This window comes from Streptomyces sp. AJS327 (assembly GCF_013450295.1).
Taxonomy (GTDB): Bacteria; Actinomycetota; Actinomycetes; order Streptomycetales; family Streptomycetaceae; genus Streptomyces.
In genome coordinates this window covers 110,442-223,779 of the sequence record NZ_SKBR01000004.1, presented here as the reverse complement: position 1 = coordinate 223,779, position 113,338 = coordinate 110,442, and the positions used below count along the sequence as shown (strand labels likewise).

The 113,338-nt window shown below is 70.9% G+C and carries 106 protein-coding genes, 5 tRNA genes and 5 pseudogenes (1 of these 116 running past the window's edge); 42 read left to right on the top strand and 74 right to left on the bottom strand.

The genetic code is table 11. The features are described from left to right. Window positions 1–252 precede the first annotated feature (252 nt). The 7 genes from E0L36_RS22870 to E0L36_RS22840 form a co-directional block, all read right to left on the bottom strand. Window positions 253–675 (bottom strand): DUF6409 family protein, encoded by a 423-nt coding sequence (locus E0L36_RS22870; protein ID WP_180931180.1) that lies wholly within the window; start codon window positions 673–675, stop codon window positions 253–255. A 117-nt stretch (window positions 676–792) separates the two neighbouring features. Continuing rightward, window positions 793–1,443 (bottom strand): hypothetical protein, encoded by a 651-nt coding sequence (locus E0L36_RS22865; protein WP_180931179.1) that lies wholly within the window; start codon window positions 1,441–1,443, stop codon window positions 793–795. Further along, a complete protein-coding gene (locus E0L36_RS22860) occupies window positions 1,358–1,666 on the bottom strand; it encodes a hypothetical protein (RefSeq protein WP_180931178.1) in 309 nt (102 codons plus the stop codon). The genes E0L36_RS22865 and E0L36_RS22860 overlap by 86 nt, the downstream gene beginning before the upstream one ends. Before the next feature lie 474 nt (window positions 1,667–2,140). After that, window positions 2,141–3,241, bottom strand: a complete 1,101-nt coding sequence (locus E0L36_RS22855) for a hypothetical protein (RefSeq protein WP_180931177.1) — start codon at window positions 3,239–3,241, stop codon at window positions 2,141–2,143. A gap of 374 nt (window positions 3,242–3,615) precedes the next feature. Continuing rightward, on the bottom strand, window positions 3,616–4,833 hold the full coding sequence (locus E0L36_RS22850) for a hypothetical protein (protein ID WP_258016511.1): 1,218 nt from the start codon (window positions 4,831–4,833) through the stop codon (window positions 3,616–3,618). 132 nt (window positions 4,834–4,965) lie between these two features. After that, on the bottom strand, window positions 4,966–5,388 hold the full coding sequence (locus E0L36_RS22845) for a hypothetical protein (RefSeq protein ID WP_180931176.1): 423 nt from the start codon (window positions 5,386–5,388) through the stop codon (window positions 4,966–4,968). A 66-nt stretch (window positions 5,389–5,454) separates the two neighbouring features. Continuing rightward, window positions 5,455–7,224 carry a ParB N-terminal domain-containing protein gene (locus E0L36_RS22840; RefSeq protein WP_180931175.1) on the bottom strand — a complete coding sequence of 590 codons (1,770 nt, stop codon included), beginning with the start codon at window positions 7,222–7,224 and terminating at the stop codon, window positions 5,455–5,457. 508 nt (window positions 7,225–7,732) lie between these two features. On the opposite strand from E0L36_RS22840, the gene E0L36_RS22835 reads away from it, so the two are divergent. From E0L36_RS22835 to E0L36_RS22820, 4 genes are all read left to right on the top strand, one after another. After that, window positions 7,733–8,197, top strand: a complete 465-nt coding sequence (locus E0L36_RS22835) for a hypothetical protein (protein ID WP_180931174.1) — start codon at window positions 7,733–7,735, stop codon at window positions 8,195–8,197. A gap of 71 nt (window positions 8,198–8,268) precedes the next feature. After that, entirely contained in the window at window positions 8,269–8,442 is a 174-nt protein-coding gene (locus tag E0L36_RS22830) for a hypothetical protein (protein ID WP_180931173.1), read from the top strand. A 1,107-nt stretch (window positions 8,443–9,549) separates the two neighbouring features. Then, window positions 9,550–10,221 (top strand): hypothetical protein, encoded by a 672-nt coding sequence (locus E0L36_RS22825; RefSeq protein WP_180931172.1) that lies wholly within the window; start codon window positions 9,550–9,552, stop codon window positions 10,219–10,221. Window positions 10,222–10,234: 13 nt separating this feature from the next. Beyond that, window positions 10,235–11,110, top strand: coding sequence for an IS5 family transposase (locus E0L36_RS22820; RefSeq protein WP_180931171.1), 876 nt, complete (start codon window positions 10,235–10,237; stop codon window positions 11,108–11,110). Window positions 11,111–11,158: 48 nt separating this feature from the next. Here E0L36_RS22820 and E0L36_RS22815 read toward each other — a convergent pair whose 3' ends face one another. Next, a complete protein-coding gene (locus tag E0L36_RS22815; protein WP_180931170.1) occupies window positions 11,159–11,923 on the bottom strand; it encodes a GNAT family N-acetyltransferase in 765 nt (254 codons plus the stop codon). Window positions 11,924–12,109: 186 nt separating this feature from the next. Here E0L36_RS22815 and E0L36_RS22810 point away from each other — a divergent pair. After that, window positions 12,110–12,727 (top strand): annotated as a pseudogene (locus E0L36_RS22810) (IS701 family transposase); the annotation flags it as partial. Here E0L36_RS22810 and E0L36_RS28590 read toward each other — a convergent pair. The 5 genes and pseudogenes from E0L36_RS28590 to E0L36_RS27975 form a co-directional block, all read right to left on the bottom strand. Next, a complete protein-coding gene (locus E0L36_RS28590) occupies window positions 12,688–12,990 on the bottom strand; it encodes a DUF4158 domain-containing protein (protein WP_180931648.1) in 303 nt (100 codons plus the stop codon). The pseudogene E0L36_RS22810 and the gene E0L36_RS28590 sit on opposite strands and share 40 nt — an antisense overlap. Before the next feature lie 100 nt (window positions 12,991–13,090). Next, window positions 13,091–13,153, bottom strand: a pseudogene (locus E0L36_RS28585) (hypothetical protein); the annotation flags it as partial. Window positions 13,154–13,608: 455 nt separating this feature from the next. Beyond that, a pseudogene (locus E0L36_RS22795) lies at window positions 13,609–15,321 on the bottom strand (Ig-like domain repeat protein); the annotation flags it as partial. A gap of 87 nt (window positions 15,322–15,408) precedes the next feature. Beyond that, complete coding sequence (locus E0L36_RS27980; RefSeq protein WP_258016509.1) at window positions 15,409–15,543, bottom strand: hypothetical protein; 135 nt, start codon at window positions 15,541–15,543, stop codon at window positions 15,409–15,411. Window positions 15,544–15,746: 203 nt separating this feature from the next. After that, on the bottom strand, window positions 15,747–15,860 hold the full coding sequence (locus E0L36_RS27975; protein WP_180931647.1) for a DUF397 domain-containing protein: 114 nt from the start codon (window positions 15,858–15,860) through the stop codon (window positions 15,747–15,749). A gap of 85 nt (window positions 15,861–15,945) precedes the next feature. On the opposite strand from E0L36_RS27975, the gene E0L36_RS27140 reads away from it, so the two are divergent. The 5 genes and pseudogenes from E0L36_RS27140 (at window position 15,946) to E0L36_RS22770 (ending at window position 18,756) form a co-directional block, all read left to right on the top strand. Next, window positions 15,946–16,182: a DUF5999 family protein gene (locus E0L36_RS27140; protein WP_219636994.1), complete on the top strand. Its 237-nt coding sequence runs from the start codon at window positions 15,946–15,948 to the stop codon at window positions 16,180–16,182. A gap of 548 nt (window positions 16,183–16,730) precedes the next feature. Beyond that, window positions 16,731–16,973, top strand: a complete 243-nt coding sequence (locus tag E0L36_RS22785; RefSeq protein WP_180931169.1) for a hypothetical protein — start codon at window positions 16,731–16,733, stop codon at window positions 16,971–16,973. Between the two features lie 7 nt (window positions 16,974–16,980). Next, entirely contained in the window at window positions 16,981–17,346 is a 366-nt protein-coding gene (locus E0L36_RS22780; RefSeq protein WP_180931168.1) for a hypothetical protein, read from the top strand. A gap of 42 nt (window positions 17,347–17,388) precedes the next feature. Next, window positions 17,389–18,106: pseudogene (locus E0L36_RS22775) on the top strand (IS5 family transposase); the annotation flags it as partial. Between the two features lie 494 nt (window positions 18,107–18,600). Then, window positions 18,601–18,756 carry a hypothetical protein gene (locus E0L36_RS22770; RefSeq protein WP_180931167.1) on the top strand — a complete coding sequence of 52 codons (156 nt, stop codon included), beginning with the start codon at window positions 18,601–18,603 and terminating at the stop codon, window positions 18,754–18,756. 102 nt (window positions 18,757–18,858) lie between these two features. Here E0L36_RS22770 and E0L36_RS22765 read toward each other — a convergent pair whose 3' ends face one another. From E0L36_RS22765 to E0L36_RS22750, 4 genes are all read right to left on the bottom strand, one after another. Continuing rightward, window positions 18,859–19,485, bottom strand: coding sequence for a hypothetical protein (locus E0L36_RS22765; protein ID WP_180931166.1), 627 nt, complete (start codon window positions 19,483–19,485; stop codon window positions 18,859–18,861). Window positions 19,486–19,546: 61 nt separating this feature from the next. After that, a complete protein-coding gene (locus E0L36_RS22760) occupies window positions 19,547–20,650 on the bottom strand; it encodes a TIGR04222 domain-containing membrane protein (RefSeq protein ID WP_180931165.1) in 1,104 nt (367 codons plus the stop codon). 448 nt (window positions 20,651–21,098) lie between these two features. Beyond that, a complete protein-coding gene (locus tag E0L36_RS28360) occupies window positions 21,099–21,293 on the bottom strand; it encodes a helix-turn-helix domain-containing protein (protein WP_308416882.1) in 195 nt (64 codons plus the stop codon). A 189-nt stretch (window positions 21,294–21,482) separates the two neighbouring features. Then, window positions 21,483–22,868, bottom strand: coding sequence for an MFS transporter (locus E0L36_RS22750; protein WP_180931164.1), 1,386 nt, complete (start codon window positions 22,866–22,868; stop codon window positions 21,483–21,485). A 182-nt stretch (window positions 22,869–23,050) separates the two neighbouring features. Here E0L36_RS22750 and E0L36_RS22745 point away from each other — a divergent pair, with 182 nt between their 5' ends. Then, on the top strand, window positions 23,051–23,926 hold the full coding sequence (locus tag E0L36_RS22745) for a helix-turn-helix domain-containing protein (protein WP_180931163.1): 876 nt from the start codon (window positions 23,051–23,053) through the stop codon (window positions 23,924–23,926). 105 nt (window positions 23,927–24,031) lie between these two features. On the opposite strand, the gene E0L36_RS22740 is transcribed toward E0L36_RS22745, so the two are convergent. Continuing rightward, entirely contained in the window at window positions 24,032–24,652 is a 621-nt protein-coding gene (locus E0L36_RS22740; RefSeq protein WP_180931162.1) for a LysE family translocator, read from the bottom strand. 109 nt (window positions 24,653–24,761) lie between these two features. Between E0L36_RS22740 and E0L36_RS22735 the strand changes: the two genes are divergently transcribed. The 5 genes from E0L36_RS22735 (at window position 24,762) to E0L36_RS22715 (ending at window position 28,088) form a co-directional block, all read left to right on the top strand. Next, complete coding sequence (locus E0L36_RS22735; protein WP_180931161.1) at window positions 24,762–25,214, top strand: Lrp/AsnC family transcriptional regulator; 453 nt, start codon at window positions 24,762–24,764, stop codon at window positions 25,212–25,214. A 390-nt stretch (window positions 25,215–25,604) separates the two neighbouring features. Next, window positions 25,605–26,570: a metallophosphoesterase gene (locus tag E0L36_RS22730; RefSeq protein ID WP_180931160.1), complete on the top strand. Its 966-nt coding sequence runs from the start codon at window positions 25,605–25,607 to the stop codon at window positions 26,568–26,570. Further along, window positions 26,567–27,454, top strand: a complete 888-nt coding sequence (locus E0L36_RS22725; protein ID WP_258016506.1) for a 4'-phosphopantetheinyl transferase — start codon at window positions 26,567–26,569, stop codon at window positions 27,452–27,454. Before E0L36_RS22730 ends, E0L36_RS22725 begins: the two co-directional genes overlap by 4 nt. Window positions 27,455–27,935: 481 nt before the next feature. Continuing rightward, a tRNA-Asp gene (locus E0L36_RS22720) sits at window positions 27,936–28,010 on the top strand. Window positions 28,011–28,014: 4 nt separating this feature from the next. Next, window positions 28,015–28,088 (top strand) — tRNA-Phe (locus E0L36_RS22715). A gap of 105 nt (window positions 28,089–28,193) precedes the next feature. On the opposite strand, the gene E0L36_RS22710 is transcribed toward E0L36_RS22715, so the two are convergent. The 5 genes and pseudogenes from E0L36_RS22710 to E0L36_RS22690 form a co-directional block, all read right to left on the bottom strand. Beyond that, window positions 28,194–29,447 carry an ABC transporter permease gene (locus E0L36_RS22710; protein WP_258016505.1) on the bottom strand — a complete coding sequence of 418 codons (1,254 nt, stop codon included), beginning with the start codon at window positions 29,445–29,447 and terminating at the stop codon, window positions 28,194–28,196. Window positions 29,448–29,701: 254 nt separating this feature from the next. Next, window positions 29,702–30,733 carry a cytochrome c biogenesis CcdA family protein gene (locus E0L36_RS22705; protein ID WP_180931159.1) on the bottom strand — a complete coding sequence of 344 codons (1,032 nt, stop codon included), beginning with the start codon at window positions 30,731–30,733 and terminating at the stop codon, window positions 29,702–29,704. Continuing rightward, entirely contained in the window at window positions 30,730–31,827 is a 1,098-nt protein-coding gene (locus E0L36_RS28350; protein ID WP_180931158.1) for a DsbA family protein, read from the bottom strand. The genes E0L36_RS22705 and E0L36_RS28350 overlap by 4 nt, the downstream gene beginning before the upstream one ends. Before the next feature lie 368 nt (window positions 31,828–32,195). Next, window positions 32,196–32,825 (bottom strand): annotated as a pseudogene (locus tag E0L36_RS28580) (hypothetical protein); the annotation flags it as partial. Window positions 32,826–33,673: 848 nt separating this feature from the next. Beyond that, window positions 33,674–34,390, bottom strand: a complete 717-nt coding sequence (locus E0L36_RS22690; protein ID WP_180931157.1) for a hypothetical protein — start codon at window positions 34,388–34,390, stop codon at window positions 33,674–33,676. A gap of 573 nt (window positions 34,391–34,963) precedes the next feature. Here E0L36_RS22690 and hrpA point away from each other — a divergent pair. Both hrpA and E0L36_RS22675 read left to right on the top strand, forming a co-directional pair. Next, entirely contained in the window at window positions 34,964–39,412 is a 4,449-nt protein-coding gene (gene hrpA / locus E0L36_RS22680; protein WP_374705577.1) for an ATP-dependent RNA helicase HrpA, read from the top strand. A gap of 79 nt (window positions 39,413–39,491) precedes the next feature. Further along, window positions 39,492–39,566, top strand: a tRNA-Asp gene (locus E0L36_RS22675). A gap of 1,320 nt (window positions 39,567–40,886) precedes the next feature. Here E0L36_RS22675 and bldC read toward each other — a convergent pair. Continuing rightward, window positions 40,887–41,093, bottom strand: coding sequence for a developmental transcriptional regulator BldC (gene bldC, locus E0L36_RS22670; protein WP_003949541.1), 207 nt, complete (start codon window positions 41,091–41,093; stop codon window positions 40,887–40,889). A gap of 479 nt (window positions 41,094–41,572) precedes the next feature. Beyond that, entirely contained in the window at window positions 41,573–42,448 is an 876-nt protein-coding gene (locus tag E0L36_RS22665; protein WP_180931156.1) for a hypothetical protein, read from the bottom strand. A 229-nt stretch (window positions 42,449–42,677) separates the two neighbouring features. Between E0L36_RS22665 and E0L36_RS22660 the strand changes: the two genes are divergently transcribed. Together E0L36_RS22660 and E0L36_RS22655 are read left to right on the top strand one after the other, a co-directional pair. Next, the gene (locus E0L36_RS22660; protein WP_374705588.1) at window positions 42,678–43,847 is read left to right on the top strand and encodes a Leu/Phe/Val dehydrogenase; all 1,170 of its coding nucleotides are present in this window, start codon (window positions 42,678–42,680) and stop codon (window positions 43,845–43,847) included. 467 nt (window positions 43,848–44,314) lie between these two features. Beyond that, on the top strand, window positions 44,315–44,575 hold the full coding sequence (locus tag E0L36_RS22655; RefSeq protein WP_180931155.1) for a DUF3073 domain-containing protein: 261 nt from the start codon (window positions 44,315–44,317) through the stop codon (window positions 44,573–44,575). A 194-nt stretch (window positions 44,576–44,769) separates the two neighbouring features. Here E0L36_RS22655 and E0L36_RS22650 read toward each other — a convergent pair whose 3' ends face one another. The 4 genes from E0L36_RS22650 to E0L36_RS22635 all read right to left on the bottom strand — a co-directional run bounded on the left by E0L36_RS22650 (window position 44,770) and on the right by E0L36_RS22635 (window position 49,444). Further along, the gene (locus E0L36_RS22650; RefSeq protein ID WP_180931154.1) at window positions 44,770–45,339 is read right to left on the bottom strand and encodes a hypothetical protein; all 570 of its coding nucleotides are present in this window, start codon (window positions 45,337–45,339) and stop codon (window positions 44,770–44,772) included. Between the two features lie 188 nt (window positions 45,340–45,527). Further along, window positions 45,528–46,664 carry a phosphoribosylformylglycinamidine cyclo-ligase gene (gene purM / locus E0L36_RS22645; protein ID WP_180931153.1) on the bottom strand — a complete coding sequence of 379 codons (1,137 nt, stop codon included), beginning with the start codon at window positions 46,662–46,664 and terminating at the stop codon, window positions 45,528–45,530. Window positions 46,665–46,910: 246 nt separating this feature from the next. Further along, window positions 46,911–48,494 carry an amidophosphoribosyltransferase gene (gene purF / locus E0L36_RS22640; RefSeq protein ID WP_180931152.1) on the bottom strand — a complete coding sequence of 528 codons (1,584 nt, stop codon included), beginning with the start codon at window positions 48,492–48,494 and terminating at the stop codon, window positions 46,911–46,913. A gap of 137 nt (window positions 48,495–48,631) precedes the next feature. Then, window positions 48,632–49,444, bottom strand: a complete 813-nt coding sequence (locus E0L36_RS22635) for a maleylpyruvate isomerase family mycothiol-dependent enzyme (protein ID WP_180931151.1) — start codon at window positions 49,442–49,444, stop codon at window positions 48,632–48,634. Between the two features lie 157 nt (window positions 49,445–49,601). Between E0L36_RS22635 and E0L36_RS22630 the strand changes: the two genes are divergently transcribed. Beyond that, window positions 49,602–50,123, top strand: coding sequence for a PH domain-containing protein (locus E0L36_RS22630; RefSeq protein ID WP_258016479.1), 522 nt, complete (start codon window positions 49,602–49,604; stop codon window positions 50,121–50,123). 114 nt (window positions 50,124–50,237) lie between these two features. On the opposite strand, the gene purL is transcribed toward E0L36_RS22630, so the two are convergent. Genes purL through purS form a run of 3 tightly spaced genes read right to left on the bottom strand, consistent with a single transcriptional unit; the run spans window position 50,238 to window position 53,496 of the window. Continuing rightward, window positions 50,238–52,496, bottom strand: coding sequence for a phosphoribosylformylglycinamidine synthase subunit PurL (purL, locus tag E0L36_RS22625; RefSeq protein ID WP_180931150.1), 2,259 nt, complete (start codon window positions 52,494–52,496; stop codon window positions 50,238–50,240). Further along, window positions 52,493–53,170: a phosphoribosylformylglycinamidine synthase subunit PurQ gene (gene purQ / locus E0L36_RS22620; RefSeq protein WP_180931149.1), complete on the bottom strand. Its 678-nt coding sequence runs from the start codon at window positions 53,168–53,170 to the stop codon at window positions 52,493–52,495. Before purQ ends, purL begins: the two co-directional genes overlap by 4 nt. Next, window positions 53,167–53,496, bottom strand: a complete 330-nt coding sequence (purS, locus tag E0L36_RS22615) for a phosphoribosylformylglycinamidine synthase subunit PurS (RefSeq protein WP_180931148.1) — start codon at window positions 53,494–53,496, stop codon at window positions 53,167–53,169. The genes purQ and purS overlap by 4 nt, the downstream gene beginning before the upstream one ends. 310 nt (window positions 53,497–53,806) lie before the next feature. On the opposite strand from purS, the gene E0L36_RS22610 reads away from it, so the two are divergent. The 7 genes from E0L36_RS22610 to E0L36_RS22580 all read left to right on the top strand — a co-directional run bounded on the left by E0L36_RS22610 (window position 53,807) and on the right by E0L36_RS22580 (window position 59,652). Next, a complete protein-coding gene (locus E0L36_RS22610) occupies window positions 53,807–54,124 on the top strand; it encodes an Lsr2 family protein (protein ID WP_180931147.1) in 318 nt (105 codons plus the stop codon). Window positions 54,125–55,225: 1,101 nt separating this feature from the next. Then, window positions 55,226–55,300: transfer RNA gene (locus E0L36_RS22605), tRNA-Gly, on the top strand. Between the two features lie 47 nt (window positions 55,301–55,347). Then, window positions 55,348–55,420 (top strand) — tRNA-Gly (locus E0L36_RS22600). 377 nt (window positions 55,421–55,797) lie between these two features. Beyond that, window positions 55,798–56,748: an ABC transporter ATP-binding protein gene (locus E0L36_RS22595; protein ID WP_180931146.1), complete on the top strand. Its 951-nt coding sequence runs from the start codon at window positions 55,798–55,800 to the stop codon at window positions 56,746–56,748. Beyond that, window positions 56,748–57,518 carry an ABC transporter permease gene (locus E0L36_RS22590; RefSeq protein WP_180931145.1) on the top strand — a complete coding sequence of 257 codons (771 nt, stop codon included), beginning with the start codon at window positions 56,748–56,750 and terminating at the stop codon, window positions 57,516–57,518. Before E0L36_RS22595 ends, E0L36_RS22590 begins: the two co-directional genes overlap by 1 nt. A gap of 32 nt (window positions 57,519–57,550) precedes the next feature. After that, entirely contained in the window at window positions 57,551–59,017 is a 1,467-nt protein-coding gene (locus tag E0L36_RS22585; RefSeq protein ID WP_308416881.1) for a histidine kinase, read from the top strand. Beyond that, window positions 59,017–59,652 carry a response regulator transcription factor gene (locus E0L36_RS22580; protein WP_180931144.1) on the top strand — a complete coding sequence of 212 codons (636 nt, stop codon included), beginning with the start codon at window positions 59,017–59,019 and terminating at the stop codon, window positions 59,650–59,652. Before E0L36_RS22585 ends, E0L36_RS22580 begins: the two co-directional genes overlap by 1 nt. A 396-nt stretch (window positions 59,653–60,048) precedes the next feature. Here E0L36_RS22580 and E0L36_RS22575 read toward each other — a convergent pair whose 3' ends face one another. The 12 genes from E0L36_RS22575 to E0L36_RS22520 all read right to left on the bottom strand — a co-directional run bounded on the left by E0L36_RS22575 (window position 60,049) and on the right by E0L36_RS22520 (window position 71,005). Continuing rightward, window positions 60,049–60,510, bottom strand: a complete 462-nt coding sequence (locus E0L36_RS22575) for a helix-turn-helix domain-containing protein (RefSeq protein ID WP_180931143.1) — start codon at window positions 60,508–60,510, stop codon at window positions 60,049–60,051. A gap of 650 nt (window positions 60,511–61,160) precedes the next feature. Beyond that, a complete protein-coding gene (locus E0L36_RS22570) occupies window positions 61,161–61,919 on the bottom strand; it encodes an SDR family NAD(P)-dependent oxidoreductase (protein WP_180931142.1) in 759 nt (252 codons plus the stop codon). A gap of 26 nt (window positions 61,920–61,945) precedes the next feature. After that, complete coding sequence (locus E0L36_RS22565) at window positions 61,946–63,292, bottom strand: MFS transporter (RefSeq protein ID WP_180931141.1); 1,347 nt, start codon at window positions 63,290–63,292, stop codon at window positions 61,946–61,948. A gap of 173 nt (window positions 63,293–63,465) precedes the next feature. Next, window positions 63,466–64,050 (bottom strand): TetR/AcrR family transcriptional regulator, encoded by a 585-nt coding sequence (locus E0L36_RS22560; protein WP_180931140.1) that lies wholly within the window; start codon window positions 64,048–64,050, stop codon window positions 63,466–63,468. 163 nt (window positions 64,051–64,213) lie between these two features. After that, window positions 64,214–64,624 (bottom strand): SRPBCC family protein, encoded by a 411-nt coding sequence (locus tag E0L36_RS22555; protein WP_180931139.1) that lies wholly within the window; start codon window positions 64,622–64,624, stop codon window positions 64,214–64,216. 73 nt (window positions 64,625–64,697) lie between these two features. Further along, the gene (locus E0L36_RS22550; protein WP_180931138.1) at window positions 64,698–65,087 is read right to left on the bottom strand and encodes an SdpI family protein; all 390 of its coding nucleotides are present in this window, start codon (window positions 65,085–65,087) and stop codon (window positions 64,698–64,700) included. 380 nt (window positions 65,088–65,467) lie between these two features. Beyond that, on the bottom strand, window positions 65,468–66,571 hold the full coding sequence (locus E0L36_RS22545) for a hypothetical protein (protein WP_180931137.1): 1,104 nt from the start codon (window positions 66,569–66,571) through the stop codon (window positions 65,468–65,470). Further along, entirely contained in the window at window positions 66,568–67,488 is a 921-nt protein-coding gene (locus tag E0L36_RS22540; protein WP_180931136.1) for a flavoprotein, read from the bottom strand. Before E0L36_RS22540 ends, E0L36_RS22545 begins: the two co-directional genes overlap by 4 nt. Then, window positions 67,481–68,455: an LLM class flavin-dependent oxidoreductase gene (locus E0L36_RS22535; protein ID WP_308416880.1), complete on the bottom strand. Its 975-nt coding sequence runs from the start codon at window positions 68,453–68,455 to the stop codon at window positions 67,481–67,483. Before E0L36_RS22535 ends, E0L36_RS22540 begins: the two co-directional genes overlap by 8 nt. A gap of 176 nt (window positions 68,456–68,631) precedes the next feature. Then, window positions 68,632–69,477: an ABC transporter permease gene (locus E0L36_RS22530; RefSeq protein WP_180931135.1), complete on the bottom strand. Its 846-nt coding sequence runs from the start codon at window positions 69,475–69,477 to the stop codon at window positions 68,632–68,634. Beyond that, window positions 69,474–70,292, bottom strand: coding sequence for an ABC transporter ATP-binding protein (locus E0L36_RS22525; protein WP_180931134.1), 819 nt, complete (start codon window positions 70,290–70,292; stop codon window positions 69,474–69,476). The genes E0L36_RS22530 and E0L36_RS22525 overlap by 4 nt, the downstream gene beginning before the upstream one ends. 536 nt (window positions 70,293–70,828) lie before the next feature. Further along, complete coding sequence (locus E0L36_RS22520; RefSeq protein ID WP_180931133.1) at window positions 70,829–71,005, bottom strand: hypothetical protein; 177 nt, start codon at window positions 71,003–71,005, stop codon at window positions 70,829–70,831. Window positions 71,006–71,329: 324 nt separating this feature from the next. Here E0L36_RS22520 and E0L36_RS22515 point away from each other — a divergent pair, with 324 nt between their 5' ends. The 3 genes from E0L36_RS22515 (at window position 71,330) to E0L36_RS22505 (ending at window position 72,974) form a co-directional block, all read left to right on the top strand. Further along, complete coding sequence (locus E0L36_RS22515) at window positions 71,330–71,668, top strand: hypothetical protein (RefSeq protein ID WP_180931132.1); 339 nt, start codon at window positions 71,330–71,332, stop codon at window positions 71,666–71,668. A gap of 482 nt (window positions 71,669–72,150) precedes the next feature. After that, the gene (locus E0L36_RS22510) at window positions 72,151–72,618 is read left to right on the top strand and encodes a hypothetical protein (protein WP_180931131.1); all 468 of its coding nucleotides are present in this window, start codon (window positions 72,151–72,153) and stop codon (window positions 72,616–72,618) included. Beyond that, on the top strand, window positions 72,615–72,974 hold the full coding sequence (locus tag E0L36_RS22505; protein ID WP_180931130.1) for a transcriptional regulator: 360 nt from the start codon (window positions 72,615–72,617) through the stop codon (window positions 72,972–72,974). The genes E0L36_RS22510 and E0L36_RS22505 overlap by 4 nt, the downstream gene beginning before the upstream one ends. Before the next feature lie 1,033 nt (window positions 72,975–74,007). Here E0L36_RS22505 and E0L36_RS22500 read toward each other — a convergent pair. The 8 genes from E0L36_RS22500 to E0L36_RS22465 all read right to left on the bottom strand — a co-directional run bounded on the left by E0L36_RS22500 (window position 74,008) and on the right by E0L36_RS22465 (window position 76,591). Further along, window positions 74,008–74,211 carry an LxmA leader domain family RiPP gene (locus tag E0L36_RS22500; RefSeq protein WP_180931127.1) on the bottom strand — a complete coding sequence of 68 codons (204 nt, stop codon included), beginning with the start codon at window positions 74,209–74,211 and terminating at the stop codon, window positions 74,008–74,010. A gap of 132 nt (window positions 74,212–74,343) precedes the next feature. Continuing rightward, window positions 74,344–74,508 carry an LxmA leader domain family RiPP gene (locus E0L36_RS22495; protein ID WP_180931730.1) on the bottom strand — a complete coding sequence of 55 codons (165 nt, stop codon included), beginning with the start codon at window positions 74,506–74,508 and terminating at the stop codon, window positions 74,344–74,346. 88 nt (window positions 74,509–74,596) lie between these two features. After that, entirely contained in the window at window positions 74,597–74,749 is a 153-nt protein-coding gene (locus E0L36_RS22490) for an LxmA leader domain family RiPP (RefSeq protein ID WP_180931129.1), read from the bottom strand. 105 nt (window positions 74,750–74,854) lie between these two features. Further along, complete coding sequence (locus E0L36_RS22485; RefSeq protein WP_180931128.1) at window positions 74,855–75,013, bottom strand: LxmA leader domain family RiPP; 159 nt, start codon at window positions 75,011–75,013, stop codon at window positions 74,855–74,857. Between the two features lie 52 nt (window positions 75,014–75,065). Next, window positions 75,066–75,269, bottom strand: coding sequence for an LxmA leader domain family RiPP (locus E0L36_RS22480; protein WP_180931127.1), 204 nt, complete (start codon window positions 75,267–75,269; stop codon window positions 75,066–75,068). Window positions 75,270–75,393: 124 nt separating this feature from the next. Further along, window positions 75,394–75,591, bottom strand: a complete 198-nt coding sequence (locus E0L36_RS22475) for an LxmA leader domain family RiPP (RefSeq protein ID WP_180931126.1) — start codon at window positions 75,589–75,591, stop codon at window positions 75,394–75,396. A gap of 235 nt (window positions 75,592–75,826) precedes the next feature. Continuing rightward, window positions 75,827–76,024, bottom strand: a complete 198-nt coding sequence (locus E0L36_RS22470) for an LxmA leader domain family RiPP (RefSeq protein ID WP_180931126.1) — start codon at window positions 76,022–76,024, stop codon at window positions 75,827–75,829. Between the two features lie 405 nt (window positions 76,025–76,429). Beyond that, window positions 76,430–76,591 (bottom strand): LxmA leader domain family RiPP, encoded by a 162-nt coding sequence (locus E0L36_RS22465; protein WP_180931125.1) that lies wholly within the window; start codon window positions 76,589–76,591, stop codon window positions 76,430–76,432. 938 nt (window positions 76,592–77,529) lie between these two features. Here E0L36_RS22465 and E0L36_RS22460 point away from each other — a divergent pair. Beyond that, a complete protein-coding gene (locus E0L36_RS22460) occupies window positions 77,530–77,838 on the top strand; it encodes a hypothetical protein (protein WP_180931124.1) in 309 nt (102 codons plus the stop codon). A 399-nt stretch (window positions 77,839–78,237) separates the two neighbouring features. On the opposite strand, the gene E0L36_RS22455 is transcribed toward E0L36_RS22460, so the two are convergent. From E0L36_RS22455 to lxmK, 11 genes are all read right to left on the bottom strand, one after another. Continuing rightward, window positions 78,238–79,152: a phospholipase D-like domain-containing protein gene (locus tag E0L36_RS22455; RefSeq protein ID WP_258016564.1), complete on the bottom strand. Its 915-nt coding sequence runs from the start codon at window positions 79,150–79,152 to the stop codon at window positions 78,238–78,240. Window positions 79,153–79,475: 323 nt separating this feature from the next. Next, entirely contained in the window at window positions 79,476–80,984 is a 1,509-nt protein-coding gene (locus E0L36_RS22450) for a caspase domain-containing protein (RefSeq protein ID WP_180931122.1), read from the bottom strand. A gap of 47 nt (window positions 80,985–81,031) precedes the next feature. Further along, window positions 81,032–81,379: a hypothetical protein gene (locus E0L36_RS22445; protein ID WP_180931121.1), complete on the bottom strand. Its 348-nt coding sequence runs from the start codon at window positions 81,377–81,379 to the stop codon at window positions 81,032–81,034. A 294-nt stretch (window positions 81,380–81,673) separates the two neighbouring features. After that, complete coding sequence (locus E0L36_RS22440) at window positions 81,674–82,642, bottom strand: ISAs1 family transposase (RefSeq protein WP_180931120.1); 969 nt, start codon at window positions 82,640–82,642, stop codon at window positions 81,674–81,676. A 179-nt stretch (window positions 82,643–82,821) separates the two neighbouring features. Next, a complete protein-coding gene (locus E0L36_RS22435; RefSeq protein WP_180931119.1) occupies window positions 82,822–82,971 on the bottom strand; it encodes a hypothetical protein in 150 nt (49 codons plus the stop codon). A gap of 512 nt (window positions 82,972–83,483) precedes the next feature. After that, on the bottom strand, window positions 83,484–83,927 hold the full coding sequence (locus E0L36_RS22430) for a hypothetical protein (protein WP_180931118.1): 444 nt from the start codon (window positions 83,925–83,927) through the stop codon (window positions 83,484–83,486). Window positions 83,928–83,982: 55 nt separating this feature from the next. Then, the gene (locus E0L36_RS22425) at window positions 83,983–85,830 is read right to left on the bottom strand and encodes an alpha/beta hydrolase (RefSeq protein WP_180931117.1); all 1,848 of its coding nucleotides are present in this window, start codon (window positions 85,828–85,830) and stop codon (window positions 83,983–83,985) included. A gap of 6 nt (window positions 85,831–85,836) precedes the next feature. Then, window positions 85,837–86,313: a hypothetical protein gene (locus E0L36_RS22420; RefSeq protein ID WP_219636993.1), complete on the bottom strand. Its 477-nt coding sequence runs from the start codon at window positions 86,311–86,313 to the stop codon at window positions 85,837–85,839. A gap of 312 nt (window positions 86,314–86,625) precedes the next feature. Next, a complete protein-coding gene (locus E0L36_RS22415; protein ID WP_180931115.1) occupies window positions 86,626–86,949 on the bottom strand; it encodes a hypothetical protein in 324 nt (107 codons plus the stop codon). A gap of 688 nt (window positions 86,950–87,637) precedes the next feature. Further along, window positions 87,638–88,606: a T3SS effector HopA1 family protein gene (locus tag E0L36_RS22410; RefSeq protein WP_180931114.1), complete on the bottom strand. Its 969-nt coding sequence runs from the start codon at window positions 88,604–88,606 to the stop codon at window positions 87,638–87,640. Then, a complete protein-coding gene (gene lxmK / locus E0L36_RS22405) occupies window positions 88,603–89,736 on the bottom strand; it encodes a class V lanthionine synthetase subunit LxmK (RefSeq protein ID WP_180931113.1) in 1,134 nt (377 codons plus the stop codon). Before lxmK ends, E0L36_RS22410 begins: the two co-directional genes overlap by 4 nt. A gap of 191 nt (window positions 89,737–89,927) precedes the next feature. Between lxmK and E0L36_RS22400 the strand changes: the two genes are divergently transcribed. The 9 genes from E0L36_RS22400 to E0L36_RS22360 all read left to right on the top strand — a co-directional run bounded on the left by E0L36_RS22400 (window position 89,928) and on the right by E0L36_RS22360 (window position 100,546). Continuing rightward, window positions 89,928–91,334 carry a pitrilysin family protein gene (locus tag E0L36_RS22400; RefSeq protein ID WP_180931112.1) on the top strand — a complete coding sequence of 469 codons (1,407 nt, stop codon included), beginning with the start codon at window positions 89,928–89,930 and terminating at the stop codon, window positions 91,332–91,334. 3 nt (window positions 91,335–91,337) lie between these two features. Next, window positions 91,338–92,735, top strand: a complete 1,398-nt coding sequence (locus E0L36_RS22395) for a pitrilysin family protein (RefSeq protein WP_180931111.1) — start codon at window positions 91,338–91,340, stop codon at window positions 92,733–92,735. A 147-nt stretch (window positions 92,736–92,882) separates the two neighbouring features. Further along, window positions 92,883–93,770, top strand: a complete 888-nt coding sequence (locus E0L36_RS22390; RefSeq protein ID WP_180931110.1) for a maleylpyruvate isomerase family mycothiol-dependent enzyme — start codon at window positions 92,883–92,885, stop codon at window positions 93,768–93,770. Between the two features lie 1,088 nt (window positions 93,771–94,858). Continuing rightward, window positions 94,859–95,044: a hypothetical protein gene (locus E0L36_RS22385; RefSeq protein ID WP_180931109.1), complete on the top strand. Its 186-nt coding sequence runs from the start codon at window positions 94,859–94,861 to the stop codon at window positions 95,042–95,044. 45 nt (window positions 95,045–95,089) lie between these two features. Next, on the top strand, window positions 95,090–95,278 hold the full coding sequence (locus E0L36_RS22380) for a hypothetical protein (RefSeq protein ID WP_180931108.1): 189 nt from the start codon (window positions 95,090–95,092) through the stop codon (window positions 95,276–95,278). 136 nt (window positions 95,279–95,414) lie between these two features. Then, the gene (locus E0L36_RS22375) at window positions 95,415–97,319 is read left to right on the top strand and encodes an alpha/beta fold hydrolase (RefSeq protein WP_180931107.1); all 1,905 of its coding nucleotides are present in this window, start codon (window positions 95,415–95,417) and stop codon (window positions 97,317–97,319) included. Next, entirely contained in the window at window positions 97,316–97,936 is a 621-nt protein-coding gene (locus E0L36_RS22370) for a hypothetical protein (RefSeq protein ID WP_180931106.1), read from the top strand. Before E0L36_RS22375 ends, E0L36_RS22370 begins: the two co-directional genes overlap by 4 nt. An 87-nt stretch (window positions 97,937–98,023) precedes the next feature. After that, entirely contained in the window at window positions 98,024–100,129 is a 2,106-nt protein-coding gene (locus tag E0L36_RS22365) for an ABC transporter transmembrane domain-containing protein (RefSeq protein WP_180931105.1), read from the top strand. A gap of 183 nt (window positions 100,130–100,312) precedes the next feature. Next, window positions 100,313–100,546, top strand: a complete 234-nt coding sequence (locus E0L36_RS22360; RefSeq protein ID WP_180931104.1) for a hypothetical protein — start codon at window positions 100,313–100,315, stop codon at window positions 100,544–100,546. Between the two features lie 282 nt (window positions 100,547–100,828). On the opposite strand, the gene E0L36_RS22355 is transcribed toward E0L36_RS22360, so the two are convergent. From E0L36_RS22355 to bldG, 6 genes are all read right to left on the bottom strand, one after another. After that, a complete protein-coding gene (locus E0L36_RS22355) occupies window positions 100,829–101,176 on the bottom strand; it encodes a VOC family protein (protein WP_180931103.1) in 348 nt (115 codons plus the stop codon). A gap of 233 nt (window positions 101,177–101,409) precedes the next feature. Continuing rightward, window positions 101,410–102,921, bottom strand: coding sequence for a class I SAM-dependent methyltransferase (locus tag E0L36_RS22350; protein ID WP_180931102.1), 1,512 nt, complete (start codon window positions 102,919–102,921; stop codon window positions 101,410–101,412). 76 nt (window positions 102,922–102,997) lie between these two features. After that, window positions 102,998–103,618: a small secreted protein gene (locus tag E0L36_RS22345; protein WP_180931101.1), complete on the bottom strand. Its 621-nt coding sequence runs from the start codon at window positions 103,616–103,618 to the stop codon at window positions 102,998–103,000. A gap of 231 nt (window positions 103,619–103,849) precedes the next feature. Then, on the bottom strand, window positions 103,850–106,264 hold the full coding sequence (locus E0L36_RS22340; RefSeq protein ID WP_180931100.1) for a sodium-translocating pyrophosphatase: 2,415 nt from the start codon (window positions 106,262–106,264) through the stop codon (window positions 103,850–103,852). 1,080 nt (window positions 106,265–107,344) lie between these two features. Then, on the bottom strand, window positions 107,345–107,830 hold the full coding sequence (locus E0L36_RS22335) for an ATP-binding protein (protein ID WP_180931099.1): 486 nt from the start codon (window positions 107,828–107,830) through the stop codon (window positions 107,345–107,347). Between the two features lie 103 nt (window positions 107,831–107,933). After that, window positions 107,934–108,275 carry an anti-sigma factor antagonist BldG gene (gene bldG, locus E0L36_RS22330; RefSeq protein ID WP_019547857.1) on the bottom strand — a complete coding sequence of 114 codons (342 nt, stop codon included), beginning with the start codon at window positions 108,273–108,275 and terminating at the stop codon, window positions 107,934–107,936. A gap of 186 nt (window positions 108,276–108,461) precedes the next feature. On the opposite strand from bldG, the gene E0L36_RS22325 reads away from it, so the two are divergent. After that, a complete protein-coding gene (locus tag E0L36_RS22325; protein WP_180931098.1) occupies window positions 108,462–110,936 on the top strand; it encodes a DEAD/DEAH box helicase in 2,475 nt (824 codons plus the stop codon). Here E0L36_RS22325 and E0L36_RS28345 read toward each other — a convergent pair. The 5 genes from E0L36_RS28345 to E0L36_RS22300 form a co-directional block, all read right to left on the bottom strand. After that, complete coding sequence (locus E0L36_RS28345; RefSeq protein ID WP_180931097.1) at window positions 110,908–111,507, bottom strand: Rv3654c family TadE-like protein; 600 nt, start codon at window positions 111,505–111,507, stop codon at window positions 110,908–110,910. The genes E0L36_RS22325 and E0L36_RS28345 overlap by 29 nt on opposite strands. Further along, the gene (locus E0L36_RS22315; RefSeq protein ID WP_180931096.1) at window positions 111,437–111,808 is read right to left on the bottom strand and encodes a TadE family type IV pilus minor pilin; all 372 of its coding nucleotides are present in this window, start codon (window positions 111,806–111,808) and stop codon (window positions 111,437–111,439) included. Before E0L36_RS22315 ends, E0L36_RS28345 begins: the two co-directional genes overlap by 71 nt. A 164-nt stretch (window positions 111,809–111,972) precedes the next feature. Further along, entirely contained in the window at window positions 111,973–112,161 is a 189-nt protein-coding gene (locus E0L36_RS22310; RefSeq protein ID WP_180931095.1) for a DUF4244 domain-containing protein, read from the bottom strand. Window positions 112,162–112,288: 127 nt separating this feature from the next. Next, complete coding sequence (locus E0L36_RS22305) at window positions 112,289–113,158, bottom strand: type II secretion system F family protein (RefSeq protein ID WP_180931094.1); 870 nt, start codon at window positions 113,156–113,158, stop codon at window positions 112,289–112,291. Next, window positions 113,155–113,338 carry the final stretch of a type II secretion system F family protein gene (locus E0L36_RS22300; RefSeq protein ID WP_258016476.1) on the bottom strand. The gene runs 845 nt beyond the window's last position, so the window shows 184 of its 1,029 coding nt (coding positions 846–1,029); its start codon lies off the right edge, out of view — the gene reads right to left on this strand; its stop codon occupies window positions 113,155–113,157. The genes E0L36_RS22305 and E0L36_RS22300 overlap by 4 nt, the downstream gene beginning before the upstream one ends.

Below are 113,338 nucleotides of genomic sequence, written 5' to 3'. Positions count from 1 at the left end.
GCGCTGCACCACGGGCGCGGGCCGTGAGGGACGATCGGCTCGCGGGTCGTCGCGCCTGCGCGGCGACAGGGGCAGTCGCGCCCCCGCGGGGCGCGTCCGCTGCGGTCCGGTGCCCGTCGTCGGTCGGCGGAGTCGGCCGGCGGCGGTGAACGCACCGGACCTTTCCTGCCGCCCCGAAGGGGTGTCCGCTGGGGTGCTCGGGGGCCTGCCGGTCCGGAAGGTTGCCCTCCCCCGGACCGGCGGCCCTTGGTGTCAGCTGCGGTGGAGCGTGTGCCGCGCGGCCGGGTCGGCGTCGGCCAGTCCGGTCCGCTCGCGCCATGCCTCGCGGACGGCGGCGCGGAGCGCGTCCCCGTCGTCGTAGGCAAACCGGCCCCGGCGCAGGTTGCGGACGATGTCGCGGAACGTGTCCTGGTGCATCGTGGCCAACGTGTCGTCCAGCGTGGTCAGCTCGTGCGGGAACATCGCCTGCACGGAGTCGCCCGGCTCCGGGGCACCAAGGGTGAAGTACCAGACCACGGACATGGTGGCCTCGTCCGCGAACTCCGGCCCTCCGAACGGGCCGACGACGACGGCCGGTCGGGTGTCGAGCTGGTGGCCCCGGAACCAGGGTCCGGCGATCACGAGCGTCGCGGTGGGGAAGTCCTGGACGGTGGGCTTCTGGTCGGTGGTGAGCATGTCGTGTCCTTCTGGTGAGAGGTTCCGCCGGGGCCGGTCGGCCCCGGCGGGGGTGTCGGGAGGGGGGTTGCCCTCCCCCTCCCGACACCACTAATTAAACCACGTTATAGCCTCGGGTCAACCGATCACGGCAAGTTCGCGGCGCTGCTCGGCGGCGGCCCTGACGTCGCGGGCGATGGCGCGGCCTGCCTCGATGGCCCGTACGGCGGACTCGTGAACCGGGGGCTTCCCGCCGTCGGTGATGATGCCCGCGAGCGGCGGCATGACGGCCGGGCCGGGAGTGATTCCGAGGATGAGCGCGGCCACATGCGCGGCTGAGGCGACCTCGGCGGCGTGCTGACCGGGAAGGGGTGCGTCCGCCTCGGTGATGCGTCGCCACGCGTGGCCGCACAGGAGGATGCGGACGGCGTTGTCGGGGGCTTCCTGGGCGAAGTCGAACCCCCCGGCCTGCTCGGAGTCCTCGTGGTACTGGTCGCGGTACTGGCTCACCAGGACATCACGGATGACCTCGACGGCGAGCGGGGCGGCGGCGGGCGGCTCGTAGGCATCGCCGTCGGTCTGGCTGATGTCGAAAACCGGCCCGGCCTTGAAGCCGGACACCTTGCGCGCCTCGCCCCCGGCAGCCTCGTCGGCGGCCTCTCGCTGCGCGCCGTCGGCGGCTGCGGCCGTGGCCTCCCGCCCCTCATCGGGCCGCCGCTTGATCGGGGTCCAGATACGGAGAGAGGTAGAGCCCTTGACCGGGAAGCCGGCCGAGCTTTCGCCAGCCACCGGAGCTGAGTACGTGGGTGGCATTGGGATGCTGGGCGGCGACGGCAATGCAGTTGGCGGGGCTGCGGTCGTCGCGGTCCGTGTGGGTGAGGTTCGCGGCCGTGCGCATGACGGCGACCCAGAAGTCTTCGCGGGCGACCATCGCGGCGTACGCACGATCCATGACGGCTTCGATTTCGCCGCGCATCTTGGCGGAGTAGGCCCGGCGCTCTTCGTCGGTCATCTTCGGCTTACGGGGCATATCTCGGTCCTCCTGGTGAGAGATCGGCATCCAGGGCCGGCTGGCCTCACGATGCCGGTCGGGGATTATCCTCCCCTTTCGACATCACTAATTAAACCATGTTCTTAGGGTGAGGTCAACCCGGATACACACTCTGACCTGCTCTTTCCCGCACCATCGACCCGCACCCGCCCGGCCGGGCCCGGCCACAACGGGCCTGGGCGGGGTTCCCTCCTCGGTCGGACAGCTCCGCCGCACCAGGGTTCCGGGCGCGGTGTCCAGGCTCGCGAAGCGACCGCGCAGCGGCTCGGCCTGGACGCCGTGAACGGGTTCCTGGTACGCCTCCTGGGTGTCCGGCCGAGGAAGGAACCCCGCCTTCACCCGCACCACGACACTCCCGCACCCGACCGACCAGCCCCCACCCCCTCCGAGAGAGGACCCGCCGGAGGCATCAAGTCTTTGAGGCCGGCGCCAGTGTCACCACAAGGTGACCTGCTCGGCGGACTTCCCGCCCGACCACGACCTTGTCGGGGCCAAGGGCGACTCGGACGGCGGGCGCAGCGCTTTCACCGCGGGGCAAGAGCCACCTTCCTCCTCCCATCGGTCGGCGGCGTCGCGCTCGGCGCGGGCCTGCTGTTCGGTGAGCAGGAGCGGCTTCCGGTACAGCTTCCGCGCACTGGAATCGAGGGGCGGGAGTACGCGGGCGGCGGCCTTCTGGTCGTCTCGGCGCTTGTGGCGTCGCCGGACTTGGGCGAACCGTGCCTCGTAAGCGGCTTGGTCGCTGTCGTGGAGCCCGGCCGGGTGGAGGCGAGCCAGTTCAAGGGCAGCTTGCCCCATCGGAGTTGGCGTCAGTACGGGGGTTCCGTCCTCCTGGCGGACGGCGACAAGGAAGCGCGCGGCGAACAGGGCCTCGGTCCGCTCGCGGCTGATCCGCCGGCCACCGTTCCACACGCCGTGCCGTGCTGCCTGCCGGGCTCGCCCGTCTCTCCAGTACAAGCGTCCGGACTCGGCCGCCTCCAGCACCCGGACGTGTCCGGCCGTCCAGCCGAGTTCGGCAACGTGACCTTCCGCGAGATACCGGTTCCTCGCCGCCTGGTCCCGGTTCTCCTGGTCCATGCCGGTGGCAGCGCGCTCCTCGGCCTCCCGCTCGGCTTCTTCACAACGGCGTTCGGTCTCCCGCTCGGCGTACTCGGCCGCTGTCAACTTCCGCTCCAGCTCAGCCCGCAGGTCAGTGCCCGTCGTCTCAGCTCCGGCGGCCGACTGCGCCCGAACAGCGTGGTCAACGGCCTCACGGGCGCAGTACAGCAAGGCGCTGCTCGGCATGGTGGGATCGTCGGCGTACTCCTCGGCGCGGTCGGCCCACTTCTCGGCCTCGACGGCTTCCTTGTGGGCCGCGTGCATAACCGCCTCCAGACGGGTGGCGGCACCGGCTCGGCTGTGGCACACGGCGGTCATGGCGTCGTCGGCTGCCGTGACGGCGAGGATCGCGGCCTGCCTGGCGACCTGGAGACAGGTCTGCGGAGACGGGTCTCCTGCCGGGACGACCTGACGTTGGACGACGCACACGTTCTCGGGCATGGGGTGCTCCTCGGGGTCTGTCGGTGGTGCAGTCGGCGGCGGACGGCTTCTCCATGGGGGAGGTGCCACCCGTGGCCGCGCGGAGCGCGATGGACAGTGCCGTCGTGCCCGCAGGGCACGCCCGTTAGCCCGGCGCCCGGACGGGGCGGGAGGGCCGCCCGCAGCCCGGACGTTCCGGCGACTGCGAGCCGGGCCAGGCTGAGCCGTCCCGGAGGGACGCCCTTCGTACGGGGCCAGTGACCGGGGCCGGCCGCCGACGCGGGGGCCCGGACGGCGGTGGGCGCTGCGTGGGGTGGGCGGCTCGATGCCGCCCACCCCACGGCCGGACGGCCGGGGTCCGGCCGGGCGGTGCTCCCGCCCGGCCGGGGCTGCTTCTACGCGGCGACCGGTTCGCGGGCGGAGACGCGGCACCGGGTGAGCACGGTCTGTGCGGTCTCGCCGTAGATGGAGTGGTCCTTGACCGTGCCGGTCAGCTCGACCTCGTCGCCCTGTTCGGGGACGTCGGCGGCGGAGCTGAACCAGACGAACACGTTGCCGTCGCTGTCCTGGAACTTCACCAGTCGGCGGCGCTGGGTGTGGTAGCCGTACGTCCGGCCCTCCAGCTCGATCACGGTGGTGACGGTGGCGGCGGTAGTGATGCGCTCGCCCACCGTGCCCTGCGGCCGGGAGTTCTGGGCGGCCCGCTCGGTGGCCTCCTTCTCCTGGTCGCGGTACCAACCTGCGATGGCGGACACCAGCGTCGGCAGGTGGCGCGGGTCGACGGTCTCACCCTTCGCCAACTGGCCCACCTTGTGACGGTAGTCGGAGAGGCTGCCGTATCCCTGGACGGCCCATACCCGGACGGCGGCGGCGGTGGTCGGCGCGTCGGGGTCGGCGTCGATGCCGTCCTTCCACGCCTGCGGGGCCTTGCGGTCGAAGAAGTACGCTTCGACGCCGTCGGCGGTCGGCATGGTGTTCTTCCACTGCTCGGACCGGCTGTAGAACCGGCCTTCGGTCTTCACGATGGCGGCGGTCACCCGCAGGACCTCGATCACCGGGACGCGGAGATCGGCCGGGATGCCGCCCTCTTCGCCGTCCCAATCGGAGTCCTTCAGCGTGCCGAACCGCCACAGGGCCTCAAGTCCCTTAATCGGCAGACCGGTGTACGGCTCGACGCACGTCGTGCCCAACTGCCGCATCTCGCCGTTCTCGTGGCGGGCAAGGTAGGTGGCGGTGCGGTGCCGGGCGACGGCGCACCCGTGGCACAAGTTCTCGATGGCGCGGTACTGGCGCGCGGCCTCGGCGTCCTGCTCGGGCAGGCCAGGGAACAGGCTGGTGATCGTCTCGCCCTCCTCGTCATGGTCCAGGCGGGCGATGACGGTCCAGCCGTGGTGACGGGGGATGTCACCGGAGATCGTCACGGTGACGGTGGGGCGCTGGCCGATCACGCGGCCGTCAAGGTCGCGGTAGTCGGCAAGGAACGGCTCGGAGATGTCGAGCGCGTACGCGCTGAGGTGGTGGACGGCGGCACGGGTGTTGGTGGCCTCGACAAGCTGACGGACGCGGGAGTGGGCGGTCGCGGGGATGGAGAACCGCATGGCTGCGCTGGTCATCGTGGGTGCTCTTTCTGGCGAGAGGAATCGCGGGCCCGGCCTCGCGGGTTGCCCTCCGCGTGCGGCCGGGGTCGGGCCGGATGGCGGCCCGTGGGCCGGAGGGGGGTTGCCCTCCCCCTCCGACACCCTTAATTAAACCATGTTTTGAGGTGTGGGGCAAGCATCCCGGCCGGGGATGTCGAGTGCGGCACGGTCGCGCAGGAACGCGGCGAACAGGGCGGCGGTGTAGCTGTCGGCGGTGCCGTACGTGCGGCGGCAGACCAGCGCACCGATGCGCTCGCCCCGGTAGTGGACGGGGAACGGCTGGCCGGGGGCCGGGATGGCGAGCGCGTACAGTCCGCGCGGGGTGTCCACGCGCAGGACGACGGCGGCGACCTGATGGTCGTAGGCGGCAGACCAGCGGGCGGGCCCGATGCCGAACTCTGCAAGTCCACCCGCGATGGCGCGGGCCTGCATGATGTCAGCGGTGGTGCCGGGGTCGGGCTCGGCGGGGGCGGGAACGCATCCGCAACCGTGATCGTCGGCGTGGGTCTCGAACAGAGCTGCACGGGTCACTGTGGGGCTCCTGGGGTGGCCGGGGGCGGGAGGGTTCCCGCCCCCGGCGTCGGGCGGCTGAGGTGGTTAGGCGGCGGCTTCGTCGTCGCTGGCCGGGTCGTCGGCCTCCTCGGCCTCCGGCTCGCCCGTCTCCTCGTCGGTGCCGGGCTCCTGCTCGGTCTCCGGCTCACCGCCCGTCGTGATCGCGCGGGGCTTCTTCCTCGACGGGTCGTAGGGCTCCCCGTCCACGACCGACTGCTCAATGGGCGTGAGGGGGTAGTCCAGGGACGCCAGCACCTGGAACCATCGGCCGGTGGGCTGCCGCGCCCACGGGGCGTGCTGGCTGTCCGTCCGCCACGCGGAGCGGTTCGCGCGCTTCTCCCGGACGGCGGCGATGGCAGCGAACTGCAACTGGGGAGCGCGGCGCGGGTCCTTGGCGACGTGCCCGGCGAAGCTGACCCGGTCCTTGGCCTGCTCGGCGTTCAGCCCCAGGAAACCGGCCAGGATCTCGGTCGTACCCTCCTTGTTCAGATCGTCGGAGATACCCCAACTACCGTTCAGCAGAGCGTTATTCACGTGCCCGATCAGGGTGTTGGTGGTGGTCTTCGGCAGGTTGCGCCGCTTGATCAGGTCCGTGATCCACTTCCGACGCAGGGCCTCGGCCGCGTCCCAGTCGATGTTCCCCTTCTTGACGGCGGCGCGGGCGGCGCGCTCGGCCTCGACCTCGGCGGCGGTCTTCGTGCCGCCGCTGCCGCTAGCGCCCTCGGGCACCGTGTGCCCGTACAGGCCCGGGGCGGAGCAGTAAGGCTCGTACCGGTCGCCCCGCCGCTCGTCGAACACCCACACCAGACCCTTGCACTCGGCGTGCTCCTCGGCGCTGACGCCGCGCAGCCGCCACACGGGCATGGCGCGCTCGGACAGCTCCTCGGCATCCCGGATCTTCTCCCCGGCCGCCTCCAGCTCCGCACGGTGGGCCTCGGCCTTGGTCCGCTTGTCGCGCTTGGTCCGCTCGATCGCGATGGCCCAGTCAACGTCTCCCTCGTCGGCGTCGTCCTCAGCGGCGGCCTCGGTGATCACTGCAAGCGCTTCGGCGTCGTCAGCGAATTCCGTGAGGGCAGCCAGGTGCTCGAACGTCCACTCATAGCCGCTCGCGCCCGTGACGGCGGCCGACAGCTTCTCGTCCGACCGGACCTTGACCAGCGTCTTGACGTCCTTCTGCCGCACGCCTGCGGCCTTGGCGATACGGCCGACCTGCGCGCCCGCCTCGGCGGCGCTGAACATCGCCTGATTCATCTCGGACGCCGTAAGGCTCTTGCGGTGCTGGGCGGTCGTGATCATGTCGAGGAACTGCCCGGCCGCGTCGCGGTCGTCGTCCTCCCACTCGTACGGCAGGTGGGTAAGGCCCGCGTCCGTCGCGGCGTGGTAGCGGCGGTTTCCGTCGTTGACCTGGAGGACTCCGCCGTCGAGCCGCTGGATCTTGACGGGGATGCGGCACCCCTCGGCGCGGAGCGATTCCACGAACGGCGCGTTCAGGTCGAGATCTTCGCGGGCGTTCTTCGGGTGCGGGGTGAGCGCGTCAATCCGGATCACGGGGCGCGGGGTGACCGGAACGGTCTCCAGCCCTGCGGCGACGGCGGCGGCCAGCCGCTGGAACCCGTCGATGATCTGTGGCACGTCGCCGTGGGTCCGCACGACGTACAGCGGCTCCACGACGCCATTGTCCTTCACGTCGGCCAGGAGATCGGCCGGGACCTCGATGTCGCGGACGTTGCCGGGGTGCGCGGCCAGCTCGGCTACGGTGAACGTCGGCCACGGGGCAGGGGTCTGGACGCCGACCTGGGTCTTGGTGCTCGTCATCGGTACTTCTTCTTCCTGGTGAGAGTTCGTCGGGCCGTTCGACCCGGCGGGGTGTCGGTCGGGGGGTTGCCCTCCCCCTTCCAATACAACTAATTAAACCATGTTCTAAGGGTTGAGTCAACCCGGATATAGGCTCCGACCTGGCCTTTCCCCGCCACAGCCAACCCGCACCCGCCCGGCCGGGCCCGGCCACAACGGGCCTGGGCGGGGTTCCCTCCTCGGTCGGACAGCTCCGCCACACCAGGGTTCCGGGCGCGGTGTCCAGGCTCGCGAAGCGACCGCGCAGCGGCTCGGCCTGGACGCCGTGAACGGGTTCCTGGTACGCCTCCTGGGTGTCCGGCCGAGGAAGGAACCCCGCCTTCACCCGCACCACGACACTCCCGCACCCGACCGACCAGCCCCCACCCCCTCCGAGAGAGGACCCGCCGGAGGCAGCCTTTCGCCCTGGCCGGCACCCAACGAACCCGTGGTTCGAGATGTCCGCGGGCCTGTGCCTACGGTGCGCACGATGAACAGTCCAACAAAGCTGGGGGCACGGTTGAGCACCACTTCGGCAGGGCCGGTAAACGCGGCGGAGCTGCGGCGACGGGTTCGCGCTGCTGAAGCTCTGAAGGCGAAGACACGGGAAATAGCCGCCACGAACGCGCTGGCCGCGCACGAGGCGGCGGTGAAGGCGGCCAAGGCGAAGGAGGAGGCCGACGTCACGGCGCGGGAAGCCGCTGCTGTAGTTCTGCGGCTGTTCGACAACGACGCCGAGTTGGTCTCGGAGCTGCTGGGCGTGCCGTCGGAGGAGCTGGAACGCGAGGCGAAGCCCGTTACCGCCGCTCGCGCGAAAGAGATCATCGAATCGCTGCGAGCCCGCGCCGAGCGCCCCCGCTCCCCCAGGACACGTAAGCCTCACACGGAGGCGTCGAGTCAGTCTCGCCCAGACTCGGAGGCCCCCAGCCGTCGCGCCGGACAGCAGTTGGACTGATGTCGCATGAAGACGACCCGGTTCCTGACCTGTCCCCACTGTCGCGGATGGGATCGGCAGGGTGCCCGTCCATGGATGAGGCACCGGAGCAGTTCGTTCTGATCGGTGAACCGGTGCCCGTGCGGGTCCCGGCGGTGGAGTGGGCCGCCTGGTTCGCCGGCGACACTGTCTGCGGCCGGTACTGGGTGGAGGTTTCACCACACCTCGGCCTCAGACTGTTGGTTCTGGTGGAAAGAGATATCTAGCACAGGGCATGCGAGTTTCCGTGCCGCCTCGCGATCGGGCCGGACCCGGTCCCTGCCCATCTGTACGGCTGTCAGCTCGCCCACGATGCCATCCCACGCCTCGACTGGGGGAACGGAGCGCCTGACGTCTGCCGCGCGTGCGATACCACTCATGTCAGCCCCAGCACGTGCGCCTGGACACCCCCATTGGAGAACAGGGCCGAGTGGCCAGCTCGGCGCCGAAACCCTCACAGCCCACTGGCAGATCCTCGGTGCGACGGGTCGATTACGGGCAACTGCCTAGCGATACACACCCAGCTTGCGTTGGGCGAACACAACTCGGACATACCCAACGCGTCGCTGGAGCCGCTGAGGCAGGTAGACCCCTAAAGCCTGTGGTAATTACGCGTGGGCGTTGGGGATCTGGACGACAGGGTGATCACCGGCCGATTCGCCGGGGGGCCTGAGTCGAGGCCGTGCGCAAGCCCGCTGCCGTCGAGTGGATGCCCGGCCCGCCTCCAGCCGGACGTGACTACGCCTGCGGACTGTTGTCCTCATCGGATTCATCGAGACCCAAGACGATCCGGCTGAGTTGCCCAAAAAGCCAGTTTTCCATGACACAACCGATGGATACCACCTGTTTTCACTACAATCAGCTACACCGCCGCCGAGAAGGCCGTCGTCGCCGGCTCCGGTGCCCACCCCGACCCGGGCGCCTCAGGCCGTTCTACTCGCTCTGATCGGCGGAGGTCTTGATACAGCACCGGTCGACGCAGCACGACGCCATTTGCGCAAACTCCGCTCGGGTCCGCCCAAGAACCCAGTGAGTGGCCCACCAGAGCCACGCAACATTGCAATCACAACGACATACAGCCCCGTGCCCACGAGTGGGCACGGACCCCGGATCGAGCCGGATCGAGCGGGACGGAAGAGACGGGAAACAGGAGGCCCCTGCGCAAAAATTCGGCAAAACCCCAGGCCAGGAAGGTCAAGCGCTCGGGTTCGAATCCCGTTGGGGGCACCTCTCTTACAACCCCTCTGACCTGCGGAAACGCTCGTCAGGGGGGATTTTTTGACCCTCCTGGTGGGCACGGAATGGGCACAGAACCCTCATCTACGGTTCTGAGCATGGCGTACATCGAGGTCAAGCAAAGACGCGACGGACAGTTCAGCTACGTCGTTCGCTGGCGCGCGGGAGGTACCCGCGGCGGCAGCAGAGCATCCGAGGTCTTCGACAAGGAGCCGTCTGCCGAGCGGTTCAAGAACCTCGTCGACGGCCACGGCCAGCAGTGGCCCCCCGGCTGGGTGCGCGGCCGGGGCTTCGTGGAGAACGTGCGTACGCCGGACGAGATGTTCGAGCCCTTCGCGCTCCGCTACATCGATCATCTCACCGGAGTCCAGGGCGACACCAAGGCGGAGTACCGCAAGCTGGTCCGCCAGAAGCTCTCACCGTGGTTCCGCAGCTACTCGATGCACGACGGGGAGGGCGGGCTCACCTCGGACCTGATACGCAGTTGGGTCAACGATCTGGAGGCCGGGCGGCCCGCCCCACATGACCTGAAAGGCACCAGGCGCCGCAAGCTCAGCCCCAAGACCATCCGCAACGTGCACGGGCTGCTCTCCGGCATCTGCCAGAGCGCGGTAGAACGGACGCTGCGGACGAAGAACCCCTGCGCAAGCACTCGGCTTCCCCGTAAGGACGACGGGGTCGAAGACGAGATGGTCTTCCTCGAACGCGACGAGTGGGCGCTGCTGCGCTCCCACCTAGGCCGTGTATCGAAAGTAGATCTTGAGCTATAGATGATCACGGTTCATGGGGCGGGGAGATCTCACGGACGAGCAGTGGGCAGTGCTGGAGCCGTTGTTGCCGAAGGGCGCGAAGGTGGGGCGGCCGCCCGTCTGGCCTCGACGGCAGTTGATTGACGGCATAAGATTCCGCGTGCGGACCGGTGTGCCGTGGCGAGACGTCCCCATCAAGTACGGACCGTGGAGCCGGGTCTACGACTTGTTCCGCCGGTGGCAGCGGAACGGCACCTGGCAGCGAATCCTCACTCGGCTTCAATCCCTGGCCGACGCGAGGGGCGCGATCGTCTGGGACCTGAGCGTCGACTCCACGGCCTGCCGCGCTCACCAGCATGCGGCCGGGGCCTGCAAGCGGGGTGACCTGCAGAAGGAACCGCCGGGCGGTGTGCTCGCCGAGCCCGGAGATCACGGGCTGGGAAGGTCGCGCGGCGGGTTCACCACCAAGTTGCACCTGGCGGTTGAGCAGGGCCAGAAACCCATGTCGATCGTGATCACGGCAGGACAGCGTGGCGACTCGCCGCAGTTCGAACCCGCGCTGGAAAAGGTCCGTGTGCCCCGCCTCGGACCGGGCCGGCCGCGCGTCTGCCCCGATCGCGTGCGCGCTGACAAGGCGTATGCCTCCCGCAAGAACCGCGCCTATCTGCGCCGCCGCGGTATCCGCTTCACCATCCCAGACAAGGCCGACCAAGCGCGCAACCGCAAGAAGCGCGGCTCCCGCGGTGGCCGACCGCCGGAGTTCAACGCCGAGGATTACAAGGCTCGACATGCCGTCGAGTGCGGTATCAACCGTCTCAAAAGTAGCCGGGCTGTGGCCACGAGATACGACAAGCTCGCGGGCCGCTGCGAGGCCACCGTCCTCGTAGCGGCCATCAATGAGTGGCTGTGACCGGATCATTCAGGGATGGCGGACGTCCGTCCGTGGAGGCTTGGCGGTTCAGGCGTTGACGGCATGTTCGACGAACTGGCCGCAGGCGCGGAACCCCAGGCGGCGGTAAACAGGCTCGCCGTCGGCCGACGCCTGCAGGACCGCGATGCGGTGCTCTCGCTCGCGGGCCGAGCGGAGGGCCGCGAGCGTGATGGCTCCGCCGTAGCCGCGTCGGCGGTGGGCGGTCAGGGTGGAGATGTTGTAGATGCCGGCGACTCCCGCGTGGTGGAACACCTCGGCGGAGCAGACCGGACGGTTCTCCACGTAGCCCACCAGGTACCGGGCCGAGCAGTCCGAGGCCAGTGCCTGCGAAGCGGCCCGGGCGAAGAAGTGACGGACGGTTTCGGCGGGTGGATTCCAGTTCGCGGCGAGGACCGTGGCGTAGTCGGCGAGCTGTTCGGGCGTGGTCACCGTCCGGATCTCCAGACCCGGTACGGCGGGAGGCGGCAGGGTGTCGTCCAGTTCGGCCCACATCGCCGTCTCACGTTCGGACACCGGCAGACCGGCCGCCGTCAGGCGGGCAGTGAGGTCAGCCGGTGCCGAGGTAGGGCCCACCCACCAGGAGAAACTGCGACCGGTGCCGACCAGCGTCCTGACGGTCTCGGTGATGCGGGCCGTACCGTCGGCGGCGGTGAAGCGTGCTGCGGCGACGATGTTGAACGTGTCGTCGTCCAGGCCGCTGTCCGCGACCAGGAGATCGCCGGTCTCTGCGACGGTCGCACCGGACATGCTCCGGTGCAGATGACAGGCGTGTTCCGCCAGGTTCCGTTCCATCCTGCCCGTCAAGTCGGCTTCGACAGGAAAATAATCATTCATAGCGACTGATCCCAGCACGACCCGAGCGAAGACCGCATGTTATTTTAGACAGTGCCACGCTGGCGACCAGCACTTTCGATACACGCCCTAGTACTGCAACGGTGCTTGTCGTGACGGTCGTTGGGTTCGCTCGTTGGTCCGTTTATGGGTGGGGAGATATCTGAGGTTGATGCTGGTCGCTGGTCGGATGGGTTGGCGAGGTTGCATAAGCGGTTTGCTCGCCGGTTCGCGCGGAGTGAGTCGCGGGAGTCGACTCTCGCGTACATGCGCGGTCTGCTGGCGCCGCCGGAACGCAAGAACGGCTGGACGGTGGCCGAGGAGGCCGGTCATGGCGGTCCGGACCGGATCCAGCGGCTGCTGAACCGGATCGACTGGGACGCGGACGGGGTCCTCGACGACGTGCGCGAGTACGTCTTCGAGCACCTGGGGGATCCGGGCGGTGTGCTGATCGTGGATGACACCGGGTTCGTGAAGAAGGGCCTGCGGTCGGCGGGTGTCCAGCGCCAGTACTCCGGCACCGCCGGCCGCACCGAGAACTGCCAGGTGGGAGTCTTCCTCGCCTACTCGGGAGAGCGGGGCCGGACGTTGATCGACCGGGCGCTCTACCTGCCGAGGTCATGGACGGATGACCGCGTGCGTTGCCAGGGTGCGGGGATCGGTGACGAGGTCGAGTTCGCCACGAAGGTCCAGCTCGCGAGGGCGATGGTCCGCCGCGCGATCGACTACAAGATCCCGTTCCGGTGGGTGACCGCGGAGTCCGCAGCCGCTCCAGCTCCGAGACCCGCCTGCCCTCCGGCACCACCAGCAGGTCCGCCAAGGTCGGCGCGGGCGCGCCGCATCCGCCCGGACCATCGTCCTGGCCACCGCTCGTACAGGCGCCGCTCGGCCGCCGTACGGGCCTCCGACACCTGCCGGGCCAGCACCGAGACACCCGGCAGCAGCACCCGGTTCTTCCGCAGCCACGGCACCGCGTGGTTGAACAGTGCCACCGGCCCCTCGGCGTGCGTCCACGCCCGCCCGTACAGGAAGCTGCGGAACTCCCGCCCCCCACTTCGAGTCGGTGAAGTCCCGGTACTTGAACCGCCTCTGGACCTCGTCCGCGTGCTCGAACGCTGTCGAGCGCCGCTCGGTGCACCGCTTCACGCGCGAGGCGTGGGTGATGGCGAGCTGCCCGGCCAGGTACTCCACGGCCTCACACGGCACCGCGAGCGGGTCGCCCTCGCCCGCCAGGCCCTCGCCGAGAACCCCGCCGCCCCGAACGCCGAACTGATCCCCCAGCTTCAGGAGCAGACGGAGAAGCCGTACTCGCGCCCCACCTGGAAACTGATCCTGAAGTCCGCCCGCGAACCCCGAGGGCTGAATGGGCCCGATCCCCACTTCGTCCGCGACGAGCTGGCTGATCCCAAGGAATTGGCTTAGCCCCGGAACACACCGGAGCCACCTCCTGTCCCGCGAGTCGATCCGTGAACTCTGGTATCCACGTGCCGCCCGCCTGGGCTGAACTGGCCGAGCGCGCGAACTCGGAGTGACTGCGGGTGCTCAGCTCGGATGGGCTGTTCAGCCAGCCCGAGCGTGCCCATCGTGGGCACGCTCGGGCGAGTGTCGACTGTTCGGTGGTTCGCCGGCGGCCACCCGAGGGTGGGTTACTTGCCCTTGCCCTTGCCGGGTTCGCCGCGGGGGTTGGCGAGGCGTGCGGTGACGCGCTTGTTGTTCTCGTCGATACGGTAGGGGCCGCTGACGGGGTTCTTCGGCAGGCGGTAGCCCTCAGGGACGCCGGTCTCCTTGAGGTAGTAGGTGCCCAGGGGGAGTTTGGTGAACGAGCAGACGCCCCGGCCGTCGGTGGCGCAGCCGGTGCCGACGCGGGTGTCGGGACGGGTGCCGCTGGTCTGTAGTCCGGTGACTCCGTTGGTCTCGCGCCAGAGCTGGAAGACGGCACCGGCCAGGGGTTTGCCGGTGGTGCGGTCGGTCTTGGCGATGTTGATGGTGCCTGTGGGTTTTGTGGCGCTGATGGTGACTGTGACGGCTTGTGAGGTGGAGGGCGGGCACTGGGTGTCGCCCGCGTAGCGGGCGGTGATCGTGTGCGTGCCCACGTCGAGGGTGTCGAGGGTCAGGGTGGCGGTGCCGGTCGCGTTGAGGTCGGCGGTGCCGATCTGTGTGTCGCCGTCGTAGAAGGTCACCTTGCCGGTCGGTGTGCCGCCTGAGCAGGTGACGGTGGCGGTCAGGGTGACCGGTTCACCGTGTGCGGCCTCGGTCGGCGCCGCGGTGAGCTCCGTGGTGCTCGTCGCGTCCTTCGTCAGCGCGAGGGAGAAGTATCCGCCGGCGGAGATGGACGTGGCGGGGACGCCGTCGGGAAGGATCGCCTTCACCGGGGTGCGGCGGGTGGTGGTGGTGCCGTCGCCCAACTGGCCGGCGATGTTGAGGCCCCAGGCCAGGATCTCGCCTGTGGAGGTGAGCGCGAGCGAGTGGGCGTTGCCCCCGTCGATCTTGGTGACCGTGACGTCTGCGGGAAGCTGTGTCTCCACGGGGGTGGTGCGGTAGGAGCTGGTGCCGTCGCCGATCTGGCCGTTGACATTGGAGCCCCAGGCGAGAACGCGTCCGTCCGAGGTGAGGGCCAGGCTGTGTTCCAGACCGGTGGCGAGGTCGGTGACGGTGACGCCCGCGGGGAGCTGCGACTCCACGGGGCTGTTGCGGCTGGTTCTGGTGCCGTCGCCGAGCTGGCCGAAGCTGTTGTAGCCCCAGGCGAAGAGCCGCCCGTCCGTGGTGAGGGCCAGGCTGTGCCAGGTGGCGGCGATGTCGGTGACGACGGCTCCCTGGGGGAGGGGCACCTCGAAAGGGGTGGTCCGGTCGGTGGTGGTGCCGTCGCCGAGCTGGCCGAAGACGTTGTCGCCCCAGGCGAGGACGCGTCCGTCCGAGGTGAGGGCCAGGTTGTGCCTGCCTCCGTCGGCGGCGATGGCGGTGATCGTGACGCCCTGGGGCAGCTTCACCTCCACCGGGGTGTTGCTGCTGGTGATGGTGCCGTCGCCGAGCTGGCCGGAGCTGTTGCCGCCCCAGGCGAAGAGCCGCCCGTCCGAGGCTAGAGCGAGGCTGTGGTAAGTGCCGGCGGCGATGGCGGTGATCGTGACGCCGTCGGGCAGCGCCACCTCCACCGGGGTGTTGCTGTCGGTGTTGGTGCCGTCGCCCAACTGCCCGTCGGCGTTGGAGCCCCAGGCGAGGACCCGCCCGTCGGAAGTCAGCCCCAGCGAGTGATTCCAGCCGCCGGCCACGTCGGTGAGCGAGACGCCCGCTGGCAGGGCCACGTCACCGGGCAGGTCGCGGTCGGTGTTGGTGCCGTCGCCGAGCTGCCCGACGTCATTGACGCCCCAGGAGAGCGCGGTGTCACTGGGCTCCTGCTGCGCCCGTGCGGACGGCGCCGTGTGCGCCTGTGGGGAGGGCGTCGTGCGTGCCTATGCGGAGGGCACCGTCATGCCGGCGAGACAGAGCAGGGACAGCAGTGCGGCCACCAGCACCGGCGGCGCGGTGCGCGTGGGGCGTGCGGGGTGGGTCGGGCCGCGCGAGTACGAGGGAAGAAGAGGATGCATGGTAAGAGCGTTGGCCAGAACCAGTGGGCCCCGACGGAAGCACTCCGGCGTATCGCCAACACGAAGCCGTGCCGTACGCCGCTCAGCGCAGCGCTCACACGCGGAGTCGGCGGACACAAATGGAGGCGCCCCACCTCAAAGTGCAGAGGAGGGGCCTTGTCGTCGGCAGGGGCTCCACCCAGCCCCAGCCGACTCCGTCAGAGCTAGCCGTCGCGTACGGCCTGGACGAAGTGCTGCCACTGGGAGGGCTTGAAGGTATGGGCGCCCAGCGAGCAGTCCTTGCTGTCGCCCTCCGCGACGAGGGCATCGTCGGTGATCTGGGTCTCGACGCAGGTCCCCCGTTATCCCCGCCGCAGGAGGACTTCGTCCAGACGTCCACGGGGAGGTCGTACGAGGACGCTCATGTGTTCCCACATCCCCGCGTGTCCGCCGGCCGAGGCGCCGGACACGGATGCCGCCCGCGTCGTGTCCCGCTGCTTCGAACAGGGCTGGACCCTGCTGTGCAACGGGGGTGCTCTGTTCGAGGACACTGGTCAGTTCCTTCGCTTGGCTCACAGGCCGGTGTGGGCGAGGGCGCCGGAGTCGGTTCCGGGGTGGCCGGGTCGAGAACTGGGCGTCGAAGCGCCGGAGCGGTCGTAAACCTCGGCGGCGTACGAGGTGAGGACCACTGACACCCAGCGCGAGCTACCCGGTAACAGCGAGAACGCAGGCCCTCGCTCGCTCTCCGAGCCAGCTCGAAGACCTCGCCATTCCACGTGATCTTGAATTGAGAGGACCGAGGCATCGTCACTTCGTGACGATACGATCAGCCGAGATGACCTAATCTGACCGATCCTGACCGGAGGGGGTGGGCGGGCCCATGGGTGGGTGACCATGATTGGCCCGTCCGACGAACAGGTCGAGTACCGGCTAACCGGGGGCCGCGACTGCGGCAAGGCCGTCGCGGTCGACGCCCCCCGCTCGTCTCGGCCGTCGAGGCGAAGGCGGACGAGGCCGGCACCACCGTCGCAGCTCTGTTGGGTCGACCGAGGCGAAGAAGGCGTTCTACCGGGCCCGTACGCAGATCCGGAACGACAAGAAGGCGCGGTTCACCGGCTTCGACGCCGTCGAGGTCTGCTGCGGCAGGCATCGAGGCCCGCGGTCTGTACGGCGAGAACGTCCTGCCCGCCCCGGCGACCGACGATCAGATGGACTACCACCTGGACGCCAGCGAGCGCCCGCTGATGTGGATCGGTGAGGGCCTGACCGAGTTCGGCATCACGCCCGGGTCGGTGCTCGGCCCCAGCCAGTTCACGCAGGCCCGGCGCCTCATACGCGGCGAAGACCCGCACACCGGCAGGACCCTGGTGGAGCCGAAGCTCGCCATCCCTCCTGCCGCCAAGCTGCCCGCCGCGCCTCTGGTGCGGGGCGATCCGCCGGGCCGCTGCTGAGCGCGGCGTGGCGCCGGCGCGGCTGCTCGACGCCCGCGCGCTGCTGCGAGCCGTCGAGACCCGTGCTCGCGCGGAAGGACAGCAGCCCGCCGATCTGTTCGGCTCGGCGTACATGAAGCGGCGCTACCGGCAGACGGATTCCGAAAGCGGGCGCCGGCTGCGCGATCTGCCAGTGGAGGTACGGGAAGCCGTCGCCATGGCCAAGGCCGCCGGGCTCGTACCGGATCAGGTCTGGGATGCGGAAGAGATCAAGGCCGCCATGCGGGAAGGTCGCGTCGAGGTCGGTAACCGGGGCGCCGACGCCACCTTGGACCTGGGCAAGTCCAAGAGCGTCTTCCTCGCCTACGCGCCGCCCGAACTAGGCAGTGTCTGATGGCTTGTGTGACTGGGCAGTGGTCATGTCGTTCTGGCCTGCGTGAGACGGGGCGATCTGTCGGATGCAGGGTGGGCTCGGTTGGAACCACACCTGTCGAAGAACGTGGGGCGGGGCAGGCCTTGGAAGAGTCACCGCAGAGTGCTCAACGGCATTCTTCCGTCAGCGGCCCGGTGTCCCCTGGCGAGATCTGCCGCCGCGGTTCGGAAAGTGGAAGACGGTGTATGACCGGCATCGCCGCTGGTCGGCGGACGGCACATGGGAACGGATTCTGGAGGCTCTCCAAGTCGATGCCGACGTGGAGAGCCGGATCGACTGGAGCATGGTCGGTGTGGACTCGACCTCGCGCAGAGCCCACCAGCACGCCTCGGGCGCCCGTAGGACCGCACCGCGCGTTCCGGGCCGGCATGGTCGGCCTGCTCAGCACCGCCCCGACGAGGCGCTGGAACGTTCCCGGGGTGGGCTCACCTGCAAGATCCATCTGGTCAGCGAAGGAAGACTCCGCCCCCTCGCGTTCCTCATTACGCCGGGCCAGTGGAGCGATTCCCCACAACTCATCCCAGTCCTAGGACGCATCCGCGTTCCGCGGCTCAGCGGCGGACGCCCTCGCACCCGTCCCGACCACTTGGGCGGCGACAAGGCATACAGATCCCGCCGGAACCGTCGCTACCTGCGGCGCCGTCAGATCAAGCACACCATCCCGGAGCCGAAGGACCAGCGGGCCAACCGTCGACGCCGAGGCAGCGACGGCGGTCGCCCACTTCCGCAGCCGGTTGTGGACGCCTTCCCACGGCCGAAGTACTCGGGCAGGTCCATCCATAGCTTCCCGGTGCGGTAATTGAACGCGATCGCGGCCATCACCTGCCGGTGATCCCGCCACCCTCCACCCCGCCGCGGCGTCCTATCAAGCCGCACGACTGCCACGCGTCGGAAGAGTCCGGAGCCAAGGCCGCCCCAGGTCACATCAGAGCCCGAATATTCGCATTCGCAATGAACGCCACTCCGTGCTGACACGTCAGCACGAGGACGGGACCGAGGAGGATCGAGCGAGACCCAGAGGGACGCAAAGGTCCGTAATTGCTCGACTCACGCGCATCGTCGCAGGTCAGCAAGGTAACGATGTCGGGTTCGAATCCAGTTGGGGGCACCTCTCTTACAACCCCTCTGACCTGCGGAAACGCTCGTCAGGGGGGGACTCTCTGCGTCTGTGACGTCATCACCGTGTCAACACCGATCCTCTCTACGGTGCGGCGCATGACCTCCGTCAGACGGCGGGCGAAGAGCAACGGCACGGTCAGCTACACCGTGCTGTGGCGGCCCGGCGGGACCCGAGGCGGGAAGCAGGAGTCCGAGAACTTCGACGACCTCGCAGCGGCCGAGCGGTTCAAGCGGATGCGCAAGGAGAACTAGGGTCCGTGGCCACGCCGTCGACGCCCGTGCCGACATCCTGGTGGAACCGACGGAGATGTGAAAGCGGGCATTCGCCTACCACGAGCGGCGGAGTCGCTACCTTCAGCGCGGCCGGAACTTCTTCTCGATCAGCGGTGCGGCCTTGTTCATGGCAGCGCAGCTGTCTCCCGGCTGCCATTTCCCGATGGATCGGAACGGGACGTACGCCGTCAGCTCCACCGTGGTGGCGGGGCCGCCGTCGGTGCTGGATCGCCCCGGGGCCAGCAGCCTGCACACCACGGTGCCGCTGAGCGCGGTCTCCGCCTGGAAGGCGATCCCACTCCGCTTCGCGTCGTTTCGGGGCTCGTATCCCTTGAGCTTCTTGCCCAGCTCCGCCGCGCTCCCCTTCTTCAGCCGGACAGTGACTTGTTCCAGCGGGCCACCGCCCGCCAGGGGGCCGGTGTAGTCGCACTTGTCCAGCACCCCCTCTCGCTTCTCCCTCTCCTTCATTCGCTCCGCAGCGGCTTCGTCGCGGGAATTGGGACCCAGATCGTTGGAGAGTCGCAGTTTCTCCTTCTCGGCCGAGACGAAGAACGGGCACAGGCGGCCGTCCTTCACCTCAACCGGCGACGGTCCCGCCTCGGGTGACCGGGTGCTGCCCGCCGAGGCGTCTCCTTCCGCGGAACACCCGGCCAGTGTCAGGGCCGCCGTTATCGCCATGGTCAGGGTCCAGCCCTCACCGTGTTTCACGTGCTCCTCCATAGCGCTCTGTCGTGGTTCGCCGTCATCCCCGCCGTGCTCGGTGCACGCTTCAGTGGGAGTGGTCGGGAACTTGCCAGTAGAAGCTGTCGAAGTAGTCCGGCACGGGGGTCTCGAACTCCGGTCCCTGCGGCACCTCGACGCGCCGCCAGGTCCGCTGGGAGCCAAACGGACCCAAATCCGAGACGGCGCCCCGCTGTTGGCTGAGGAAGTCCCACAACAGCGGGGGCTCGATCCGTTCCGGGTCCTCGGTCTCCGTCCAGTTGGACGGGGAGGGCGAGTGAACCAGAGCGCGGTGCGCGGAGGCGGAGAGATGGGTGCCCAGGGAGCCGGAGACCGCCAACCGACGCAGGGCCAGCTCCCGGGGAAGCACCTCCCGGCCGGTGCCCTCCCGCTCGCCGAACCTGCGGCAGTACATGTCCTGTGCCTGGCGGAGGAGCGCGTCACCGTTCGCGGTGCGCGGAGAGGTCCTCCCCACGGTCCGGCCCCACCACAGCGCAAACAGTCCGGATCCCGCGACCATCGCGACACCCACGGCGAGGTATGGCAGACCAGCGGAGACCTCGCGGGCCAGGGTCATACCGGCGAAGGTCCCATACAGCACCACGGCCGCCCCCAACGACATCGTCAGAACCAGCGACAGACGGGCAAGCGCGTACCGGCTCTGGGCCCCGTACAGGTGCCGGTCCCGGGGCCGCAGCCCCCGCTCTTCCAGGCTCCGCCACAGTGGTTCGGTGACGTCAGTGAACACGCCCCATACGAAGAGCGGTTTGAGAGGAGCAGGTTGCTTCTTCCGGATCACCGCCCGCAGCGCGTGGGACAGCGGGTCAGGGGTGGCAGCGTCCGGCGGCTGGTTCTCGTCGCGCAACACGACCGCGTACGCGCGCATACGGGACGTGCGGGTGAGCTGGAGCGCGCCGGTGAGATACAGCTCGGTGAGCACGACATGCGTGACGCGCGTCGGCCCGCCGGCCAGTAACGCCAGTTCCGCAACGGTCAGTTCGCCAGGTTCCGGCACCGGTCGCCGCGGAAGCGCCGCGGCGGCCCGCTCGTAGTCCGCCAGCACCCGGCGCCGTACGAAGGGAAGCCAGGCCCACGTCAGCAGGGTGAGGCCAACAAGCACCGCCACCACGGCCCGCAGAACATGGACAGCCACCGGCATACCTCTCCGTCGACATGGTGGTCGCGGGGCAACTACCCACTCCGGACACGTTGATTCCCAACGTGCCCTGGCTGAGGACGAGTACGGCGTCCGGGCGTCGGCGGATTCGACGAGCGGGTGGTTTCGGGGATCCCCGAGCCTCTCCTTGCTGGGGGACCGGGTCCAAAGGCGTGCCCCCTGAACTGCTCGAAGCGGAGAGCACATCGGCGGAAGCAGGTGTGCGAGAACCGATTCAGGCGCGGGAGGCGTTCGCTACGCTCAGGCCACGAACTGACGTGGTGAGCACCGGTGTTCACTCACGCACCTTGGACACTCACCATGAGCGGCAACAGGGGCAAGGGAGATCTCTTGCTGACGGCGGGACGCATGACCGTTCCCTCGTCGCAGTCCTCCTCACCACACTGGCCGGTTGTTCAGGAGGCTACGGCGGGAAACCGGCGCCTCACCGGAAGCGAAGGTGAAGGAGATCAGGACCGCTGCCCAGCTGGGCACGCTGTGCTCGGATTTCGAGACTGGACATCCCGTGGTCGGGGCGCAGCACCTCGGCCAGGGCGGTCAGCACGGGAGTGGACGCCTGGAGGCGGCCCTGCTCCAGCCGGGTGGAGTACTGGGCGCTGATCGAGGCGAGCTGGGCCACTTCCTCGCGGTGCAGGCAGGGGACGCGTCGGGGCCGCCCGCCATCGGGAACCCCATGTTCTCGGGGATCAGTTCGGCTCGCCGGGCCTTGAGAAACTGCCTCAGCCCGTTGTGGTTCGCGCCCCTGCCCATGGCACCAGGGTAAGGCCGCGATCATCAGCGGAGAGCAGTGGTCAGGGGGTAGGGATTCTTACTCTGGCGGCTGGAGGACTTCCGCTGCGCCGCCGACTACCTCGTCACCCTCGACTACGTGGACGAGGACCGCATCGGCGTCTTCGACATGTGCGCCGGTGGTGGCTACACCTGGGCCGCGGCGATGACCGAGCGCCGGTTCAAGGTGGTCGCGTTCCGGGCGGGTGAGCCGCGCGGTGACGAGGAGGCCCAGTCCGACGACGGCCAGCCCGGCTCCGGTGACGGCCGGGCTGACGAGCCCGAACCCGGCGGCGATCGCGGCTCCCGCCAGGCTGACGCCGATGGTGTTGCCGAGGTTGAACGCGGCGATGTTCGTCGCCGACGCCAGCGTCGCGGCCCCCTTCGCGTGGCGCAGGACGCGGGCCTGGAGTCCGGGCACGGTGGCGAATCCGACCAAGCCGAGCAGGAACAGCAGGATCGCCATGAGCACGGGCACACCAGAGACGGCCCCGAGGACGAGGATCACGATCGGCAGCAGGACTGCGAGGACGAGCACGGTGTCGTCCGCGTTCCGGTCGGCGGCCCTCCCGCCGAGGATGTTGCCGAGAAACAGGCCCGTCCCGAAGAGCACCAGCAGCCACGGGACCGCCCCGGCGGAGTAGCCGGTGACCTCGCGCAACACGGGTTCGATGTAGGTAAGGACGCCGAACATGCCGCCGAAGACCATCGCCGTCGTCAGCAGTGAGGTCAGCACCTGCGGGCGGCCGAGGACCCGGAACTGCCGCGCGAGGGGCAGCTGGTCCCGCTCGGGCCCGGTCCGGGGGACGAGAAGCAGGAGGCCGACGAGGGCGAGGACGCCGATGAGGGCGATGGCCCAGAACACCATCCGCCAGCCGAGCCGCTGCCCGACGAACGCGCCCGCCGGTACGCCGAGGACGTTGGCGATCGTCAGCCCCGCGAACAGCGTGGCGACGGCGGTCGCCCGCCTGTTCCCCGCTACGAGGGAGGCGGCGAGGACGGCGCCGATACCGAAGTAGCCGCCGTGCGCGAGGGCCGCGACGACGCGCCCGGCGAGCATGATCCCGTAGTTCGGTGCCCACGCGGAGAGCGCGTTGCCGACGACGAAGAACGCGAGGAGCAGCACGAGCGCGTTCTTCGGGGACCACCTCGTCAGGAGCGGGGTGACGATCAGCGCGCCGGGAACCACCGCGAGCGCGTAGCCCCCGACGAGGTGCCCCGTGGCGGTGAGGCCGGTACCCAGGCCGGTGGAGACCTCGGTGAGGAGTCCGGCGATGACGAACTCGGTCAGCCCGATCCCGAAGCCGCCGATACTCAGCGCGAACAGCGCGAGGCGGGCCCGGCCCGCGCCCAGCACGGGTGCGGTGGTGGCGGCCGTGGTGGCGCACGTGTCGGTGGGACCTGTGGGACCTGTGGGATCGGTCATCGGGACGCCCGCTCGTCTCTTTCCGTGGAGAACTGGACTCGTCCGGCACGTCGAGGGGAGACGTGCCGGGGGTTCCACGGTCACGGGGGCGGAGGGGATCAGCCATCCCTCCCCGGCGCCTACCAGCGGCAGGGGCAGGCTGGGCCAGGGACGTCCCCGAGGCGCTTGCGACGATGGACGTCATGAGCACCCCACAGCGCTCCCGGGGAGCGGGACGTGAGCCGGCGCCCGAGGCGGAGTACCCGCTGGGTGACTTCCTGCGTGCCCACCGCGCCCGGCTCACTCCGGAGGAAGCCGGTATCTCCTCCTACGGGGTGCGCCGGGTGCCGGGTCTGCGTCGCGAGGAACTCGCGCGGCTCGCCGGGGTGTCGGCGAACTACTACACGCGCCTGGAACAGGGCGAGGCGACGAACCCGTCCGCCTCGGTCATCGACGCCCTCGCCCGCGCCCTCCGGCTGGACGCCGACGCGACGGTCTACCTGCGCGGTATCGTCGGTACCACCGCGCCCGGCACGGCGTCGGCGGTGTCGGCGGCCTCCGAGGACGGAATGGCACTCACCTTCGACCGGATCGTCGATCTCATGCCGACGACGGCGGCGCTCACGCTCTCGCAGACCAACGACGTGCTCTCCCACACGCCGGTGGCGCACGAGCTGTTCTTCGCGCACCTCCCGCCACGCGACGAGCCCTGGAACACCCATCGGCTGCTGTTCACCGATCCCCACACGCGTGACCTCTACCGCGACTGGGCGAGGGAGGCGGCCCTGGCGGTCGCCTCCCTGCGTTTCCACGCCGCCGCCCATCCGGGCGATCCCGCGGTTCGGGCGCTCGTCGGGGAACTGAGCGTCACCAGCGGGGAGTTCGCGACGCTGTGGGCGGAACACCCGGTGCGCCGCTGCACCCGCGGTGTCAAGCACCTCACCCATCCGGAGTTCGGCGACCTCGATCTGGAGTACCAGATGCTGCACGCGCCGGACGGGGACGGCCGGCGCATCCTGATTCACAGCGCCCCTCCGGGAACGCCCACGGCCGACGCCCTCGCGCTTCTCGCCGGGTAACCCCGCTGTCCCCACCGGCCGGGTCACTACGTGTCCTCCCGACGGTGCCCGCGGGGACGCCACGGTGCGCGAGGCGCGGGTTGGGGCGCGTTTGACGCGGTCGGCTCAGTCGGCCAGGCCCTCGGCGAGGAGGAAGGCGCCAACGACGATCATCATGACCCCGGAGACGCGGGTGACGATCCGGGCCGCGGCGGGCCGGGTCGTCAGGACGACGCGGGCCGAGGTACCGACCGCGAGGTAGACGACGGCGCAGGCGCTCAGGTGGATCAGGCTCAGCAGCCCGGTCTGGACAGCGACCGGCCAGTCGGCCGTGGGCTGGAGGAACTGCGGGAACAGGGAGAAGTACAGCAGCACCGCCTTGGGGTTGAGGCCGCTGATCCCCGCCCCCCTGAGGGCGACCCGCACACGGGAGACGGCCACGGTCTCCCCGGCCGAGGCCGTCACGGTGGCCGACCGCCGCAGCACGCCCCAGCCCAGCCACAGCAGGTACCCGGCCCCGGCGGCGGTCAGCGCGGTCAGCGCGGCCGGGGAGCTGGCGACGATCACCGCCAGTCCCGCTACCGCCAGGAGCGCGTACACCGCGTGCCCGGCCAGCAGCCCGCCGACCGCCGGGACGACGGAGCGCTCCCGTAGCCCCGAGGCGATCGCGTAGGCCCAGTCGGCGCCCGGGGTGACCACCAGCAGCAGGTCCACCACCAGGAAGGCCACCAGTGTGGACGTGTCCATCAACCGCTCCCTCTCACGTGCTCGTACGAGAGGAAGACTAGGGAGAAGGAGTCCGGAAGTGTTCCCCCGTTTACCCCGTGATCGCGGGATCTGAGGGAGAATCTTCGCCATGGACAGCCTTGACCGGAAGATTCTTGCGGAGCTACAGCAGGACGGCCGCCTCACCGTCACCGAGCTGGCGGCCCGCGTCCAGCTGAGCGTCTCGCCCTGCCACCGCCGCCTGCGCGACCTGGAGCGCGCGGGCGCGATCCGCGGCTACCGCGCCGTCGTCGACCCGGCCGCCCTCGGCCTGGACTTCTCCGCCCTCGTCTTCGCCACGCTGCGCTGGGAGGACCCCGACACCGTCACCGCCTTCGAGGGCGCCGTCACCGCGATCCCGAACGTGCTCCAGGCCCAGCGGCTGTTCGGCGAACCCGACTACCTGCTGCGCGTCGTCGCCACCGACCTGACCGCCTTCCAGCAGCTCTACGACCACGAACTCGCCCGCCTGCCCGGGGTGCAGCGGCTGACCTCGACCCTCGTCATGAAGCACGTCGTCGACGACCGGCCGCTCCCCGCCTGATCCTCGCCACGGCCACGAGCCACCCGCTCCCCGACTCCAGACGCCCCAACTCCCGGGCCTGGCACACCTGTTGGGCCCGGCACACCTGTTGGGCCCGGCAGGCCTCTTGGGCCGTCCGCGCCACCACCGGCGTCCCGGCGGAACCACCGGAGAGCGACGGGCGCCGGAACCACCGGAGAGCGACCGGGAGATGGGCGCGGACCAGTCGGCCGGGACGGTCCGCGACGCCCGAGAACAACGAAGTGGCGCCGGAACGCGCCCGGTTCCGGTCCACCTCCCGATTTACCGCCGTCCCGAATACCGGTACGGCCCGGTCAGCGATACCGCGACGTTACGGAAAACATCAGGAACATCGAGATTTCCGCGCGGCGTTGAGTCATCGTGAACACGATGCGAGTAGAGCGAACGAATACCGATGGCACACCTCTCACCACTCCCGGTCATTCCGGCACCAGCCAGCACCCCGGCGCCTCCCCCGGCCGGAAGGAAGCGGAGGCGGACGGGCCGCGGCTGCTGGCCGTGAGCGACACCCACGTCGCGATGGCCGACAACCGCACGGTGCTGGAGACCTTCCGTCCGGAGACGGAGGGCGACTGGCTGATCGTCGCGGGTGACGTCGCGGAAATGACCGAGGACATCTCCTGGGCACTCCGACTCCTGTCGGAACGGTTCGAGAAAGTCATCTGGGCGCCCGGAAACCACGAGTTGTGGACGGTAAAGGACGATCCGGTCCAACTGCGTGGCCAGGCCCGCTATGAGTACCTCGTCAAGCTCTGCCGCGACCTCGGAATCGTCACGCCGGAAGACCCCTACCCGCTCTGGGAAGGCCCGGGCGGCCCCGCCGTCATCGCGCCGCTCTTTCTGCTGTACGACTACAGCTTCCACGCCCCCGGCACCTCCTCCAAGGAGGAGTCGCTGGCGTACGCGCACGAGACCGGGGTCGTGTGTTCCGACGAGTTCATGCTCCACCCGGACCCGTACGCCACTCGCGACGCCTGGTGCCACGCCCGCGTGAAGGAGACCGAGGAGCGGCTGGCCGCCTGCGACCCCTCGATCCCCCTGGTGCTCGTCAACCACTTCCCCCTGGTCCGCCAGCCCACGGACGTCCTGTACTTCCCGGAGTTCGCGCAGTGGTGCGGCACGGTCCGCACCGCCGACTGGCACACTCGGTTCAACACCGCGGCCGTGGTCTACGGACACCTGCACATCCCCCGCACCACCTGGTACGACGGCATCCGCTTCGAGGAGGTGTCGATCGGCTACCCACGGGAGTGGCGACGCTGGGGCGGCCCGAAGGGCCTGCGGCGCGTCCTGCCCTACCCCGAGGCGGCCCACGAGGAAGGCACACCAGCATGACGAGCGACACCACCGGCGCCCCCACCGCAACCGGCGGCGCCCCCTGGCCGACGGGCCGACCGGCCACTGCGGTCGGCCAACCGACCCACGTCGCAGGGGAGTCGGCGAACAAGCCCCACGGGGCGAGGAGTTCGACGCCCGGGAGCGGGTCCGGCGCGATGGTGCATGCGGTGCTCCCCGAACTCGTCGCGGCGGCCGACGCGTTCGAGGAAGCCGACGAGAGCGTCCTGTTCCCCGAGGAGTTGGAGACCATCAGCGCGGCCTGGGAGAAGCGCCGCCGCGAGTACACCACCGTGCGGGCCTGCGCCCGGCAGGCGCTGGCCCAACTCGGCCAGCCCCCCGTCCCGTTGCTCTCCGGCAAGCGCAACGTCCCGCTGTGGCCCACCGGCGTCGTGGGCAGCATGACCCACTGCGACGGATACCGGGCGGCGGCGGTCGCACCGGCCGAGGCGGTACGCGCCATGGGCATCGACGCCGAACCCAACCTGCCGCTGCCCGAGGGGGTTCGGGAGAGCATCGCGCTGCCCCGCGAGATCGCGTGGATCCAGGCGGGCGAACGCGCCGCGGACGTCGTCCAGCGCGGACGGCTGCTGTTCAGCGCCAAGGAGAGCGTCTACAAGACCTGGTATCCGCTGATGGGCACCGAACTCGACTTCGCGGACGCCGACATCACCTTCACCGAGACCGCCCGGCACACCGCCACGGACCCCGCCGGTGGCGTCGACGTCACCGGCCGCTTCACCGCCCGGCTGCTGCGCACCCCCCGCCCCGAGCGGCCCCGCCCCGAGCAGCACCCGGTACCCACCACGCTCACCGGCCACTGGGTGCTCGGCCACGGCTTCCTGCTGACCGCCATCACCCTCCCGCCCCAGCCCACCCCGTAACCGGCCCACCGCGCACCCCGCCCCGGCTCCCCACCCGAGCCCACCCGGGCCGGGTGCCGGGGACCGCCCGTGCCGGACCCCGATGGGGCGGCGCCCGGACAGCGGAGACGGCACCGGGGACACCGGAGGCGCGGCGGGCGATGGTCACGACGGGCGGCGAGCGACCGCGATGGCGGCGCCGACCGCTCCCGGGCTGGCCGGCGGGTGGCGGCGACGCGGCTCCCACCGGGAGCGAACCCCGGACGGCCGCGCGCACTGTGCCCGCGCGGGCTCCGTTGTCGTGCGGGCTCCGTGATCAAGCTCGGACGTGCCCCGATCAAGCGTTGACGGGGCATGGGCCGGGGTCTGCTACGCTGATCCGGCGATCTCACCACGCGGGTCACAGCCGCTCAGCGGCACGGAGTCACCACCACCCAGTGGCCGACAAACCCGATTGGGAGCACGCGTCACCCTGTGCGAGACTAGTCCCGCACAAGAGCAAGGTCCTGTGGAGCAGTTTGGAGTGCTCGCCACCCTGTCAAGGTGGAGGCCGCGGGTTCAAATCCCGTCAGGACCGCTGCGGCTGGGTAGCTCAGTTGGTACGAGCGTCCGCCTGAAAAGCGGAAGGTCGCCGGTTCGACCCCGGCCCCAGCCACCGCCGCCCTACCAGGGCAGAAGCCCCCTCCGAAGCGATTCGGAGGGGGCTTTGTTATGAGGTGACCTCAACGCCTGACATCAGCGGCCGGGAGGACTCCGCTGCTCAGCTGCCGTGCTCGGGGGCCGTGGGGCTGGGGCTGGCCTCGCGCCCGCCGGGGTGACGGTGCCGCCACGTCCAGAAGACGGCGCAGGAGACGAGGGCCCAGGCACCGAGCACGAGGTACGGCTGAACGTGCTGGTAGCCGGGAAAGTAGACGGCGGTGTGCTGCGCGTTGACGGAGGCGCCCGGCGGCAGCCACCGTCCGATGGCGCCCAGCACCGAGGGCAGCAGCGGCCAGGAGACGGCTCCTCCGGAGGAGGGGTTACCGAGGAGCACCATCAGCCCCCACGTCGGCACCATCGCCCAGCGCCCGAAGAGGGTGTTGAACATGGTGAAGACCATCCCGGAGGCGAACATGGTGAGCGCGAGGATGCCCCAGGAGGTGACGAAGGGGAGGTCGAGCGCACCGAGGAGCCAGTCGACCACCGCGGCGATCACGAAACCGCCCAGCAGCGCGTAGGCGACGGTGCAGACGATCCGTTCCACCGGGGTCAACGCACGGGCGTGCACGCTGAGTTGGATGGCGCCAACGAAGCCGATGATCACGGCGGCGAGTGAGATGTAGAAGATCGCCAGACCGCGCGGGTCTCCCCGGTTCAGCGGCTTGAGGTCCCGTACCCGCACCTCCACTCCGGCTCGCTCGCCCACCTCGGGCCCGGCCCGGGCCAGCAGCTCCGCGACGGAGGCACCCGAGGCGCTGGAGACGGACAGCTCCACCCGCTTCGCGCCGGTGATCCGCAGTACGGCGAACACCTCCTGCCGGTTGACCGCCTCCTCCGCGCCCGCCCAGTCCGGGTAGCGGCGCAGGTCGAGGGTGGAGCCGAGGGCTCGCTCCAGTTCGTCGACGAAGGCCCGCTGGTCCTGTTCGCTGTGTGCCCGGCCGACGATCGCGGTCGGTACGTGGTGCGGAGTGGGGTCGGCCATGGCGTACGTGTAGGAACCGGCGAACAGCCCGGCGGCGGCACCGATGATCAGAATCAGAACCACGGCGGGCAGGAACGGTGAGTGCCGGAACTCCCGCCAGCCCGCCCGCCGGGCCGGGCCTCCCTCCCGGGCACGCTCCTCAGCCCCTACTCCGGTTGCTCCCCCCTTTCCGCCGGCGGCCTCGCCCCCGGTTCCGCCTGGGGTTCCGGTTCTGGCGACCGAGGCGTCCCGCTCCGCGTCGTGGATGGGCGGGACGCCGTCCGGTTCCCGGTCCGGCGAGCGGTCCTTACCCGGGTCGGAGCGCGCGGGGTCGGGCGGCTGCTGCTCGCTCATGACAGCAGCCTAAGCACCTTTCCATGAGTTTTGTCTGTTTTTGCCCGCTCAGGGGCGGCTCAGGATCGGCCCTCACCCCGTTCCCCGGTTCCCTCCTCCTGCCCGGTGACCTCTCGCGTCCGCCACCCGGTCCGGACCGGTCCCAGTCCGATCCGGGTCCGGTCCCGTTCGGCCCAGTCCGAAGCACCGCCGGTCCGGGAGCCCCCTCCGTCCGGTCAGGGAGTCCCATCGGCCCGGATACGGCGTCGGCCCGGTCACGGCGTTCCGTCGGCCCGCTCCGAGGGGGCTTCGGTCCGGTCCGGGACGTCCCCGGTCACTTCCCGTGCCTCACCGGTCAGTTGAGCCATCTCCCGGGGCCGTTCCCGCTCCTCTCCGGTCGCCTCCGACCCCTCGGTGGCGCCGTCCGTGGCCGCTGACGGAGAGTCCGGGTCCGGCGGCGCGGAGTCCCCCGCGTCCGTCCCCCGCGCGCGCTTCCGCCGGAGTCGCGCTCCGCCCCACCCGGCGAGCGGGACGAGGAGGACGGCGAGGAGCAGCACCCCGTCCGGCACGGCGTTGCCGATCCGTCCCGCCCAGCTCTCCGCGGTGAAGGCGGTGTCGGTGTCCAGCAGCCCGGGCAGCGCGGAGGTCCCGTCGAACACGAGGAAGACCGTGCCGAGCAGGATGAAGAAGCAGCCGGAGAACAGGGTGGTGGAGTGCGCGCGGAAGCGGCCCAGGCCCACCTCGCGCCCGCGAAGCCACCGGCGTCCGCCCAGGTCGTAGCGGTCCCAGACGAGGGCGAGGAGGAACAGTGGGACGGCCATGCCCAGCGCGTACACCGCCAGCAGCATGCCGCCGTACACCGGGTTGCCGCCGACCGCCGCCACCGTCAGGACGCTGCCGAGGATCGGCCCGGCGCAGAAGCCCGCGAGGCCGTAGACGGCGCCGAGCGCGTAGACGGAGAGGGCCGTGGTGGGCCGGATCCGGCCGGAGATCTCGCGCAGTCGGCCGCCGAACGCGAAGCCCCTCCCCAGGAGTTGGATCACCCCCAGCGCGATGATCAGCCACCCGCCTACGGAGACGAGCAGGTCGCGGTGGCCGTAGAAGAGGCGTCCCGCGTACGAGCCGGCAGCGCCCAGCGGTACGAGGGTGCTGGCCAGGCCCAGGTAGAAGACCCCGGTGCGGGCGAGCAGCCGCCCGGCGGAGTCCAGCGAGTACGCGAAGAAGGCCGGGAGCAGCAGCGCGCTGCACGGGCTGAGCAGCGCCAGCAGACCGCCGAGGAAGGCCGCGAGGTACCCGACGTCCGTCATGCTCCGGCCCCCGCCGGGAGCGCGAGCGGCCCCATCTCCGGGCTCACGGGTTCACCCGATCCGGTCCGGCCGGAGAATCCGGTCCGAGTCCGGACGGGCGGCGCGGTACGACCCGTTCGAGCGATCTCCTCCTCACCACGCACGGACACCCGCGCCGCCCCCTCCGAGCCGTCGGGCCCACCGGCCGCGTGGGACCCGGTGGCCTCGTTGTGCCCGTTGTCCCCGTCACCCCCGTTGACGCCATTCGCCTTGTTCGCCTTGTCGGCCTTCTCGGCGGACTTCGCGGCGCGATCCACCGCGTCGGTGAAGACCTCGTCCGGCTGGGCACCGGCGATCGGCTCACCGTTGACGAGGAACACCGGCGTGCTGTTGGCGCCCAGGCCGTACGCCTCCTCCTGGTCCCTGCCCACCGCCTTCTTCGCCGCGCGGCTGGCCCGGTCCCGGTCGAACCGCGCCAGGTCGTCGACGCCCGCGTCCTTGGCGAATCCGCGCAGCTCCGCGTCGTCGAAGTCGCTCTTGGCCGAACTCTCCTTGGCGTAGACCGCGTCGTAGAACTGCCAGAAGCGGCCCTGCCGCCCGGCCGCCCAGCTCGCGAGCGCGGCGCGTTCCGAGCCCTTGCCGAAGACGGTGAAGTTGCGCCACTCGACCCGCAGCACGCCCTTGTCGACGTACTCCTTCACCAGCTTGGGCTTGGTGTCACGCGCGAACTTGCCGCAGAAGGAACAGCCGAAGTCGGCGTACTCGATCATCACCACGGGCGCGTTCTTGTCGCCCCGCGCGAACGGGTCGTCGGCCGCGCGCCGTTCGAGCGACCGGAGCGCCGGGTCGCCCCCGCCCTCGTCCTCGCTCGCCTTGATGGTCGCGTTCTCGGGGGTGGAGCCGCCGGAGTCGTCGACGACGTACTGCGAGAGCCAGCCCACGAGCAGCGCCACGACCGCGACCACGGCGCCGATGAGCACCGCCTTCCGGTTCTTGGGCGCGGATCCGGAACCGGATCGGGAGCTGGAGCCGGACCGGGCTCCGGATCCGGATCGGGAGGTGGGCCTGGACTGAGGGGTCGGCTTGGGCATGGGCTTGGGCGTCGGGGACGGCATGGGACCTCCTGGTGAACGGCGGTGGCGAGTGGAACAAGCGGTGTGGACGGGCGTGGACGCGTGGGGGACGGGTGCCTGGCGGCGCGGCGGTCAGCCGGGGCGACCTCGGCGTCGGGGAACGGCGGTCAGCCGGAGCCGTCGGCCTCGGGAGGCGGCGACGCCGGACCCGTACCCCCCGAAGTGCCCGTCCCCGGGGGCGATTCGGCGTCCGGGGCGGCCCCCGGCGTGGCCTTCGGGGCGGCGTCCGGAGCGGCACCCGGGCTGGCGTCCCGGCTGGTGGACGCGGCTGACGCGGCCGTCGTGGCCGTCGTGGCCGTCGCGGAGACGGCGGTGGGAGCGGGGGGCGGAAGCGGGACGTCCGGGGTGGCGGGACAGGCGTACTCCCCGGAGAGCCGGGCCACCGTGGCCACCGCCAGCAGCACGAGCGCGACCACGGCCAGCAACGGCTGCACCGGCGCCCAGACGTTGAGCGCCCCGGAGGTGCCCAGCAGCAAAAGGACCAGCTTGTTGCAGACCGGGCAGCCGACGGCGAAGAAGGTGAGCAGTCCCCCGATCGTCCCCCACCGCCCGGCAGGGTCCCCGGGACCCACGGCCTCCCCGGGACCCACAGCGCTCCGAGCGCCCTCAGCCCGTTCAGCCCGTTCAGCATCCCGGACGTCCCGGGCGCCCCGGACGCCCCGCGTGCCGTCAGCCGCCGAGGGGGCGGCACCGTCGGGCGCGGTCGCGCCCTCCGCCTCGGCCCCGCCGTCCGTGTCGGGACGGCGCAGGTAGCTCGCGAACAACAGCCCGCCGAGTACGGCCGTCCCGGCCAGCACCGGATAGTTCCACCACTGGGTCGGCACCTCGCGCCCGAAGAGCGAGCTGGGGATGACGGCGGTGGGCACTCCGACCAGTACGGCGCAGCCCACGGCGGCCAGGGCGGCGCCCGCCCAGCGCCCGGGCGGCCAGTCCCGTAGCGCGCGCCCGGCGTGCCCGGTCGCGCGCGCGGCGCGGCCCAGCGGACCGGGGCGAGCCGGAGGCGACGACCGCCCCTCGCGTGTGCCTGGTTCCTGGAACGTCCGAACCATCGGGACCACTTCCCTTCACCCTGTCTGACCTGCGTGCTCTACGACTGCTCGCGTGCTCTACGACTGCTCGGCTGCTCTACGGCCGCGCCACGCGTGCTCCGCGAACGCGCCACGGCTGTTCCGCCCTCGCTCCGCGCCCTCGGCTGACCCCATGGACCCCGCGCCCCCGCGCGCCCCCGCGCGGCCCCCGGGAACCCGCGGGCACTACGCGCTGGGCGTGCTGGGCTTGCCGGTGCCCGCCGTACGTGTGGTGTCCGGTCCGGGGCGGCGAGCGGGGCCTGGGGCAGCGCGCCCGGTACGCACGCCCCGCGCAGCGGCACCACCGGAACGGACCCCTGCGGCACCGCCGGAACGGACCCCTGCGGCACCGCCCTGTGAACGAGATCCGCCCGGGGTGGGCGCTCCACACGGAGGCCGGTGGGATCCGCGAGCTGAGGGACTCCGCGAACGGGTCCCGGACCACCGTCGGTCCGCGTACGCCCAGCACCGCCGTCCGTGCACGCCGCCCGGGAGCGCCGCCCGTGGCCGAAGGCCCTGAACCACCGACCGTGAACGCCGTCCACGAGTCCCACACGCCGCGAAACCGCGTCCGTGCACGGGGGCCGTCGAGTACGGGCGGATGCTGACCGCACACAGGGGTTGGCGGCACACGTGGGTTGACACACACGGGACGGCCGCTCGCGGGGGCGTCCACTGACGGGACGGCCGCTCGCGGGGGCGCGGGCGTACGCGCGAGGTGCGGGGTAGCCCGGGGCCGGGGGCGCGGCGGCGGCGCCTTTCTACACGCGCATGACCGAGAGGCCGACCGGCGTGGGCGGCGCTATGGCGCTGGTGCGGCTGGCGGTGGGCCCGCGGTTCGGGGCGTCCCACACCGCGTGGGCGCAGGCGGGCACGCCCGCTTCCGCGAGCTGGCCGGGCGCGGGCCCGCCGCCACGGACGCTGGGCAGTGAGCCGTCGTCCTCCCCGCCGGGGGCGCGGCAGCCGGGCGCGGCTCCTCCCTCGTCGCGGGCGTCACCGCGTACGAGACGGTCGTCGCCGTCCGTCGCCGGACGTGTCATGGCCCCGGCGGGCTCAGACGGCTCGGACGGCTCGGACACACCGGACAGCTCGGCGGGCGTCGCTTCAGACCCCGCCGGATCAGGGTCCGTCGTAGCGGGGCCCGCCGGATCAGGCCCCGTCGTCGCTGGGGCCGCCGGATCAGGCCCCGTCTGCTCGGAGCCCGTCTCGTACTCGGAGCCCGTCGTGCCGGAGTCCGGCGGCGCGGCGAGCGTCGGCCGTGCCGCCGCCCACCCGTCCGGGGAGGTGTCCGCCGACGCGCCCTGGAGTCCCGCGACGGGTGCGGAACCGGGGCTGACCACGGCGGCGGTGGCGCCCTGCGAGCGCTCGGCGCCGCCGCTGAGCAGGGTACCGCACAGTCCGACGAGGAAGGCGGCGACGGCGGCGAGCACGGTGAGACCGGCGACCTGGCGCCGCCACCTCGTACTCCACCTGGTCATCAGCCAGCGCCTCTCCGTCGTTCTCTCGTACCGCCGTGTTCGTGGTGCGGCCGTGCTCGTCGCACCCGTCGTACCTGTCGCACCCGTCGTGCTCGTCGGGTCCGTCGTCCCTGGCGTGCCGTCGCGGCTGTCAGGTTCGGTCGTCGTCGGTCGTGCGCGGTCGCACCGGTCTCCCCGTCCACCAGTCTCGCTGACCGCGGTCGTGACGTACCGACCAGGGGCACCCCGGCACGGCATCAGCCTCCGCCGAGGACGGTGGCCACCGCAAGTCCCCATGGCGCCGCCTCCCCGCCTCCGGGCAGCCGAACACGGCCGGACGACGGGAGCGGCGATCGCGGGAGGGCCGGGGAGCGGCGGTCGCGGGAGGGCGTTGAGGAAGGGCGCTGAGGGAGGTTGGTGGACGGCTGGGGAGCGGACCGGGCGACGGGTCAGGGAGGAGGGCCGGGGCGGGCGCCAGGGCGGGCCGGGCGGTGGGAAACGGGGGTTGCGCTGGGACTGGAGGAGGGCGGGGCCGGGGTCCCGCCGGTCAATTGGTTCGCCAGTCCGTTCCCCGAGGTGCGATCCTGGATGGGTATGTCTGCTTCCATGTCGACCGTCCGCGCCCTCCAGGAGCGCCTGCCGCGACTGATGCTCCGGGACGAGCACCAGTTGGGCCGGCGACTCGACGGCGCACGCAAGATCCGCGAGCCCGAAGCCCGAGCCGCCGTGCTCGCCGAGATCTCGGCGGCGATGGACGAGTCCGAGCTGCGGGTGGAGAGCCGCCAGGTGGCGCTGCCCACCATCACCTATCCGGAACAGCTGCCGGTCAGCCAGAAGAAGGACGAGATCCTCCGGGCGATCCGCGATCACCAGGTGGTGATCGTCGCGGGCGAGACGGGTTCCGGGAAGACCACGCAGATCCCGAAGATCTGCCTGGAGCTGGGGCGCGGGATCCGGGGCGTGATCGGTCACACGCAGCCGCGCCGTATCGCGGCGCGCACGGTGGCCGAGCGGGTGGCCGAGGAGCTGGGCAGCGCCCTGGGCGAGACCGTGGGCTGGAAGGTCCGCTTCACCGACCAGGTGAAGGACCACACCATGGTCAAGCTGATGACGGACGGCATCCTGCTCGCCGAGGTCCAGCAGGACCGCGAGCTGCGGCAGTACGACACCCTCATCATCGACGAGGCGCACGAGCGCAGCCTCAACATCGACTTCCTGCTGGGGTATCTGGCGCAGCTGCTGCCCAGACGCCCGGACCTCAAGATCGTCATCACCTCCGCGACCATCGATCCGGAGCGCTTCTCCCGGCACTTCGGGGCGCATGTCGCGACCGCCGCGGTGCGCGGGGCCGAGGGGCCCCGGCACGCGGGCCGGGGTGGGCGGCGCGGCCGCGGCGGACGGCGGCCGGACGACGCCGGGCCGGAGACGGCGGACGGACGCGAGGCCCCAGGGCCGGGGACGGCCGGGCCGGAGACGGCGGACGGGCCGGGCCGGGAGGCGGCGCCGGGGTCCGCGGGGTTCTCGGGCCCGGGGGCGGTCCCGGAGCAGCGGGACGGAGCGGAGCCGGGGGCGCGCGAGGCGGAGGGCGCCTCGCCGTTCGCGCCGATCATCGAGGTGAGCGGGCGGACGTATCCGGTGGAGGTGCGCTACCGGCCGCTGGTGGAGGTCACGGAGGAGCCGGAAGGCCCGGAGGGTTCCGGGTCGCGGAAGGGCGAACGCGACCGGGATCAGACGACGGCGATCTGCGAGGCGGTGGAGGAGCTGCGCGCGGAGGGGCCGGGGGACATCCTCGTCTTCCTCTCCGGTGAGCGGGAGATCCGGGACACCGAGGACGCGCTTCAGAAACAACTGTCCCGCGCCGGGGGGGCGTTGGCGCAGGAGACGGAGATCCTCCCGCTCTACGCCCGGCTCTCGCACTCCGAGCAGCACCGGGTGTTCCAGCGGCACAGCGGGCGCCGTGTCGTCCTGGCGACCAACGTCGCCGAGACCTCGCTCACCGTGCCCGGCATCAAGTACGTCATCGACCCCGGCACCGCGCGGATCTCCCGGTACAGCCACCGGACGAAGGTGCAGCGGCTGCCGATCGAGGCGATCAGCCAGGCCAGCGCCAACCAGCGGAAGGGCCGGTGCGGGCGCACCTCGGACGGTGTCTGCGTCCGGCTGTACTCCGAGGACGACTTCCTGTCCCGCCCGGAGTTCACCGATCCGGAGATCCTGCGCACCAACCTGGCGTCGGTCATCCTCCAGATGACGGCGGCGGGGCTGGGGGAGGTCGAACGGTTCCCGTTCATCGATCCGCCGGACCCGCGCAGCGTCAAGGCGGGCGTCCAACTGCTGGAGGAACTGCATGCGTTGGAGGCGCCGCGCAAGGGCGTCAAGGGTGGGCAGCGGCTGACGAAGTCGGGCCGACGGCTGGCGCAGCTCCCGGTCGACCCCCGGCTGGCCCGGATGGTGCTGGAGGCGGACGAACTCGGCTGCGCGCGCGAGGTGATGGTCATCGTCGCGGCGCTGTCCATCCAGGACCCGCGAGAGCGTCCAGCCGACAAGCAGCAGCAGGCGGACGAGCACCACGCCCGCTTCGCGGACGAGAGCGGCGACTTCCTCTCGTTCCTCAACCTGTGGCGCTATGTCCGGGAGCAGCAACGGGAGTTGTCCTCCTCCGCGTTCCGCCGGATGTGCCGCTCGGAGTTCCTGAACTATCTGCGGATACGTGAGTGGCAGGACATTTTCGCCCAACTGCGCCAGGTGGCACGGACGATGGGGATCCGGCCGAGTGAGCAGGAGGCGACTCCGGACGCGATCCACCAGGCCCTGCTGTCCGGCCTGTTGTCCCATGTGGGGCTGAAGGACGGCGAGAAGAACGAGTATCTGGGGGCGCGCGGCTCGAAGTTCGCCATCTTCCCCGGTTCGGCGTTGTTCAGGCGCCCCCCGCGCTGGGTGATGTCGGCCGAGCTGGTGGAGACCTCGCGGCTGTGGGCGCGGGTGAACGCGCGGGTCGAGCCGGAGTGGGTCGAGCGGCTGGCGCGGCACCTGGTGAAGCGGGTCTACAGCGAGCCGCACTGGGAGCAGAAGCAGGCCGCGGTGATGGCGTACGAGCGGGTGACGCTGTACGGCGTGCCGATCGTGGCCCAGCGCAAGGTCAACTACGGCCGGATCGACGCGGAGACCAGCCGGGACCTGTTCATCCGGCACGCGCTGGTGGAGGGTGACTGGCGCACGCACCACGCCTTCTTCAGCGACAACCGGAAGTTGCTCGACGAGGTCGAGGACCTCGAACACCGCGCCCGCCGCCGCGACATCATGGTCGACGACGAGGCGCTCTACGACTTCTACGACCAGCGCATCCCCGAACACATCGTCTCCGGCGCGCACTTCGACGCCTGGTGGAAGAACCAGCGGCGCACCGAACCGGAGTTGCTCACCTTCTCCCCGGAGATGCTGGTCAACGAGCGGGCGGGAGAGGTCAGCAAGGAGGACTACCCGGACGTCTGGCGGCAGAACGGCCTGACGCTGCGGGTGACCTACCAGTTCGAGCCGGGTACGGACGCGGACGGCGTCACGGTGCACGTCCCGCTCCAGGTGCTGAACCAGGTCTCGGCGCGGGGCTTCGACTGGCAGATTCCGGGGCTGCGCGCGGACCTGGTGACGGAGTTGATCAGGTCGCTTCCCAAGCCGGTCCGGCGGCACTACGTGCCGGCCCCCGACGTCGCCCAGCGATTCCTGAGAGTGGTCTCCGAGGGCGGTGAGGTCCCGTCGGACGAGCCGCTGACCACCGTCCTCGCACGGGAGTTGCGCCGGATGGTGGGCGTGCCGGTGGCCGCGTCGGACTTCGACCTCGCGAAGGTGCCGGACCACCTCAAGGTGACCTTCCGGGTGACGGACGAGCGGCGTCCGCCCCGGGGAGGCGGCAAGCAGGACGCCAACGGCGGTCGCGGCGCCGGGAGTTCACAGACCGCCCAGGGGCCGCGCGCCGCGCGGGACGTCGAGGGCAAGGACGTCGAGGAGCTACAGCTCCGGCTCAAGTCCCATACGCAGCAGGCGATTTCGCAGGCGTTCGACTCGGCGGAGCGGTCCCGGGCGCGGGCGGCCGCGCGCGCCGCGGAGAAGGGCGCACAGCCCCGTCCGGGCGCGCCCGAGGAGGCGACGGCCGCCTCCCCCACCCAGCGGACCGGGCTCACCTCCTGGACGCTCGGCTCGCTGCCGCGCGCCTTCGAGTCCCGTTCGGCCGGGGGACAGCCGGTCCGCGCGTATCCGGCGCTGGTGGACGAGGGCACCTCGGTCGCCGTGCGGCTCTTCGACACCGAGGAGGAGCAGCGGCGGGCGATGTGGCCGGGCACCCGGCGGCTGATCCTGCTGAACCTCCCGTCGGATCCCGCGAAGTTCGCGCAGTCGAAGCTGAGCAACGTGGAGAAGCTGGCGCTCTCCCGGTCGCCGCACGGCAGCGTGCAGGCGCTGTTCGAGGACTGTGTCGCGGCCTCCGCCGACCGGCTGATCGCCGCGCACGGCGGCCCGGCGTGGGACGAGGAGGCGTTCCGCAAGCTCTTCGAGGCGGTCCGGGCCGATCTGGTGGACGCCACCGTGAAGACGGTCCACCGGGTGCGGGAGGTGATGGCGGCCTGGCACTCCTGCGAGGACCGACTGCGGTCCCTCGGCAGCCCGGTGCTGGCGGAGTCGGTGGCCGACGTGCGGCGGCAGCTGTCCGAGCTGATCTGCCCGGGGTTCGTCACCGCGCACGGCGTGGCGCGGCTGCCGGACCTGCTGCGCTACCTGGTCGCCGCCGACCGCAGGCTCCAGCAACTGCCGCACCAGGCCGAGCGCGACCGCACCCGGATGGCGAAGGTCCTGGAGATGCGCGACGAGTACCTGTGGCTGCTGGAGCAGTTCCCGCCGGGGCGTCCGGTGCCGAAGGCGGCGCGGGACATCCGCTGGATGGTGGAGGAGCTGCGGGTCAGCTACTTCGCGCACGCCCTGGGTACCGCGTATCCGATCTCCGACAAGCGCATCAGGAAGGCGGTCGACGCGGCGGCTCCCGCCGGGGCGTGACCGGCCGGACGCGCAGCGTGAGTTCGCTCTCACCGTCTGACCTGCTGTAGAGTCTCGTCTCGCGCCGAGCGCGCAGCGAGGTCCTGTGGAGCAGTTTGGAGTGCTCGCCACCCTGTCAAGGTGGAGGCCGCGGGTTCAAATCCCGTCAGGACCGCAGTGATTCGGAAGCGCCCGTTCCCCCCTGGGGAACGGGCGCTTCCACGTGCGGACTCCCCTTCTCCCGACTCCGCTCCCCGCCCGGGCAGCCGCCCCGCCCCTCGAACCGCCCCCGACACCGGGGCCGTCGACTCTCGACGCCCCGGCGGGCGGTTCCCGTCCGTCCCGGCGGGCGGCTCCGCCCGCCCGACGAGCGGCGGGCGGTCGGCGCCCGCCCTCGGGCCGTTCACGCGCGCCTCGCATCACGCACGCCGCCGCTCCCCCCGTCCCGTCCCCTCCCCCCGGTCCACCCCGCGCCCTCCGCCCGCGCGCCGGGGGTGACGGGAGCACTCCCGGGGGCGCACGGCGGACACGCGGCCATCACCGCGACCGGGACGGCGGAAACAGAAGGGGCGCGGGCGGCGCAGGAGGAAGGAGAGAGGAAAGCGAACCCGTCCGGCCCGTGCGGGTACGGGCCACCGGCCGGTGGGTACTCCTCTCCCGAGCCCCCACCAAGCCCGAAGGCCCCAGGGGCCGTTCAGCGGCACCGCCGCGCGAGCACGAGGAGGAGGCGACCGCGATGACGACGGACCCCACGCCGCCGGGGCGGCACGGGACGCGGACGCCGCCGCGGACCCGCCCTCCCGTTATCTCCCGGCACCGACATGTGAGGCGGCACTGCCCGGAGCACGCCCGGCCGCCAGGGCGGGCGGTACCCGCGGGCGCGCCCTGGACACCCGAGGCCCGGCGTCCGGCGCGGGGGTGACGCGGGGCGCGCCACCGGAGCCCGAAGTGAGGCCGCGCGCATATTCAAGAGGCGGTGGGGAAGGGCGAGTTGGACGTCGCCCGGGGGACGGCGGGACCAGCCCACCGGGGCGCCACTACCGCATGACGGGCACGCACAACAAGAGTACGGAGACGTGACGGGTGTCACGAAAATCCCCCACGAAGCAGGCGATCTCAACCCGGCGCCACACCTCATCAATTTAATATGTGCCATTGCACTACCGTCCGACGAAGCGCACCACCCCCCGGCGACTCCCCCCGGCGCGACGCCGCGCGTCCCCAACTCGCGTCATTCACACGGCACTCGGTGCCGTCCGACGGCATCCCCGACGCCGTCCGCGCGGCCCACCCCACCCGCGCCCGCACCTCGGACACGGCCCTCCGCCCACCCGGCTGACCGGCCCCGGGGCACAAAAAACCGCGCTGGACCCGGCGGAGTCCAGCGCGATTGACGTCCAAGCACTGATTGGGGCAGTGACCCGACGTGTGGTGCGGGGTGGCGATTACCCGGCGTGGGGACCGTCAATCGCCCGTTCTGCGGTGTTGCGCCTGATCAAGCCTCGCTGCGCTGCTGCGGAATCCCCGCGAGCAGTGCACGTACCTCCGCCTCGCGGTAACGACGGTGCCCGCCGAGCGTGCGGATGGACGTAAGCTTGCCCGCCTTTGCCCAGCGCGTGACCGTCTTGGGGTCCACACGGAACATCGTGGCGACCTCAGCCGGGGTCAACAGCGGCTCGGCATCAGGGGTGCGAGCGGTCATGAGCGGCCTCCTCGGGAGAACCGAACCATCACGGTTCTTTCCTCTAAATTCTGCACCTTGACCCGCGTTGCCCGAAATGGCGCACGCGGGTCGAGTCGGTTATAGGACGAACGGCTTGTCCTCGGCACTACAACTACACCATCTGTCCAGCCACAGCGGCCAAACCGATGGAATTGCCCTCTCAGGTGTTCAACCTCGACGGATCCTGATGGACCGTGTCATAGCGGACAGTTACCCCGCCGTAACGATCAGTCACACACGAAGCAGAGGCCATCAGTCCCACCAAGGAGGGCAATACCGATGTTTCCACCCTTACTCGGACGGAAGGAGTTCTGTGCGAACTCCTTGTCCTATTTTGACACGAGGAGTAGCCGTGGGAGCAAGACCCAGGTACGTGCTATCCATCACGCTTGAGGCAATAGCCCGGTTCGGGACATAGGTCCCCCTCGTCCCGCAACGTCCCTGAGGTGTTCCCCCGGTCAGCTGGCGAACTGAAGCTCGCGCACCGTCGCCCAGCGGTCGGTCAGCCGCTCGTACGCCGCGCCGGCTCGTTCGCCGTCACCCTCCCTGAGCGCCGCGATGCCCTCCGCGACGTCGGCCGCCGAGTGGTCCTCGGCCAGCCGCTTCTCGGGGATCGCGTGCACCAGGCCGCCGTAGTCCAGTTCGACGAGCGAGCGCGGATGGAACTCCTCCAGCCAGCGCCCCACATCTACCAGGCCGTCGACGAGCGGCCCCTCCTCCAACTCCTCGCGGAGCACCTTCAGACCACGAGCGAGGCGGCGCCTCGCCTGCACCATCGGCGTCCGGTAGCGGAGGACGAACTGCTGACGGCTCTCCTCACCCGATTCCGTCTTCGCAAACTCCTTCTCCTCACCGGAAAAGAGAACGAACCACCGGACGGGCACATGCCACAGCGCCGTGCGGATCCAGGGCCGCGCCTCCGGGTTGCGGCGCAGCCACCGTTCGTAGTCGACCGCCGCCTGGCGGCGCACCACCGGCGGCAGCGCGGCGTCCAGCACCGCGGGCGGCAGCTCCAGCTCCCGCTCTCCGGCGGCCTGGCTGAGCGCGGCCATGGACTGCCAGCCCCGCAGCCGGGTCCGCCAGGGGCAGACGCAGGTCACGCCGTCGACCTCGGCGACGAACGCGTCCGCGCTCTCCCGGACCGGCACTGCCTCCGGCGGCACCGGCAGCAGGGCGGCGAGCGATCTGCCGATCTCCTCCTGCGCGCTGGGCAGGTCCTCGCGCTTGGCGTACCGCACCCAGTGCGCGCGCTCGGGCTCGGGGAACGCGGCCAGCGGCTCGTACACCCGCAGATAGGCCGCGTACGGGGCAGCGACCGACGCCTTCTGAGCCAACGTGCATCCTCCACTGATCGATGCCGGTTCACGGGCCCTCGGACCGGCGCCCGCAGACAGTTGACTACCTCGATCGTGGCACCGCAACGATGCCTCGGGCCGCAGGTCGTACGCTGCTGGGACGCCCCCGGAATCGCCAACTCGGGGGCCGCCAGGCCCTCCTCACCCACGGAGGGCGTCCTTCGCGACTTCAGGAGTCACCACCGTGACTGACGTACGTCCTTCCCCGGTGCCCCGGGCGCCCGGCGAATCCCTGACGGTCCACGGTTCGCACGGCACCCACGTCCTGCGGACCCTCTTCCACTCCGACCAGGGCGGCCACGAGCAACTCGTCCTGTGCCAGGAGCGCGAGAGCGGCTTCCGGGCCGTGATCGCCATCCACTCGACCGCGCTCGGCCCCGCGCTGGGCGGCACCCGCTTCCACGCCTACGAGGACGCGGCCGCCCGCGGGCAGGACCCGGAGGAGGCCGCCGCGCTGGACGCGCTGAACCTCGCCCGCGGGATGTCGTACAAGAACGCGCTCGCCGGACTGGACCACGGCGGCGGCAAGGGCGTGATCATCGGCGACCCGGAGACCCAGAAGAGCGAGGAGCTGCTGCTCGCCTACGGCCGGGCCGTCCGGGCGCTCAACGGGCGGTACGTCACCGCCTGCGACGTCGGCACCTACGTCGAGGACATGGACGTGGTCGCGCGCGAGTGCCGCTGGACCACCGGGCGCAGCCCGGAGGCGGGCGGCGCGGGCGACTCCTCGGTGCTCACCGCCTACGGCGTCTTCCAGGGCATGCGGGCCAGCGCGGAGCAGCTGTGGGACAAGCCCACGCTGCACGGCCGCACCGTCGGGATCGCGGGCGTCGGGAAGGTCGGCCGTCACCTGGTCGGCCACCTCCTGGCCGACGGGGCGCGGGTCGTGATCACCGACGTGCGCGCGGAGTCGGTGCGGCGGGTGCGCGAGGAGCACCCCGAGGTGACGGTCGTCGAGAGCACCGACGCGCTGATCCGCCGTCCCGATCTCGACGTGTACGCGCCCTGCGCGCTCGGCGGGGCGCTGGACGACGAGACGGTGCCGGTGCTCACCGCCCGGGCCGTCTGCGGGGCGGCCAACAACCAGCTGGCGCACGCCGGGGTGGAGAAGGCGCTCGCCGACCGGGACGTGCTCTACGCGCCGGACTACGTGGTCAACTCCGGGGGTGTGATCCAGGTCGCGGACGAGCTGCACGGCTTCAACTTCGAGCGTGCGAAAGCGAAGGCAGCAAAGATCTTCGACACCACAACGGAGATCTTCCAGCGCGCCCGGCGGGACGGCGTCCCGCCGCTGGCCGCCGCCGACCGGCTCGCGGAGCAGCGGATGGCCGAGGGCCCGGGGATGCCATCCGGACCGGGCGCCCCCACGCTCGGCTGACCCCGCACGGCGGCGAATCCCGGGGGCGGGCCGGGGCAGACACCACTCCGCCCCGGCCCGCTCCCGTCACCCCCGTTCCGTCACCCCGGCGTCGCCCCGGGCCCTTCCGCGCCGGGGTCGCTGTCCGGTTCCGTTCGGGCGCGGTGGCCGTGCGCGGGGCCCGGCTCCCGGCCGCCTCCGGGGTCCCCCCGGCGCGCGGACGGCCCGCCGCCCACGAGAGGCTTCTCACTACCCTGGGCGGGTCGATCTCTTAAGAGTCGGTAAAAGCCGTGTTGACCTGCGGGAACAGGGGGTCTCCAGGGGCGTGGGAGGCCGGGTGCGGGATGGGCGACGTACCGTACGGACGGATAAGAAGGTACCGTTGAGGCCCTGTGAGCCGGTCTTCTCCTTCGAGAGAGCGGCTCTGAATGATGAACGCGTGTCAAGACTCTGGGACCAGGGTGTCCCGTCGTTGAGGGGGTCGAGCCATGGGGCGCGGCCGGGCCAAAGCCAAGCAGGCGAAAGTCGCCCGTCAGCTGAAGTACAACAGCGGCGGTGGGACGGATCTCGCACGGCTGGCGGAGGAGCTGGGCGCATCGACATCGAACCAGTCGCCAAAGGGTGATCGATTCGAGGACGATGAGCTGGACAACGACCCGTACGCACGGTACGCGGAACTGTACGACAACCAGGACGAGGGCGACGATCACCCGTCTTCCTCGCCGCACTCGCGCCAGTCCGGCGCCTGACGTACACGCCACTGATCCCGGTTCGGCGGCCACCGCCGGACCGGGATCTTGGTATGTCCGGGATCTCGGAATGTCCGGGGCCTCCGCCAGCGCGTCGGGGAGCGCCACCGTCCGGTGGCCCGGTGCCCGGGGCGGCTCGACGGACGGGGGACCCGGCGTACGAGCGGGGCGGCCGGACGGGGTGAACGGGCGGTTCAGCGGTCCAGGTTGTCCCGCAGTGAGCTGAGCGCCTCCTCCGGGACGAACTCCCGCATCCACGCCAGGAAGCGCGGTCCGTACTCCGCGCGGGCGCGCGCCAGGACCGCTTCCGCCGTGTCGGGTGCGGGCCTCCCGAACGTCCGCTCCGGCCAGGCGAGGTACTCGGGACGGCGGTGGCCGCGCTCCGCCTCCCCGGCTGCGGGTGGGGGCTCCTCGGCGGGTGGGGCGAGCAGCGGGAACAGCTCCAGCACCCCGCTCGCGACCACGTCCAGCTCGCCCTCGGAGCCGAAGAGGACGACGGGGAGGGTGGCGAGGTCGCTGCGGTCATCGCAGCGCCACAGGGCGTAGAAGGAGCCGGAACCCGTCGCGGGTGCGAACGGAACGAGCCGGTCGAGATAGCGGGCCAACTCCGGGCGCCCCGTGGGGTCCACGGCCAGCCAGGCGACGAGACCGGCGTCCGGCCGGTTGTACTCGTACAGCTCGCAGGCGTCGGCGAAGCCGCCACCGATCCCGTCTCCGGACTCGCTGAGCGGGTTCAGCTCCCCCAGGGGTGAGTAGCCGTCCATGGTTCCTCCGCGCACCGGACCGATCGGCGATCAGGAGAGGGAGCGTACTGCCTGCCTCTGACAGCCGGCGTCCCCGAACGCCGGGCCCGGGGCGCGGTGGGGGCACGCCTCCGGAGGTCCGGGGCGGCGCCGGGGGCCAGGCGCCGGACAGGGCCGGGCGAGCCGGTGTCAGGGCCGGGCGTGCTCGCTCAGAGTCGCGCGTAGTCGCCGGTGAGGCGCACGGATCCGGCGCCGGTCGTGCCGGAGTCACCGGACGCCTCGGCGGCCTCCGTCACCGAACCCGCGACCCAGGCGTCCACGCCGCGCTCGGTCAGCGTGGCCAGCGCGGTGTCCACCGACTCCGGGGGCAGTACGGCGGCCATGCCGACGCCCATGTTCAGCGTCCGCTCCAGCTCCGCCCGCTCCACGCCCCCGCCCGCGCCGCGGATCAGGTCGAACACCGGCCGGGGGGCCCAGGTCGACCGGTCCACCCGGGCGGTGAGGTGCGACGGGATGATCCGCGCCAGGTTGGCGGCGAGGCCACCGCCGGTGACGTGCGAGTAGGCGTGCACCTCGGTGGCGCGGGCCAGCGCCAGGCAGTCCAGCGCGTAGATCTTGGTGGGCTCCAGCAGTTCCTCGCCGAGCGTCCGCCCGAACTCCTCGACGTGCCGGTCCGGTTCCAGCCCCGCGCGGTCCAGCAGCACGTGCCGGACCAGGGAGTACCCGTTCGAGTGCAGTCCGGAGGAGGCCATGGCCACCACCACGTCGCCCGCGCGGACGCGCTCGGCGCCGAGCACCGCGTCGGCCTCCACCACGCCCGTCCCGGCCCCGGCGACGTCGTACTCGTCCGGGCCGAGCAGCCCGGGGTGCTCGGCGGTCTCGCCGCCCACCAGGGCGCAGCCCGCCAGGACGCAGCCCTCCGCGATCCCCTTGACGATCTGCGCGACGCGCTCCGGCACCACCTTGCCGACGCAGATGTAGTCGGTCATGAACAGCGGCTCGGCCCCGCACACCACGAGGTCGTCGACGACCATGGCGACCAGGTCGAGGCCGATGGTGTCGTGGATGTCGAGCCGCTGCGCGAGGGCGACCTTGGTGCCCACGCCGTCGGTGGCCGAGGCGAGCAGCGGACGCTCGTACCGCTTGAGCGCGCTGGCGTCGAAGAGGCCCGCGAAGCCACCGAGCGAACCGACCGACTCCGGGCGCTGTGCCCGGCCCACCCACTCCCGCATCAGCTGGACCGCGAGGTCCCCCGCGGCGATGTCCACTCCCGCCGCCTTGTACGAGACGGCCTCCGCGGACTCGGCGGGCGCTCCCCCACCGGACGTTCCGACACGCTCACTCATCGCTGGCACTCTCCGACATGCTGGGCTCTCCCAGACGGCTCGGGGCTCCGGGAGGAGCCGACGAAAGCCCCGGACGCCGGTGGCCGGGGAGGCTCTGCTGGTGACGGTACGCCGCCCCGCCGCCCGCGGCAGGGCGTCCCGGACGTCGCTGGCCGGGACGGGTGAAGGCGGCCCCGGCCCGGGCGGACGGGTGGGGCCCGGCGGACGGCGCGGGGCGTGCCGGGGTGACGCCGTGGCGTGCCACGGCTAGGGGCGGCGCAGCGCGTCAGCCGCGCCGCCGCCCGTGGTCAGGGTCTCGACCCCGTCCACGTCGGTCTTGCTGCCGTGCCCGTTGCCGCGGGCGGCGTCCGCCACCTCGGCCTCCAGCAGGTGCTTGCCCAGCAGCTCCGGATCGGGCAGGTCCATCGGGTACTCCCCGTCGAAACAGGCCCGGCAGAGCTGGGACTTGGGGATCGTGGTGGCCTCGATCATGCTGTCCGTCGAGATGTACGCCAGCGAGTCGGCGCCGAGCGAGGTGCCGATCTCCTCGACGGTCAGGCCGTTGCCGATGAGTTCCGCGCGGGTGGCGAAGTCGATACCGAAGAAGCAGGGCCACTTGATCGGCGGCGAGCTGATGCGGACGTGCACCTCCGCCGCGCCCGCCTCGCGGAGCATCCGCACGAGGGCGCGCTGGGTGTTGCCCCGCACGATGGAGTCGTCCACCACGACCAGCCGCTTGCCCCGGATCACCTCGCGGAGCGGGTTGAGCTTGAGGCGGATGCCGAGCTGCCGGATGGTCTGCGAGGGCTGGATGAAGGTCCGGCCGACGTAGCTGTTCTTGACCAGCCCGCTGCCGTAGGGGATGCCGCTGGCCTCGGCGTACCCGACGGCGGCGGGGGTGCCGGACTCGGGGGTGGCGATCACCAGGTCCGCCTCGGCCGGGGCCTCGGCGGCCAGCCGCCGCCCCATCTCGACCCGCGAGAGGTAGACGTTCCGCCCCGCGATGTCGGTGTCCGGACGGGCGAGGTAGACGTACTCGAAGACGCAGCCACGCGGCCGGGCCTCCGCGAAGCGGGTACTGCGCAGGCCGTCCTCGTCGATCGCGAGGAACTCGCCCGGCTCCACCTCACGGATGAAGCTGGCGCCGACGATGTCCAGTGCGGAGGTCTCGCTGGCCACCACCCAGCCGCGCTCCAGCCGCCCCAGCACCAGCGGGCGGATGCCCTGCGGGTCGCGGGCCGCGTAGAGGGTGCGCTCGTCCATGAAGGCGCAGGAGTACGCGCCCTGGAGCCAGGGCAGCACGCGCGGGGCGGCCTGCTCGACGGTGAGTGGGCCGCCGTCCTCGTCGGTCTGCCCCGCGAGCAGGGCGGTGATCAGGTCGGTGTCGTTGGTCGCCGCGACGTGCGTGGGGCGGCCCGCGGAGAGCGCGGACTGCGCGGCCACCCGCTCGGCCAGCTCGGCCGTGTTGACCAGGTTGCCGTTGTGGCCCAGCGCGATCGAGCCGTGCGCGGTCGCCCGGAAGGTGGGCTGCGCGTTCTCCCACACCGAGGCACCGGTGGTGGAGTAGCGGGCGTGGCCGATCGCGATGTGGCCGCGCAGCGAGCCGAGGGAGGTCTCGTCGAACACCTGGGAGACCAGGCCCATGTCCTTGAAGACCAGGATCTGCGAGCCGTTGCTCACCGCGATCCCGGCGGACTCCTGGCCCCGGTGCTGGAGGGCGTAGAGCCCGAAGTAGGTCAGTTTGGCGACCTCCTCCCCCGGCGCCCAGACCCCGAAGACGCCGCAGGCGTCCTGGGGGCCCTTCTCGCCGGGGAGAAGGTCATGATTCAGTCGTCCATCACCACGGGGCACGTCGTCGAGTCTAGGCCAGGGGCGCAGTACAGCCGAACCCGGTGGATTTGTTCGGTTTACCCCCGTGTCTCCCCCGGACGAGTGAGCGGCCCGGGTGCGTCCGGCGGACGGCGCGGGACGGCGGAGGGCGGCGGCGGTCAGCCGAGGACGGGCAGGTGGCCGCCGAGGTCGGCGCGCTCGCCGCTGGCGGTGAGCCGCCCGGTCGCCAGCGCGGCGGCCCAGTCCGTACGGCCGGTGGCCAGCCGGATCCAGGTGATCGCGTCGGCCTCCACCACGTTGGGCGGGGTGCCGCGGGTGTGACGGGGGCCCTCGACGCACTGGGTGACGGCGAAGGGCGGCACCCGCAGCTCGACGGAGCGGCCCGGCGCCTTCGCCGCCAGCGCGTCCACCAGCAGCCGGACGGTCGAGGCCAGGGCCTGCCGGTTCAGCCGGACCGGGGTGCCGGTCGCCCGGGTGAGATCGTCGCTGTGCACCACCAGCTCGACGAGTCGGGTGACGGTGAAGTCCAGCACCCGCATCGCGCCCCCGGGGTGCGGGACGAGCACGTCCTCGCGGACGGCGGCCTCCAGGACCGGCTCCAGGTCGGCGATGGCCGCCTCGATCCGGGCGACGCCGTCCGGGCTCCCGGCGGCCTCGGAGCGGGCCTGGTCGTCCAGCTCCGCGGCGGCGCCCGCGGTGGCCCACGCCCAGGAGGCGAGGCTGACCTCGGGCTTCGCCACCCGGGGCGCGGGGGCACCCAGCATGCGCGGCACCGCGTCGATCTGGAGGGCGATGTGCACCAGCAGGGCGTGCACGTCCCACCCCGGCAGCCCGGAGGGCAACGCCCGCTGTTCCGGGGTGAGTTGGCGCGCGCCCTCGGCTACGGCCTCAAGCTGGCCGATAAGCGCCTTGCGCACCATGGCGGGGTCGTAGGTGCGGGACTCCCGAGCTCTTCTGTTGGCGGGCGGCATGAATGCGACATTACAGGGACGGAGTGGGCCCCGGAGGGGCCAGCGGGCGGTCGGCCGGGGCGGCGCCGGGGCCCGCGCACGCTCGGTGGCGCGTGTGCGGCGGTGGGTGTGACCGGGGGGAGGACCCCGGTCGAGGCGCTGTGCCAGGATGCGCCTCATGTCACTTGCGGAGCGCTACCTCGCGGACGACGAACAGCTCGTGTACGTCACCAGACAGCACTGGACGGAAATGGTCAGCGAGTTCATCGCGCTCTCGCTCGTCTGGCTGGTGGCCGGGGCGCTGATCTGGGGACTTCCGACCGAGGAGAGCTGGGGCAGCATCGGCATCCTGATCGTCCTGGGACTGGCGCTGATCGCCACCGTCAAGTACTGGCTGATTCCGCTGCTCAAGTGGCGCAGCAAGCTCTACATCCTGACCACGAAGCGGATCTACAAGCGCAGTGGCTTCCTTACCAAGACCAGCCGCAGCATCCCGCTGGCCCGGGTGAACGACGTGGCGTTCAAGGCCACGCTGTGGGAGCGGATGATGCGGTACGGCACGCTCACCGTGCAGTCCGCCTCCGAGCAGGGCGCGATGACCATGCGCCACGTCCCCCAACCCGAGTGGTTCAAGGGCGAGATCAACCGCGCCGTGGACGAGGAGCGCGGACGGCAGTACGGCGGCGGCTACTACGGCTGACCCCCGCGCGGGGAACGCTCGCCGGCGCCCACCGGGGCCCGCCCCTCACCGGGGCGCCGCACCGCACGCGCCCGGTGGCCGCCCGGCGTCCGGGCTGCCACCGGGCGGCGCGCGTCAGCCGAACAGCGCGGGCAGCGTGCCCTCGACGGCGGACCGCAGCTCGTCCAGCGGCAGGCTGAACTGCCCCTGGAAGTCCAGCTCCTGGCCGTCCACCACGCCGATCCGCGCCGCGGGCAGGCCGCGCGCGGCGCACATCTCGGTGAAGCGGACCTCCTCGCTGCGCGGCACCGCGACCACCGCGCGCCCCTGCGACTCGGAGAAGAGCAGGGTGAACGGGTCGGCGCCGTCGGGCAGGACGATCCGGGCGCCGTTGCCGCCCCGCAGGCAGGACTCCACCAGCGTCTGGAGCAGCCCGCCCTCCGAGAGGTCGTGCGCGGCGTCCACCATGCCGTCGCGGGAGCCCGCGATCAGGATCTCCGCGAGCAGCCGCTCGCGCTCCAGGTCCACGGCGGGCGGGGTGCCGCCCAGGTGCCCGTGCGCCACCTGGGACCAGGCGGAACCGCCGAACTCCGCGCGGGTCTCGCCCAGGAGGTAGACCAGCTGGCCCGGTTCGGTGAAACCGATGGGCGTGCGCCGGGAGACGTCGTCGAGGACGCCCAACACGCCCACCACCGGCGTCGGATGGATGGCCGTCTCGCCGGTCTGGTTGTAGAGCGAGACGTTGCCGCCGGTCACCGGGGTACCCAACTCCCGGCAGGCGTCCGCGAGTCCACGGCACGCCTCGGCGAACTGCCACATCGCCGCCGGGTCCTCCGGGGAGCCGAAGTTGAGGCAGTCGGTGACGGCCAGGGGCCTGGCGCCGGTCGCGGCCACGTTCCGGTACGACTCGGCGAGCGCGAGCCGCGCCCCCTCGTACGGATCGAGCTTGGCGTAGCGGCCGTTGCCGTCGGTGGCGAGCGCCACGCCGAGCCCGGACCGCTCGTCGACGCGGATCACGCCGCCGTCCTCGGGCTGGGCCAGCACGGTGTTGCCGAGCACGTAGCGGTCGTACTGGTCGGTGATCCAGGAGGTGGACGCCTGGTTGGGCGCGGAGACCAACTCCAGTGCCGCCGCGCGCAGTTCGTCGCCGGTACGCGGCCGGGGCAGCGTCTCGGGGCTGTCTGCGCGCAGCGCGTCCTGCCACGTGGGGCGGGCGTAGGGGCGCTCGTAGACCGGGCCCTCGTGGGCGACGGTGCGCGGGTCGACGTCGACGATCCGCTCGCCGTGCCAGTAGATCTCCAGCCGGTCGCCGTCGGTGACCTCACCGATGACGGTCGCGGTGACGTCCCACTTCTCGCAGACGGCCAGGAACCGCTCGGCCTTGGCCGGTTCGACCACCGCGCACATCCGCTCCTGCGACTCGCTCATCAGGATCTCCTCGGGGGAGAGCGAGGAGTCACGCAGCGGCACGGTGTCCAGCTCGACGCGCATCCCGCCGGAGCCGTTCGAGGCGAGTTCGCTGGTGGCGCAGGACAGCCCGGCGGCGCCGAGGTCCTGGATGCCGGAGACCAGCCCCTCGGCGAACGCCTCCAGGGTGCACTCGATCAGCAGCTTCTCCTGGAAGGGGTCACCGACCTGCACGGAGGGGCGCTTGCTCGGCTTGTCCGAGTCGAAGCTCTCGGACGCCAGGATGGAGGCGCCGCCGATACCGTCCCCGCCGGTGCGGGCGCCGTAGAGGATGACCTTGTTGCCGGCGCCCGCCGCCTTGGCCAGGTGGATGTCCTCGTGCCGCATCACGCCCACACAGAGGGCGTTGACCAGCGGGTTGCCCTGGTAGCAGGGGTCGAAGACGGTCTCGCCGCCGATGTTGGGCAGCCCGAGGCAGTTGCCGTAGCCGCCGATGCCCGCGACCACACCCGGCAACACCCGCCGGGTGTCGGGGTGTTCGGCGGCACCGAAGCGCAGCGCGTCCAGCACGGCGACCGGGCGGGCACCCATCGCGACGATGTCCCGGACGATGCCGCCGACACCGGTCGCCGCTCCCTGGTAGGGCTCGACGTAGGACGGGTGGTTGTGCGACTCGATCTTGAAGGTGACGGCGTAGCCCTGGCCGACGTCCACCACCCCGGCCTGCTCCCCGATCCCGACCAGCAGGGCCTCGCTCTCCGGGGCCTTCTCCCCGAACTGCCGCAGGTGGACCTTGCTGCTCTTGTACGAGCAGTGCTCGGACCACATCACGGAGTACATGGCGAGTTCCGCGCCGGTGGGACGGCGGCCGAGGATCTCCCGGATCCGGGCGTACTCGTCCTCCTTCAGACCGAGTTCGGCCCAGGGCTGCCCGTCCTCCGGGGTGCGCTCGGCGTGGGCGACGGTGTCCAGGGGCGTGCGCGTCATGCGGTGACCAGCTTCTTCAGTACCGAGGTGAACAGGGACAGGCCGTCGGTCGTCGGCCCCGTCAACTCCTCGACGGCGTGCTCGGGATGGGGCATCAGACCGACGACGTTCCCGGCCTCGTTGGTGACGCCCGCGATGTCCCGGCGGGAGCCGTTGGGATTGCCGTCGAGGTACCGGAAGACCACGCGACCGGTCTCCTCCAGCTCGTCCAGGGTCCGCTCGTCGGCCACATAGCCGCCGTCGTTGTTTTTCAGCGGAACGGTGATCTCCTGGCCGGTACGGAAATCAGCGGTCCAGTCGGTGGCCGCGTTCTCGACACGCAGTCGCTGATCGCGGCAGACAAAACGGAGATGGTCGTTGCGGATCAACGCGCCGGGCAGCAGATGGGACTCGCAGAGCACCTGGAAGCCATTGCAGATCCCGAGTACCGGCATTCCCTCCCTGGCGTGCTCAAGCACGCTCGACATGACGGGTGAGAATCGCGCGATGGCTCCGCAGCGCAGATAGTCGCCGTACGAGAAACCACCGGGCAGCACCACCGCGTCCGCCTGCCGCAGGCTCTTGTCCCGGTGCCAGAGCGGTACCGCCTCCCCGCCCGCGAGCGAGACCGCGCGCCGCGCGTCCGCGTCGTCCAGCGAGCCCGGGAACGTGACGACGCCGATACGCGTGGTCACCGCGCCCCCTCCGTCCCGGAGTTCCCCGCCCCGGCGGCCGCCCCCGCGACGGGGTCGGTGGAGAGGACCTCCGCGCCCGCCGCGTCCAGCACCCGCACGGTGAAGTTCTCGATCACTCCGTTGGCGAGAAACGTCTCCGCCATCTCCTCAACTCGCGAGAGAGTCTCCCGATTCGGCGGTCCGTCCACCTCCAGCTCGAAGCGCTTGCCCTGACGGACGTCCAACACGCCCTGGTAGCCGAGGCGGGGTAGCGCGCGCTGCACCGCCTGTCCCTGCGGATCGAGGATCTCGGGCTTCGGCATGACTTCGACGACCACGCGAGTCACGGGTACTCCTTGTGCTTAGCGGGGAGCTTCGCCGTCAGCGTACCGGTCGCCAGAATCTACGCGGGTTGATATACAGACTGTCCGCACCCGGTCTCCGTCGGGCACTGGGAAAACGGCGCCGAAATAAGTAGGGTCCACATTGCGGGCGCAGGGAGCGGGCGGATTAAATCCGGTCCGCATTGCAATCAGTCCTGCCGCACAACCGAATAGAAACTGACCCCTATCACCGGATTCGCTCGTATCGAAGCTGGTCAGGAACCGCAAAGATCGGGTGAACCCACTCGCGATCCTGTAGGAAGGACCGATATCCGTGGCACAGCGCGTAGTGGTCACACTCTCCGACGACATCGACGGCGGGGAGGCGTCGGAAACGGTCATCTTCGGCCTGGACGGCCGGTCTTACGAGATCGACCTGAACGCCGACAACGCCAAGAAGCTGCGGGAGGAGCTGGGTCCGTACGTCCAGGCTGGCCGGAAACGCGCCAAGTCCGGCAAGGCGTTCCGGCGCACCTCGGTCGACCCCGACCCGCGCGCGGTACGCGCCTGGGCGGAGTCCAACGGCATGGAGGTGCCCGCTCGCGGACGCATCCCGAAGAAGGTCTACGACGCCTTCAACGCCGCTCGTTGATCCCACGCGCCGCCGACCGCCGGAGGAGTGGGGCCCGTTGGGCCTCCGCGTCTCACCCCTGGGCCACCCGGACCCACGGGCCGCCGGGGCGCGCCCCCACCGCACCCTCCGCGAGCGCCGGACATCCCGCGTGCGCCCGGAGTCCCGCCGGGACCATCACATCCCGCGCACGGTGACGGCGGCGAGGGTATCCGGAATCGCGCCGCCCGGAATCCGGTGACCACCGGCAGCGGCGGACACCGTGCGGGCCGCGCCCCCCGGCCCACCCGACGGCCGCCGCGCCCCCTCCGGACCGCGCGTCCGGCGCCTCGGTCTCCGTCCGATCTCCCTCCGGTCCCCGTCCGGTCTCCCCCGGGTCGCCGTCCGGCACCCTTCGGTCGCCGCGCGGTCCCGGCCGGTCCGGTGGGTGCGCCGTCTCCCCGCGCGGCAGCTCCCCGCGTGACGGCGGTGGTTCCGGTGGATTCCGGCTGATCGCGCTGGGGGCCCCGGTGACCCTGGCGGTGCCGGCGGTCCGCCGCCGGTTCCTCTCAATCCGCGAACCGTCACCTCCGCGCACCGCCCGGTCGCCCCCGCTCACCGTCCGATCGCCCCCGATCCTCCCTGGCGCACCCCGAGTCCGCCGGTGCCGCCCCGATCCCGCCCTGCTGCCGTCCGCCACCGTTCCGCCAGGTTCCCGGCGGCGCTCCGGTCCGTCGGGCGCTTCCCGGCTTCCTCGGGCCGCCGCCCTCGCCCGGGGCGTCCCGGCCGGTTCCGGCGGTCCGGGGTGCGTCCGGTTCTCTCGTGGGCCGTGGCCGGGGGCGGTTCGGCTCCACCGTCGCCGGGTGTTCCGGCCGCGCCGCGCTCCCCGGCACCCCCGCGCGCGGCGCGTTACCGGAACGAGCCCCGCGCGGCCCCCGGTCACCGGGGCCGTCGCCGCCGGTGGCGAGGGGCCGGGACAGCACCGGGTCGCGCCGGGTCCGGAGGGGCGTACCCGGGGGCGTTCGGCGGCGAACCGGAGCCCGGAGTCCGTCCGTCGTCCCGGACTTGCACAGCACCCCGGGTGATCGGCTAGAGTCAGGCACACGCCGCGAGGGAAACCGAACGGAAAACCTCACGGAGCGCGCGGGTGTAGCTCAGTAGTAGAGCGCCCCCTTTCCAAGGGGGAGGCGCAGTGTGCGATTCCTGTCACCCGCTCCACTGGTCAGGCAGCCCCACCGAGTGCGGTAGGGTTGCCGAGTCAGCAGGCGGACGTAGCTCAGTTGGTAGAGCGCAACCTTGCCAAGGTTGAGGTCGCGAGTTCGAGCCTCGTCGTCCGCTCTGGTACAGAGGGTCCGGTCCTTCGGGATCGGGCCCTCTGTCGTGCGTCAGCCACGTCCGCCCCGACCGCCCCTCCCCGGGCGGGCGCCGCCCGGCTCCGCCCCACGAGACCGCCGGGCGCGGGTCCCATGGCTCCGGGCGCGCGCGGAGGCCCTCACGCGGACCACCGCCCGGGGTCCGCCAGGGATACACCGGCGGCGTCCTCCGGTGCGAGGTCCGCCGGCGTCCGTCCCGCCTCCGGTCAGTGCGGCCCGTCGGCTGTCCGGCGGCGCGTTCCCGCCGCTTTCCCGCCTCTGACCTGCGGATCTGACATTTGTCACGGGAGCCGATGACACCTCGCACTGCCCGCGGCCCGGTTTCCCCGGAATGCTGAAGGCATGGATTTCGCAGGAGAACGAGTGATCGACGTGCGCGGGCTGAGGCGACGCTACGGTCCGCAGGGTAAGGGCGGTTTCGAAGCCGTCCGTGGACTGGACTTCTCCGTTCGCCGCGGTGAGCTGTTCGCTCTCCTGGGCACGAACGGGGCCGGGAAGACCTCGACGGTGGAACTGCTGGAGGGGCTGGACAAGCCGTCCGACGGCACCGTGCAGGTACTGGGGCTCGACCCGTACCGGCAGCGTCGGCGGGTGCGCCCGCGGATCGGGATGATGCTCCAGGAAGGCGGCTTCCCCTCCGAACTGACCGTCCAGGAGACGGCTCGGATGTGGGGCGGCTGCACCACCGGCGCGATGCCGATCGGCCAGGCGCTGGAGTTCGTGGGGCTGAACCACCGGGTGGACGTGCGGGTCAAGCAGCTGTCCGGCGGCGAACGGCGCCGACTGGACCTGGCGCTCGCGGTGGTCGGACGGCCGGAGGTGCTGTTCCTGGACGAGCCGACCACCGGCATGGACGCCGAGGCCCGGCACACGACGCAGGAACTGGTCCGCCAGCTCCAGGCGCAGGGCACCACGGTGCTGCTCACCACCCACTACCTGGAGGAGGCGGAGCAGCTCGCCGACCGGCTGGCGATCATGCGCGAGGGGCAGATCGTCGCCACCGGAACACCGGCCGAGGTGACCGCGGCCCAGCCGTCCCGTATCCGGTTCACGCTGCCGGAGGGCATGGAGAAGTGGCAGCTGCCCGCCTCGCTCGGCGCCCACGGGCAGGGCCGCGAGGTGGAGATCAGCACCACGGACCTCCAGCGGGACCTCACCGAGCTGATGGTGTGGGCCCGGCAGTGGGGGGCCGAACTGGACGGGCTGGACGCCCGTACCGCCTCGCTGGAGGAGGCGTTCCTGAACATCGCCCGGCACCAGCCGGACCAGGGCCTGATGGGGGTGGCCGCATAATGTCCGCGACAACGATCTCCACTCGGTTGACCTCGCTGGGGCGCGCCGAGTTCTCACTGCTGCTGCGCAACCGCACGGCGATGTTCACCGCGCTCGCGGTGCCGGTGGGCACCGTCGTCTCGTCCAACTCGTTCATGTCGAACGGCCTGACCAGCAAGTCGGCGCTGAACGTGGGGCAGATGACGCTCTCGGCCGGTATCGGCATGGTGCTGATCATGATCATCTACAGCACGCTGGTCGCCTCGTACGTCACCCGGCGCGAGGAGAAGGTTCTCAAGCGGCTGCGCACCGGGGAGTGCTCGGACTGGGAGATCCTGCTGAGCACCGCGCTGCCGGTGATCGCCCTCGGGCTCGCGCAGCTGGCGCTGCTGATCGTCGGGATCTCGGTGTTCATGGACGTGGCCGCGCCCCAGCGTCCCGATCTGCTGGCCGTCGGCGTGCTGCTGGGCATCGCGCTGATGGTGCTGCTCGCCGGGGTCACCGCCGTGATCAGCAAGACGGTGGAGAGTTCCCAGGTCACGGTGATGCCGCTGATGCTGGTGTCGATGTTCACCTCCGGCATGATCATTCCGCTGGACGCGATGCCGGACACCGCTGCCCGGATCTGCCAGTCGCTGCCGCTCACCCCGGCCATCCAGCTCGCGCAGGGCGGCCTCCAGGGTGGAATGCCCGGCACCGAGGTGCTGACCGCGCTGGGCTCCGCGCTGGCCTGGACGGCGCTGGCGGTGTTTGCTGTACGACGGTGGTTCCGCTGGGAACCCCGCCACTGATCGACGAACGAGCACGCAAGGAGCGGCGGACGGTGTCACCACGGGTGCTGACGGCCTGGTGGGCGGAGCGAAGCGATCCCGCCCGGATCGAGCTGTACACCCGGTGCACCTTCTACTTCTTCGCCGCCATCGGCAGCCTCGCCACCAGCGTCATCGCCCTGTCCGAGGGGTCCCGTCCCGTGGGGATCCTGGTGACGGGGCTTTCGCTGTGCCACGCCGCGCTGGTCGGCTTCGCCTGCGCCCAGGCGCTGGACTGGGCGCTGGGGACCCGGCCCCGGCCGACCCGGCCGCTGTCCGCCGTCGCCGCGGTGACCGGCCTCCACGCGGTGCTGGTCCTCAGCCTGATCGGGGCGGGCGCGCTGCCCTCCGACCGCGCGGGCGTCCTGACCGCCACCGTGCCGGTGGTCACCGGGCTGATGGCGCTCACCGTCAACCTGCGTCAGGTCCACCGGATTCTGACGCTCTGCTGCGGCACGGCGGCGGTCGGCGGCGGGCTCGCCCTCGCCGTCACCCAGGACCCCCGGCTGATGGTGCTGTTCAGCTGGACGGTGCTGACGGCCGGTGTCTCCATCGCCTTCACCAGCCGCTTCTCCACCTGGATGCTGGCGGTGGTGTGGGAGCTGGACGTGGCGCGGGACACCCAGGCGCGGCTGGCCGTCGCCGAGGAGCGGCTGCGCTTCTCCCGCGATCTGCACGACGTGCTCGGCAGGAACCTGTCGGTCGTCGCGCTCAAGAGCGAACTGGCCGTGCAGCTCGCCCAGCGCGGGCCGGAGGGCCAGCGGGCCGCGCTGGCGCAGATGACCGAGGTGCAGGAGATCGCCCGGGACTCGCAGCGCGAGGTACGGGAGGTGGTGCGCGGCTACCGCACCGCCGGGCTGGAGAACGAACTGGCGGGCGCGCGCGGGGTGCTGGTCTCGGCGGGCATCGACTGCGAGATCTCCGCCGAACCCGGGGCCGAGCTGCCGAAGCCGGTCCAGGCCGCGTTGGGCTGGGTGGTCCGCGAGGGGACGACGAACGTGCTGCGGCACGCGGACGCCTCCAACTGCGCCATCCGGCTGCGGACCGACGAGGAGACCCGCACCGCCCATCTGACCATCTCCAACAACGGGGTGACGGACGGCGTTCGGGGACGGCGGGACTCCGACCAGGGCGGCGGTTCCGGACTCGCCGGGCTGCGCGAGCGGCTGGCGGTGCTCGGCGGCAGTCTGCGCACCGAGACGCAGCCGGGCGGCGGCACCTTCCAGCTCCGCGCCGAGGTCCCGCTGGATGGCGCGGCGGACGCCCCCGGCACCGGTACGCGGCCCCGGACCCCCGGCGGAGACGACGCCGGACACCGGGAGATGGACGGCGGCGGAGACCCGGAGGACTCCGCCGAGGCGAGCGGAGAGCCGGGAGCGGGGAGCGGCGGGACGGCGGCGGAACCCGCCGCGCCGCCCGTGGGACGGCGGCCAGCGGAGGCCCGGAGTGGGGGAACCGAGCGGGAGAGCGGGGCGAGTTGATGAGCCAGGCGGAGGAACAGCCCCGACTGCGCGTGCTGTTGGCCGACGATGAGCATCTGATCCGGGGCGCGGTCGCGGCGTTGCTCGCGCTGGAACAGGACCTGGAGATCGTCGCGGAGGCCGCCTCCGGACCGGAGGCGCTGGCCATGGCGCGGACCCACCGGCCCGACGTGGCGGTGCTCGACCTCAACATGCCGGGCGCGGACGGGATCGAGGTGACCGCCGCGCTCCGTACCGAGGTGCCGGAGTGCACGGCGATGATCGTGACTGGGCACGGACGCCCCGGCAACCTCAAGCAGGCGCTGGCCTCCGGGGCCCGAGGGTTCCTGCCCAAGACGGTCTCCGCGCAGCGCCTGGCGGAGATCATCCGCGCGGTGCACGCCGGAACCCGGTATATCGACCCGGAGTTGGCGGCGGACGCCATCAGCGCCGGGGACTCCCCGCTGACCTCACGCGAGGTGGAACTGCTCGAACTCGCCGCGGACGGGGCCTCGGTGGCGGAGATCGCGCGGAACGCCTCCCTCGCACCGGGCACCGTGCGCAACTACCTCTCGTCCGCCGCCAGCAAGCTCGGCGCGGAGAACCGGCACACCGCCGCCCGCATCGCCCGCGAGCGCGGCTGGCTCTCCCTCTGAGGCCGTCAGCGGCACCGTTCCGAGGCCGCCGGTGGTTACCGCCGCTCGCCCCCGGAGCCGCCGTGCCGCTGACGTCGCCGCTGGACGAGCCGCGACCGGGCCTGGTCCGGCCCGACCCCGTCGAACGAGCCGTCAGACCAGGGGTGTTGGCCCTCAGTGGTGAGCGTCCCGTCGGCGTACGCGGTGGCGACGGCGCTTCGGCGTACGCGGGGCGGGGCGTACCCGGGTCGGGCGGGTCCCGGACGCACGGCGGCGAGCCCCGGCGCGGGCCGCCGCCGGGGCTCGTCCTCCTTGCCGAACAGGGGTGCTGGACAGGGAGGTTGGGCAGGGATGCTGGACAGGGAGGTGGGACGCGGGTCGGGCAGCGGGCCGAACTCCGGTCGCCCTACCGGGAGATCACCGATGGGCGGTCGCTTCGGACCGGGGCATCCGCTCCATGCGCTGCTGCGGCGTGGTCCGCCTTCCAACGTGTGTAGGTGCGCCGCGGGATGCCCAGGATTCCGCAGAACCTCGATACGGTGATCCCGGCGTCCGCTCTGATGGTTTCGAGGTCTGAAAAGGGACGGAACGGTACTCCCCACCCCTCCTGCGCACCCGGAGCTGCACGTACGCCTCTCCCAGCGCGGTCTTCAACTCCGCGATCTCCGAACGCAGTTCACGCTCACGCTTCGCGGTACGGGAGTCCCCGCCCTCCAGGCTCGCCCGGCCCCCCTCCAGGAACTGACGCTTCCAGTTCCCGACGGACTGCTCGGACACGTTGGCCTTGCGGGCGGCCTCGGCGATGGTGTGGTCGCCGCTGAGGACACTGAGAACAACCTTGAGCTTCTCGGCGGCTGGCATGGCGGGAGGGCGCGACATCAGGTCTTCTCCATTCGGTAGCGCTGGCGGAATACGCCGCTCGGTCAGAACGTCCTGCGAGATAACCGGGGGGACATTCCCAAGGGGTTCTCCCGGCAGGTCACTTCGTGTGCGTGGCGAACTCGCCGTCCTGCGAGACTCCGCGTGACCACCCCCGTGACCGGCCACGCTGTTCACTGAACTATCCCGTCGCGCTGTCGCGCGGTCTGCTGCTGTCGGTGATTCCCGGCAACGTCATGTCGTTTCCCTGTCCTGGTACGTCGGGCGCTTCCGGGACCCGCTGAAATCCCGTCGAGGCGTGTGGAGTTCGGCGTTTCACGCGGAGCGTGAATGCCGTCCGACCGCCCTTCCGGAACGTTGTCCCGTTCGCGATGTCCTCAACGATGCCAAGCTCAGGACGCCCGTTGAAGGGATTCCGGTGTCAGCTTGCTGCCGATCGCCGTGCAGCTTCGTGCAGCCCGGGGCGCCCCGGCGGCCAGCCGCCGCCCCGCCGCGTGCCGCCGCCCCGTCCGGGACGGCCGGGCAGGCCCGGCGGCCGCCGTCACGGGTTCTCCACCGGATCCCTCCCACACCGGCCACGGATCCCTCCCCCATCCGCCAGCCGTCACCCCCGGCCGCCCGCCGCCAGCCGCCAGCCGGGGGTGCGGGGGTCAGGCGGAGGAGCCGCTGTCGACGACCAGGTCGGCGCCGACCACCGAACCGGCGGCGGGCGAGGCGAGGTAGAGCACCGCGGCGGCCACCTCCTCGGCCTCCGCCATCCGTCCGAGCGGGTTCTGCGTCCTCATCCGCTCGACGCGGCCGGACTCCGTCTCGCCGGGCAGCAGCGACATGGGCGCGGCGGTGGCGCCCGGGCTGACTGCGTTGACGCGAACGCCCTGGTGGATGTGGTCGAGGGCCGCGGCGCGCGTGAGCGCGGAGACCGCCGCCTTCGAGGTGACGTACGCGGCGGTGTTGGGAACCCGCAGGTGCGCCCCGAGGTTGGAGGAGATGTTGACGACGGACCCGCCACCGTTCTCCGCCATGTACGCGATCTCGTGCTTCATCGCGAGCCAGACGCCGGTGACGTTGGTCCGCAGCACCGCGTCCCAGTCCTCCTCGCTGATCTGCGCGGCCGGTACGCCGCCCCGGAGTATCCCGGCGTTGTTCACCGCGACGTGCAGTCCGCCGAAGCGGTCGGCGCTCTCGCGGACGAGGTCGCGGACCGAGGCGGAGTCGGTCACGTCGGCGGTGACGGCGGCGGCGGTGCCCCCGGCGCGCTCGACGCGGCTGACCGTCTCCTCCAGGGAGGCGGCGGTGCGTCCGGCGGCGACCACGGAGGCGCCCTCGGCGGCGAAGGCGAGCGCGAGCGCGCGGCCGATGCCGGAGCCCGCGCCGGTGACGAGGACGGTCCTGCCGGTGAAGCGGTTCATCTCGGTAACTCCCTTGTGTGGACGGTTCATCGGTTGCGGTGGAACAGCAGCGCGAGGACGCCGAGCGCGGCGCCGGTCGCCGCCAGCGGGCGGGCGTCCCCGCCGAGCGTGAGCAGGGCGGCGAAGAGGACCGTCGGGCCGACCTCCATGGCGGTGTTCAGCACTCCGCCCGCGAGCCCGGTGCTCCGGGGCGGCACACCGTCGGTGGCGAGGACGGCGCCTCCGGCGAAGGAGGCCGCGGTCCCGGCCGACAGGAGCAGGAGGCCCGGCAGGAGCCCGGGGGCGTAGGAGATCCGCGCGTCGACCCCGGTGAGCGCGAGCAGGACGAGCCCCACCGCGCCGCTGCCGAGCCCGGCGGACGTGACGGCCCGGGCGCCGTACCGGACGATGAGCGCTCCGGCCGCCCGGCCCCCGGCGAACAGCGTGAGCGCGAACGGCAGGAAGGCCGCCGAGGTCGCCAACGGGCTCCAGCCGCTGTCCCGTTGGAGGTGGAGCGAGACCAGGACGAAGGTCATCGAGGTCGCGCAGGCACTGAGCGCGATGGCGGAGAGGGCGAGGAGGCGCCGCCTCTCGCACGGGAAGTGGAGCGGCAACAGGGGGTCTGGCGCCTGGCGTTCGACGTGGCGGAAGGCGGCGAGCAACACGGCCCCGCCGAGCAGCGGCCCGAGGACCCCGGCCGACAGCCACGGCCGCGCGCTGGTGGCGACGAACCCGTAGCTGACCAGCGTGATACCGGCCGTCGCCAGCAGCGCGCCCAGGACGTCCAGCCGTCTGTCCGGGCGTGGCACGGTGTCCGGCAGCAGCCGGGGCGCGAGGACGAGGGCGGCGAGGGCCACCAGGAGCGGCGGAGCGAAGGTCCAACGCCACGACAGGAGCGTGGAGATGGGCCCGGACAGCAGGTTGCCAGCGGTCGCGCCCAGCACCGAGAGGCCGCCCCAGGTGGCCATCGCCCGCCGGTACGCGGCCGGGTCGGGGTGGGCGGCGCGCACCACGGCCATGGCGGCGGGCGCCACCAGCGCGGCACCGGCACCCTGCGCGAGGCGCGCCGCGAGCAGGCCGCCGATGCCGGTGGCGAGCGGGGCGAGGGCCGACGCGGCGGCGAAGAGGGCGAGGCCCACGGTGAGGACGCGCCGTCCGCCGTAGCGGTCGGCGAGGCGCCCGCCGAAGAGCAGCAGTCCCGCGAAGGTCAGTCCGTACGCGGTGCTGAGCAGCATCATCTCGGCGTGCCGCAGCCCGAGTTCGCGCTCGATGAGCGGCAGCGGCACGGCGATCGAGGCGAGTGTGAAGATCAGCGCGACCTGGACGCCACCGAGGAGGGCGAGGGTGCCCCGGGGTCGTCGGGTGGTGTCGCGCGCCGCGTCCACGGTGGTCATCCCCAGTTCCATTCTTGACCGATCGGTTCATTATTTGGGCATGCCGCAACACCGCGGAACACCCGGGGAAGTCGCGGGCCCCTGGGGAGTCGCGAGAGTCCCGGGGGCCGCGGAACACGGCCCGGGAGGCCGAGGAGGGGGAGCGACGGCCGAACCCGGCCGTGCGGGGCCGCTCAGTCCAGCAGGGCGAGCGCCTGCTCAGCGGCGTCCCGCACCCGGGCGGGATCATCCGACACCTTGCCGACCACCCGCAGCCCCTGCATCAGCACGAGCAGCATGCGGGCCAGCGCGCGCGGATCGCGCTCGCCGGGCAGCTCGCCCTGGGCCTGGGCCCGCACCAGCGCGGAGTACAGCGGGGTCTCGACGTGCTCCCAGCTCAACTCGACCCGCCGGGCCGCCGCGGGATCGTGCGGCGCCAGCTCGGCGGCGGTGTTGGTGACGAAGCAGCCGCTGCGGCGCCGATCCGGGCAGCCCGCCTCCGTCGCGAAGCGCCGCACCAGCTCCCGCACCGCGGGCAGCACGGGTCCGGGCTGGGACAGCTCGTCGATGAGGAGCGGGTCACGCGTCTCGGCGTACCGGTCCATGGCCCGCAGGTACAGCTCGTGCTTGCTGCCGAAGGTCGCGTAGATGCTCGCGCGCCCGACGCCGAGGTGGGAGACGAGGTCCGCCATGGACGTCGCCTCGTAGCCGCGCCGCCAGAACAGTTCGAGGGCCGACTGGAGCGCGGCGTCCGGATCGAATTCCTTGGTCCTGGCCACACCACGGACCCTAAGCCTCACTGGAACGATCGGTCAATTATTCTGACTTCCGGGGGGCCCGTCCGTTCGCGGAACCCCCGGTCTCTCCCTCCCGCCGCCGCGCCGCCCGTCCCTCCCCCGGTGGCGGCCCGCGGTCCGGTACGCGGCCCGTCGCCCGGAAGTCCTAGGCGGACTCCAGCAGTTCCCTCAGCCGGCGCAGATCGGCGGCGACCATGTCGGCGTCCCGCTCGAACTCCGCGTCGCTCATCTCCGGCCGTCGGCGAAGGGTGAACACCACCTCGCTCCCGGCGCCGTCGGCGATCACGCGAACCGGGTTGTGGACGGTCTCGCCGGAGGGCAGCGTGACGTCGTGGTCGAGCACCCCCAGCTCGTTACGGGGCACGAAGGTCACCAGGACCCGCCCCAGGGGAGAGGAGTCCGCGACCCACCGGTCCCCGACCCTCTCGATGGAGCCGCCCAGGCCACGGGCCCACTCCGGCAGGTTGACCGGGTCCGACGCGTAGGCGTGGACCTCGTCGACGGTGCGCTCGATATGGACGCTGAGGTGGCGCGACTCCGCGCTCGGGTCACTCATGGCAGTGACGGTAGCCGCCCACCGGCACCTTCCTCTTGAACGAATCGGACGCGGGTGACCGGCCGGACAGGCGCTAGTTGGTCGCCAGACCGCGCTGGGCCCGCCAGGTGGCCACCAGCAGCAGACCGACGTAGAGCACCAACGAGACGCCCAGCGTGATGACCTGGCCGAGCCCGGGGAAGAGCGGGAGCAGCACGGTGCCGAACAGCAGGACCCCGCCCGCGATCAGCGAACCGCGGGCCGCCCGCCGGTGCACGTGGTACCAGTTGGCCTCGCTGGCCCGGGTCGTACGGGTACGGATGCCGAAGAACCCGTTGGGACGCAGTCTGCCGCGCTGCCCGAGCAGGCCCATGGCCCCGGTGAGGAGGGCCGTGCCCACGAGGGACAGCATGACTATGACGAGCCCACCGACCGGCATCGGCTCGACCGCCAGCACGGCGGGGGCTGACTCGGCGACTGTCACGGGGACCTCCTCGGCCTCGACTGCGTCTCGTACGGCTGCCGTTTCGTCCGGCCGGTGCCGCGGCCCGGGCGGCGCCGCTCATCAGGGCGGACGTCCGCCGGAGAAGCGCGTCACCGGCCGTCAAGGTAACCCGGGTGGCTTGTCGCCGCATCCCTCGGACCAGTGCTGACCGTCTTGGCCCGTTGACCCGAGGACCCCACGAACGGCCGGAGCGCGGACGGTCGGAGGACGGACGGCCGGGGAGGACGGGACCCGGAGCGGCGGGCCGGGAGGCGGAGCGCCGGGACCGGAGGGTGGCCGGTGGGGAGCGAGTGGCCCATCGCCCGGGCGGCCCGCGCGGGGAAGGCGGGAGGCCCGTGTGGTCAGGCGGGCGGGGCGGGTCACCGGGGCGGGGTGAGGGGCGGCGCTCCGGCGGCCTCCGCGTCCACCAGCTCGATCACCTGCGCCACGAAGTCGAGCAGTTCGGTGTGCCAGCCCATGTACGCGGCGAAGTCGTGGGCGTGCGTGAAGATCCGCAGTGCGGCACCCCGGGTCACCTCGGTCTGCTCGGGCAGTCCGGCCCTGCCGAACGCGGCGGCGCCGACGGCCCCCGCCTCGAACTCGCCCGGTGCGGACGGGGAGTCGGTCAAGGCCCCTTGCTGCGTGGCCGAGTTGGCGAACTGACCGCCCGCGACCGTCGGTTGGGACGACCGCTCGCCGTCCGGGTGGGCGGTGTAGCCGTCGAGCAGAGCGGTCAGGGCGGAGGCGTGGATCTCCGGATCGAGGCCGGGGCCGCCGGGCCGGTCGATCGTCGCCCGCCACTCCACGAACTCGCCCAGGGTCCAACCGAGATCGAAGCCCGCGGGTCCCCGGCTGACCTCCTCACCGACGAACAGGGTTCCGTCCTCGGGTCCGGTCCCCACGACGACCGCGCCGAGTCCGGGTCCGCCGTGCAGGAACACGTCCCCGTCCGGCCGTTGGGCGCCGCTCTCCAGCCGCGCGCACCAGTGGAGCACCCGATCCCAGCGGTCGCTGCCGAGATAGCGGCTGGCGATGGTGTGCAGCCGCGCGGCGCCCCGGGGCCCGGTGCCGGAGCGCATCCAGGCGGCGAGCCGCGCGGGCCCGGGCGGCCCGGACGCCACGAGGCTGACCGGCACGTGGGTGTGCAGCCGCCGCAGGGTACGGCCGAGGCCGCGCACCGCGCCGACCCCGTGCGCGGGGTCGAGGCCGCTGTCCACCTCGACGGAGAGCCGGGCGGCGTTGTACCGGCCGGTGGCCCGGTAGTGCAGGACGCCGTCCCGCGCCTCGGGCAGGGCGAGCCGCAGTCCGTCGCCGGCCAGCGCGGCGAGCGCGGAGCGCACCGGCGCGTCCGGGACGCTGAGCGGCGTGGGCCGGTCCTCACCCGGGCCGCGAACGTGCGTGTACCCCAGGTCCGTTCGGTAGACGGCGGTGGTCTGGAAGCCGGTCGCGAACTCGACGACGGGCGGTTCGGCGAACGTCGTCATACGGCATCCCGCCCGGTGCCTTCCGCGCCGGAACCGTCGGAACCACGGGACCCGGCGGAGGGCGAACTCGGTGCGCCGCCGGTGTTGTTGGCGGACGTGGCGGCCTCCGCCGCGAGGGAGGCGCGCAGCCGCTCCAGCACCGGGACAACCAGGTTGAGGTCCGGCACCACCGAGGCGTCGTTCCGGCCGGTCGTGAGGCTGACGCCGGGCAGCGGCGGCACCACGGCGACGTTCGGGCGCTCCTTGAGGGTCTCCAGGTGCCGCTGGAAGGCGGGGGACTCGTACCCGCCGGGGGGCAGCGCCGGGGCGACGACCACGGGGGCCCTGGTGCACTGGAGGGCCAGCAGCATCGGGGTGTCCGCGACGCCCAGCGCCAGCCTGCTGACGAAGTGGAAACTCGCCGGGTACACCACGACCGCGTCCGGCCAGTGCGCCAACTCGACGTGTTTGGCGCCGGTCTCGGGCTCGTCGTGGTCCGGCCACACGTCCTGGAGGACCTGGCCGCCCGCGAAGGCGGTCACGGCGGAACGGGTCACGAAGCGCTCGGCGGAACGCGTCACCACCGTCCGCACCGTCAGTTCGGGGTAGGCGGAGCGCAGCCAGCTGACCCACATCGGCATGAACATCACGCCGATCGAACCGGTACCGAAGTACAGCAACTTACGGGCACCGAGCGCGGGAACGCCCGGAACTCCGGTAGTGGTGCCGTCAGTTCCCGCCGCCTCCCGGTCGGCCGCCCGGTCGTCCTCCTGCCCGGCAGCCCGAGCGGAGTCCGGTGCGGCGTCCCGGGACGAGTCCTGTGGGGCCTCAACTCCGGTGTGCTGGCCGTCCGTCGAGCCGAGCGCGTCGCTCGCCTCGGGCACGCCGCCGTCCGCGCCGGGGCGCGGGGCAGGTCCGTCCTCGGTGTGCTCAGCCATCGTTCCGGTCCACCGCCTCGAAGATCTCCTGAACATCGCGCATCGCGGTGCCCAGACTCTGGGTGCTCAGCATGATCGACGCCGGGTTGAGCACCACCTCGTCAACTCCCGCCTCCCGGTAGCGGTTCAGCTCCCGCGCGATCTCGTCCGGCGAACCGGCGACGAAGGTCCCCGAGTCGACCAGCGCCCGCGCCCCGGCCTGTGGGTCGTCCGCGTACGCCTCGACGCCACCGCGCCGCAGCATGTCGGTGTAGTGGTCGAAGCTGAGGTGGGTACCGGCGCCGGTGAGCGCCATCTGGTAGATGTCCCGCCCCGGCCGGTCCACCGCGACGTGCACCACGGTCACCACGCGCGGCGCCTTCCGACCCGCCTCCGCCGCCCCCTCCGCCAGCGCCGGGCGCAGCGTGTTGGCGATGTAGTCCACCGGCGTCATCCAGGTGATCGCCACGTCGGCGGTGGCGCCCGCGATCCGCGCCATCCTCGGACGCAGCACCCCCGCGCCGACCTCGACCGGCGGGGTCCGCGCGGGCTGCAACCCGCCGTCCACGGCGTGGTACTCGCCCCGGAACTCCAGCGTCTCGCCCTCCAGCAGGGACCGCATGACCGTCAGGTACTCGCGCATCGCGGTGCCCGGCCTGGCGTACGCCTCAGCCATGATCGACTCCTGGAACTCCCGGGCGCCGGGCCCGAATCCGGCGACGTACGGGGCGCCGGTGAGGGTGGCCACAGAGCGGGCCTGGAGCGCCGCGTCGAAGGGGTGCCGCAGCGGGGCGAGGCTCACGGCGGTGCCCATCGGGATCCGGATCCCCATGCCGGAGAGCGCGGCGAAGAGCTGGTGCGGGTCGATGCGGAGGGTCTGGCCGGTCCACAGGCGGCCGCTGCCGCGCTGCTGGAGGAGCCGGGCGAAGGGCAGCACCTGTCCGACGGACGACGGCTGGACCGGATACATGAGGCTGGTCTTGTTCACGGATTCCACGGGATCCACCAATCGGAAGAGAGAGTCGGTGAGTACGGGCGCGGGCGCGCCGTACCCGGTCGCCGGGCGCGACGAACAGCGGCCGCGGCGCCGGAAGTTCGGGTTCGGACGGTGGTGCGGTACGCGCCGGGCGGGGGGCGCCGGGCACCCTCCGGTAGCACGGTGGTTCAGTAGGCGCGCTGGGAGGCCGCCTCCCGCCTGGCCGCGAGGCGGCTGCCGGACTGCCGGCGCGCCGAGCGGCGCAGCAAACGGGGTGCCAGCAGCAGGCCGAGGACGATCCAGACGCCCAACACGCCCGCGGTCTCCAGGTGCTGCCAGCTGCCGCTGGTCTCCGCGACGACCGCAGAGTCCGGCAGCATCGCCGAACGGACGCCCTGCGCGATCCACTTGAGCGGGAAGACCTCCCCGACGATCTGGAGCCAGCGCGGCATCACCGACGCCGGGAAGAACACCCCGGAGATGAACAGCAGTCCGACGACGGGCAGCATCAGCGCCGCCAGCGCCTCCCGCGGGTTCGGCAGGATCGCGCCGATCGCCGCGCCCAGCAGCGTCATCGCCACCAGGCCCAGGAGCAGCACCCACAGGAGCGTGAGCCACTGGGTGAGCGAGCCGGGAAGTCCCGAACCGGTCACCAGGGCGCCGCCGAACAGCGCCAGCAGCGCGCAGCCGAGCGAGATGGCCACCACCATCACGGTCTTGGCGATGACGTACACCGCGGGGCCGTGCGGCACTCCGCGCAGGCGCAGGAGGGTGCCGTCCTCCCGTTCGTTGGCGAGCTGCTGGGGCAGCCAGATGAGCGCCGTGAGCACCAGCATCGAGGCGACGCCGCCCGCGACGATGATGCTGGACAGCTCGACCGCGCCGTCCGCGACCCGCGAGGACTGCATGGAGGCGGTCGCGACGAAGATGACGGGGTTGCTCAGTTGCGAGAGGTACTCGCGGGGTGTGCGCAGCAGTTGGCGCAGTTCGGTCTGTCCGCGACGCACGCCGGTGGCGAGGATCCGCTGGTTCATCGTGCTCCCTCCCGGCTCAGCAGGCCCAGATAGGTGTCCTCCAACGTCGGGCGGCGCACCTCCAGTTCGGGGATCGGACCGGCGAGGCGCTGGTGCAGCTCCCAGACGAGCCGGGAGGGGTCCTCGGTGACCTCGGTGCGCCGCTCGCCGCCCTCGACCCAGCGCACCTCGGCGTCGCTCCGCAGCCCGGAGGCCAGCGCCGACATCGAGCCGTGCGCCACGACCTCCCCGGCCACCAGGATGGCGATGCGGTCGGCCAGCTTCTCCGCCTCGGCCAGATCGTGGGTGGTGAGCAGGACGGTCATGCCCTCCTCGGTGCTCAGCCGCTGGATCAGCTCGTGGAACTCCCGCCGCGCCTCCGGGTCGAAGCCGGTCGTCGGCTCGTCCAGGAACAGCAGCTCGGGGCGGCCGACGATGCCGAGCGCCACGTCCAGCCGCCGCCGCTGGCCGCCCGAGAGCCGCTGGCACTCCTGCCCTGCCTGCTCGGTCAGCCCGACGGCGGCGAGCAGTTCGGCCGGGTCGTGCGGCCGCGGGTAGAACCGGGCGAAGTGCTCCAGGAGTTCGCCCACCCGCCACCGGGCGTGGTCCCGCCAGGACTGCATCACGATGCCGATCCGGGACCGCCACGCGTCGTCGGTCCGCTCCGGATCGCTACCCAGCACACTGACCTCGCCGTCCGAGCGGTGCCGGAATCCCTCAAGAATCTCGATCGTGGTGCTCTTTCCCGCGCCGTTCGGCCCGAGGAGCGCCAATACCTCTCCGTGTCGCACATCGAGATCGACACCGCGCAGTACGTCCTTGTCCCCGTATCGCATACGGAGATCACGAATACTGATCGCCGTAGCGGCATTTCCCCTGGAAGGCGCCACGGCCGGTGACGCCGCTGAAGTGAACGACATAACTCAGGACCCTAGCCGCGTCCGGCGCTCCAGCGGCCCCCGGCCGGGGAGTTGGCGCATCCGTTACTCGGGCGGCGGAGACCGCCCCCACGCTGAACAGACCGCTGTGGCCTGGCACTTCGGCCAGCACGTCGGTCCGGTGGCCCAACTTACGCGCCGGTTTGCTTGCTTGGTCGGCCCACCACCCCGGGGCCTCCGCCCGGGTCGCGATCCGCCCACGGGAGCCCCGGTTGCCCCCCACACCTAGCACTTCCGGAACGTCGGGCAGCTCAACACCGTAAACGTGTGCGGGAATTCCACACCGCACCGTCCACACTCCCCACACACACCGTTCACCGACCCCGGTGCGGGACGCTCACCCCGGGCCCGTCAACACGAAGACGCCCGGCCGAAAACCCCGGCCGGGCGTCTTTCTTCCACCGCTCTCCGTATAGCGGACCGCGCCATACGCGTCACGCGGAGAACTGCTTGCGCGCCTGCTGGTTCGTGAAGTGCCGTGCCGCCAGCCGCAGCGGCAGCCGGGACTTGGCGGAAGTCGCCACGACCGTGAGAACCGCGGCACCGGCGAGCGTCAGCAAGCCGTCACGAGAAGCCTTGACGTTTGTTCCGGTTTCCATCTCAGGAATCACTTATTGCTCCCCCAACTCAATTGGACCGGCGGTGTTCCGACATTGACAGTCCAGCACACAGGCCCGGGGAAAACTAAGCCGCTTCTTTGGGTACACCCCTGTGACCTGCACAGACACCCTCCAGTCGCCATACATTGGCTCACCCGGGACGGCGTGAAGGTTAGGGAAACCACCCCCCTGGACATCGGAGAGGGTGACGGCGTCAGCGGCGGCGCTGTAGCGTGGCGGAGCCGCCATCGACGAGGCGTACCCCGGAGAGTTTCCGGATTCAGCTACCCACGCCGGTTGTTGACGGTCAACCGAAACCGAGAGGAAGGTTCTGCCATGTTCGCGAAGAAGGAAGCCCACCTCATCCCGCTGAACGACCTGGACGACGCGCGGGACGCCGTGCGCGCCGCGCTGGCCGAGGCGAGCGAGGAGGAGGCGCCGGGCCTGCGCCGCGCCGTGGAGATCCTGGAGAGCTTCGAGGCCCAGGACCCGCAGGTCCGCTGGACGCTGGAGACCCTGGAGCAGGCCAACGTCGACGTGGTCAAGCAGGAGGTCCACGCGATCGCCGCCGTCCGCAAGGCCCTCCCCGGCGTCGGCCTGGCCACCGCCAAGGAACTGGTCATGGACGCCAAGCAGGCCAAGGAGGCCCAGAGCAAGCAGGCCGAACTCACGTGAGCCCGTCCGCGCCGTGCACACGCACGACGGGGACGCCACAGCCGCCGCGAGCCCTTCCGGACACGCCTTCCGGAGGGGCTTTTGGCTATCCGGACCCGGAAGCCGCCCCCTCCTCCCCCACCCCGCCGAGGCCCGCCCAACCCGCGCTCCACACCTGACGCACCGACCCAGCACCCTGCCGCCGCCCGACGCACCCGCCCGACGCCCGACACCACGGCTCCACGCCCGACACCACGGCCCGACACCACGGCCCGACACCACGGCTCGACGCCTGACGCACTCGCCCGCCTGTCGCACCCGCTCGGCACCCGTGGCACGGGTTCGACACCTGACGCACCGGCTGGCCGGGGACGGGGCCTGCGGGGCACACCGGCTTCCGACCGGAAAGAAAATGAGCACCCAGCAACTACTTGCCGCACTGGAAAGTAGATGCCAGACTGGAACTCGTTAGCTTCCCGGAAACGAGAGAGCTGGAGGACTCGATGAACCACACCGACACGACCCAGCCCGGACCGGACGACGCCGCGGCCGCCCTGCGCGGCGCGGAAGCCGCGCGGAACGCGGCCGAGCGCCCGCACCCGGCACCCGTCTGGTACCCACCGGCGCTCGGGCTGCTGTGCGCGGCCGGGGTCAGCGGCCTGGGCATCGCCCCGTCGCACGACGCGAAGGGCCTGATCCTGGCGGGCAGCGCGCTGTGCGCCCTCGCCTTCGTCAGCGTCATCTGGATCGTGCAACGCCGTTCGGGCGTGGCTCCCTGGTTCCCCCAGCAGGCCGACGGCCCCGCCTGGCGCCGGTGGCTCACACCGCTGCTGCCGTTCGTCGCCGCCACGATCGTGCTGTTCCCGTACGGCGCCCAGGGCTGGCTCGTCGCCTTCGGCATCACCAACGGGCTGCTGATCTGGGTCAGTTCGGCCCAGCGTCGGTCCCGGAACCTGGCGGCCGCGGCATGAGCGCCGCGAGCAGCCCCGCCCTGGACAAGGAGATCCACCACCCCACGCGGCTGATGGTGGCGTCCTTCCTCTCCGGCTGCGCGGAAGCCGAGTTCAGCGCCGTGCGCGACTACTGCCAGGTCTCCGACTCCACGCTGAGCAAGACCCTCACCGCCCTGGAGAACGTCGGGTACGTCAGCATACGCAAGGGATACCTGGGCAAGCGGCCCCGCACCTGGGTCTCGCTCACCCTCACCGGGCGGAACGCGCTGGGCGCCCATCTCGCCGCGCTGGAAGCCCTCGCGGGCGCCGCGCGCGCCGCTGGCTCGCGGGACACCACCGGCCAGGACGACGCGAGCGCGTCCGGCACCCCCTGACACCGCGCGGTCCGCGGCCGGTCCACCCGGCCCGCGCCCGCCCGGTGCGGGACGCGCCCGGCCACGCGAACTCCCGTACATGCCCATTGAGTTGGTGTCGAGCCAAGCCCCGCACGCGAGGGGTGTCAGCACCCCGCGAGCGGTGCCACCAAACCCGATCCACGACACCGGGCGGCACCGCCACGCGAAGGCACCGCCCAGATGAGCCTCGCCGGGGAACGCCCGCGAGAACAGAGCCCGCGCCGCACGGGAACGCGGACTCCGGAACCCCCGGCGGCGAACGCCGAGCCCCGAACGCGGCGCCCGGCGGCACCGAGCCAATTCGCCCGCCCGGCCCGTAAGTTACCCAGACCGTGAGTTATCCCGCAGCCGACCGGTGCACGCTACACCGCGAGAGGCCAGAGGCCAGAGGTGAGGGCCGAGCGGACGCGGAGCACGAGAGCGGACCCGGAGCACGAGGCAAGCGTCATGGGGGCGTCCACCGGCGCCCGGGACGAGGGATGGGACACCGCTCCGCCGACCAGACCCGGTGCCGTCCCAGCGGGGTTCGCGCCCACGCGTCCGGGGCGCCTCCCGGAGGGGTGGGAGTCGGACCGGGAGTCGGAGAGCCTCACGGAGGATCCGGAGCCGGAAGGAGCGGCACGCGTCCGCCGTACGGGAGATGACCCCGACAGTCCGGTAGACGCGGAGAGTTGGCGGCGGGGAGGGCCACGTGCGGAGGCCGCCCGAGAGCGCGCGCCGGGCGTGACGCGAACGCGACGGCGAGGAAGGACACTTGGCGTCGGAACACGCTCGCTCGTGCGGGCGATCGCGGGCTCGCCGTAGACACGCGGAAAGCACTGCGGGGTCCCCATCAGCTGAAGGGGACCCCACGGTGCAGTACTTATCGTGCGCGGTATTCGCTTGTGGTGCCTGCGCCTACGCGCGGGTCGTGCTCTGGTCGCCGGTCCTTTCGGGGACCGGCCCGGCTGTCGCCCGATCGCTCACGGTGTGAGCGGTGCTTCGGGTCAGCCGTGGTGCCGCTTCTCCGGTGTCAGCAGCCGCTGTTCTTGGTGGTGGCCACGGAGGCACCGGAGACGCCGGAGATGAGCGCGCCGCAGGCGGCGGTCGAGGCGGCGATGGCGCTGAGGACCGACGGGGTGATACCCGGCGCCTCGGAGGAGACGCTGCCGAAGTCCTCGGCCGAGGTGTAGGCGGTGTAACCGGCGAGCAGCTGGTCGGTCATGGTCTCGTTCATGGTGAACTCCCTTGAGTGCGTGGTGATGTGGCGTTCACGCCACATCGTGTGTGGTGTCGCTGGCCGTCCACCGGTGGCGGATGACCGGGGTTGAGCGGTGGCCCACTGGTGGGCCGGAGTGCTGACGGCTGGTCAGCAGCTCTTCTCCTTGGTGACCCAGATGCCGATGCCGACGGTGACGGTGGCGGTCGAGGGGGTGATGGCGGGCTGCTCGCCCTCGGCGACCGGGCCGAACTCCTCGGCGGAGGTGTAGGCGGTGTAGCCGGCGATCAGCTGGTCGGTCATGTTCTCGTTCATCTCACTGACTCCTTCTGTGTGTTGGGTTTACTCGAATGGCCTCGCGGTACTTCGGGGGTGTGTGGTGCTGGTGTTGCGGCTGGTGCGTTCAGCGCCGGGTGACCTCGTAGACCGAGATCGCGCTGATCACGATGATCGGGGTCGCGGCGGGCGAGTCGCCCTCCGCTGTCGGCCCGAACTCCTCGGCCGAGGTGTAGGCGGTGTAGCCGGCGATCAGCTGGTCCGTCGTGCTCTCGTTCATCTCATCTCCTCGGGTCTGCCAGGTACCCGCACCGGGTGGTGCGGAGGTACGAGTGAGGGGCCCGTTCCGGTGGTTCGAGTGGTTCAGGTGGTCCGGGTGGTTCGCTCAGCGCCGGGTGACCTCGTAGGGCACACCCACGGTGGTGATCACGATGACCCCCGGGGTGACGGCGATCTGGCCGCCCTCCACGCTCGGGCCGAACTCCTCGGCCGAGGTGTACGCGGCGTAACCCGCGAGCAGCTGATCCGTCGTGCTGTCCAGCATGCTCAACCTCCCTGTGACGCTCGTGGTGGACGAGCGGGCGTGACTTCTGGTGTCAGCAGCCGCTGTTCTTGGTGGTGGCCACGGAGGCACCGGAGACGCCGGAGATGAGCGCGCCGCAGGCGGCGGTCGAGGCGGCGATGGCGCTGAGGACCGACGGGGTGATACCCGGCGCCTCGGAGGAGACGCTGCCGAAGTCCTCGGCCGAGGTGTAGGCGGTGTAACCGGCGAGCAGCTGGTCGGTCATGGTCTCGTTCATGATGAACTCCCTTGTGGGTGTGGGTGATCGCGCCGTCACGACGCGGGATGTCGGACGTTCTCAGTACCGCGTGCCGCGGTACCGCGGTGGTGCGTGGGTGGTGCTGAAGCCGTGGATACGGCGGTCAGCAGCTCCAGCCCTTGGTGGTCGCCAGGCTCGCGGCCGTCGCGCCGGTGATCAGCGAGACGCACTCGGGCGAGGAAACCGTGGTCACGGTCGGCGTCGCCGCCGGACCCTCGTTCTCAGCCGACGCCCCGAAGTCCTCAGCGGAGGTGTAGGCGGTGTAACCGGCGAGCAGCTGGTCGGTCAGGTTCGCGTTCATGGTGAACTCCCTTACGGATGACGTGCGATGAAGGATGCGGCGGCGCGGGTCGCGCCGGAGGTGTCCGGTGACCGGCCCACTGGGGCGGCCCTCGGATGGTCAGCGCGTCCGGGTGCGAGGGAACGCACCCGGAGGACGCGACTGAACTACGCGGCGCGGGAACGGAGTTGCTCCGGTGTCGTCGCGCCGGATGGTGCGGTGGTGCGTGGGTGGTACTGAGCCGTGGATACGGCGGTCAGCAGCTCCAGCCCTTGGTGGTCGCCAGGCTCGCGGCCGTCGCGCCGGTGATCAGCGAGACGCACTCGGGCGAGGAAACCGTGGTCACGGTCGGCGTCGCCGCCGGACCCTCGTTCTCAGCCGACGCCCCGAAGTCCTCAGCGGAGGTGTAGGCGGTGTAACCGGCAAGCAGCTGGTCGGTCAGGTTCGCGTTCATGGTGAACTCCCTTACGGATGAGGTGTGGTGATGGGTGGCTGTGCAGCCAGGTGGTGCGGAGTGCGGTGGTGCGTGGCGCGCTTGCGGGTGAACTCGACGCGGCAAGCCGGTCGTTCAGCGCGAGAGCTGCGCGGTGGGCATCCGGCGCGACGGGCGCGCGGGGTGCGTCGGTCGGGCTGTGCGGCCGGGCCACCGGCCGTTCAGCCGTCGGAAGTCTGTGTGGTGCGCCACCGTGCCGTGGTGTTCCCGCTCGTTTCCGAATCCGTTCCCGACGCCGTGTGCGCAGTCAGTGTTTCGGTGTGCGTGCGTGGTGTTCCCGGCGGTGCGCTTCGCTGGACCCGGAAATCCATTGAGCCGTACTGAAATCCGGAGGTCCCGATTATTCAGCGGCATCAGAACCTGCTTTCAGCAACCCCAGCACTTCGAGGCGATAGTGGTGGGCTGCGGGACGCTGACGGGCAGCAGGGTGATGTTCACGTCTCCGGCCGGAGCCTCGGCGGAGGCGCCGAACTCGTCCGCGCTCGTGTAGGCGGCGTATCCGGCGAGCAGCTGGTCAGTGCTGTTCATTTCTCTTCTCCCCGTTGGTTGTTGACTGGTGGGTCTCGCGACCCGATCGGAGGGGCCTTTCGGTCTCTCCTTCGTGGGGGCCTTTCGGCCTCTCCGCGATGAATGAATAACAGCACAGGCCCGCACGGCGAGGCCATCCACCAAGTAACCTTCCGCGACCCCATGGAACCGTTCTGACCTGCGGATTCATCGCGCGAACCATATCTATTGGCTCACCCGGGGACGGCTTTTTGCTAGGGATCAGACCCCCGGAAGCTCCGCCCGTCCGCCCCGACACCCCCACACCAGAGCCCGATTCACCCCAAAGACCCGGAAGTGGCCCTGGGCCGACGGTCGGTGCGTGTTCGCGACGGCGGGCTACCCGCCCCACACCGTCCGCGCGGCGGGCGGCACCCGCTGAGCACCGACCGTACGGGGGCACGTCCGGCTGTCGGCGACGGGTCCTATCGCGCGCCCACCGAGCATGACCGCGACCTCACTCACCTGGAGACGGCGGCGTCCGCCAGGACCACACACGCCCAACACCAACTCGCTGCGCTGCGCGGCGACTTCGGTGAACCGGGAGAACCCTACGACCCTGAGGACCCCTTCGGACCCGAGGCCGACCACGAGTGGGAACGGCTGGTGCACCAGGCTGGGTTACTGCCCGACACCGGGCGGGCAGCCCACCTCGGTCCCGCGCACCACGGCTACCTAGCGCCGGAAGGCGACAGCCCGCACCGACTGGGCGCCGCAGCCACCGGCGAGGCTCCGCACTGCGACGTGTGCGAGGCGCCCACCGCCCCGCTGCTGACCCTCTCGGCCGAGGCGCTGCCGGGCCACGGACTCACCACCGACCCGGTCCTCCTCTGGTTCACCTGCCACTGCGAGTCGGCCCACACCCTCACCGTCCGGTCAACTGACCGTGGCTACAGGCTGATGCTCTGCCGACGCGTCCGGTGGCGGCCAACGCCCGTGTCCTTCCCGGGGAGCGCTCCCTCGTACTGGAGCCCTCGCCCGCCGCGTACTCGTCGAGCACGGCCCAACAGGGTTTCGCACAGCACCAGGTGGGTGGACTCCCGGGCTGGATCACCGAGTCCGAACCCCATCCGCGCTGCCCCGGATGCGAGACCGCCACGCCGTACCTCGTCACGGTGGCGGGTGGGCTCACGCCGTTCGGGGAGATGCCCTTCCACGGCAACCTGTACTGCTTCTGGTGCGACACCTGCCGCGTGGCCTGCTTACTCCTCCGCGAACGCGACTGGTGAGCACCCCGTGGCTGAGAACCGCAACGGGGGTACGCGGCCAACTCCCTCCACACGCACGACGAACGGTGAACGCGACGGTGAGGGGACGCGAGCGATGACCGCGCCGGGGCCACGGCCGCGGGACCGGGACGGGGAAACGCGGCCGCGACCACCCCTGAGTATCCGGCCGTTGATGACGCGGGCTTTGGGGTCCGGGGTTGGGGCCCCGGCTTGGGACCCCGGCTTGGGGCCCCGGAGTTGGGGCCCCGGAGTTGGGGCCCCGGAGTTGGGGCCCCGGAGTTGGGGCCCCGGAGTTGGCAACCACGAATAGGTGACCATAAGTTGGTGACCATGAACAGGTGACCACGCCGGCCCGGCGGCTACGGAGGGGCTTCCGGCGCCGCCGGGGGCGCTTCCGCCTCAGCTCTTCCGGCCGAGCTTCTTCCACAGGTTCTGGTCGAAGTAGGTCACGTACTGCCGGTAGACCCAGGGGCGTTCGACGCGGAGCATCACGTCACTGGTCCCCCGGGTGGCGTCGGACCGGAGGTTGTGCGAGCCGGTGAAGACCAGCTGGCGCTTGCGCTGCTGACCGTCGAACCGCGCGTCCACCAGCAGGACCTTGTTGTGGATCACACCGTTCCGCGTCCTCACCTTGCCGAAGGGCTCGCGGTCCTTGGTGATGACCCGGACGTCACACCCCTCCCTGCGCAGCCTGTTCAACACGCTGACAAGCAGGTACTTCCGCTTCGAGGCGCCCTTCCCCCTGAGGAGCGGATCGCTGTTGATCAGCCGAACCCTCCCCTTGCCCGCGCAGTTCACCTGGTTGAGCACCTTGATGACCGGATCGCGGCCGACGCGTGGATACGCGTGACCGACGGTGCCGTTGGCGCTCCCGAACTGGCTCCGGCGCGCGTCAGAACCGCCCCAGGAACCCCACTGGCGCTTCCACATGCGGTTCCAGTACTGCTCGTAGAACCGGAACAGACCACGATCCGGCACGACGATCAGGTCCTGCGCGTGCCGCATCTGGTTGTCCATGAAATTGGTGGACGTCTGCACGACCTTGCGGTCGGAACCCTTCTGAATCAGGAAGAACTTCGCGTGCATGATCTTCCCGCGTTTTCCGTCCCGCCCCACCAGACAGCTCTTTCCGCAGACGCGGACCGGGACCTTGCCGTTCTTCAGAATCCTCCGGATCTCCCGGCTGTTCTCCCGCGCCTGCGCCCGCTCGCTCCTGGTGCACTTCCCCCCGCTGCCGGTCTCACAGCCAGAACCGAGGATCACCCGGACATCCCCGCGCCTCTTCTTCTGCACCCGGACGAGATGCCTTGCCAGTTGTGCGTAGGAGTGCGTCTGCTCGGGACCACCCCCAGGGCTTGATCAAGTTCCCGAGACGTGACCTTCGCCGAGGACGTCTCCACCGTCCACACCGGAACCGCTCCCGCGCCATGGCCACCTGGCGCAACCTCGCCATCGGGGGGTACTCCGGTCCCTCGGAGCCGACAACATCGCCAAGACCACTCGCGCAATCCGCGACCAGCCCGAACGAGTCCTCCCACTTCTCGGCATCACCAACAACCGTGACGTTCACGGAACTTGATCAAGCCCTGCCCGCTGCCGGGGTCGCCCGTCCAGCCACCCGTCAGGTTGGAAACAGCTCACGGATGCTCGATATATCGATCTCCCGCATACCACATCAGCGCTCCTCGAATTTCATCCAATTCATGTTTCTTGGCAATGTTGTCGAGTCTGCCAAGCGGTTCAGGTGGATTGCTCCTTGAGGTCCCGTGAGGCCAGAAGACGAGATCTACAGCGCGCCCCTCTTCTCGAATGCCGATCCAGTCAACTTCACGCCATGAGATTTCCTTACGCTTGAATCTGATGCAGGCGACCCCAGTGTCGGACAGATTCAATCCAGACAGCCAGCGCAGCTGTATACCCATGAAAAAGACGGCTCCATACCAAAATGCGAACGTCAGTATGAGCCAGTGCACAGGACCTTCAGCCGTCGAGGCGTCCGAGAAAACTAGACTCAAAAGGATGACAGGCACGAAAGCGAACATCAAGAAAACGCCCAGGAGCGACCAGCTTGATGAATCGGCTGCAAAATTGGCGCGACTGCTGGATTCAATCCTTGCGCCACCCGCAAAAGCGTAAGAAATTCGCACGCGACTCTGAGTGGATATTTCTACACGCCGAGATTCGCTGTATTTATCTCCACTTCGTGCCCGCACGGATCGACTTCCCGTGGCGATATGGAATCGCGCCTGGCGGCCCGCGCTAATCCCGCCAACGGAAGCACCATCGACCAGGATCTCCAGTTTCCTCGTGCCGGGGTTGTCGATATCTAGACACCCCAGCCTTTGCGTCAGGTCCTTCGCTGGCGAGTCCGTCTCATTGTTGTCGCGAGATGTCGGTGTGTGTCCAGAGGCCGATTCCGGTTCAAGAGTATTTCTCCTGCCGGTGTAGGCGGAGTTGCGTGCGAACGGTGTTCTTCCCGCCTGGTTGCGATCACGACACTGGGGTGAGGGGTAGCCTTTCGCGTTGAGGCCGTTCTCGATCAGAGCATGGAGAGTGTCAAGATCCACGAGGGGAGAGTCGTTATCGACGCCATTCGTCAGCGCGTGGATCAGCTCCCCCGTGAAAGATGTGTATATGTCTCCTTCAGGTGCGATTGCCGTCGAGTTCTCGGCGGCTGCTGCCATGAGGTAGGTTCGATCGATCTCCGCACGGTCGATTGCGGATTTCGCGGAGTGTTCAGACATCATTCCGAGAGCTCTACCGCTGAAGCAGCAGTCGAGGACGACAATTCGATGAAATGCGGGACTCCGGAGTACTTCCCGTCGTACCCAGTCATAGGGCAGTGCAGTGAGATGTGGATCGCTTACTTCGCTGCTGGGAATCCCGAGATGGAGTTCACCAGTGTCCCGATCGACAAGGCCATGCCCCGCGAAGTAGATGAATAGGGCACCCTTGGCTTCTTGTGCGGCATGCCGTACTGCTTTTACGATCTCTAATGTGGTTGTCGGTTCATGGAGTACCGTGCAATGCTCGGAAGGCAGGTTCCAGACAGCCTGACTGGTAAACAGGGTGTTCAGGCGATCAAGATTATTTGTGACACCCGGAAGTGGCGTAAGATTGTTGTAGGAAGCTGATCCGATGAACACTGCATGCGATATTTCGGGATCAGGTAGAGAGTTTGACGACATGGCACCTATTCCTGCTCGTCGAGGAACTCCCGTAAGCGAGCCTCGTCTTCTGGGGAAGAGGAACTCAGCGTGATCACGGATCCGTCAGGACGCTCGACCGTTACCGACGGTGCGATCGGATTAGTGCGTCGCCAAGTCGAGATTGCCACGGCCAGGCTCGCTGCGCTGAATCCGGAACTTAATGTCAGGCTTAGCACATCTAGCAATTCGCCCATGTGTCCAGACTGCGGCGGCGGTGCGGCGAGATCGATATTCCCGTGCCGCCGAACCTGTGAGTCGGCGCTCAGCCATCGGTACAACGAGCGCAACTCGTCGTCCCCTGCGTCACCCTCGATGCGGATATCCACGCGCATTTGACTTCCCCTCAGCTCAGATCCCTTCAGGGTAGGCCAGGCGGGTCTGCTGCTGCGGTGATTCATGGAACAAGCAGGAGAGTGGCTGGCCACGAGACTCAGGGGGCGTCTCACGCGGAGGGTCTCGCGAGCTTCATATAGCAGGTCAGGGCAACTGCGAGGTTGAGGAAGGTGGCACGGTCATCGATCCTGAGATGATACATCGGATGTTCCGAAGCCGCCGCAACCCAGGGCTTCTTCAAGTTGCTGAAGGGTGACAGGTGCCGCTGATACCCAAGATCCATCAGGGCGTGATCAAGTTCCCGGGATGGTTGTGTTGTTGGTGATGCCCAGGAGCGGGAGGGCTCGTTCGGGGTTGTCGCGGATGGCTCGGGTGGTTTTGGCCAGGTTGGCTGCTTTCGCTGCTTTGAGGGTGCCGATCGCGAGGTTCCGGAAGACGGCCATCGCCCGGGGCGCGGTGCCGGCGTGAACCGTGGAGGCGTCCTCGCCGAAGGTGACGTCCCTGATGTGGTGGCTGGAGTTCTCGACGGCCCAGCGTCCGCGCAGGTAAGTGGCCAGTTCGGCCGGGGTGGCCTGATGGGTGTCGAGGCTGGTGACCGCGTAGATGGTCTCCCGGGTCTCCCTCTCTCCGCTCTTCCTGCGGCGGCGGTGGACGCGCAGGGCGAGTTTCGCGTGGGGGAAGGCGATGCCGCCGAGGTTCTCGTTGATTGCGACGGTCTTGACCGAGCGGGACTCGCGGCGGCCGTGTCCGGTGTTGGACGCGGTGTGCTGGATGGGGACAGCCGTCCATCGAAGTCCGTTCAACTGGGTCCAGACGGTGGGCTGGTTGGTCTTGATCACGGCGATGTAGTGCGCTTGTTTGGTCTCGACGAGCCAGGTGACGTTGGCTTTCACTGAGTGCAGCGCATCGAAGGTGATCACGTTGCCTCGCAGGTCGAGGGGTGCCAGGAGGGGCTTGAAGTGCGTGGTCTCGTTGGTCTCGCGTCCGATTTCGGCCTGGGCGAGCGTGAGGGGCCGCTCGTGGGTGACGGCGGACAGCAGATGTCGACGGGGCTGTTCGAGCCGGGCCGATCCGCGTAGGGCCTTGCCGTCGACCGCGATCGCGCGCCGCTTCGGGCGGCCCGGTTCCATCGCGTTCACCGGGGCCGTCTCACGGTGCCGCTGAGCCAGCCACGCGCCGACGGACCCGTCCAGCGCGTCGCCGTCGAGCCGTTCAAGAACCCTTCCGATCGCCAGGGCTTGATCAAGTTCCGTGAACGTCACGGTTGTTGGTGATGCCGAGAAGTGGGAGGACTCGTTCGGGCTGGTCGCGGATTGCGCGAGTGGTCTTGGCGATGTTGTCGGCTCCGAGGGACCGGAGTACCCCGATGGCGAGGTTGCGCCAGGTGGCCATGGCGCGGGGGCGGTTCCGGTGTGGACGGTGGAGACGTCCTCGGCGAAGGTCACGTCTCGGGAACTTGATCAAGCCCTGGACCACCCCAGGTGTACATGGCCACCCGGATCCGGACCCGGCGCTTGTCGGCCGCCTTGGCCGCGTCGTCAACCAGCGTGCCGAGCCTGCGGTAGATCGTCGTGTCGAAACGCTCCGGCACGGCGTCGGTCGTGCAGACCTCGAACCCGGTCCGCCGCCCCCCAACGGCCTCCTGAACACAGCGTCCGTGCCCGGCGTACGCGCGGCGACCGCCCGCGATCTCGCCCTTGCCCGCCCGCTCCTCGGTGTCGGCCGCGGAATCCCTTCCGGGTGTTCCGGTCGAGGTGGTTTCGGTCGTCCGGTCTGGCGATTCGTCCGCCGAACCGCCTTCCGATCACGCGGTGCCGACGACCGCGCTGGCTGACACCAGCGAAATGATCTGAGTGCGTGCACGCATCCGTTCCCCCATCACTGTCGTACACGGTGACCTCACGTCGCCTCCACGCGATACCGCGCGAAAAGACCGACGTCGCACAGTTACGCGAGAAACGACGCGAGCGACGACCCCGGAGGTTCCCCGGTGGATCACTTCTCCCACCAATCCGAAACCCCTGTGACACCAGGTACTCGTGCCCTCCAGGAAACGCATGCCCACTCAGCGGGAGTTATCCGCCAGCGAGGAAAACCGGACCACTATTTGAAGCGATAGCAGAGCGAGTTGACGGTTACCGAGATAATCGATGTCTTCTTGTGCTGTCGGCGATCTCTCAAGCGAATGTCCACGGCAAACCCGTCCTTACGAGACTCCGCCAGAATCTGCTCGCTCTTTGCGGGAGTATTGTCGTGCCCGTCCTTGACGATGGCCCAGCCAGCCTTGGGGAGACTTCGCCGAAGGCGCTCCATCACCTCGTTAAGCTCTTCCACAGAGACATCCCAAATACTCCAGGGATGCCAACCACGGTAGGTGCGTTCATCTTGCGACCCCGAACACCCCATCACACCTGCTCCGGGCTTAGTGACCCTTGCCTTCACCTTCATAAGATCAAGGATCTCACTGGACTTCCTTTCGGTTTCATCGAGCACCTCCTCCCTGCCCCGCACCCGATATTCCTTACCGTCACCAGACGCACCAGTCACGCTTCCACACCCTGTGAGAGTCAGACCCAATAACAGCATCCCTGCAACTGTTCGCTCAGCGGTCAAGGTCCACCTCGCCGCGAGCTCCAGCAATGACAGCCGCCTGATTCATCAGGCTGATAGACCCCTCGTCCCAGTATCCGCTGTGACTTTCGGAGTCGGAACGCATGATGTTGCCCCCGAACTCACGGTCCGTGGGAACGACACTGTCCTCCCCCAACCCAACTAGCCTCCCCATCGAGGGGACCGGATCCTGACCGAAGGAGGACGCCATACCCCAGACACGGTCCGAGTCGATTCCCAGTTCCCTGGCCCGGCTAACCTGCATTCCCGGACTACCGACCGCGACGATGTCGTCCGCCAGGGGATCCCCGTCGCCTCGGCCCTTGGCGGCTTCCCCGATCACGGTACTTCCGTAACTGTGCCCAATCAGGGTGCTGTGACCCTCACTTCCCCCTTGAGCAACCTCTATTCCACGCATGAAGTCACTCAACGCTGGAGCCCCCTCCTGCGCGTACCCTGCCCTACTTGCCTCCGGTACCAGATCCCCATCCTTAATGGGGATGATCGAATCCGGAGCGTTGTAGTCGAACCAGGTTATGGTGGACATACTCCCCGATGGCTCCAATTGTTGACTTCCCCGCCAGAGGTTTTCAGAGCGCTCCAGATTGCCACCACCGGAATCATCCGGACCACCGCCAATGTTCCCCATGTTGGTGGTGGTGCCCGGCACGTACACCCCGGTGTGGTCGGCCTTGTCGGGGTTGCCGTTGGCGATGATGACTCGCCCGTCACGCGTTCCCTCGGGGTCAAATCCGAGTAGGTACGCCTCAGGCAATCCGCGGTCTCCGGTACGGTCGAAGCGCCGCTGAATGGCATCCATTCCGTCAAGTGCGCGCTCCAGATGCTTTATTCGGCCTTCGTGTTCCTCCTTCCATTTGCTGCGTTCGTAGCTGTTTCCTGCCATGGTGGGAGGTGGGGGCGGTATGGACTGGAGTTCCGTCTGATAGGCCGCGCGCCGCTCAGCCAGCACCGTGCGGTTAGCCTCGTCACGGACGTCCGAGGGAAGGCCGTCCATGGCTCCCACGCTGGCGGGATGCACGGATACGTAGGCGTGCTTGGCGTCCTGAGGAAGCCCCTTCCACCAGCTGGCGTTCTCCTGGGGGCTGCCCTTCTTCGGAGGATCCTCGGCGATATGGCCGAGATAGTCTTCGGACGTCTCCCTGACGCTTCGCGTGTCCTTCTGGACGTCCATCCAGTCGCTCTTGCTGACGGTCAGGTCGTCGTCGGCCCGGAGTCGGCGAAGCTTCGGGGCCCACTTCTGGTCGACTTCGGTTGCCTCCTGAACCGCGGCGGCGATGCGGTTGGCGATTCTCTGGGCTCTCGCACGATTCGGGTTCTGGTTCGGGTCGAGCATGTCGGCCTGGCGCTCCAGGGCGGTAGCGGCGTCATTCGCGGGCCCTGACGGGTCGAGAACCCCGGAGTCCCTTCCCGCAGCGTGGCCGGTGACCACGCCTCCCGCTGGGAGTTTCCCGTCGACCTTCTCCTTGGGGGGCGGGTAGTAGACGGATCCGTCCTCGCGGACCTTGAAGCCCTCGCCCAGCGAGTCGAGTGCGGACTCCAGTTTCTTCTGTGCCGCCTTGAGTTCGAAGGCCAGTCCGTTCAGCGCTGTGGCGAGCAGCCCGCACTCTGTCTGTGCGTAGTGGAAGTTCTTTCCGACCTGGCGGAGCTGACGTAACGCGGCGCTCGCTGTCTTGCCGCTCAGGTCTCGGCGCATTCTGGCGCTGATCCGCTGTTCGACGCGATCCTTGGCCTCGCTGGCCATGGCGCTCGCCCCCCGGTAGGCGTCTGCCGCGTCCTCGAACTCGCCGGGTTTCAGGGATTTCAGCGTGGCGTAGTCCATCCCGACTCACCGGCCCCGGTCCTGGCCACCCACTTCGGGTGTGTCCCGGTACTTCTCCGTCAGCCCGGCGAAGGCTCCGCGAATGTCCTCTTCGTTGTCGTGGTGGAAGCCTCCCGCCTGTGTCATGCGATCGCGGAGGGTCTCACACCGACTGCTGACTCGCTCCAGGTATCGCTTCCAGGAGGTGTAGACATCCCGTTGCGCCGCGCCGCACTCGGTCCCTCCTGTCTGGCTGCCCGGGCCCAGGCCCTTCTGTTCCCTCTCCAGCCCGGTCAGCGCCTTCTGAACGCTCTTGCTCAGGTCGCCGACGCTCTCACCCGCGGCTGTCCAAGCGGCTCTGTGCGACCTGAGCTTGCCGGATTCGGCGTTCCCCCCGCCCGTCGAGCCACTTTCGTCGCCCTCGGCGGCGGCGAGGTTCGTCTGGGTTCGCGATCTCTCAGCGGCCTGCCGTACGAGTCCCGCCCACTCAGCATCGAAGGACACGGCCTTCCCCCACTCCCTGTTCGACGCGGTCACACGACGTTGGGGAGGCTATCCAGGGGAGTTGGCGAGGGACGAACGTGAACGCGTATCGCCCGAATTGCCGCTCCCCACTTGCGCGGTGGGTATGAGGACGCGAACGACCGGCCGGGCATGAGGAAGCGGCCCGCACCGGGGGTGGGGGCCGCTCAGGGGGTTCGGGGTGTGGAGTTCGCGTGCGCGGGCCTTCGCGGGGGTGGGAGTGGGTGGTGTGGGGGTGAGTGGTGTGGGGCTCGTGGCGATGGTCGGCGGGCGGTGGGGAGTTGGCGGGGGTGGTCAGGAGAGGTCACGGAACAGGTTCTCCACCTCGCGCAGGACGTTGAGTTCGAGCTGGGCCTCGGTCAACGCCCGGCGCAGTTCCTCGGCTTCGGCTTCGAGTAGGTCGACCTGGGTGGGCCGGTTGCGCATGCGGGCTCCCTGGAGGCGTTCGTGTCCGCCGTCGATGAAGTCCCACAGCCACTCCTCGAAGGACTGCTCCGACACGTTGGCGCGGGCGGCGGCTTCCGAGAGCGAGTGCCTGCCCCGGATCACGCCGAGCACCAGGTTCTCCCTTCGCTCAGTGGACAGCGTGCAGGGTGGGCCGTCCGTCACGTACTCCATTGGGTTCCATCCATCTCGGCCGTGGCCACCGGGCGGGCGCCTCGGATCCGGGGGGCCGGGTCGTCGGTGCGGCGCCGGTGGGGCCGGGTACGGGCACGGTGCGTACGCGGACTCGGGGGGGGCCGGGTACGTGTTCGCCGCCGTGCGTGGGGACTTGGGGCGGGTCCGCGAGGGACCACGGGGCCGGGGTGGCCCGGGTGGCGAGGTGGCCGGTGGCCGGGTGGCCCCAGCACGGGGGCCGACAGGTTGAGCCGGGGCCGGTTGCCGCGTCGTCCGTGCAACGGACCTTCGGATAGTGCGTGTTGGGCGGAAGGCCGACCGGCTGCGGGGTTCCGGGCCGTCCGGGTGGGCACGTCCGTCCGGGCTGGCCGGTGGGCCGGGAGGCGGTGGCGCGGTGGGCCGCGTGCCGCGCGGCCGGAGAGGTGGCCACGGGTGGTGTGCGCGAACGGGTCGGCGCGGGTGGTGTGCGTTCCGGGGCGGGGCGGCCGTCGTTCCGGCAGCCCCGTCCGTCCCGAACTCACGGACCGACGAGGGGCGTTGGTCCGCGCTGTGGTGCGTGGCGAATGGGCGTGTGGCCGATGTCGCCGTCTGGTGGTGCGTGGTGCCTGACACCGTGAGGTGCCGTGTGGGTGCTGCCGGTTGTGCGGTGACGCTGGTGGTGCGGTGGCGCGGTTCGCTGTGCCGCGTGTCAGGCCAGGCCGATGGCGGGAAGCGCCGGGGAGCTGAGGTTGCGCGCGGGGGCGAGGGGGTCGGTGTCGGCGTCGAACAGCGCCTCGGCGATGGCGGACTCCAGCGAGCTGGTGTCCTGCCGCAGGGCGTGCGTGACCATCGCCTCGGCCACGACCTGGCTGCGGTGCTCACCGAAGCTGAGACCGCGCTTGCCCGCCCGGTTGTCCTCGGGCTCCCAGGAGGCGCCGACGCCGTTCGCGATCCGGTGGACGAACGGCGAGGTGGTCTCCCCCACTCCGGGCAACCCCGTCGCGGCGGCGGCGATTTCGCCGGCCGTGTGCCAGGCGTCGGGGCCCAGGTAGACGACCATGCCGTCGCGTCGCGGGTAGAACTTCGGGCTGGAGCTGATCTTGGTGCGGTAGCGGATCCCCAGGTCCTCCATCCGGGAGAGCACGGTCCCCCAGACGGCGGGCGCGTGTTCGGGGCCGGTCAGGTGGAAGTAGAGCCGGAGCGTCTGCTCGGCGCCGGTGGTCCGTCCCCGGGAGCCGTCGGTGAGGAAGAAGCCGGGCGAGAGGGCCGGACGGGGCGCGGGGATGCGGAAGGCGACGCGGTCGGCGGTCTCCTCCTCCACGCGGTCGCGCGGCACCACGACGCGCACGCCGTCGAGCCGGGCGACGAGGGTCTCCGACTCGGCGTCGCTGGAGACGAGTTCACCGTGTAGCACGGTCGTACGGTGCGGCATGGCGTCGGAGAACCGGCTCTCCAGCGCGTCGTCCCGCAGGTCGCGCTGCCGGTGCTTGTCCTGCTCGCCCATGTTGGCGTGCAGCTGCTGGTAGAGGGCCGAACCGAGCTTCCTGGACAGTTCGTTGGCGGTCTTGGCGGTCAGCTCCTCGCTGCCCACGGTGGCCTGGAGGCCGTCGGCCTCGACGGTGACGTCGGCCAGCGCCGACATCAGCTCGGGCGCGACGAGTCCGATGGAAGTAGTCACGAGGTGGCCTCCAGACCGAGTACGGAACCAAAGTTGTCGGGGGTGAGCAGCAGCGTCCGGCCAATTCCGGAGGCGGCGCGGTCAGTTGCGGCGAGACGGGCCACGAAGCGCGCCCCGGCGAGCATCCGGTCGAGCATGTGCCAGCCGACGAAGGCGGCGACGCGGGTGGCGAAGCCCTCGTCCGTCTCGGGCCGGATCTCGTGGTAGCCCTCCCAGAAGGCGACGATGCGCGGGCGGAGGCGTTCGATCTCCTTGGCGCCGTGCTTGAGGATGTCCTCGTGGGCCACCTCGTGACCGACCTCCTGGTCGGCCTCCTTACCGATCGACTTGGGGATGCCCTGGATCACCCGGTACAGCCACTCGCCGACGAAGCCGCCCACGTCCCGCGCGGCGTCGCCGAGCCGGAACTCCTCCCAGTCGGTGAGGTACAACTCGTCGCCGTGCAGCAGGTACTGGTCCAGCCGCAGGTCGGAGTGGGTCGGCACCCGGGGGGCCGCCGCCTCGCCACGGCGCAGTACGCGCAGCGCCTCGATCAGCTCCGGGTCGCGCTGGATCAGGCCGTAGCCCTCCAGCTCCGCGAAGGCCGAGTTGACGTAGACGGGGAGGGACAGCGCCTCGAAGTCCTCGATGGACGGCAGCGGATGGGGCGTGTCGTCCAGCGTGTCCGCCGGAACGGGAAGCGTGTGCAGGGTGCCGATGATGCGGCCCGCGCGGCGGCACAGCTCGTCGTCGAAGCCCTCGTCGGCCTCCAACTCCCGTCCGGAACGGGCCTCTTCGAGCCGTTCGAAGGCGAGCAGCAGGTTGTCCTCGTCGGCTCCCAGGTAGGCGGGGCCGCGCAGTTCCTGGTTGCCGGAGTCCGCGACGAGCTTCTCGAAGGCGGTGATGCGCCGGAACCGTCGGGCCGCGTCCGTGGGTTCGCCGCCGAGGCGCTTCACGAAGACCTCGGCCCCGGTGCTGGTGGGCCCGGCCCAGTTGTCGTTCCGGCCGACGTAGGCGGTCACGTTGTCCGGGTCTAGGCTGCCCAGCCCGAGCCGCTCCAGGAAGGCGCCGACCTCGGGCACCTGGTCCAGCTCGACGGGCTGGAAGCGCGTACGGGTCAGGGATTCCTTCGGTACTTGGTCGGTAGTCATGGTCAAGGAGCGTATGGACGCGTCGTCGGAGCGCCAAGAAGTGGCTCACGAACACGATTTGTTGCTTGATTCCGAGGCCCTGTCCGGGCGCCGGATTCCCCTGGTACCGGTGGCCGGGCCGCCGCGCGCACCCCAAGTAAGGCGTTTTCTGCGATATTCCCGCAGGCGGCGCGGGCTTCTATGGTGCTCTCATGCCCACACCGATACCGCAGCGTCTCACACTGCCCAACGGCCTCCGCGTGGTGCTCTATCCGATCTCGGGGGTCCCGGCGGCCGGGGTCAGCGTCCACTACGACGTCGGCTTCCGCTCGGAGCCCGAGGGCCGCACCGGCTTCGCGCACCTCTTCGAGCACCTGATGTTCCAGGGCAGTGAGAGCGTGGACCGGTTGGAGCATTTCAAATACGTCCAGGCTTCCGGTGGTTCGGCCAACGGCTCAACTCACCAGGATTACACCGACTACTACCAGGTGGTCCCCTCGGCCGCGTTGGAACGCGTGCTGTTCCTGGAGGCGGACCGGATGCGGGCGCCCCGGCTCACCGAGGAGAACCTGCGCACCCAGGTCGAGGTGGTGAAGGAGGAGATCCGGCTCAACGTCATGAACAAGCCCTACGGGGGCTTTCCCTGGACGGTGTTGCCGGGCCTGCTCTACTCGACCTATCCGAACGCGCACAACGGCTACGGGGACTTCAGCGAGCTGGAACAGGCCACCGTCGACGAGTGCGCCGCCTTCTTCGACACCTATTACGCGCCGGGCAACGCGGTGCTCACCGTCGCCGGGGACATCGATCCGGAGCGGACGGCGGAGCTGGTGTGGCGCCACTTCGAGGACATCCCGGCGCGTACGGTGCCGAAGCCCGTGGCGCTCCACGAGCCGCCGCCCGACCAGGAGTTGCGTGGAACGCACCACGATCCGCACGCCCCGATGCCCGCGACGGCCCTCGGCTACCGCATGCCGGATCCGCACACGGACCTGGACGGCTACCTGGCGCACATGGTGCTCACCTCGATCCTCACCGGGAGCGACTCGGCGCGGCTCAAGCAGCGGCTCATCCACCGGGAGGCGCTGGTCACCGATATCAGCACCGGCTGCGGCCTGTTCGGCCCGATGGACGCGCGGGACCCGGAGACGTTCCTCTGCGTCACCACGCACCAGGAGCACCAGACACAGGCATTTCTGGACGCCTTCGACGAGGAGTTGGCCGCGCTGGCCCAGGACGGCCCGGGGCAGGACGAGTTGCTTCAGGCGACGGCCCTCAGCACCTCCGGGACGCACCGTAAGCACGACTCGCTGGTGTCCCGCGTGCGTGCCGTCGGCACCCAGGAAGTCCTTTTCGGCCGGGCGGAGTTGGTGGACGAGTTGCCCGCGCGGCTCTCCGGGGTGACCGCCGAGGCGATCGCGGCCGCCGCGCGCGGCCTGCACGGCTCCGCCCGCGCGGTGCTGAGCCTGCGCCCCACCCCGCCCGATCCCGCCCCGCGAGCCGCCGGAGCCGACGCCGGTGCGGCGACCGCCGCCGGGTCGCCGCTACCCGCCGGGGCCCCCGGACGTACCGCGCCCGCCCAGGCGGGCGGCACCGACCGCACACCGTCAGGAGACTGAGCCGTGTCCGAGGAAGTCCTGGCCCCGGCGGAGTCGCCGCACGGCCACCGGAGCGCCGAGGAGATCAGCCGCACCGAGCGGGGACCCCGCCCGCTGCCGCCGCTGGGCGCGCGCGCCCGCGCCGCCGACACCGCGCTGGCCGACACCGTGCTGCCCAACGGGCTGCGGCTGGTGGCGGCCCGCCGCCCCTCCACCCCGATGGTGGAGGTCCGGCTGGCCATCCCCCTGGTCTGTGACGACCACGGGCAGGCCGCCACCGCCGAACTGCTCGCCACCACCCTGCTGCGCGGCACCTCCGACTACGAACGAGACTGGCTGGAAGGTGAGTTGGCGCGGCGGGGTATCGCGCTGAGCACGGTGCGCACCTCCCGCCAGCTGAACGTGTTCGGCTCGGCGCCGGGCACCGAACTCGACTTCTCCCTGCGGGTGCTGATCGACGCGCTGACCGGAGCCGCCCACACGGACCAGGAGGTCGAGCAGGCGCGGCAGCGGATGGTGCGGCAGATCTCGGTGATCCGCGCACAGCCGCAGATGGTCGCGCAGGAGGCGCTACTGGCCCAGCTGTACGGCGAGTTGGCCAGTCTCCAGGACGTCCCGTACGCCCACGAGGTCACCGCCGCCGACCCGGCGGAGGTACGGGCGCTGCACCGGCGGGCGGTCAACCCGGAGGGCGCGGTACTGGTCCTGGTCGGCGACCTCGATCCCGACTCGGTGGTCCGCCGGGTGACTGAGCGGGCGGCGCGCTGGGAGCGCACCGGACCGGCCTCCCCGATGCCCAGCCTGCCCGAACTGGGCGGCGGAAACGTGACGTTGGTCGACCGTCCGGGGTCCGTGCAGTCGCAGGTCAAACTGGTGCGGCACACCGTCTCCCGGAGGGACCCACGGTTCCCCGCGCTGTCCCTCGCAGGGCTCACGCTGGGCGGCTACTTCTCCTCGCGGCTGGTCACCAACCTGCGCGAGGCGAAGGGGTTGGCCTACCAGATCGACGCGGGCTTCGACGACCACCTGGACCGGGTGGCCTTCACCGTCAGCGCGGACACCTCGACCCGGACGACCGCCGCCGCCTACCGGGAGATCCGGGCCGAACTGCGGCGGCTGCTCGACGAACCGCCCACCGCCGAGGAGGTGGACGCGGCTCGCGAGTACACCGTGGGCATGTCGATGCTGGCGCTGGCCTCGCAGGCGGGCTTCGCCTCCAGCGTGCTGACGGCGGTGACCATGGGCTTCGGCCCCGAGCGGGTCACCGAGTTCCCGGAGCAGCTGCGGGAGGTCACCGTCGGGCAGGTCACCGACGCCGCCCGCACGCTGCTCGATCCGTCAGCGGTCAGCGGCGTCATCGTCGGCGACGCGGGGCAGCTCGCCCCCGAACTCGCGGGCCAGGAGGGCGTACACACCGCGTAGCTCCGCAACTCATCGTGGTCTGCGAGGTGTTGGGCCCGCGTGGGCGGCGGCGCCGGTACGGGTTCCGGGAGCGTCCGGGGCGGTCCGGGAGGGTCCGGGGCGGAGAACCCCCGTCAAACCGCCGCCCAGCGGGCCTACGCTGCCGTCATGAGCACGCTGGACTACACCCGGTACACCACCGAACTCGTCGCGCAGACAGATGAGTTGCGCGGTGTCGCGCGCACGTGGGACCTCGCGGCGGCGGTGGTCGACTGCCCCGGGTGGACCCTCGGTCAGCTCCTCCGGCACGTCGGCAACGCGCACCGATGGGCCGAGAGCGCCGTACGCGCCCGTGCCACCGAACCCGTGCCGGAGGACCTGGTCAACGAGGTCGGATCCGCCACCGCGGACCCCGACCAGCTGGACACCTGGCTCGCCGAGGGAGTCTCGCTGCTGGTCGAAGCGCTGGGGGCGGTCCACCCCGAGGAGCCGATGTGGACGCCGGGACCGGGCGGGAACGCGCGGTTCTGGGCGCGCCGGATGCTGCACGAGACGGTGGTCCACCGGGCGGACGCCAGCCGGGCGGCCGGGGCGGAGTTCACCCTCGTCGAGGACGTCGCCGCCGACGGTGTCGCGGAGTGGATGGGGTTCGGCACCGTGCCGGAGATCGTCGCGGCCCCGCCCGGCGTCCCCCCGCTGCTCGGCCCCGGCCGCAGGCTGCGGTTCCTCGGTGTCGACGCGACACCCGACGCCGGACGGCGAGTGGCGGGCGGGCCGTTGACGGAACGGGAAGCGCGGGGACGGGGGCTGCCGGAAGGGGAGGTGGCGGAGCGGGAGTGGCTGGTCGACCTGACGGGCGACGCCGTCGTCAGCGGGCCCGTGGCGCCGGGCGCCGCCCGGGAGGACGCCGCCGTGACGGTGCGCGCCCCGCTGCCCGACCTGCTCCTGCTGTTCTACCGGCGGCGCACCGCGGCCGACCCGGAGATCGAGGTGCGGGGCGATGTCCCGCTGCTGGACCTGTGGTTGGAACGGTCGGGCTTCTGGCTCCGGGAGTGAGCGCCGTCGGCCCCGGAGGACCTGGGCCCCGCCAACCGGGGGCGCGGGCCCGGTTCCCGTCGGAGGCTTCCCGGTGAGCGCTTTCCCCTCCGTCAGTGCGCCCCGCCGACCCCGGGCGTGAACGCCCGGGCTCCACGGCGGCCAGGTGGTGCGCACGGCGGTAGCGAGGTCCGTACAGCGGTAGCGAGGTCCGTACAGCGGTAGCGGTGCGTCCCGCCGAGCGAGGAGACCACCGCCGGTCGCCGGATCGGCGTGCTACTGCCAGCCGTTGACGCGGGAGACGGCTCCCCCGGCAGGCGTCACCGGGCCGAGACCGTGCCGTGCGTGCCGCGTGTTCCGAACGTTCCGCATGTTTCCTCCTGATCGCGTCCGCGCCCGTGCCGCGTCGTTCCGCGCGGGCGCCCTTGTTCGTGAGTGGTCCGGCCGTCCGGACGCCAATGGGGCCTCCCGGAGCCCGGGACAAATCCCCGCGCGTTCCCCGGGACACCCCCGCGACCTCCCCGTGTCTCCGGCGGGGAATCACACGGACCACCGTGAAAAGAACTCCCGCGGGATTCACCGGAGTTCCGTCGGAGATCCCCGGAAATCCGTGACAGAACCCCGGTTTTCATGCCGGCGTTCCGACGGGTTCCGCACCGGTTCGCACGCCGGAGTTCCGATCTGCCGCCCCACCCGGTTTCCCTTTTCGGTGGCACAGCGTCCCGTGGGAAACGCCGCCTGACGGAAATCCCGCAGCGTCTCCCACTCCGTTCCCGAACCGTTCTCCGACCCGTCCCCGGCCCGCCTCTCGACGCGCCCCCGAAGGGCTCCGGATCGGCCTGCCAGGATTCTGCCAGCGCGCTCGCCGGATGAGATCACGAACGTGGTGGCAACTTCTGTCCCGGCTCCCCCGGAGGCGCGGCAGGAAGCTGCAAAACGGCACCTCCGAGGGGTGTGAGAACGCCCGTCGCGCGGGGCGATTCCGGGGCTGCATGAAGCTGCATCCCCCGTGCAGCAAGCTGACACCGATTCCCCTTCAACGGGCGCCCGGCCGCTGGCATCGTTTTTGACGTACCAACCGGAAACGAGAGCCAACCAAGGGAGTGACCATGCTCGCGAAGAAGATCGACGCGCAGACCCGCGGTCTGGGCGCGCTGACCGAAGGCCACCAGGGTGCGATCACCGACACCGGTTCGCCGGTACTGGCCACTCCGGCCGTCGCCGGTGAGGGCGTCATCGTCTGCCTGACCGTCACGGTCGACGCCAACGTCGGCATGAACGTCGGCGGGCGCTGACCCCGGTCCACCACCGCACGGACTGACGACGCCCGGAGGGACCCCATGGACACCATCACCGCGCAGATCAACGCCTCCGCCGAACTGGCGGCCGTCGACATCGAGGACGCCGAGGGCGTCGTGTGCGCCGCTGGCGCGCCGGTGCTCGGCACTCCCGCGGTGTTCGGTGTGGCGGCCGCGGTCAACGGAGTACTGGCCGTGGTCTACGCCGGAGGTCTCCCGATCCCGGGCTGAACGTCAGCCGCGCACGACGCACCGCAACGGTGCCCCGTGGGAGTTCCGCCGCCGACCGGCCTTCCGGCCGGTCAGGCGGACCCCGCACCGCCGCACAGCGAGAGCCCCGCACACCACACCGCACTGGGAGGTAGCCATGAGGCTTCGGCCGAGGAAACTCACGTCAGCGCTGCTGGGTCCCGTCCCGGTCTCGCGTGGTCGGGCGCTCGCCGTCTCCGAGCGACTGGCCGCGGTCAACGCCGTGACCGCGAGCCTGGAACACCTGTCGCAACGGCGCAACATCCAGCAGGGGGGACTGAACGACTGGAGCATCGAGCGGGATCTCAGCTCCGGCTCGACTCCCCTGACCCGCCGGCTGCTGGACGCGGTCAGCGGGGAGAGGGCCACCCTGGCGCTGCACGGCGCACGGGTCGCGGCGGGGGCGGCGCTGCTGCTGCCCGGCTGTGGCCGGTGGAGGGGCGCGGCGAACGGGTTCCTCGGCCTGAGCAACGTCGCGCTGTACCCGCGGCACCGGTTCGGCACCGACGGCGCCGACCAGGTCGCCACGCTGGTGCAGACCGCGACCGGGCTGGCCCGGATGTCCCGCAGGGAGGAGACGCAGGACGCGCTGCTCTGGTACGTCGCCCTGCAAGCCAACCTGTCGTACCTGGTTTCCGGATGGGTCAAGCTCCTGGGAAGGGAATGGCGAGACGGCACCGCGATGAGCGGTGTCATGCGCACCAGGACGTACGGCCACGAAGGCCTCTGGAAGCTCACCCGCACCCACCCGGTCCCCGCGCGCTTCCTCGCGCACGGAGTGCTCGCCCTGGAGTGCCTGTTCCCCTTGGCCTACGCCAAGGGCGGGGCGCTCGCGAAGCCGATCATCGGCGGCGCGGCGGCGTTCCACACGGCCAACGGCTTCGTGATGGGGCTCGGACGATTCCTCACCGCCTTCACCTCGATGCACCCGATGGTGGCGTACACCAGCACACCGAGGAACCACCCCGCGGTGGCGGGCCGGGACGACCGGATACTGACCGCCGCACTGGCCACCGGCGCGGCGGCCGTCACGGGTGCGGCGGCCATCGCCGCCAGCCGGCGGTCGCGCGTTGCCGACGCACCCAGCAACAGCCGCGCGGTGGTGACGCGACATGGCAACCGGCTCACTTACAACGCCCGCCTCACGGCAGGTCGGAAGGGCCCGGTTGTCGTCTTCGTCAACGGAATGACCTCGACCGTCGAGCACTTCGGCTGGATCACCGAACAGCTGGTGGAAGACGGCGAGTTGGACCTGCTCACCTACGACCGCGCAGGTTACGCGGCCAGTTCCTACCGGGGAGGCTCCCACTACAGCCTCCGGGAGTCGGTCGAGGACCTGGCCGACCTGGTTCGCGGTGCCGTGCCCGCCGACCGCGAGGTCGTGCTGGCCGGGCACTCGCTGGGCGGGGAACTCGCCCGGCAGGCCGCCGCCGAACTGGGCGGCAGGGTGCGCGGCGTCGTCTACCTGGACAGCTCGCACCCGGCCGAACTGCGGCGCTCGGCACAGCAGAACAAGTCGGCGGGGACACTGCGGGAGAACCTGAGCCAGTTCACCGTCAGCCTGCGCGCCGGGCTCGGCGCCCTGCTGGCCCGGCCCGAGTGGGTGGACAACCTGCCCCGGCGGCACCGTTCCCGCGCCTTCGCGCAGTACGCGGACGCCCGCATGTGGCGCGCCTCGGTCCGTGAATGGACGGCGGCCGAGCGGGAGTTCAGCACCTACGAGGGCGAGCTGGACCGGCTTCCGACCGCGGCACTGGTCCTCTCAGCCCAGCAGACCGTGGACCGCGATCCCGAACACCTGTTGCTGCACCGTGAGTTGGCCGACGCGCACCGCGGCTCGGGGCGGCTGGTCCGCACCGAGGTGCTGGAGGGCGCCGACCACGACTCGATGCTGACCGACCCGCGGCTGGGCACCGAGACCGCCCGCCGCATCCTCGACTTCCTCGCCGCGCTGGACACCCGCGCGACCGGCGACGCCGACGGGACCACCCACTCCACCGTGACCGCCCAGGAGGAACGATGAGCGTTCTCTCGGCCCTCGGCCGCGCCTTCACCGGGCCCGGCGCCGTCGCCCGCGTCGCGGGAGCGGGTGTGCTGATCGGCACGCTGGCCGCCCAGCACCCGCACCCGGCGTTCAACCGGATCCAGCGGCTCGACCGGCTCGGCTCGATCCTGCCCAACTGGCGGTTCTTCGCCCCGCATCCGGCGCAGCACGACTTCGTGCTCTTCTACCGGACGCTGGACGCCGCCGGCGAGACCTCGGACTGGCGGCCGCTGGAGGTCATCGCGGGACGGCGGGCCCGGCAGGCCGCCTGGTTCCCGGAGCGACGCACCGAGAAGGCCGTCTTCGACATCTGCAACGAGCTTCAGGCGCACCTGAAGAAGGGCTTCCAGACCGTCACCCGGCTGCCTTCCTACCGTCTGCTCAGCGCCTACCTGCGCCGCACGATCCGGGAGTCCGGCGCGGCGGAGGTGAAGGGCTTCCAGTTCACGCTGGCCCGCACCACCGGCTACGACGAGACCACCGAGCCGGAGATCGTCTTCGTGTCGCCCTACACGCCGATGGCGGCCGAGCACACCCCACAGGCGACACCGGCCACCGCTCCCGCGAGGGCCGACCAGCCCGCCGAGGCGAGCTGACGAGCCCCGGGAGGGCCCCATGACCAGCCAGACCACGTGCCGCGCCCAGTGCGGCAGCACGCACGCACCGAAGAGGGGGGAGCGGCGATGACTACCACGCCGACCACGCAGAACAACCAGGGATATCCCAGCCGGAACGACTCGGAGACGATCGTGGGGGTCGCCAAGCGCCACCGCGGTCTGCTGATCCTGGGTGTGGTGCTCGGGCTCGGGGGCGTCGTCGCCTCGCTGGCGCAGCCCTGGGCCATCGGCCAGATGATCACCGCGGCGTCCAAGGAGGAGTCGCTCAGCAAGCCGATCACGCAGCTGGTCGCGCTGTTCCTGGCGGGCGCCGCCCTCCAGTCGGTGCAGGCGTTCGTCATCGGCAAGGCCGGTGAGGACATCGTCTTCGACGTACGGCAGTTGCTGACCGGGCGGCTGCTCCGCTCGGACCTCGCCGCCTACCAGAAGCACTCGCAGGGTGACCTGCTCACCCGCGCGGTGACCGACACCTCGCTGGTGAAGATCGCGCTGTCCCAGGCGATGGCGCAGCTGGTCCTGAACTCGGCCACCGTCGTCGGCGGTATCGGCCTGATGTTCTACCTGGACTGGAAGATGATGCTGATCACCTGCGCGGTGCTCGGTACCGCCTGCCTGGTCTCGGTCGGCTTCGCCCGCAAGCTGCGCACCGCCTCGTACCAGAACCGCGAGGACACCGGCGAGTTCGGCGCCGACATGCAGCGGGTCCTGGGCGCGCTGCCGACCGTCAAGGCGTCCCGCGCCGAGAACCGCGAGATGTTCCGCATCGGCACGCTCGCCGAGCGGGCCCGTGCCTCCGGCGTCCGCGTCAACGCCTTCAACGCGCTGCTGACCCCGGCCGTGAACGTCGGTACCCAGGCGTCGCTCGCCGTCGTCGTCGGTGTCGGGATGACCCGGGTCGCGAACGGCACGATGGACATGGCCGATCTGACCGCCTTCATCATGTACCTGTTCCAGCTGGTGTCGCCGCTGGCGATGCTGTTCATGGCGATCGGTGAGTTCGTGCAGGGCCGCGCCGCGATGGAGCGCGTCGACGAGCTGACCAACCTCCCGCAGGAGGAGCAGGACGGCACCGGCGCCAAGCAGCCCGCGCTGGTCGGTTCGCTGGCCCAGGGCAAGGGCGCGGTCGAGTTCCACCAGGTGCGCTTCGGCTACGCGGCCGAGGTCGGCGAGAAGCAGGAGGCGCTCTCCGGGGTTTCCTTCCGGGTTCCGACCCGCGGTCTGACCGCCGTCGTCGGCCCCTCCGGGGCGGGCAAGTCCACCCTGTTCAACCTGATCGAGCGGCTGTACAAGCTGGACGGCGGCAGCATCCTGCTCGGCGGCCAGAACATCGAGGCCCTGCCGCTGGACACGGTCCGCGGTCTGGTCGGCTACGTCCAGCAGGACAGCGCCGCGATGCGCGGCACCATCCGCGAGAACCTGACCTACGCCAACCCGTACGCCGGTGAGGCCGACATCCTGGACGCGGTCGAGATGGCCGGGCTGCGGGACGTGGTAGCCGCGCTGCCGAACGGTCTGGACACCGAGCTGGGCGACAACGGCGCCGGGATGTCCGGCGGTCAGCGCCAGCGGCTCTGCATCGCCCGCACCCTGCTCCAGAAGCCCGCGGTGATGCTGCTCGACGAGGCCACCTCCAACCTGGACACCAAGACGGAGGAGGAGTTCCGCGAGGTCATCAAGCGGGTGTCGGAGCGCTGCGCGGTCGTCGCGATCGCCCACCGGATCTCCACCGTGGTGGACGCCGACAAGATCGTGGTCATGGAGGACGGCAAGGTCCGCGCGACCGGTGTCCACCAGGACCTGATGGAGCACGACGAGCTGTACGCCCGGCTGGCGGGCTCGCAGCTGCACAGCGAGTCGGGCCTGATCGGTGAGCCGGTCATCCCGATGCCCCGGCAGGACGAGTACTACGGCTACGCGCAGCCCAACCCCTACGCGCAGCCCACCGGTTACGCCCAGCCGAACCCGTACGCGCAGCAGCACAACCCGTACGCCCAGCCGCAGCCCGCCGGGTACGCCCCGCAGCCCGGCCAGTCGGCCACCGGCTCCTTCGGCCCCGCGCCGGTCCCGTTCGGGGAGTTCATCCCCCGCTCGGCGGCCGTGTCCGAGTCCACGGTGACCATCCGGGTCGGCCGGGACGGGCGCCAGGAGAGCCACGAGACCAGCTCGGTCTGAGCGGCTCGCGACCAACTCGGCCTGAGCGGTTGATGACGGGGCGGGGGACAGCTCGTGTCCCCCGCCCCGTCGCCATACCCCGGCCACTCCCCAGGATTTCCCCTCCGGTGATCGGCACCCCGCTCGCTGCCGGGCACCATTGATCCCTACACCCCGTCACGACAGCGGAATTGGACCGACCCCGTGAAGCTCGACATCGTCTCCCGCGACCCGGCCGCCGCCCCCGCGGCACTCACCGCCATCCGTCTGCTGGCCCTCCTCCCGGAGCGGTTCACCTGCCACACCGAGGTCGCCACGGACAGAGTGCGGCTGCGGGTGGAGACGAGCGAGAGCCTCCAGTCCGTCGGCGAGGCGGTTGCCGAGGCGGTACGGGACAAGGCGCTGCACGGCTGGCGACTGGCCGAAGTGGAACTCTGACCCGGCCCCCGGCCAAACCCGGACCGCAGCCCGGACCCGGCTCGCGGACCGGCCCCGAGAGAAGCACCAACGGCCCACGCGCGGCGTCCGGTTCGACGCCGTCCGTGGGCCGTCGCGCGTCCCCGGCCGCGAACGGTCAGCCCTCAGGGCGAGTTGGCCGACGGGGGACCGTGCGTTCCGGCCCGAGTGGTGGGGCACGCTGTTCAGACGGGGTGTCCGGCGAGGTAGGTCCTCGCCGGGCCGCGCACCGCCGCCGGGCCGTACCGGTGGAGCGCGCCGGGCTCAGCGGTGGCTGAGCACGTTGATCACGCGGCCGTTGGGGTCGCGGACGAAGAACCGCCGCACGCCCCACTCCTCGTCCCGCAGCGGGTGGACGATCTCCGCGCCGCTCTCCCGTACCGCCGCGTGGACCGCGTCCACGTCGTCGACCTCCACGCTCACGTCCGGGACGACCGGAGCGGTCTCGTCGTGCGTCAGAACGCTGATCTGCGCGGCCGGTTGGGACGGGGAGGCGAACGTCGCGATCCAGCCGAGGTTCATAACCTCCTCGAAGCCCAGCAGCCCGTAGAACGCGCGGCTCTCCTCCACGGCGGGCGAGTGGAAGGTGGGCATCACACGGCGAACGGCCATCATCGACTCCCTGGCACGGTTGCGTCGAACAGCGCTGGCGGACAACGGACCCGCACGGGCCGGCGCACCACCACACAGAACAGCTCCGTACTGAACCACACAGACCAGCACAGACCAGCACAGTACTCACGCGGACACAGCGGTACCGCGCGGGCGGCGGGGAACGTACACCGAGCCCCGGCCGCACCACCGTACCGTTATCGAACACGATTTCGCACGACCCGGGACGTCGCTCAGACCGGCAGCAGGAAGCCCTGCTCCACCAGGTGCCGGATGGTGCGCGGGGTGCGGTCCCGGAGCACCACCGGGTCCTCACCGAGCAGTTGGGCGATGGCGTCCAGAATCCGCCCCGCCGGCAGCGAGCCCTCACAGACCCCGGCGAACCCGGCGCCGACGGTGTCCACCGCGACCGCCCGGCGCAGCCCACGCTGCTGACGCAGCACCACGTGCTCCGGGTCCTCCGCTCCGGGCGGGCCCACCTGCTCCTGCACCACCCCGTCCGCGAGCGTGAAGTGCCGGTCCAGCAGCGCCGCGTCATCGGTGCGGCGCAGGAAGTCCTGCCGCTCGAAGTGCTCGCGGACCGCGTCGCCCAGCGGCTGCTCCACCGGGTGCGGCCACTCCTCCAGCCGGACGGAAGCGGCGGCGCCCCGGGCCGCGCCCGTCTTGCGCAGGGTGATCCAGCCGAAGCCCACCGCCCGGGTACCGCGGGAGGCGAACTCGTCCAGCCAGTCGTCGTACCGGGCCGCGTAGCGCGCCGGGTCGCCCCGGTGGTCCCCCGCGTCCCGCAGCCACAACTCGGCGTACTCGGTGACGTCCTGGACCTCGCGCTCCACGATCCACGCGTCGCAGCCCTCCGGCACCCAGGCGGCGACCCGCTCCCGCCAGTCCTGCCCGTCCCGGTGCTCCCAGTTGGCGAGCAGCTGGCAGTAGCCGCCGTCCGCGAGGTGGTCCGCCGACCGCTCGACGAGGTGGCGGCAGAGGTCGTCCCCGGCCAGCCCACCGTCGCGGTAGGTGAGCCGGGCGGCGGGTGAGATGACGAACGGCGGGTTGGAGACGATGAGGTCGAACGGCCCCTCGTGCGCGACCGGTTCGAACAGCGAGCCCTGCCGCAGCTCGGGTTCGGGCGCGCCGGAGAGCGCCAGGGTGAGTTGGGTGACACGCAGCGCGCGCGGGTTCACGTCGGTCGCCGTGACGGTGCGGGCGTGCTGGGCGGCGTGCAGCGCCTGGATTCCGCAACCGGCGCCCAGATCCAGGGCGTTGCCGACCGGTTCGCGCACGGTGAGCCCGGCGAGCGTGGTGGACGCCCCTCCGACACCGAGGACGACGTCCTCCCGGCCGTCGAGCGCCCCCTGGGCTCCGCCGACGGCGCAGCCGAGGTCCGAGACGATCCACCAGTCCTGGCCCTCGGGGCCGCCGTAGGGGCGGATGTCGACGGTGGCCCGCAACTCCCCGTCCACCGGGGCCAGCCAGCCGGATTCCACGCACTCCTCCATGGGGAGCGCCGCCGCCGCGCGTTTCGCGTCGACCGGCCTCCGCAGCAGGAACAGCCGGACGAGGGTGTCCAACGGGCCGTCACCATGGGTGGCGCGCAGCGCGGGGACCGTCTCGCCGCGGGCGAGCGCGGCGTACGCGGGACCGCCGAGCAGTTCCAGCAGTCCGTCAGCGGTGAAGCCGGCGGCGCGCAGGGACTCGCGGAGCCGGTCCACGGTACGGGGGGCGGGGTCGGGCAGGTCCTGGATACTCACGCCCCCATTGTCGCCCGCCCCGCCGCCGCCCCGCCCCTCCCGCGCGGGCGGCGGCCGGGGCGGGGTGCGGTGGCGGCTACGAACCGTCGGGGGCGTTCGTCGCCTTGCCGGGCTTCTTGCAGCCCTTCTGCTTGGCCATGGCCTCGCCGAGGTCGCCGGACTGGAGCTTGGAGAGCGCCTGGTCCCCGCTCTCGCCGAGCTGCTTCAGCTCGTTCGCCACGCCTTTGAGGCCGCGGCCGAACTCGCCCTGGTCCTCGGTGTCCAGCTTGTCCACCGTCCGCTTCAGCCCGGCGTACTTCCTGGACAGCGTCTTCAGCTCCGCGACCGCGTCCTTCTTCAGCGTGGCGCCGTCGTCGACCGGTGGGGCGCCCGCGTCGTCGACCGCCGTCGCGAGGGAGCCGTAAGCGCGGGAGATCTTGTGGAAGGCGGCCGAGTCGGTCTTCTTCACCTGCTCGGAGACCGCGCGGGCGGCCTTCTCCGAGTCGGACTTCGGCTTCTTGCGGGAGACCTCGTCGATCGAGACGTTGGCCTCCTGGATCTTCGTGACCTGGGGCTTGACCTTGTCACAGACCTTCTTGGCCCAGGCGTCCTTCTCCTTGTCGCTCTCTTCGCTGCACCCGGTCAGCGCGAGTACGAGTGCCGCGCTGCCAGACAGCGCGGCCGCGAGCTTCTTGTTCACCGGATCGGTCCCTTCCATGGCTATTCGGCCGGAACATACACGCCAAGAGGGCATCCACGGCGAGTCGGACGCCTCTTTCGCCCTCTGTTATAGCCATTCGCACCATAAGTACATGGCGAAGCCCACTGCGACCCGCCCGCGAGGACCGGGCCCGCGCACGGCGGGTGGCACGCACGACGGGCGGGCGGAGCGCCAACGCGCCTCGCCCGCCCGTGCGTTGGTCCGCCAGGACCTCCAGGCTGGATCCTGCTACACCGACCGGGACGCCGCGACCGGATCGGGGGACTCGGAGACCGGCTCCCCGTTACCTTCGTCACCCACCACGATCCCGCGCCGCTTCGACAGGTAGACCGAAGCGGCGATCACGGCCAGCGCGGCCGTCGCGATCAGTACCCGCGCGGCGGTGTTGGACTGGTCGCCGTAGCTGAACATCACGACGGCCGGTGCGATCAGCAACGCCACCAGGTTCATCACCTTCAGCAGCGGGTTGATCGCGGGACCGGCGGTGTCCTTGAACGGGTCACCGATGGTGTCGCCGATGACCGTCGCGGCGTGCGCCTCACTGCCCTTGCCGCCGTGGTGCCCGTCCTCCACCATCTTCTTCGCGTTGTCCCACGCGCCACCGGAGTTGGCGAGGAAGACGGCCATCAGGACGCCGGTGCAGATCGAACCGGCGAGGAACGAGGCGAGCGCGCCCACACCCAGCGTGAAGCCGACGAAGATCGGCGCCATCACGGCCAGCAGCCCCGGGGTGGTCAGCTCACGCAGCGCGTCCTTGGTGCAGATGTCGACCACCCGGCCGTACTCCGGCTGCTCGGTGCGGTCCATGATGCCCGGCCGCTCCCGGAACTGACGGCGCACCTCGAAGACCACGGCCCCGGCCGAGCGGGAGACGGCGTTGATCGCCAGCCCCGAGAAGAGGAAGACGACCGCCGCCCCGAGGATCAGGCCCACCAGGTTGTTCGGCAGGGTGATCGCCATGTTGAGGCCCATCTCGTCCGCCGCCGCGTTGTACTTCCGGACGGCCTCCGCGACCTCTCTGCTGTACGAGCCGAACAGCGCCGCCGCGGCCAGTACCGCCGTGGCGATGGCGATGCCCTTGGTGATCGCCTTGGTGGTGTTGCCCACCGCGTCGAGGTCGGTCAGCACCTGGGCGCCGTCGCCCTCGACGTCCCCGGACATCTCCGCGATGCCCTGCGCGTTGTCCGCCACCGGACCGAAGGTGTCCATCGCCACGATCACGCCGACGGTGGTCAGCAGTCCGGTACCGGCCAGCGCGACGGCGAACAGCGCGAGCGTCACCGAGGTACCGCCCAGCAGGAAGGCGCCGTAGACGCTGAGTCCGATCAGCGCGGCCGAGTAGACCGCCGACTCCAGACCGAGCGAGAACCCGGAGAGGACGACGGTGGCCGGGCCGGTGAGCGAGGTCTTGCCCACGTCCCGTACCGGGCGGCGGGTGGTCTCGGTGAAGTAGCCGGTCAGCTGCTGGATCAGCGCGGCCAGCAGGATGCCGATGCCGACCGCGACCAGCGCCAGCACCTGCGGGTTGCCGTCATGGCCCTGCACCGCCGCCGAGGCGCCGTCCAACTCCGCGTAGCTGGACGGGAGATAGGTGAACACCGCGACGACGACCAGCACGACCGAGATCGCGGCGGAGACGAAGAAGCCACGGTTGATCGCCGTCATTCCGCTTCGGTCCGAACGGCGGGGTGCCACCACGAAAATCCCGACCATCGCGGTGATCACACCGATCGCGGGAACCAGCAACGGGAAGCCGAGCCCGGCGTCCCCGAAGGCGACGGTGCCCAGAATGAGTGCCGCGACCAGTGTCACCGCGTACGACTCGAAGAGATCGGCCGCCATTCCCGCACAGTCGCCCACGTTGTCACCGACGTTGTCCGCGATGGTCGCGGCGTTCCGCGGGTCGTCCTCGGGAATGCCCTGCTCGACCTTTCCGACCAGATCAGCCCCGACGTCCGCCGCCTTGGTGAAGATGCCGCCGCCGACCCGCATGAACATCGCGATCAACGCGGCGCCGAGGCCGAACCCTTCCAGCACCTTGGGGGCGTCCGCGGCGTAGACCAGCACCACACAGGCGGCACCGAGAAGACCCAACCCGACGGTGAACATTCCGACGACGCCGCCCGTACGGAAAGCGATCTTCGTCGCCTGATGGGAGACGGCGGTGAGATCCTTTTTCCCGCCGTTCACATTTCCCGACTCGACCGGCGACTCACTCGCCGCTCGCGCCGCGGCGGCCACACGCACGTTACTGCGCACCGCCAGCCACATCCCGATATACCCGGTCGCCGCCGAGAACCCCGCGCCCACCAGGAAGAACAACGATCGGCCGATCCGTTGGTTCATATCGTCGGCAGGGAGCAGCATGAGCAGGAAGAAGACCACCACGGCGAATACGCCCAGGGTGCGCAACTGCCGTGCCAGATAGGCGTTCGCGCCCTCCTGCACGGCCGCCGCGATCTTCTTCATGTTCTCGGTGCCCTCGCCGACGGCGAGCACTTGACGTACCAGCATCACGGCGACGCCGAGTGCCGCCAGCGCCACCACGGCGATCACTATGACCAGGCCACGGTTGGCGTCCGTCAGCACGGCGGCCTCGGCGAGATGCTGGGAGCTGTGAAGTGGGCTGAGTTGCCCCGCCATTCGTCCTCCTTGACGTTTGGCACATGGGCGCGCGCAAGCACGCTCAGGCGTCCTGCTGCAAAGATGTGGCGGATTGTAGAGATCAGCAACCGATCAAAACAGTGTGCTCACGCGGCTATTCGCCGTCACCAGCGAAGATCAGCCTCACCCTGGGCCATGAATTCGCTCGTTCGACGGAATGGACACTTTCCGCTGACTGTCAAGAAAATGATCTATTTGGCGATCAAGAAAATACGTAGATTCGCTGGTGAGATCGCCCACAGGGGCGCAACTCCTTTACGGTGCGCGGGTGTTGCCAGGTTCCGCTTCCTCTTGTACGCCCGCGCGCGCCCGAGCTTCGGAGGCATCGGGGGCGGCTACGGAAGCGGCTGGAGAGAGACCCGTTTGAAGTGACCCGCGACAGGAAAGGCCACCCCCGCACCAGGAGCCCGGCGGACCACCACCGTTGCTCTCCCCGGCCAGCAGCCCGGCCATCCCATGGCCCGGACGCTCACGAACGACCGGGGAGCGGCTGGCGTTCCGGCCCGGACAAGCGACCGACGGCCCGGACGGCTTCCGAACTCCCCCGCCCCACACTCGTCTTGGCCCCCCCGATTGGACAATTCCGTTGGCCCCCCGCCGCGAAGGGCGCCCACCGGGACACCTCGCCTCGGATGTGCTCCCTGGGCACCGCCTCCCGGGCTCGCTGTCGCCAGGCACACCGCCGTCGACGGGCCGTCCCACCGGGGCGGGCCCCAACCCCTGTCACAGCACGGAAGGAGAACCGCCCGCGCTGAAGGGGGTACGTGGTACGGCAGCGCCCGGAGACGGAAGCGGGCCGCCGAACGTACGGGCCACCGAAGTGTTCACGGGCACACACGAGCGAGCCCCGGAAGCAGGAAGCGAACGCCCCGGAGGGGGAAGCGGGAACCGGCGAAGCCCGGAACGAAACGAGCGGAACGAAGGAGAGAGAGGGAAGGGGGCGGGAAGGACCGCACAACTCGACCGCGCGAAGCGGGAGTTACCCCTCACCTGTTCCGTGGGCGCGGACCGGCGGCACGGGCTCGGGGACGGCCCGGAGACGGTTCCGGCGGAGAGGGTTCAGGGGAGCAGTTCGGGGGCCGTCGGCCAGCTCATTCGAATGAGGCCACCGTGCTCGTCAGCGGTGACCTCCACGTCGTCCACCAGGCCACTGATCACCGCGAGGCCCATCTGGCCCTCGCCCTCGTCGCCCTCGGTGGGCTCCGACGCCCCGCCGTCCCGGGCGTCCGGCCGCGCCCCCAGGCCGGGGGCGATGCCCTGCGCGGTACTGCCCTGACCACCGGTGCCGGTGGCCGTGGGCACGCTGTCTCCCACCTCGATGGAGAACTTCTTCTCGTCCTCCGTCAACGCCACACGGACCGGCTCCTCGACCCCACCACTCACATGCAGGCCCACCGCGCGGGTACACGCCTCACCCACCGCCAACCGCACCTCGTCCAGCACGGCCTCGTCCACCCCGGCACGGCGCGCCACCGCCGCGGCTACCAGACGCGCTGTCCGCACGTGCTCCGGCAGCGCGCTGAAGCGGAGTTCCACGGTGGCCATGCCATCCCCCTCGGGTACTGCGGTGTGCCTGTGCGCGAGTGCCGGGCCCACGGGCCCGGCACCCCTGCTGCCAGTGTCCGGCCGCGACCTGGCGGCCGGGGCCTCAGTCGGTGGCCGCGACGGCCTCGTCAACCGACCCGTGGATCGGGAACACCTTCGTGAGGCCCGTGATACGGAAGATCTTCAGAATGCGCTCCTGGTTGCACACCAGCCGCAGTGAGCCCTCGTGGGCACGCACCCGCTTGAGTCCGCCGACGAGCACGCCGAGCCCGGTGGAGTCGAGGAAGTCAACCCCCTCCATGTCCACGACGAGGTGGTAACTGCCGTCGTTCACCAACTCCACCAGCTGCTCCCGCAGCTTGGGCGCGGTGTATACATCAATCTCGCCACCGACCTCGACGATTGTGCGATCGCCGACAGTACGAGTCGACAGGGACAGGTCCACGGATCCTCCAGCACCTTGCTATCGAGCGGTCCGCCCCTGGCGTCTCCCACCGAGGCCCCGGCCCGGTCGGGCCCGGGCGCCGCACGGGACGGATCGGCAGCCGCAGGGGCATTCAATCACTTACCAGCAGGCGAGTACGACGCCTTGCAGGCATTGTCCGTCACGCCGGTGACACACTCGGTGCCAATGGCCAGAGAACAGCACCCACGGTCCGCGAGCGTAGACGGAGACGAGCCGCCAGGCACACCCGCGCCCGCCGATTCCCGTCGCGCGGAGATCCGACCCGATCCCGCCGCGGTGCTCGACCGGCTCACCACCGGCGCCGACCGCGCGGACCGCCGCACCCATACGGAGCACTTGCCCCCTCGGGCGGGCCGCCATGCGGATTGGCCTGATCCAATCCGCCCAGAGGTGGTCGAAGCCATCCAGACGACGGGCGTGACGCGCCCCTGGGAGCACCAGGCACGCACGATCGAGCACGCGGTGCGCGGCGAGTCCGTGATCATCGCCACCGGCACGGCGTCCGGAAAGTCCCTCGCGTACCTGACGCCGGTGCTCAGCACCCTGCTCGACGGCTCCGAGGCGCCCAACGGGCGGGGAACGACCGCTCTCTACCTCACCCCCACCAAGGCCCTCGCAGCCGACCAGCGCCGTGCCGTACGGGAACTGGCCGCCCCGCTGGGCGACTCCGTCCGCGCCGCCGTCTACGACGGCGACACACCACCCGAGGAACGCGACTGGACCCGGCGCTTCGCCAACTACGTCCTCACCAACCCGGACATGCTCCACCGCGCGCTGTTGCCACAGCACCAGCGCTGGTCCTCCTTCCTGCGCTCCCTGCGCTACGTCGTCATCGACGAATGCCACACCTACCGGGGCGTGTTCGGCTCACACGTCGCCCAGGTCCTCAGACGGCTCCGGCGGATCTGCGCCCGCTACGGCGCCGACCCCGTCTTCCTCCTCGCCTCCGCCACCGCTGCCGAGCCCGGCGAGACCGCCCAGCGGCTCACCGGGCTGCCGACCGCCGAGATCACCGAGGACACCTCGCCACGCGGCGAACTCGTCTTCGCGCTCTGGGAGCCTCCCCTCACCGAGACCACCGGGGAACGCGGTGCCCCGGTACGGCGCAGCGCCACCGCCGAAGCCGCGGAGCTGCTGACCGACCTCGCGCTGCGCGAGGTACGCACGGTGGCCTTCGTCCGCTCCCGACGCGGCGCCGAACTCATCTCCCTCATCGCGCAGGACCGGATGACCGCCGCCCACCGGTCGTCCGCTCCCCGCGCGACCGAGCCCACCGGGGACGCGACGGCCCACGGCGGGCCGCGCGTCGCGGCCTACCGGGGCGGCTACCTGCCCGAGGAGCGCCGGGCTCTCGAACGGCAGCTGCACACCGGTGAGTTGCTGGGTCTCGCGGCGACCAACGCGCTCGAACTGGGCGTGGACGTGTCCGGGCTGGACGCCGTCCTCATCACCGGCTACCCGGGCACGCTCGCCTCCCTGTGGCAGCAGGCGGGACGGGCGGGACGGGTCTCCGCCGGGACCCCGCACGGTCAGGGCGCGCTGGCGATCCTCATCGCCCGCGACGACCCGCTGGACACCTACCTCGTGCACCACCCCGAATCCATCTTCGAACGGCCCGTCGAGGCGACCGTCTTCGATCCGTACAACCCCTACGTCCTCGCCCCGCACCTCTGCGCGGCGGCGGCGGAACTACCGCTGACCGACGGCGACGTCGCCCTGTTCGGCTCCGAGACCACCGGCCTGATACGCCGCCTGGAAGAGCGGAAGCTGCTCCGGCGCCGCGGCGGTGCCTGGTACTGGACCCGCAGGGAACGCGCGGCCGACCTGACCGACATCCGGGGCGGCGGTGGCACCCCCGTCCAGGTCGTCGAGGCGGACACCGGGCGGTTGCTGGGCACCGTCGACGCGGCGGCGGCGCACGCCACCGTCCACGAGGGTGCCGTCCACCTCCACCAGGGACGCACCTATGTGGTGCGCCACCTCGACCTTGACGACAACGCGGCGCTCGTCGAGGAGGCCAACCCGCCCTGGACGACCATGGCGCGGGACACCACCGCCCTCTCGGTGCTGGAGACGGAGGCCGAGACCCCCTGGGGCGGAGCCCGGCTCTGCTTCGGCTCCGTCGAGGTCACCCACCAGGTCGTCTCCTATCTGCGCCGCCGCCTCGTCACCGGGCAGGTGATGGGCGAGACGAAGCTCGACCTGCCGCCCCGCACGCTGCGCACCCGCGCCGTGTGGTGGACCATGAGCGAGGACCAACTCGACGCCGCCGGTGTGGGGGAGGACATCCTTCCGGGAGCCCTGCACGCCGCTGAGCACGCCGCCATCGGGATGCTGCCGCTCTTCGCCACCTGCGACCGCTGGGACATCGGCGGCGTCTCCATCTCCCTCCATCCGGACACCCTCCTTCCGACCGTGTTCGTCTACGACGGCCACGCGGGCGGAGCGGGCTTCGCCGAGCGCGCCTTCCACCGGGCCCAGGACTGGCTCACCGCCACCCGCGACGCCATCGCCGCCTGCGAGTGCGAGGCCGGTTGCCCCTCCTGCGTCCAGTCCCCCAAGTGCGGGAACGGCAACGAGCCGCTGCACAAGCGGGGCGCCCTCCGCCTTCTCACCGAACTGCTCCGGCACGCCGACTGACCGGCGCCGCCCGCCGTCCAGCACCGGCCTCGGGCGGGCCCGCGCCGGACGCGCAGGGCGGGGCCCGAGCGCCGCCGCGACCGGTCGACTGTCCGGTCTCCCACGCGGCACGCCCCGACGACAGGCCCGGTCCCGGTACCTCGCCGCTCCGGAACGGGCCCGAGGCGCCGGTGCGCGCCCCGGAGACAGTTGGCCCGGCGCGGGCACGGACGCGGGACTCGTACGGCCCCCAGCGCGCCGCTGCCACCAACTCGACGATCTCCCCACGGACTTCGCAACGGACCACCCGCGCGCCCTGGGCCCGCGCGACACGGTGTGCCCAGGCACACGCCCCGGCCTTGCCTTCGGGAGCGTGTCCAGCGGCGGCGAGCGCCGCCATATCCGCCCCGGCGGCCGCCCGGTGACGTGCGGCGACCGCCTCGCTCAGCCCGAGCACCACGACGAACACCGCGCAGAGCGCCGCCCCACACCAGGCCGCCCAGACGGTGGCCGAGCCCTGTTCACCGCCCCAGCGTCTCCAACTCCGGTGGTTCGTCACGCTGTCGCCCACCACTGACCCCACCACCCTCATCCCACGCCACCGCCTCCGCCCGCAGACCCACCGACAGCACGCCGGGCCCGGCCGCGTTCGCCCGCACCCGGACGCGCACCAACTCGCCTTCCCTGCGGACCTCGGCCCGCGTACCCCGGGGGCCCGTCGCACGGGCCGCCTCCCGCACCACCGCGGGAGGTTCACCGCGCGCCGCCGCCCGCGCCGCGGCCCGCGCCGCGTCGGCGCACCGCACCTGGGCGACCGCCGCCAGCACACCCCACAGGAGCAGAGCGGCGAGCAGCACCAGCGCCGGGATGACCACAGCGCTCTCCGCCGTCACCGAACCGCGCTCCCCCAACCGCCTCCCGCCAGGGGCGCGCCCAACACGTCGCCGTATCCCGCGAATCCGTCTCGCGCCGCCATCGGCGGCCCGGGGCGGCGGCACCGGACGTGGCCCGCGCGCTCCGACCGTCTCGGCGGCCAGACGATCGGCGAATCGCCCCCTCACAGGCCGGAGTTCAGTGCTCGTTCGATGAGCTGCCGCACCGCTCCGCTCACCGCGTCGCTTGTGACGATCTTGTACAGCACCGCGGCGAAGCCGCACGCGGCCATCGTGCCGACGGCGTACTCGGCCGTGCTCATGCCCACCTCCCTCGTCCGCCGCCGAAGGATCCGCACACACCGCTTCCTCATGCCAACTCCCCATCCACCAGCCATGTCCGACCCCGTACGCACCCGTTCCGGCACGCACGGACCTCACCTCTCCCCGTCCCGCTTCCGCACCATCGCCCCACGCCGCGTGGCGGGACACGCACACCACTCACCGGAGGGAACCGGCCAGACCGAGCACCACCGGTGCCACCCCCACCACCAGGAAGGCGGGGAGGAAGCAGAGCCCCAGTGGGCCCGCCACCAGCACCCCCACACGCCGGGCGCGGCCGTTCGTCTCGCGTGTCCGACGGGCGCGGAGTTCCGTCGCGTACCGGCTGACCGCCTCCACCGCCGGCACTCCGGTTCCCTCCGCGCGCTCCAGGTGCCGGGCCAGCCCCGCGGCACCGGGAAGCTCACCGAAACGTCCCCAGACGACGGCCGGTTCACCACCCAGCCGGAGTTCCTCCGCGCACTGCGCCAGCCGATGGCCGAGCGGGCCGCCGAGGGAACGGCCCACCGCCTCGGCCGCCTGCGGTGGCCGGGCGCCCGCGGCCAGGCAGGCCGCCAGCAGGTCAGCGATCAGCGGAAGCTGCGCGGTGGCCGCCCGGGACTCCGGCGTCGCCCCGCCGTCACCGGCGATGCCGCCACGGCGCCGCAGCCACCACCAGACACCGCAGCCGGCTCCCGCACCGAGCAACCAGCCCACCGCCCCGTCGATCAGCGTCAGCAGCGCCAGCCCGGCACCCAGCGAGGCCGTCACCTCCCGCCACGGCACATCCCGCCGGTCCACCGCCAGCCGGGCCAGCACACCGTGCTCCAGGTGGTGGGTCACCCGGCGCCTGGGCCAGCGCTCCCGACGTCCCGGCACGACGGACGGGTCGAGAACGGACCGCGTCCGGAGGCGGGTGCGACGCTCACGCCGTCGGCGCGTCAGCGCACCAGCCGCCCAGCCCGCCGCCGCCAGCAGCGACAGAGTTGTCCACAGCCCGTGGAGGGCGTCCGGCCCGACCACGCCGACGGCGATTCCCGGTCCGTTCATGACGCCACCCGCTTCCCGGACGGTAGCCCGCCCTGCTCCCGCGGGCGGGGACCGCTCGGGCCCTCCCGGGAGAGCCGCCACGAACCCCCGGTGCCCTCGGCGGTTCTGACGAGCCGGGCCACCCACGCCAGTCCGGCCCATTCGAGGAGGGCCCCACCGATCAGGCAGAGCAGGCCAGCC

Bases quoted from the DNA above. Each gene is read 5' to 3' on its own strand.
- E0L36_RS22870 (WP_180931180.1), bottom strand. From the start codon at position 675: ATGCTCACCACCGACCAGAAGCCCACCGTCCAGGACTTCCCCACCGCG.
- E0L36_RS22860 (WP_180931178.1), bottom strand. From the start codon at position 1,666: ATGACCGACGAAGAGCGCCGGGCCTACTCCGCCAAGATGCGCGGCGAA.
- E0L36_RS22855 (WP_180931177.1), bottom strand. From the start codon at position 3,241: ATGCCCGAGAACGTGTGCGTCGTCCAACGTCAGGTCGTCCCGGCAGGA.
- E0L36_RS22850 (WP_258016511.1), bottom strand. From the start codon at position 4,833: ATGACCAGCGCAGCCATGCGGTTCTCCATCCCCGCGACCGCCCACTCC.
- E0L36_RS22840 (WP_180931175.1), bottom strand. From the start codon at position 7,224: ATGACGAGCACCAAGACCCAGGTCGGCGTCCAGACCCCTGCCCCGTGG.
- E0L36_RS22835 (WP_180931174.1), top strand. From the start codon at position 7,733: ATGAACAGTCCAACAAAGCTGGGGGCACGGTTGAGCACCACTTCGGCA.
- E0L36_RS22830 (WP_180931173.1), top strand. From the start codon at position 8,269: ATGGATGAGGCACCGGAGCAGTTCGTTCTGATCGGTGAACCGGTGCCC.
- E0L36_RS22825 (WP_180931172.1), top strand. From the start codon at position 9,550: ATGGCGTACATCGAGGTCAAGCAAAGACGCGACGGACAGTTCAGCTAC.
- E0L36_RS22820 (WP_180931171.1), top strand. From the start codon at position 10,235: ATGGGGCGGGGAGATCTCACGGACGAGCAGTGGGCAGTGCTGGAGCCG.
- E0L36_RS22815 (WP_180931170.1), bottom strand. From the start codon at position 11,923: ATGGAACGGAACCTGGCGGAACACGCCTGTCATCTGCACCGGAGCATG.
- E0L36_RS27980 (WP_258016509.1), bottom strand. From the start codon at position 15,543: ATGCATCCTCTTCTTCCCTCGTACTCGCGCGGCCCGACCCACCCCGCA.
- E0L36_RS27140 (WP_219636994.1), top strand. From the start codon at position 15,946: ATGTGTTCCCACATCCCCGCGTGTCCGCCGGCCGAGGCGCCGGACACG.
- E0L36_RS22785 (WP_180931169.1), top strand. From the start codon at position 16,731: ATGGACTACCACCTGGACGCCAGCGAGCGCCCGCTGATGTGGATCGGT.
- E0L36_RS22770 (WP_180931167.1), top strand. From the start codon at position 18,601: ATGACCTCCGTCAGACGGCGGGCGAAGAGCAACGGCACGGTCAGCTAC.
- E0L36_RS22750 (WP_180931164.1), bottom strand. From the start codon at position 22,868: ATGACCGATCCCACAGGTCCCACAGGTCCCACCGACACGTGCGCCACC.
- E0L36_RS22745 (WP_180931163.1), top strand. From the start codon at position 23,051: ATGAGCACCCCACAGCGCTCCCGGGGAGCGGGACGTGAGCCGGCGCCC.
- E0L36_RS22740 (WP_180931162.1), bottom strand. From the start codon at position 24,652: ATGGACACGTCCACACTGGTGGCCTTCCTGGTGGTGGACCTGCTGCTG.
- E0L36_RS22735 (WP_180931161.1), top strand. From the start codon at position 24,762: ATGGACAGCCTTGACCGGAAGATTCTTGCGGAGCTACAGCAGGACGGC.
- E0L36_RS22730 (WP_180931160.1), top strand. From the start codon at position 25,605: ATGCGAGTAGAGCGAACGAATACCGATGGCACACCTCTCACCACTCCC.
- E0L36_RS22725 (WP_258016506.1), top strand. From the start codon at position 26,567: ATGACGAGCGACACCACCGGCGCCCCCACCGCAACCGGCGGCGCCCCC.
- E0L36_RS22710 (WP_258016505.1), bottom strand. From the start codon at position 29,447: ATGAGCGAGCAGCAGCCGCCCGACCCCGCGCGCTCCGACCCGGGTAAG.
- E0L36_RS22705 (WP_180931159.1), bottom strand. From the start codon at position 30,733: ATGACGGACGTCGGGTACCTCGCGGCCTTCCTCGGCGGTCTGCTGGCG.
- E0L36_RS28350 (WP_180931158.1), bottom strand. From the start codon at position 31,827: ATGCCGTCCCCGACGCCCAAGCCCATGCCCAAGCCGACCCCTCAGTCC.
- E0L36_RS22690 (WP_180931157.1), bottom strand. From the start codon at position 34,390: ATGACCAGGTGGAGTACGAGGTGGCGGCGCCAGGTCGCCGGTCTCACC.
- hrpA (WP_374705577.1), top strand. From the start codon at position 34,964: ATGTCTGCTTCCATGTCGACCGTCCGCGCCCTCCAGGAGCGCCTGCCG.
- bldC (WP_003949541.1), bottom strand. From the start codon at position 41,093: ATGACCGCTCGCACCCCTGATGCCGAGCCGCTGTTGACCCCGGCTGAG.
- E0L36_RS22655 (WP_180931155.1), top strand. From the start codon at position 44,315: ATGGGGCGCGGCCGGGCCAAAGCCAAGCAGGCGAAAGTCGCCCGTCAG.
- E0L36_RS22650 (WP_180931154.1), bottom strand. From the start codon at position 45,339: ATGGACGGCTACTCACCCCTGGGGGAGCTGAACCCGCTCAGCGAGTCC.
- purM (WP_180931153.1), bottom strand. From the start codon at position 46,664: ATGAGTGAGCGTGTCGGAACGTCCGGTGGGGGAGCGCCCGCCGAGTCC.
- E0L36_RS22635 (WP_180931151.1), bottom strand. From the start codon at position 49,444: ATGCCGCCCGCCAACAGAAGAGCTCGGGAGTCCCGCACCTACGACCCC.
- E0L36_RS22630 (WP_258016479.1), top strand. From the start codon at position 49,602: ATGTCACTTGCGGAGCGCTACCTCGCGGACGACGAACAGCTCGTGTAC.
- purL (WP_180931150.1), bottom strand. From the start codon at position 52,496: ATGACGCGCACGCCCCTGGACACCGTCGCCCACGCCGAGCGCACCCCG.
- E0L36_RS22595 (WP_180931146.1), top strand. From the start codon at position 55,798: ATGGATTTCGCAGGAGAACGAGTGATCGACGTGCGCGGGCTGAGGCGA.
- E0L36_RS22590 (WP_180931145.1), top strand. From the start codon at position 56,748: ATGTCCGCGACAACGATCTCCACTCGGTTGACCTCGCTGGGGCGCGCC.
- E0L36_RS22580 (WP_180931144.1), top strand. From the start codon at position 59,017: ATGAGCCAGGCGGAGGAACAGCCCCGACTGCGCGTGCTGTTGGCCGAC.
- E0L36_RS22575 (WP_180931143.1), bottom strand. From the start codon at position 60,510: ATGTCGCGCCCTCCCGCCATGCCAGCCGCCGAGAAGCTCAAGGTTGTT.
- E0L36_RS22570 (WP_180931142.1), bottom strand. From the start codon at position 61,919: ATGAACCGCTTCACCGGCAGGACCGTCCTCGTCACCGGCGCGGGCTCC.
- E0L36_RS22565 (WP_180931141.1), bottom strand. From the start codon at position 63,292: ATGACCACCGTGGACGCGGCGCGCGACACCACCCGACGACCCCGGGGC.
- E0L36_RS22555 (WP_180931139.1), bottom strand. From the start codon at position 64,624: ATGAGTGACCCGAGCGCGGAGTCGCGCCACCTCAGCGTCCATATCGAG.
- E0L36_RS22545 (WP_180931137.1), bottom strand. From the start codon at position 66,571: ATGACGACGTTCGCCGAACCGCCCGTCGTCGAGTTCGCGACCGGCTTC.
- E0L36_RS22540 (WP_180931136.1), bottom strand. From the start codon at position 67,488: ATGGCTGAGCACACCGAGGACGGACCTGCCCCGCGCCCCGGCGCGGAC.
- E0L36_RS22530 (WP_180931135.1), bottom strand. From the start codon at position 69,477: ATGAACCAGCGGATCCTCGCCACCGGCGTGCGTCGCGGACAGACCGAA.
- E0L36_RS22525 (WP_180931134.1), bottom strand. From the start codon at position 70,292: ATGCGATACGGGGACAAGGACGTACTGCGCGGTGTCGATCTCGATGTG.
- E0L36_RS22515 (WP_180931132.1), top strand. From the start codon at position 71,330: ATGTTCGCGAAGAAGGAAGCCCACCTCATCCCGCTGAACGACCTGGAC.
- E0L36_RS22510 (WP_180931131.1), top strand. From the start codon at position 72,151: ATGAACCACACCGACACGACCCAGCCCGGACCGGACGACGCCGCGGCC.
- E0L36_RS22505 (WP_180931130.1), top strand. From the start codon at position 72,615: ATGAGCGCCGCGAGCAGCCCCGCCCTGGACAAGGAGATCCACCACCCC.
- E0L36_RS22500 (WP_180931127.1), bottom strand. From the start codon at position 74,211: ATGAACGAGACCATGACCGACCAGCTGCTCGCCGGTTACACCGCCTAC.
- E0L36_RS22495 (WP_180931730.1), bottom strand. From the start codon at position 74,508: ATGAACGAGAACATGACCGACCAGCTGATCGCCGGCTACACCGCCTAC.
- E0L36_RS22490 (WP_180931129.1), bottom strand. From the start codon at position 74,749: ATGAACGAGAGCACGACGGACCAGCTGATCGCCGGCTACACCGCCTAC.
- E0L36_RS22485 (WP_180931128.1), bottom strand. From the start codon at position 75,013: ATGCTGGACAGCACGACGGATCAGCTGCTCGCGGGTTACGCCGCGTAC.
- E0L36_RS22480 (WP_180931127.1), bottom strand. From the start codon at position 75,269: ATGAACGAGACCATGACCGACCAGCTGCTCGCCGGTTACACCGCCTAC.
- E0L36_RS22475 (WP_180931126.1), bottom strand. From the start codon at position 75,591: ATGAACGCGAACCTGACCGACCAGCTGCTCGCCGGTTACACCGCCTAC.
- E0L36_RS22470 (WP_180931126.1), bottom strand. From the start codon at position 76,024: ATGAACGCGAACCTGACCGACCAGCTGCTTGCCGGTTACACCGCCTAC.
- E0L36_RS22465 (WP_180931125.1), bottom strand. From the start codon at position 76,591: ATGAACAGCACTGACCAGCTGCTCGCCGGATACGCCGCCTACACGAGC.
- E0L36_RS22445 (WP_180931121.1), bottom strand. From the start codon at position 81,379: ATGCGCGTGGATATCCGCATCGAGGGTGACGCAGGGGACGACGAGTTG.
- E0L36_RS22425 (WP_180931117.1), bottom strand. From the start codon at position 85,830: ATGGACTACGCCACGCTGAAATCCCTGAAACCCGGCGAGTTCGAGGAC.
- E0L36_RS22415 (WP_180931115.1), bottom strand. From the start codon at position 86,949: ATGGAGTACGTGACGGACGGCCCACCCTGCACGCTGTCCACTGAGCGA.
- lxmK (WP_180931113.1), bottom strand. From the start codon at position 89,736: ATGACTACCGACCAAGTACCGAAGGAATCCCTGACCCGTACGCGCTTC.
- E0L36_RS22400 (WP_180931112.1), top strand. From the start codon at position 89,928: ATGCCCACACCGATACCGCAGCGTCTCACACTGCCCAACGGCCTCCGC.
- E0L36_RS22390 (WP_180931110.1), top strand. From the start codon at position 92,883: ATGAGCACGCTGGACTACACCCGGTACACCACCGAACTCGTCGCGCAG.
- E0L36_RS22385 (WP_180931109.1), top strand. From the start codon at position 94,859: ATGCTCGCGAAGAAGATCGACGCGCAGACCCGCGGTCTGGGCGCGCTG.
- E0L36_RS22380 (WP_180931108.1), top strand. From the start codon at position 95,090: ATGGACACCATCACCGCGCAGATCAACGCCTCCGCCGAACTGGCGGCC.
- E0L36_RS22375 (WP_180931107.1), top strand. From the start codon at position 95,415: ATGAGGCTTCGGCCGAGGAAACTCACGTCAGCGCTGCTGGGTCCCGTC.
- E0L36_RS22370 (WP_180931106.1), top strand. From the start codon at position 97,316: ATGAGCGTTCTCTCGGCCCTCGGCCGCGCCTTCACCGGGCCCGGCGCC.
- E0L36_RS22365 (WP_180931105.1), top strand. From the start codon at position 98,024: ATGACTACCACGCCGACCACGCAGAACAACCAGGGATATCCCAGCCGG.
- E0L36_RS22355 (WP_180931103.1), bottom strand. From the start codon at position 101,176: ATGGCCGTTCGCCGTGTGATGCCCACCTTCCACTCGCCCGCCGTGGAG.
- E0L36_RS22345 (WP_180931101.1), bottom strand. From the start codon at position 103,618: ATGGAAGGGACCGATCCGGTGAACAAGAAGCTCGCGGCCGCGCTGTCT.
- E0L36_RS22340 (WP_180931100.1), bottom strand. From the start codon at position 106,264: ATGGCGGGGCAACTCAGCCCACTTCACAGCTCCCAGCATCTCGCCGAG.
- E0L36_RS22335 (WP_180931099.1), bottom strand. From the start codon at position 107,830: ATGGCCACCGTGGAACTCCGCTTCAGCGCGCTGCCGGAGCACGTGCGG.
- E0L36_RS22325 (WP_180931098.1), top strand. From the start codon at position 108,462: ATGGCCAGAGAACAGCACCCACGGTCCGCGAGCGTAGACGGAGACGAG.
- E0L36_RS28345 (WP_180931097.1), bottom strand. From the start codon at position 111,507: ATGAGGGTGGTGGGGTCAGTGGTGGGCGACAGCGTGACGAACCACCGG.
- E0L36_RS22310 (WP_180931095.1), bottom strand. From the start codon at position 112,161: ATGAGGAAGCGGTGTGTGCGGATCCTTCGGCGGCGGACGAGGGAGGTG.
- E0L36_RS22305 (WP_180931094.1), bottom strand. From the start codon at position 113,158: ATGAACGGACCGGGAATCGCCGTCGGCGTGGTCGGGCCGGACGCCCTC.